The sequence below is a fragment of the Amycolatopsis sp. NPDC047767 genome (genome assembly GCF_040704195.1).
In the GTDB taxonomy this organism is placed as follows: domain Bacteria; phylum Actinomycetota; class Actinomycetes; order Mycobacteriales; family Pseudonocardiaceae; genus Amycolatopsis.
Window position 1 is genome coordinate 164,524 of sequence record NZ_JBEYSJ010000008.1, and the last position, 113,001, is coordinate 277,524.

The 113,001-nt window shown below is 71.2% G+C and carries 114 protein-coding genes and 1 pseudogene (2 of these 115 cut by a window edge); 74 read left to right on the forward strand and 41 right to left on the reverse strand.

All coding sequences use genetic code 11. The features are described from left to right. The 3 genes from aceB to htpG all read left to right on the forward strand — a co-directional run. Window positions 1-182, forward strand: partial view of a malate synthase A gene (gene aceB / locus AB0878_RS17180; protein ID WP_366580841.1) — the 3' portion only. It extends 1,393 nt beyond the left edge of the window; only the last 182 of its 1,575 coding nucleotides appear in the window; its start codon lies off the left edge, out of view; it ends in the stop codon at window positions 180-182. Continuing rightward, window positions 182-1,378, forward strand: coding sequence for an aldolase (locus tag AB0878_RS17185; RefSeq protein ID WP_366580843.1), 1,197 nt, complete (start codon window positions 182-184; stop codon window positions 1,376-1,378). The genes aceB and AB0878_RS17185 overlap by 1 nt, the downstream gene beginning before the upstream one ends. Window positions 1,379-1,834: 456 nt before the next feature. After that, window positions 1,835-3,793 carry a molecular chaperone HtpG gene (gene htpG, locus AB0878_RS17190; RefSeq protein ID WP_366580845.1) on the forward strand — a complete coding sequence of 653 codons (1,959 nt, stop codon included), beginning with the start codon at window positions 1,835-1,837 and terminating at the stop codon, window positions 3,791-3,793. Window positions 3,794-3,845: 52 nt separating this feature from the next. Here htpG and AB0878_RS17195 read toward each other — a convergent pair whose 3' ends face one another. After that, window positions 3,846-5,240 carry a PucR family transcriptional regulator ligand-binding domain-containing protein gene (locus AB0878_RS17195; RefSeq protein ID WP_366580847.1) on the reverse strand — a complete coding sequence of 465 codons (1,395 nt, stop codon included), beginning with the start codon at window positions 5,238-5,240 and terminating at the stop codon, window positions 3,846-3,848. Window positions 5,241-5,364: 124 nt separating this feature from the next. Between AB0878_RS17195 and AB0878_RS17200 the strand changes: the two genes are divergently transcribed. From AB0878_RS17200 to AB0878_RS17220, 5 genes are all read left to right on the forward strand, one after another. Then, a complete protein-coding gene (locus tag AB0878_RS17200) occupies window positions 5,365-6,249 on the forward strand; it encodes a xanthine dehydrogenase family protein subunit M (protein ID WP_366580849.1) in 885 nt (294 codons plus the stop codon). After that, window positions 6,240-6,713: a (2Fe-2S)-binding protein gene (locus tag AB0878_RS17205; RefSeq protein ID WP_366580851.1), complete on the forward strand. Its 474-nt coding sequence runs from the start codon at window positions 6,240-6,242 to the stop codon at window positions 6,711-6,713. Before AB0878_RS17200 ends, AB0878_RS17205 begins: the two co-directional genes overlap by 10 nt. Next, on the forward strand, window positions 6,710-8,050 hold the full coding sequence (locus tag AB0878_RS17210; RefSeq protein WP_366580853.1) for an 8-oxoguanine deaminase: 1,341 nt from the start codon (window positions 6,710-6,712) through the stop codon (window positions 8,048-8,050). Before AB0878_RS17205 ends, AB0878_RS17210 begins: the two co-directional genes overlap by 4 nt. Beyond that, entirely contained in the window at window positions 8,047-10,317 is a 2,271-nt protein-coding gene (gene pucD, locus AB0878_RS17215; protein ID WP_366580855.1) for a xanthine dehydrogenase subunit D, read from the forward strand. Before AB0878_RS17210 ends, pucD begins: the two co-directional genes overlap by 4 nt. 301 nt (window positions 10,318-10,618) lie before the next feature. Further along, window positions 10,619-12,241, forward strand: a complete 1,623-nt coding sequence (locus AB0878_RS17220; protein ID WP_366580857.1) for an NAD-dependent malic enzyme — start codon at window positions 10,619-10,621, stop codon at window positions 12,239-12,241. Here AB0878_RS17220 and AB0878_RS17225 read toward each other — a convergent pair. The 6 genes from AB0878_RS17225 to AB0878_RS17250 form a co-directional block, all read right to left on the reverse strand. After that, complete coding sequence (locus AB0878_RS17225; protein WP_366580859.1) at window positions 12,238-12,834, reverse strand: TetR/AcrR family transcriptional regulator; 597 nt, start codon at window positions 12,832-12,834, stop codon at window positions 12,238-12,240. The two genes, AB0878_RS17220 and AB0878_RS17225, sit on opposite strands and share 4 nt — an antisense overlap. Continuing rightward, complete coding sequence (locus AB0878_RS17230; protein ID WP_366580861.1) at window positions 12,831-14,165, reverse strand: nucleobase:cation symporter-2 family protein; 1,335 nt, start codon at window positions 14,163-14,165, stop codon at window positions 12,831-12,833. The genes AB0878_RS17225 and AB0878_RS17230 overlap by 4 nt, the downstream gene beginning before the upstream one ends. A 24-nt stretch (window positions 14,166-14,189) precedes the next feature. After that, window positions 14,190-15,083: a factor-independent urate hydroxylase gene (gene pucL, locus AB0878_RS17235; RefSeq protein WP_366580863.1), complete on the reverse strand. Its 894-nt coding sequence runs from the start codon at window positions 15,081-15,083 to the stop codon at window positions 14,190-14,192. Between the two features lie 2 nt (window positions 15,084-15,085). After that, window positions 15,086-15,403 (reverse strand): hydroxyisourate hydrolase, encoded by a 318-nt coding sequence (gene uraH, locus AB0878_RS17240; RefSeq protein ID WP_366580865.1) that lies wholly within the window; start codon window positions 15,401-15,403, stop codon window positions 15,086-15,088. Then, on the reverse strand, window positions 15,400-15,885 hold the full coding sequence (gene uraD / locus AB0878_RS17245) for a 2-oxo-4-hydroxy-4-carboxy-5-ureidoimidazoline decarboxylase (RefSeq protein WP_366580867.1): 486 nt from the start codon (window positions 15,883-15,885) through the stop codon (window positions 15,400-15,402). The genes uraH and uraD overlap by 4 nt, the downstream gene beginning before the upstream one ends. 85 nt (window positions 15,886-15,970) lie before the next feature. Continuing rightward, window positions 15,971-16,447 carry a helix-turn-helix domain-containing protein gene (locus tag AB0878_RS17250; RefSeq protein WP_366580869.1) on the reverse strand — a complete coding sequence of 159 codons (477 nt, stop codon included), beginning with the start codon at window positions 16,445-16,447 and terminating at the stop codon, window positions 15,971-15,973. Window positions 16,448-16,582: 135 nt separating this feature from the next. Here AB0878_RS17250 and allB point away from each other — a divergent pair, with 135 nt between their 5' ends. Further along, a complete protein-coding gene (allB, locus tag AB0878_RS17255; RefSeq protein WP_366580871.1) occupies window positions 16,583-17,911 on the forward strand; it encodes an allantoinase AllB in 1,329 nt (442 codons plus the stop codon). A gap of 2 nt (window positions 17,912-17,913) precedes the next feature. Beyond that, on the forward strand, window positions 17,914-18,933 hold the full coding sequence (alc, locus tag AB0878_RS17260; RefSeq protein WP_366580873.1) for an allantoicase: 1,020 nt from the start codon (window positions 17,914-17,916) through the stop codon (window positions 18,931-18,933). Window positions 18,934-18,939: 6 nt separating this feature from the next. Here the strand turns inward: alc and AB0878_RS17265 are convergent, their stop codons facing one another. After that, window positions 18,940-19,116, reverse strand: a complete 177-nt coding sequence (locus AB0878_RS17265) for a hypothetical protein (protein WP_366580875.1) — start codon at window positions 19,114-19,116, stop codon at window positions 18,940-18,942. Window positions 19,117-19,328: 212 nt separating this feature from the next. Here AB0878_RS17265 and AB0878_RS17270 point away from each other — a divergent pair, with 212 nt between their 5' ends. The 3 genes from AB0878_RS17270 (at window position 19,329) to AB0878_RS17280 (ending at window position 20,787) form a co-directional block, all read left to right on the forward strand. Then, complete coding sequence (locus AB0878_RS17270; RefSeq protein WP_366580876.1) at window positions 19,329-19,706, forward strand: GntR family transcriptional regulator; 378 nt, start codon at window positions 19,329-19,331, stop codon at window positions 19,704-19,706. Beyond that, entirely contained in the window at window positions 19,703-20,434 is a 732-nt protein-coding gene (locus tag AB0878_RS17275) for a DUF1648 domain-containing protein (RefSeq protein WP_366580878.1), read from the forward strand. The genes AB0878_RS17270 and AB0878_RS17275 overlap by 4 nt, the downstream gene beginning before the upstream one ends. A gap of 77 nt (window positions 20,435-20,511) precedes the next feature. Next, on the forward strand, window positions 20,512-20,787 hold the full coding sequence (locus tag AB0878_RS17280) for a DUF5808 domain-containing protein (protein ID WP_366581114.1): 276 nt from the start codon (window positions 20,512-20,514) through the stop codon (window positions 20,785-20,787). On the opposite strand, the gene AB0878_RS17285 is transcribed toward AB0878_RS17280, so the two are convergent. Together AB0878_RS17285 and AB0878_RS17290 are read right to left on the reverse strand one after the other, a co-directional pair. Beyond that, window positions 20,784-21,260, reverse strand: a complete 477-nt coding sequence (locus AB0878_RS17285; RefSeq protein WP_366581116.1) for a CoA-binding protein — start codon at window positions 21,258-21,260, stop codon at window positions 20,784-20,786. The genes AB0878_RS17280 and AB0878_RS17285 overlap by 4 nt on opposite strands. A gap of 8 nt (window positions 21,261-21,268) precedes the next feature. Next, window positions 21,269-22,555 (reverse strand): O-acetylhomoserine aminocarboxypropyltransferase/cysteine synthase family protein, encoded by a 1,287-nt coding sequence (locus AB0878_RS17290; RefSeq protein ID WP_366580881.1) that lies wholly within the window; start codon window positions 22,553-22,555, stop codon window positions 21,269-21,271. A gap of 106 nt (window positions 22,556-22,661) precedes the next feature. Here AB0878_RS17290 and AB0878_RS17295 point away from each other — a divergent pair, with 106 nt between their 5' ends. After that, a complete protein-coding gene (locus AB0878_RS17295) occupies window positions 22,662-23,606 on the forward strand; it encodes a carboxylesterase family protein (RefSeq protein ID WP_366580883.1) in 945 nt (314 codons plus the stop codon). Window positions 23,607-23,610: 4 nt separating this feature from the next. Here the strand turns inward: AB0878_RS17295 and AB0878_RS17300 are convergent, their stop codons facing one another. Together AB0878_RS17300 and AB0878_RS17305 are read right to left on the reverse strand one after the other, a co-directional pair. Next, entirely contained in the window at window positions 23,611-24,222 is a 612-nt protein-coding gene (locus AB0878_RS17300) for a (2Fe-2S)-binding protein (protein ID WP_366580885.1), read from the reverse strand. Continuing rightward, window positions 24,204-25,058 carry a putative RNA methyltransferase gene (locus AB0878_RS17305; RefSeq protein ID WP_366580887.1) on the reverse strand — a complete coding sequence of 285 codons (855 nt, stop codon included), beginning with the start codon at window positions 25,056-25,058 and terminating at the stop codon, window positions 24,204-24,206. Before AB0878_RS17305 ends, AB0878_RS17300 begins: the two co-directional genes overlap by 19 nt. Window positions 25,059-25,232: 174 nt before the next feature. On the opposite strand from AB0878_RS17305, the gene AB0878_RS17310 reads away from it, so the two are divergent. The 4 genes from AB0878_RS17310 (at window position 25,233) to AB0878_RS17325 (ending at window position 30,646) form a co-directional block, all read left to right on the forward strand. Next, window positions 25,233-26,621 (forward strand): ammonium transporter, encoded by a 1,389-nt coding sequence (locus AB0878_RS17310; protein ID WP_366580889.1) that lies wholly within the window; start codon window positions 25,233-25,235, stop codon window positions 26,619-26,621. Further along, on the forward strand, window positions 26,618-26,956 hold the full coding sequence (locus tag AB0878_RS17315) for a P-II family nitrogen regulator (protein ID WP_285969503.1): 339 nt from the start codon (window positions 26,618-26,620) through the stop codon (window positions 26,954-26,956). Before AB0878_RS17310 ends, AB0878_RS17315 begins: the two co-directional genes overlap by 4 nt. Next, window positions 26,957-29,254, forward strand: a complete 2,298-nt coding sequence (locus AB0878_RS17320; RefSeq protein ID WP_366580891.1) for a [protein-PII] uridylyltransferase — start codon at window positions 26,957-26,959, stop codon at window positions 29,252-29,254. A 1,011-nt stretch (window positions 29,255-30,265) separates the two neighbouring features. Next, window positions 30,266-30,646 (forward strand): hypothetical protein, encoded by a 381-nt coding sequence (locus tag AB0878_RS17325; RefSeq protein ID WP_366580893.1) that lies wholly within the window; start codon window positions 30,266-30,268, stop codon window positions 30,644-30,646. A 361-nt stretch (window positions 30,647-31,007) separates the two neighbouring features. Here the strand turns inward: AB0878_RS17325 and AB0878_RS17330 are convergent, their stop codons facing one another. Both AB0878_RS17330 and AB0878_RS17335 read right to left on the reverse strand, forming a co-directional pair. Next, window positions 31,008-31,460 (reverse strand): MarR family transcriptional regulator, encoded by a 453-nt coding sequence (locus AB0878_RS17330; RefSeq protein WP_366580895.1) that lies wholly within the window; start codon window positions 31,458-31,460, stop codon window positions 31,008-31,010. 9 nt (window positions 31,461-31,469) lie between these two features. Next, window positions 31,470-33,263, reverse strand: a complete 1,794-nt coding sequence (locus tag AB0878_RS17335; protein ID WP_366580897.1) for an ABC transporter ATP-binding protein — start codon at window positions 33,261-33,263, stop codon at window positions 31,470-31,472. 218 nt (window positions 33,264-33,481) lie between these two features. Between AB0878_RS17335 and ffh the strand changes: the two genes are divergently transcribed. The 17 genes from ffh (at window position 33,482) to AB0878_RS17420 (ending at window position 48,511) form a co-directional block, all read left to right on the forward strand. After that, on the forward strand, window positions 33,482-35,026 hold the full coding sequence (gene ffh / locus AB0878_RS17340; protein WP_366580899.1) for a signal recognition particle protein: 1,545 nt from the start codon (window positions 33,482-33,484) through the stop codon (window positions 35,024-35,026). Next, on the forward strand, window positions 35,023-36,096 hold the full coding sequence (locus AB0878_RS17345; RefSeq protein WP_366580900.1) for an amidohydrolase family protein: 1,074 nt from the start codon (window positions 35,023-35,025) through the stop codon (window positions 36,094-36,096). The genes ffh and AB0878_RS17345 overlap by 4 nt, the downstream gene beginning before the upstream one ends. Window positions 36,097-36,192: 96 nt before the next feature. Beyond that, on the forward strand, window positions 36,193-36,984 hold the full coding sequence (locus tag AB0878_RS17350) for a type II CAAX endopeptidase family protein (protein ID WP_366580902.1): 792 nt from the start codon (window positions 36,193-36,195) through the stop codon (window positions 36,982-36,984). 216 nt (window positions 36,985-37,200) lie between these two features. Next, window positions 37,201-37,644, forward strand: a complete 444-nt coding sequence (rpsP, locus tag AB0878_RS17355) for a 30S ribosomal protein S16 (RefSeq protein ID WP_220237800.1) — start codon at window positions 37,201-37,203, stop codon at window positions 37,642-37,644. After that, window positions 37,641-37,880: an RNA-binding protein gene (locus AB0878_RS17360; RefSeq protein WP_003103110.1), complete on the forward strand. Its 240-nt coding sequence runs from the start codon at window positions 37,641-37,643 to the stop codon at window positions 37,878-37,880. Before rpsP ends, AB0878_RS17360 begins: the two co-directional genes overlap by 4 nt. Before the next feature lie 21 nt (window positions 37,881-37,901). Beyond that, window positions 37,902-38,417 carry a ribosome maturation factor RimM gene (gene rimM, locus AB0878_RS17365; protein ID WP_366580905.1) on the forward strand — a complete coding sequence of 172 codons (516 nt, stop codon included), beginning with the start codon at window positions 37,902-37,904 and terminating at the stop codon, window positions 38,415-38,417. After that, window positions 38,418-39,164, forward strand: a complete 747-nt coding sequence (trmD, locus tag AB0878_RS17370) for a tRNA (guanosine(37)-N1)-methyltransferase TrmD (RefSeq protein ID WP_366580907.1) — start codon at window positions 38,418-38,420, stop codon at window positions 39,162-39,164. Between the two features lie 167 nt (window positions 39,165-39,331). Next, window positions 39,332-39,700: a 50S ribosomal protein L19 gene (rplS, locus tag AB0878_RS17375; protein WP_360599997.1), complete on the forward strand. Its 369-nt coding sequence runs from the start codon at window positions 39,332-39,334 to the stop codon at window positions 39,698-39,700. Window positions 39,701-39,731: 31 nt separating this feature from the next. After that, a complete protein-coding gene (gene lepB / locus AB0878_RS17380; protein ID WP_366580909.1) occupies window positions 39,732-40,643 on the forward strand; it encodes a signal peptidase I in 912 nt (303 codons plus the stop codon). 42 nt (window positions 40,644-40,685) lie between these two features. Continuing rightward, complete coding sequence (locus AB0878_RS17385) at window positions 40,686-41,564, forward strand: ribonuclease HII (protein ID WP_366580911.1); 879 nt, start codon at window positions 40,686-40,688, stop codon at window positions 41,562-41,564. Next, window positions 41,561-41,884, forward strand: a complete 324-nt coding sequence (locus AB0878_RS17390; protein ID WP_003096226.1) for a DUF2469 domain-containing protein — start codon at window positions 41,561-41,563, stop codon at window positions 41,882-41,884. The genes AB0878_RS17385 and AB0878_RS17390 overlap by 4 nt, the downstream gene beginning before the upstream one ends. A gap of 458 nt (window positions 41,885-42,342) precedes the next feature. Next, a complete protein-coding gene (locus tag AB0878_RS17395; protein WP_366580913.1) occupies window positions 42,343-42,723 on the forward strand; it encodes a YraN family protein in 381 nt (126 codons plus the stop codon). Window positions 42,724-43,234: 511 nt separating this feature from the next. Beyond that, a complete protein-coding gene (locus tag AB0878_RS17400) occupies window positions 43,235-44,746 on the forward strand; it encodes a YifB family Mg chelatase-like AAA ATPase (protein ID WP_366580915.1) in 1,512 nt (503 codons plus the stop codon). Beyond that, a complete protein-coding gene (locus tag AB0878_RS17405) occupies window positions 44,743-44,892 on the forward strand; it encodes a hypothetical protein (protein WP_366580917.1) in 150 nt (49 codons plus the stop codon). The genes AB0878_RS17400 and AB0878_RS17405 overlap by 4 nt, the downstream gene beginning before the upstream one ends. Further along, window positions 44,889-46,070 (forward strand): DNA-processing protein DprA, encoded by a 1,182-nt coding sequence (gene dprA, locus AB0878_RS17410; RefSeq protein WP_366580918.1) that lies wholly within the window; start codon window positions 44,889-44,891, stop codon window positions 46,068-46,070. Before AB0878_RS17405 ends, dprA begins: the two co-directional genes overlap by 4 nt. 469 nt (window positions 46,071-46,539) lie before the next feature. Further along, the gene (locus tag AB0878_RS17415; protein ID WP_366581118.1) at window positions 46,540-47,553 is read left to right on the forward strand and encodes a tyrosine recombinase XerC; all 1,014 of its coding nucleotides are present in this window, start codon (window positions 46,540-46,542) and stop codon (window positions 47,551-47,553) included. 109 nt (window positions 47,554-47,662) lie between these two features. Continuing rightward, a complete protein-coding gene (locus AB0878_RS17420; protein WP_366580920.1) occupies window positions 47,663-48,511 on the forward strand; it encodes a FliA/WhiG family RNA polymerase sigma factor in 849 nt (282 codons plus the stop codon). Window positions 48,512-48,523: 12 nt separating this feature from the next. On the opposite strand, the gene AB0878_RS17425 is transcribed toward AB0878_RS17420, so the two are convergent. Beyond that, window positions 48,524-49,081: a M23 family metallopeptidase gene (locus tag AB0878_RS17425; protein ID WP_366580923.1), complete on the reverse strand. Its 558-nt coding sequence runs from the start codon at window positions 49,079-49,081 to the stop codon at window positions 48,524-48,526. A 763-nt stretch (window positions 49,082-49,844) separates the two neighbouring features. Between AB0878_RS17425 and rpsB the strand changes: the two genes are divergently transcribed. From rpsB to AB0878_RS17455, 6 genes are all read left to right on the forward strand, one after another. Further along, window positions 49,845-50,726, forward strand: a complete 882-nt coding sequence (gene rpsB, locus AB0878_RS17430; protein WP_366580925.1) for a 30S ribosomal protein S2 — start codon at window positions 49,845-49,847, stop codon at window positions 50,724-50,726. Between the two features lie 82 nt (window positions 50,727-50,808). Beyond that, window positions 50,809-51,624, forward strand: coding sequence for a translation elongation factor Ts (gene tsf, locus AB0878_RS17435; RefSeq protein WP_366580927.1), 816 nt, complete (start codon window positions 50,809-50,811; stop codon window positions 51,622-51,624). Between the two features lie 137 nt (window positions 51,625-51,761). After that, window positions 51,762-52,505: a UMP kinase gene (gene pyrH / locus AB0878_RS17440; protein WP_326569352.1), complete on the forward strand. Its 744-nt coding sequence runs from the start codon at window positions 51,762-51,764 to the stop codon at window positions 52,503-52,505. Window positions 52,506-52,554: 49 nt separating this feature from the next. Next, the gene (gene frr, locus AB0878_RS17445) at window positions 52,555-53,112 is read left to right on the forward strand and encodes a ribosome recycling factor (protein ID WP_364060056.1); all 558 of its coding nucleotides are present in this window, start codon (window positions 52,555-52,557) and stop codon (window positions 53,110-53,112) included. Then, the gene (locus AB0878_RS17450) at window positions 53,112-54,029 is read left to right on the forward strand and encodes a phosphatidate cytidylyltransferase (protein ID WP_366580929.1); all 918 of its coding nucleotides are present in this window, start codon (window positions 53,112-53,114) and stop codon (window positions 54,027-54,029) included. Before frr ends, AB0878_RS17450 begins: the two co-directional genes overlap by 1 nt. Window positions 54,030-54,144: 115 nt before the next feature. Further along, on the forward strand, window positions 54,145-55,479 hold the full coding sequence (locus AB0878_RS17455) for an MFS transporter (protein WP_366580931.1): 1,335 nt from the start codon (window positions 54,145-54,147) through the stop codon (window positions 55,477-55,479). Between the two features lie 35 nt (window positions 55,480-55,514). Here AB0878_RS17455 and AB0878_RS17460 read toward each other — a convergent pair whose 3' ends face one another. Continuing rightward, window positions 55,515-56,357, reverse strand: coding sequence for a VOC family protein (locus AB0878_RS17460; RefSeq protein ID WP_366580933.1), 843 nt, complete (start codon window positions 56,355-56,357; stop codon window positions 55,515-55,517). 107 nt (window positions 56,358-56,464) lie between these two features. Here AB0878_RS17460 and AB0878_RS17465 point away from each other — a divergent pair, with 107 nt between their 5' ends. Beyond that, window positions 56,465-57,295, forward strand: a complete 831-nt coding sequence (locus AB0878_RS17465; RefSeq protein WP_366580935.1) for a class I SAM-dependent methyltransferase — start codon at window positions 56,465-56,467, stop codon at window positions 57,293-57,295. Here the strand turns inward: AB0878_RS17465 and AB0878_RS17470 are convergent. Continuing rightward, a complete protein-coding gene (locus AB0878_RS17470; protein WP_366580937.1) occupies window positions 57,238-57,885 on the reverse strand; it encodes a PadR family transcriptional regulator in 648 nt (215 codons plus the stop codon). The two genes, AB0878_RS17465 and AB0878_RS17470, sit on opposite strands and share 58 nt — an antisense overlap. A 223-nt stretch (window positions 57,886-58,108) precedes the next feature. Between AB0878_RS17470 and AB0878_RS17475 the strand changes: the two genes are divergently transcribed. Continuing rightward, window positions 58,109-59,761 (forward strand): glutamate--tRNA ligase family protein, encoded by a 1,653-nt coding sequence (locus tag AB0878_RS17475; RefSeq protein WP_366580939.1) that lies wholly within the window; start codon window positions 58,109-58,111, stop codon window positions 59,759-59,761. 43 nt (window positions 59,762-59,804) lie between these two features. Here the strand turns inward: AB0878_RS17475 and AB0878_RS17480 are convergent, their stop codons facing one another. Further along, entirely contained in the window at window positions 59,805-60,647 is an 843-nt protein-coding gene (locus AB0878_RS17480; RefSeq protein ID WP_366580941.1) for a helix-turn-helix domain-containing protein, read from the reverse strand. Here AB0878_RS17480 and AB0878_RS17485 point away from each other — a divergent pair. The 4 genes from AB0878_RS17485 to AB0878_RS17500 are packed head-to-tail and all read left to right on the forward strand — an operon-like array spanning window position 60,592 to window position 62,774. Further along, window positions 60,592-60,825 carry a hypothetical protein gene (locus tag AB0878_RS17485; RefSeq protein WP_366581120.1) on the forward strand — a complete coding sequence of 78 codons (234 nt, stop codon included), beginning with the start codon at window positions 60,592-60,594 and terminating at the stop codon, window positions 60,823-60,825. The two genes, AB0878_RS17480 and AB0878_RS17485, sit on opposite strands and share 56 nt — an antisense overlap. Then, entirely contained in the window at window positions 60,822-61,328 is a 507-nt protein-coding gene (locus AB0878_RS17490; RefSeq protein ID WP_366580943.1) for a (2Fe-2S)-binding protein, read from the forward strand. The genes AB0878_RS17485 and AB0878_RS17490 overlap by 4 nt, the downstream gene beginning before the upstream one ends. Before the next feature lie 36 nt (window positions 61,329-61,364). Continuing rightward, complete coding sequence (rlmN, locus tag AB0878_RS17495; RefSeq protein ID WP_366580945.1) at window positions 61,365-62,471, forward strand: 23S rRNA (adenine(2503)-C(2))-methyltransferase RlmN; 1,107 nt, start codon at window positions 61,365-61,367, stop codon at window positions 62,469-62,471. Window positions 62,472-62,501: 30 nt separating this feature from the next. Further along, on the forward strand, window positions 62,502-62,774 hold the full coding sequence (locus AB0878_RS17500; RefSeq protein ID WP_366580947.1) for a hypothetical protein: 273 nt from the start codon (window positions 62,502-62,504) through the stop codon (window positions 62,772-62,774). Between the two features lie 465 nt (window positions 62,775-63,239). Here AB0878_RS17500 and AB0878_RS17505 read toward each other — a convergent pair whose 3' ends face one another. The 3 genes from AB0878_RS17505 to AB0878_RS17515 form a co-directional block, all read right to left on the reverse strand. Continuing rightward, window positions 63,240-64,445: a glycosyltransferase family 39 protein gene (locus tag AB0878_RS17505; protein WP_366580949.1), complete on the reverse strand. Its 1,206-nt coding sequence runs from the start codon at window positions 64,443-64,445 to the stop codon at window positions 63,240-63,242. 55 nt (window positions 64,446-64,500) lie between these two features. Continuing rightward, window positions 64,501-65,049 carry a hypothetical protein gene (locus tag AB0878_RS17510; RefSeq protein WP_366580951.1) on the reverse strand — a complete coding sequence of 183 codons (549 nt, stop codon included), beginning with the start codon at window positions 65,047-65,049 and terminating at the stop codon, window positions 64,501-64,503. 79 nt (window positions 65,050-65,128) lie between these two features. Further along, window positions 65,129-65,581 (reverse strand): DUF3237 domain-containing protein, encoded by a 453-nt coding sequence (locus tag AB0878_RS17515; protein WP_366580953.1) that lies wholly within the window; start codon window positions 65,579-65,581, stop codon window positions 65,129-65,131. 89 nt (window positions 65,582-65,670) lie between these two features. On the opposite strand from AB0878_RS17515, the gene AB0878_RS17520 reads away from it, so the two are divergent. From AB0878_RS17520 to AB0878_RS17535, 4 genes are all read left to right on the forward strand, one after another. After that, window positions 65,671-66,099, forward strand: coding sequence for a MarR family transcriptional regulator (locus AB0878_RS17520; protein ID WP_366580955.1), 429 nt, complete (start codon window positions 65,671-65,673; stop codon window positions 66,097-66,099). Next, a complete protein-coding gene (trpS, locus tag AB0878_RS17525; RefSeq protein WP_366580957.1) occupies window positions 66,099-67,136 on the forward strand; it encodes a tryptophan--tRNA ligase in 1,038 nt (345 codons plus the stop codon). Before AB0878_RS17520 ends, trpS begins: the two co-directional genes overlap by 1 nt. Before the next feature lie 218 nt (window positions 67,137-67,354). After that, on the forward strand, window positions 67,355-68,095 hold the full coding sequence (locus AB0878_RS17530) for an SDR family oxidoreductase (protein ID WP_366580959.1): 741 nt from the start codon (window positions 67,355-67,357) through the stop codon (window positions 68,093-68,095). Between the two features lie 50 nt (window positions 68,096-68,145). Then, complete coding sequence (locus AB0878_RS17535) at window positions 68,146-68,331, forward strand: hypothetical protein (RefSeq protein WP_366580961.1); 186 nt, start codon at window positions 68,146-68,148, stop codon at window positions 68,329-68,331. On the opposite strand, the gene AB0878_RS17540 is transcribed toward AB0878_RS17535, so the two are convergent. Beyond that, window positions 68,328-69,173: a helix-turn-helix transcriptional regulator gene (locus tag AB0878_RS17540; protein ID WP_366580963.1), complete on the reverse strand. Its 846-nt coding sequence runs from the start codon at window positions 69,171-69,173 to the stop codon at window positions 68,328-68,330. The two genes, AB0878_RS17535 and AB0878_RS17540, sit on opposite strands and share 4 nt — an antisense overlap. 84 nt (window positions 69,174-69,257) lie before the next feature. Here AB0878_RS17540 and AB0878_RS17545 point away from each other — a divergent pair, with 84 nt between their 5' ends. From AB0878_RS17545 to AB0878_RS17560, 4 genes are all read left to right on the forward strand, one after another. Continuing rightward, the gene (locus tag AB0878_RS17545) at window positions 69,258-70,034 is read left to right on the forward strand and encodes a glucose 1-dehydrogenase (RefSeq protein ID WP_366580965.1); all 777 of its coding nucleotides are present in this window, start codon (window positions 69,258-69,260) and stop codon (window positions 70,032-70,034) included. Between the two features lie 66 nt (window positions 70,035-70,100). After that, window positions 70,101-70,805 carry a carboxypeptidase-like regulatory domain-containing protein gene (locus AB0878_RS17550; protein WP_366580967.1) on the forward strand — a complete coding sequence of 235 codons (705 nt, stop codon included), beginning with the start codon at window positions 70,101-70,103 and terminating at the stop codon, window positions 70,803-70,805. Between the two features lie 423 nt (window positions 70,806-71,228). Further along, entirely contained in the window at window positions 71,229-72,029 is an 801-nt protein-coding gene (locus AB0878_RS17555; RefSeq protein ID WP_366580969.1) for a choice-of-anchor P family protein, read from the forward strand. Between the two features lie 5 nt (window positions 72,030-72,034). Then, complete coding sequence (locus tag AB0878_RS17560) at window positions 72,035-72,625, forward strand: class F sortase (protein ID WP_366580971.1); 591 nt, start codon at window positions 72,035-72,037, stop codon at window positions 72,623-72,625. A 63-nt stretch (window positions 72,626-72,688) separates the two neighbouring features. On the opposite strand, the gene AB0878_RS17565 is transcribed toward AB0878_RS17560, so the two are convergent. Further along, on the reverse strand, window positions 72,689-72,937 hold the full coding sequence (locus AB0878_RS17565; protein ID WP_366580973.1) for a hypothetical protein: 249 nt from the start codon (window positions 72,935-72,937) through the stop codon (window positions 72,689-72,691). A 110-nt stretch (window positions 72,938-73,047) separates the two neighbouring features. On the opposite strand from AB0878_RS17565, the gene AB0878_RS17570 reads away from it, so the two are divergent. Both AB0878_RS17570 and AB0878_RS17575 read left to right on the forward strand, forming a co-directional pair. Continuing rightward, window positions 73,048-74,430 carry an FAD-linked oxidase C-terminal domain-containing protein gene (locus tag AB0878_RS17570; protein WP_366580975.1) on the forward strand — a complete coding sequence of 461 codons (1,383 nt, stop codon included), beginning with the start codon at window positions 73,048-73,050 and terminating at the stop codon, window positions 74,428-74,430. A gap of 127 nt (window positions 74,431-74,557) precedes the next feature. Then, window positions 74,558-76,324, forward strand: coding sequence for an MFS transporter (locus AB0878_RS17575; RefSeq protein ID WP_366580977.1), 1,767 nt, complete (start codon window positions 74,558-74,560; stop codon window positions 76,322-76,324). A 52-nt stretch (window positions 76,325-76,376) separates the two neighbouring features. Here AB0878_RS17575 and AB0878_RS17580 read toward each other — a convergent pair whose 3' ends face one another. From AB0878_RS17580 to AB0878_RS17590, 3 genes are all read right to left on the reverse strand, one after another. After that, window positions 76,377-77,444 carry an acyltransferase gene (locus AB0878_RS17580; protein WP_366580979.1) on the reverse strand — a complete coding sequence of 356 codons (1,068 nt, stop codon included), beginning with the start codon at window positions 77,442-77,444 and terminating at the stop codon, window positions 76,377-76,379. Window positions 77,445-77,570: 126 nt separating this feature from the next. Further along, window positions 77,571-78,284, reverse strand: a complete 714-nt coding sequence (locus AB0878_RS17585) for a peptidylprolyl isomerase (protein ID WP_366580981.1) — start codon at window positions 78,282-78,284, stop codon at window positions 77,571-77,573. Between the two features lie 26 nt (window positions 78,285-78,310). Then, a complete protein-coding gene (locus AB0878_RS17590; RefSeq protein ID WP_366580983.1) occupies window positions 78,311-78,565 on the reverse strand; it encodes a DUF2631 domain-containing protein in 255 nt (84 codons plus the stop codon). Window positions 78,566-78,669: 104 nt separating this feature from the next. Here AB0878_RS17590 and dxr point away from each other — a divergent pair, with 104 nt between their 5' ends. The 3 genes from dxr to ispG all read left to right on the forward strand — a co-directional run bounded on the left by dxr (window position 78,670) and on the right by ispG (window position 82,372). Then, window positions 78,670-79,875: a 1-deoxy-D-xylulose-5-phosphate reductoisomerase gene (gene dxr / locus AB0878_RS17595; RefSeq protein ID WP_366580985.1), complete on the forward strand. Its 1,206-nt coding sequence runs from the start codon at window positions 78,670-78,672 to the stop codon at window positions 79,873-79,875. A 3-nt stretch (window positions 79,876-79,878) separates the two neighbouring features. Next, window positions 79,879-81,102, forward strand: a complete 1,224-nt coding sequence (locus AB0878_RS17600; protein ID WP_366580987.1) for a site-2 protease family protein — start codon at window positions 79,879-79,881, stop codon at window positions 81,100-81,102. 118 nt (window positions 81,103-81,220) lie between these two features. Continuing rightward, the gene (gene ispG / locus AB0878_RS17605; protein WP_366580989.1) at window positions 81,221-82,372 is read left to right on the forward strand and encodes a flavodoxin-dependent (E)-4-hydroxy-3-methylbut-2-enyl-diphosphate synthase; all 1,152 of its coding nucleotides are present in this window, start codon (window positions 81,221-81,223) and stop codon (window positions 82,370-82,372) included. A 47-nt stretch (window positions 82,373-82,419) separates the two neighbouring features. Here the strand turns inward: ispG and AB0878_RS17610 are convergent, their stop codons facing one another. After that, window positions 82,420-82,674, reverse strand: a complete 255-nt coding sequence (locus AB0878_RS17610; RefSeq protein WP_220237842.1) for a hypothetical protein — start codon at window positions 82,672-82,674, stop codon at window positions 82,420-82,422. Window positions 82,675-82,749: 75 nt separating this feature from the next. On the opposite strand from AB0878_RS17610, the gene AB0878_RS17615 reads away from it, so the two are divergent. Continuing rightward, window positions 82,750-83,568 (forward strand): AraC family transcriptional regulator, encoded by an 819-nt coding sequence (locus tag AB0878_RS17615; RefSeq protein ID WP_366580991.1) that lies wholly within the window; start codon window positions 82,750-82,752, stop codon window positions 83,566-83,568. Window positions 83,569-83,584: 16 nt separating this feature from the next. On the opposite strand, the gene AB0878_RS17620 is transcribed toward AB0878_RS17615, so the two are convergent. Then, window positions 83,585-84,184 (reverse strand): hypothetical protein, encoded by a 600-nt coding sequence (locus tag AB0878_RS17620; protein WP_366580993.1) that lies wholly within the window; start codon window positions 84,182-84,184, stop codon window positions 83,585-83,587. A gap of 124 nt (window positions 84,185-84,308) precedes the next feature. Here AB0878_RS17620 and AB0878_RS17625 point away from each other — a divergent pair, with 124 nt between their 5' ends. Then, window positions 84,309-84,707 carry a VOC family protein gene (locus AB0878_RS17625; protein ID WP_366580995.1) on the forward strand — a complete coding sequence of 133 codons (399 nt, stop codon included), beginning with the start codon at window positions 84,309-84,311 and terminating at the stop codon, window positions 84,705-84,707. Window positions 84,708-84,968: 261 nt separating this feature from the next. Here AB0878_RS17625 and AB0878_RS17630 read toward each other — a convergent pair whose 3' ends face one another. Then, window positions 84,969-85,175, reverse strand: coding sequence for a DUF4177 domain-containing protein (locus tag AB0878_RS17630; protein WP_366580997.1), 207 nt, complete (start codon window positions 85,173-85,175; stop codon window positions 84,969-84,971). Between the two features lie 80 nt (window positions 85,176-85,255). Here AB0878_RS17630 and AB0878_RS17635 point away from each other — a divergent pair, with 80 nt between their 5' ends. The 3 genes from AB0878_RS17635 to map all read left to right on the forward strand — a co-directional run bounded on the left by AB0878_RS17635 (window position 85,256) and on the right by map (window position 88,879). Next, the gene (locus AB0878_RS17635) at window positions 85,256-86,110 is read left to right on the forward strand and encodes a GNAT family N-acetyltransferase (RefSeq protein ID WP_366580999.1); all 855 of its coding nucleotides are present in this window, start codon (window positions 85,256-85,258) and stop codon (window positions 86,108-86,110) included. Between the two features lie 69 nt (window positions 86,111-86,179). Next, window positions 86,180-88,003 carry a penicillin-binding transpeptidase domain-containing protein gene (locus tag AB0878_RS17640; RefSeq protein ID WP_366581001.1) on the forward strand — a complete coding sequence of 608 codons (1,824 nt, stop codon included), beginning with the start codon at window positions 86,180-86,182 and terminating at the stop codon, window positions 88,001-88,003. An 18-nt stretch (window positions 88,004-88,021) separates the two neighbouring features. Further along, window positions 88,022-88,879: a type I methionyl aminopeptidase gene (map, locus tag AB0878_RS17645; protein WP_285969430.1), complete on the forward strand. Its 858-nt coding sequence runs from the start codon at window positions 88,022-88,024 to the stop codon at window positions 88,877-88,879. Here map and AB0878_RS17650 read toward each other — a convergent pair. Together AB0878_RS17650 and AB0878_RS17655 are read right to left on the reverse strand one after the other, a co-directional pair. Further along, complete coding sequence (locus AB0878_RS17650; protein ID WP_366581004.1) at window positions 88,866-89,834, reverse strand: SGNH/GDSL hydrolase family protein; 969 nt, start codon at window positions 89,832-89,834, stop codon at window positions 88,866-88,868. The genes map and AB0878_RS17650 overlap by 14 nt on opposite strands. A 398-nt stretch (window positions 89,835-90,232) precedes the next feature. Next, a complete protein-coding gene (locus AB0878_RS17655) occupies window positions 90,233-90,922 on the reverse strand; it encodes a FadR/GntR family transcriptional regulator (RefSeq protein ID WP_366581006.1) in 690 nt (229 codons plus the stop codon). A 49-nt stretch (window positions 90,923-90,971) separates the two neighbouring features. Between AB0878_RS17655 and AB0878_RS17660 the strand changes: the two genes are divergently transcribed. After that, the gene (locus tag AB0878_RS17660) at window positions 90,972-92,246 is read left to right on the forward strand and encodes an MFS transporter (protein WP_366581008.1); all 1,275 of its coding nucleotides are present in this window, start codon (window positions 90,972-90,974) and stop codon (window positions 92,244-92,246) included. Between the two features lie 55 nt (window positions 92,247-92,301). Here the strand turns inward: AB0878_RS17660 and AB0878_RS17665 are convergent, their stop codons facing one another. Then, a complete protein-coding gene (locus AB0878_RS17665; protein ID WP_366581010.1) occupies window positions 92,302-93,696 on the reverse strand; it encodes a mycothione reductase in 1,395 nt (464 codons plus the stop codon). A 75-nt stretch (window positions 93,697-93,771) separates the two neighbouring features. After that, on the reverse strand, window positions 93,772-94,386 hold the full coding sequence (locus tag AB0878_RS17670; protein WP_366581012.1) for a M15 family metallopeptidase: 615 nt from the start codon (window positions 94,384-94,386) through the stop codon (window positions 93,772-93,774). 442 nt (window positions 94,387-94,828) lie between these two features. On the opposite strand from AB0878_RS17670, the gene AB0878_RS17675 reads away from it, so the two are divergent. Beyond that, window positions 94,829-95,653, forward strand: coding sequence for a serine protease (locus AB0878_RS17675; protein ID WP_366581014.1), 825 nt, complete (start codon window positions 94,829-94,831; stop codon window positions 95,651-95,653). 52 nt (window positions 95,654-95,705) lie between these two features. Next, complete coding sequence (locus AB0878_RS17680) at window positions 95,706-96,164, forward strand: GNAT family N-acetyltransferase (protein WP_366581016.1); 459 nt, start codon at window positions 95,706-95,708, stop codon at window positions 96,162-96,164. On the opposite strand, the gene AB0878_RS17685 is transcribed toward AB0878_RS17680, so the two are convergent. From AB0878_RS17685 to AB0878_RS17695, 3 genes are all read right to left on the reverse strand, one after another. Then, complete coding sequence (locus AB0878_RS17685) at window positions 96,161-97,336, reverse strand: 8-amino-7-oxononanoate synthase (protein WP_366581018.1); 1,176 nt, start codon at window positions 97,334-97,336, stop codon at window positions 96,161-96,163. The two genes, AB0878_RS17680 and AB0878_RS17685, sit on opposite strands and share 4 nt — an antisense overlap. A 100-nt stretch (window positions 97,337-97,436) precedes the next feature. Then, the gene (locus AB0878_RS17690) at window positions 97,437-98,963 is read right to left on the reverse strand and encodes a DEAD/DEAH box helicase (protein ID WP_366581020.1); all 1,527 of its coding nucleotides are present in this window, start codon (window positions 98,961-98,963) and stop codon (window positions 97,437-97,439) included. A 363-nt stretch (window positions 98,964-99,326) separates the two neighbouring features. Next, window positions 99,327-100,274: an RIO1 family regulatory kinase/ATPase gene (locus AB0878_RS17695; RefSeq protein WP_366581022.1), complete on the reverse strand. Its 948-nt coding sequence runs from the start codon at window positions 100,272-100,274 to the stop codon at window positions 99,327-99,329. Window positions 100,275-100,488: 214 nt separating this feature from the next. Between AB0878_RS17695 and AB0878_RS17700 the strand changes: the two genes are divergently transcribed. Together AB0878_RS17700 and AB0878_RS17705 are read left to right on the forward strand one after the other, a co-directional pair. Next, window positions 100,489-102,054, forward strand: a complete 1,566-nt coding sequence (locus AB0878_RS17700) for an NAD(P)/FAD-dependent oxidoreductase (RefSeq protein WP_366581024.1) — start codon at window positions 100,489-100,491, stop codon at window positions 102,052-102,054. Between the two features lie 4 nt (window positions 102,055-102,058). Further along, window positions 102,059-103,147, forward strand: a complete 1,089-nt coding sequence (locus tag AB0878_RS17705; protein ID WP_366581026.1) for an FAD-dependent oxidoreductase — start codon at window positions 102,059-102,061, stop codon at window positions 103,145-103,147. Window positions 103,148-103,151: 4 nt separating this feature from the next. Here the strand turns inward: AB0878_RS17705 and yaaA are convergent, their stop codons facing one another. Continuing rightward, window positions 103,152-103,898, reverse strand: coding sequence for a peroxide stress protein YaaA (gene yaaA / locus AB0878_RS17710; RefSeq protein WP_285969417.1), 747 nt, complete (start codon window positions 103,896-103,898; stop codon window positions 103,152-103,154). Window positions 103,899-103,952: 54 nt separating this feature from the next. On the opposite strand from yaaA, the gene AB0878_RS17715 reads away from it, so the two are divergent. Next, window positions 103,953-104,915 carry a GNAT family N-acetyltransferase gene (locus tag AB0878_RS17715; RefSeq protein WP_366581028.1) on the forward strand — a complete coding sequence of 321 codons (963 nt, stop codon included), beginning with the start codon at window positions 103,953-103,955 and terminating at the stop codon, window positions 104,913-104,915. Window positions 104,916-104,932: 17 nt separating this feature from the next. Here AB0878_RS17715 and AB0878_RS17720 read toward each other — a convergent pair whose 3' ends face one another. Beyond that, entirely contained in the window at window positions 104,933-105,826 is an 894-nt protein-coding gene (locus AB0878_RS17720; protein ID WP_366581029.1) for a 2-hydroxyacid dehydrogenase, read from the reverse strand. A gap of 24 nt (window positions 105,827-105,850) precedes the next feature. Next, window positions 105,851-106,207, reverse strand: a pseudogene (locus AB0878_RS17725) (VOC family protein). A gap of 137 nt (window positions 106,208-106,344) precedes the next feature. Here AB0878_RS17725 and AB0878_RS17730 point away from each other — a divergent pair. Beyond that, window positions 106,345-108,093 (forward strand): proline--tRNA ligase, encoded by a 1,749-nt coding sequence (locus AB0878_RS17730; protein WP_366581031.1) that lies wholly within the window; start codon window positions 106,345-106,347, stop codon window positions 108,091-108,093. 12 nt (window positions 108,094-108,105) lie between these two features. Continuing rightward, a complete protein-coding gene (locus AB0878_RS17735) occupies window positions 108,106-109,128 on the forward strand; it encodes a hypothetical protein (RefSeq protein WP_366581033.1) in 1,023 nt (340 codons plus the stop codon). Here the strand turns inward: AB0878_RS17735 and AB0878_RS17740 are convergent. Both AB0878_RS17740 and AB0878_RS17745 read right to left on the reverse strand, forming a co-directional pair. Next, complete coding sequence (locus tag AB0878_RS17740; RefSeq protein ID WP_366581034.1) at window positions 109,068-111,278, reverse strand: DUF2156 domain-containing protein; 2,211 nt, start codon at window positions 111,276-111,278, stop codon at window positions 109,068-109,070. The genes AB0878_RS17735 and AB0878_RS17740 overlap by 61 nt on opposite strands. 209 nt (window positions 111,279-111,487) lie before the next feature. Next, window positions 111,488-112,186 (reverse strand): haloacid dehalogenase-like hydrolase, encoded by a 699-nt coding sequence (locus tag AB0878_RS17745; RefSeq protein ID WP_366581036.1) that lies wholly within the window; start codon window positions 112,184-112,186, stop codon window positions 111,488-111,490. Window positions 112,187-112,291: 105 nt separating this feature from the next. On the opposite strand from AB0878_RS17745, the gene AB0878_RS17750 reads away from it, so the two are divergent. Beyond that, window positions 112,292-113,001, forward strand: partial view of an ABC transporter permease gene (locus AB0878_RS17750; protein WP_366581037.1) — the 5' portion only. It continues 298 nt past the right edge of the window; only the first 710 of its 1,008 coding nucleotides appear in the window; its start codon is at window positions 112,292-112,294; the stop codon falls past the right edge of the window.

Sequence of the window (113,001 nt, forward strand, 5' to 3'; positions counted from 1 at the left end):
ACACCGGCGACAAGGTCACCGCCGAGCTCGTGCGCGGCGTGCTGGCCGAGGTCCGCGGCGAGCTGTCGGCCGAGGTCAAGGAAGACGTGCTCACCCCGGCCGTCGAGCTGTTCGAGCAGGTCGCGCTGGCCGACGAGTTCCCGGACTTCCTCACTCTCCCGGCCTACGAGCACATCAAGTAATGGCGGACGGCCGGCTCACCGAGGACGTCTACACCGCCGCCGACGCACGCCTGGCCGAGGCCGACGCGCGCGTCGCGGCGCTGTACCCCGGTGAGCCGCCGGGCCGCCGGCCCGTGCACACCGTGTACGTGCCGGCGTCCCAGTACCGCACCCGCCTGGTCGCCGACTGGGGCAAGCAGGCCATGCGCGTGTTCGTCGAGCACGGCGACGTGCTGGGTCTTGACGCGGACGTCGCCGAGCGCGTGCGCACGAAGCTGCTCACCGAGCCCATCGAAGACCTGCGCATCGACTTCGAGGACGGCTACGGCCACCCGGGCGACGAGGCGGAGGACGCCACCGCGCTGTCGGCCGGCCGTGTCCTGGCAACCACGGGCGGCACCCCGTTCGTGGGCATCCGCTTCAAAAGCTTCGAATCCGCCACCCGCCGCCGCGGCATCCGCACCCTGGACCTGTTCCTGAACGGTTTGCTCACCAACGGCGACCTCCCCGACGGCTTCGTCGTCACCCTGCCGAAGGTGACCGCCGTCGAACAGGTCTCTGTGGCCGCCGACGTCCTCGGCCAACTGGAGGCCGCCTACGGCCTGCCCGAAGGCACCCTGCGCTTCGAGGTCCAGATCGAGACCGCCCAGTCCATCCTCGCCCACGACGGCACAGTGTCGGTCGCCCGCATCATCCAGGCGGCCGACGGCCGCTGTTCCGGCCTGCACTACGGCACCTACGACTACAGCGCCGGCCTCGGCATCGGCGCCGCCTACCAGAGCATGGCCCACCCGGCCGCCGACTTCGCGAAGCACCTCATGCAGGTCGCCGCCGCCGGCACCGGCGTCCGCCTCTCCGACGGCTCCACCAACCGCCTCCCCCTCGGCGACGACCTCCCCGGCGCCTGGGCCGAACACCTGCGACTGGTCCGCCGCTCCCTGGAAAACGGCTTCTACCAGGGCTGGGACCTCCACCCGAACCAACTGCCGACCCGCTTCGCCGCCACCTACGCCTTCTACCGCGAAGGCTTCCCCACCGCCGCGAAGCGCCTCAGCGACTACGCGTCCCAATCCTCGACCGGCGTCCTCGACGAACCGGCCACCGCCGCCGCCCTCGCCCACTACCTCCTCGGCGGCCTCCACTGCGGCGCCCTGGACCCGGCCGAACTCCCCTTCGACGCCGCCACCCTCGACCGCTACACCCGCCGCCAAGCCTGACCACCCCACCCGCCGCGCCCCAATGCGGCGTTGGGTGCGCTCAACGCACCGAACGCCGCATTGGGGCGCTTTGGTCACCACCCAACCGCCGCCCGCCTGCCCAACTCACGGACCGCCCGGGCCGCGCAAACCCCACCAACCGCCGTCCACCCACGCGACGAAACCTGCACCCAGCCCCGCCCCGGCACCCCGATCCGAAGCTTCTTTGCGGTCGGCGAGGCGTTGTCAAGGCACGCTTTCCCGCCTTGACAACGCCTCACCGGCCGTCAACACAATCCAGCTTCGGGGTGCACCCCCAACGCAACACGCCCTGCGAGGACCAAGAACCCCTCACACCCCACGCCACACCCCGCGAGGACCAACACCCCACCCAACACCCCGCGAGGACAACAACCCACCCCAGGTAGGCTCCCTGCCGTCTTTCTGGTGTGGGGTGGGAAAGGAAAACGCGACACCATGTCTCAAGAAGCAGCCGCTCAACCGACACAACCCGAAACCCTCGAATTCCAATCCGAGGCCCGCCAGCTGCTCCAGCTGATGATCCACTCGATCTACTCGAACAAGGACATCTTCCTCCGCGAGCTCATCTCCAACGCCTCCGACGCACTGGACAAGCTCCGCCTCGAGACCTACCGCGACAAGGACCTCGAAGCCGACACCGCCGACCTCCACATCGAGCTGACCCTCGACAAGGACGCCCGCACCCTCACCGTCCGCGACAACGGCATCGGCATGTCCAGCGACGACGTGGTGAACCTCATCGGCACCATCGCCAAGTCGGGCACCGCCGAGTTCCTCCGCAAGCTCAAGGAATCCCAGGACGCGGCGGGCTCGCAGGACCTCATCGGCCAGTTCGGCGTCGGCTTCTACTCCAGCTTCATGGTCGCCGACAAGGTCACGCTCACGACCCGCAAAGCCGGTACCACCGACGGCGTCCGCTGGGAATCCGAAGGCGAGGGCACCTACACGATCGAACCGGTCGCCGACGCCCCGCAGGGCACCGCGGTCACACTGCACCTCAAGCCGGCCGACGACGAGGATCACCTCTTCGACTACACGTCGGAGTGGAAGGTCCGCGAGATCGTCAAGCGCTACTCCGACTTCATCACCTGGCCCGTCCGGATGGCCAAGCAGCCCAGCCCCCTGGCCGCCGCCGAAGAAGCCACGGAAGAAGCCGCCGACGAAGACGCGAAAGAGCCTGCCGCGCCCGAGTTCGAGACCGTCAACTCCCGCAAGGCCCTCTGGGCCCGCCCCTCGTCGGAAGTCTCCGACGAGGAGTACCAGGAGTTCTACAAGCACATCAGCCACGACTGGAACAACGCCCTCGAAACCGTCCGCATGCAGGCGGAAGGCACGTTCGAGTACCAGGCACTGCTCTTCATCCCGGCGCAGGCGCCGATGGACCTGTTCATGCGGGACGCGAAGCGCGGTGTGCAGCTGTACGTGAAGCGCGTGTTCATCATGGACGACTGCGAAGCGCTGATGCCGAACTACCTGCGCTTCATCAAGGGTGTCGTCGACGCGCAGGACCTCTCGCTCAACGTCTCGCGCGAGATCCTGCAGCAGGACCGCCAGATCCGTGCGATCCGGCGGCGGCTGGAGAAGAAGATCCTCTCCACGATCAAGACGATGATGACCGAGGACGCCGAGAAGTACGCGACGTTCTGGCGCGAGTTCGGCCGCGCGGTGAAGGAGGGTCTGCTCGACGACCCGGAGAACCGCCCGGCCATCCTGGAGATCTCGTCGTTCGCGTCCACGAACCACGCGGAGAAGCCGACCTCGCTGCGTGACTACGTCTCGCGGATGAAGGAAGGCCAGGAGCACATCTACTACCTCACCGGTGAGTCGCGCACGGTGATCGAGAACTCGCCGCACCTGGAAGCGTTCCGCGCCAAGGGCTACGAGGTCCTCATCCTCACCGACCCGGTCGACGAGATGTGGGTCGACGGCGTGGGCGGGTTCGAGGAGAAGTCGTTCCAGTCCGTGGCCAAGGGCGAGGTCGACCTCGGCGGCGAGGAGACGTCCGACGAGCAGAAGGCCGAGTACGCGGACCTGCTCAAGTGGATGTCGGCGACGCTCACCGACAGCGTCAAGGAGGTTCGCCTGTCCTCGCGGCTGACCACCTCGCCGTCGTGCATCGTCGGCGACTCGGGTGACATGACGCCGACGCTGGAGAAGATGTACCGCGCGATGGGCCAGGAGATGCCGCAGATCAAGCGGGTCCTGGAGCTCAACCCGGACCACGCGCTGGTCTCCGGGCTGCGCAAGGCGTTCGCGGACAACCCGGCCGACGGTTCGCTGGCCGAGACGGCGGAGCTGCTGCACGGCATGGCGCTGCTGGCCGAGGGCGGCGAGCTGGCCGACCCGGGCCGGTTCCTGAAACTGGTCGCCGACCGGGCCGCGAAGGCTCTCTGACCACGAGTCCGTGAAGGGCGCCTGGTTCCCAGAAGGTGCCCTTCACGGCCGTTCAGGACTCCGAGGTCAGGGCCAGGTAGACGTCGACCTGCGCGACGAAGTCCGTGAGGTCCACGCCGAGCAGCTCGGCGGCGCGGCCGATGCGGTAGCGCAGGGTGTTCACGTGGATGTGCAGGGTTTTCGCCGCGCGCGTGGGGGAGCCGGAGCACTCCAGGAACACGCGCACGGTGCGCACGAGATCCGAATGCTGCTCGGCGTCGTAGTCGAGCAGTGGGCCGAGCAGGCGCCGGCGCAACGCGGCGCGCAGGTCGGTGGACGTGCCGGCGAGCAGCAGCTGGTGCACGCCGAGCGCGGCGGCGGGCACGACCACCACGTCACCTTGCCGGTCCGCGGCAAGGGAAAGCGCGTGCCGCGCCACTTCGAACGCACCGCGTGACTCCGCCGCGGGCACGGGATCGCTGACACCGGCGAGGATCCGCGTCGCCCGCAGCAGCGGTTCCACTGTGGACAGAGCGGTCACCGCGTCGCCGGCCCAGCCGGTGGGCCAGGAACCGTCGTCGGCGACGAGGGCGAGCGCCTCCGTGTGGTCGCGGCTGCCGGTCGGCGTGATCGCTTTCCCCGTGGTGGCCAGGAGTTCGGCGAGCACGTCGTCGGCTTCCGCGCTGTCTTCCGTGCGCAGCGCGACCGCGCGGACGTTGCCGCCGAGCGGCGCCGGCGACGGACGCGACCGCGCGCGAGCCAGCCCGACGAGCCCGGCCAGCTCCTCGGCGAGCTCCGTCTGCGCGGTGCTCAGCGGTCCGTCCACGGCGAGCAGCCACGGCACCGCGTGGCGGCTCTCCACCGGCAGCACGGTGAGGCCGCCCGCCGCCGTGGGCCGGGCGCGGGCGGCGGCGAACTGGCGCACGGGCTCGGCCGCCGACACCGGCAGCGGTGCCGTGCCGGCCACCACGCGGGGCACGCCCGAGAGGACCCAGCACGCCGTGCCGAGCTCCTCGGCCGCGCGGGCCAGCAGGTCTTCCAGCGGCGCGTCCTCCGCGGCGGCGGTGAGCAAGCGTTTGCGCGCCCCGTCGGCGGCGGCCGCGAGCGCCAGCACCACGCGTTCGGTGACCACGGCGAACGACAGGTCCGGCGGCACTTCCAGCAGCGGGACGCCGTGGCGCGCGCAGGTGTCGATGACGTCTTCCGGGATGCCGCCGGCGTCCGCGCCCGACGCGGCCAACGCGGCGGCGCCCCCGGCTGCCAGCGCGGCGACGAACGGCTCCGCGTCACCCGGCGTGCGCCACCACAGCAGCCCGGACAGCACGAGCTCGCCCGCCGTCAGGTAGCGGCCCGGGTCGGGCAGCTCGGTCACGTAGATCCGCGTGACGGCGCGGTCGAGCAGGTCCTCGGCGGTGCTCGGGTGCGGGCGCAGGCCGGGCAGGCCCAGCAGGGTTCTCACGGTCGTCATCAGGCTTGTAGGAAAGCACAAACGGGTGGTCTTCCGCTGGGGCGGCTTTCATGGCGGGGCACCGTTGCCGCGCGGGCAGGTTCGGCGTGTACTGGGACATCAGGCCGAGGGGAGGAGCTCGAGCGTGGATTTCCTGCGACCTGCCGATCTGGGCGAGGCGCTGGCCGTGAAGGCCGAACGCCCCGACGCGGTGCCGATCGCCGGCGGCACGGACGTGATGGTGGAGCTGAACTTCGACCACCGCCGCCCGGCCGCGCTGCTCGATCTCACCGGTGTCGCTGAGCTGGCCGAGTGGTCCACTTCGGACGGGACTCTTCCGGAAAGCACCGTCCGGCTCGGTGCGGCCGTGTCTTATTCGCGCGTGATCACCGAGCTGGGTGAACCTTTGCCCGCATTGGCGATGGCCTCGCGCACGGTCGGCTCGCCGCAGATCCGCAACCGCGGCACGGTCGGTGGCAACCTCGGCGCCGCGTCACCGGCCGGCGACACGCACCCGGTGCTGCTCGCGCTCGGCGCGCGCGTCGAGGTCGCGTCCGTCCGGGGGACGCGGGTGCTGCCGGCGGAGGAGTTCTACCTCGGCGTGAAGCGCAACGCGCTGGAGCCCGACGAGCTGATCACCGCCGTCCACCTGCCCGCGCACGCGGGTCCCCAGCAGTTCGCGAAGGTCGGCACGCGAAACGCGATGGTGATCGCCGTCTGTTCCTTCGCGGTGAACCTGCGGCCTGCGAAGCGGGAGGTCGGCGCCTCGGTCGGGTCCGCCGCACCCACCCCGCGCCGGGCCCGCGCGGCCGAGGAATTCCTGGCCGCGGAGCTGCCGTGGGACGCGCCCACGGCGTTGGCCGACTCCTTGAAACGACGCTTCGGCGAGCTCGTGGCCGAGGCCGCCGCACCGATCGACGACGTCCGCGGCAGCGCGGACTACCGCAGACACGCCCTGGCCGTGCTCGCTCGGCGCACGCTGACCTGGGCCTGGGACGAACACCGGGGGAGTGAGCGCACGTGCGCGTGAACGTGACCGTCAACGGCGAGGCCCGCGAGGCCGACGACGTGTGGGAAGGCGAGAGCCTGCTCTACGTGCTGCGCGAGCGGCTCGGCCTGCCGGGTTCGAAAAACGCCTGTGAACAGGGCGAATGCGGGTCCTGCACGGTGTACCTCGACGACGTGCCGGTGTGCTCGTGCCTCGTCGCGGCCGGTCAGGTCGAGGGCCGCTCGGTGCGCACCGTCGAAGGGCTGGCCGACGGCGACAAGCTGGACCCGGTGCAGCAGTCCTTCGTGGACAACGGCGCCGTGCAGTGCGGCTTCTGCACCCCCGGCCTCGTCGTCGCGGCCCACGACCTGCTCAACCGCGTGGCGCAGCCCAGCGACGAGGAGATCCGCGAGGCGCTGGCCGGGAACCTCTGCCGGTGCACGGGGTACGAGAAGATCCTCGACGCCGTGCGGGCCGCCGCTGTCGCGAAGAGCGGTGTCGCATGAGGACGGTCATCGAGAACGCCGCGATCGCCACCGTCAGCGGCCCCGAATACGACTCGGGCTACGTGCTCGTGGACAACGGCGTGATCGCCGAAGTCGGCGAAGGCACCTTCACCGGCGACGCCGAGGAGCACGTGGACGCGTCCGGCTGCCTCGTCACGCCGGGCCTGGTCAACACCCACCACCACCTCTACCAGTGGGCCACGCGCGGGATGGCCGCCGACCACACGCTGTTCGAGTGGCTCGTCGCGCTCTACCCCGTGTGGGGCCGGCTCGACGCGGACATCACGCACGCCGCGGGCACCGCCGGGATGGCGCGGCTCGCGCTCACCGGGTGCACGACCGTGGCCGACCACCACTACGTCTTCCCCCGCGACGGCGGCGATCAGGTCGAGGCGCTCGTCGCGGCCCGGCAGCGCGTCGGCCTGCGGCTGCACCTGGTTCGTGGCTCGATGGACCGCGGCGAGTCCGACGGTGGTCTGCCGCCGGACAACCTCGTGGAGGGCACCGACGCCGCACTGGTCGGCACGGAGGCGGTGATCGACCGGTTCCACGACTCGTCGCCCGACGCGCACCTGCGGATCGCGGTCGGCCCGTGCTCGCCGTTCTCCGTCACCGAACGGCTGATGACCGGTGCGGCCGACCTCGCGCGCCGCAAGGGCGTCCGGCTCCACACGCACCTCGCCGAGACGCTCGACGAGGAACGCCAGTGCCTGGCCGAGGTCGGCTGCACGCCCGCCGAGTACGCGGACAAGCTCGGCTGGCTGGCGAGCGACGTCTGGCTCGCGCACACCATCCACCTCTCGCCCGACGCGATCCGCCGCTTCGGCGCCACCGGCACGGGCTCGGCGCACTGCCCGACGTCCAACGGCCGCCTCGGCGCGGGCATCGCCCCCGTACGCGACCTGCTGGACGCCGGCGCGCCCGTGGGCCTCGGGGTCGACGGCGCCGCGTCCAACGAGTCCGGCGGGCTCGGCGAGGAGCTGCACCAGGCGTTGCTGCAGGCTCGCCAACGCGGCGGGCCGACCGCGCTGACCACCCGGGAAGCGTTGTGGCTCGGCACGATGGGCGGCGCTCGCTGCCTCGGCCGCGACGCCGAGCTGGGCTCGGTCGAGGCCGGCAAGCTCGGCGACCTCGCCGTGTGGGACCTGACGGGGCTCGAGTACGCGGGTATCACCGACCCGGTCGCCGCGCTCGTGCTGGGCGCGACCCCGCCGTTGGCGCGCCTGCTCGTGGGCGGCCGGACCGTCGTGGAGCACGGCACGCTGCGTGAGGAGGACGAGTCCGCGATCGCCCGCGACCTGGCCGCCGCGAGCGCCCGGCTGCGGGAGGACCGATGACGACGACCACCACCACGACTTCGTCAGCCACCGTCAACGGCGTCGGCGCCAACGCGCCGCGGCCCGACGGCACGGTGAAGGTGCGCGGCGAGTTCGCGTATTCCTCGGACCTGTGGCACGAGGACATGCTGTGGGGCGCGACCCTGCGCAGCCCCCACCCGTACGCGCGGATCACCGGGATCGACCTCACGGAAGCCCTTGCCGTGCAAGGGGTTTACGCGGTGCTGACCCACGAGGACGTGCCCGGCGTCAACCGCTACGGGCTGGAGCACGCCGACCAGCCGGTGCTCGCCGACGAGGTCGTGCGCTACGAGGGCGAGCCCGTGGCGCTCGTGGCCGCCGACCACCCGGAGACGGCGCGGCGGGCGATGAAGCGGATCAAGGTGACGTATGAGGAGCTGACGCCCGTCACCAGTTCCGAGGCGGCGGTGAACGGCGAGGGTCTTTCGCTGCACCCCGACGGCAACGTGGTGCGCCACGTGCGGATCCGGCGTGGTTCCGAGGATGTCCGGGCCGACGTCGTGGTGTCCGGCGTGTACGAGGTCGGCATGCAGGACCAGGCCTTCCTCGGCCCGGAGTCGGGGCTCGCGGTGCCCGACACGGTCGGCGGCGTGGACCTGTACGTCGCGACGCAGTGGCTGCACGTGGACCAGCAGCAGATCGTCGCGGCGCTCGGGCTGCCGGTCGAGCAGGTGCGGCTGACGCTCGGCGGTGTCGGCGGCGCGTTCGGCGGCCGCGAGGACCTGTCGATGCAGGTGCACGCGTGCCTGCTCGCGCTGCACACCGGCAAGCCGGTGAAGATGGTCTACAACCGCGAGGAATCGTTCTACGGCCACGTGCACCGTCATCCGGCGAAGATGTACTACGAGCACGGCGCCACCTCCGACGGCCGGCTCGTGTACGTCCGCGCGCGCCTTTTCCTCGACGGCGGCGCGTACGCGTCGTCCACCGGCGCGGTGGTGGCCAACGCGGCGACGCTGGGCGTCGGACCGTACACAGTGGACAATGTGGCGGTCGACTGCTGGGGCGCCTACACGAACAACCCGCCGTGCGGCGCGATGCGGGGTTTCGGCGCGGTGCAGGCGGCGTTCGGGTACGAGTCGCAGATGGACAAGCTGGCCGCCGGGTGTGGCCTCGACCCGGTCGAGCTGCGCATCCGCAACGCGATGACCGAGGGCGCCGTGATGCCGACGGGCCAGGTCGTGGACTCGGCCGCGCCCGTCGCCGAGTTGCTGGAACGGCTGCGGGCCCGGCCGCTGCCCGCGTCGCGCTCGTTCGACCTGCGCCACCTGCCCGGCGGCGTCTCCAACACCACGCACGGCGAGGGCGTGGTGCGTGGCGTCGGGTATGCCGTGGGGATCAAGAACGTGTGTTTCTCCGAGGGCTTCGACGACTACTCCACCGCGCGCGTGCGCCTGGAGCTCGTCGGTGGCGAACCCGCGGCCACCGTGCACACCGCGGCGTGCGAGGTCGGGCAGGGGCTCGTGACGATCATGCAGCAGATCGTGCGCACCGAGCTCGGCGTGGAGCAGGTGACCGTGTTGCCCATGGACACCTCCATCGGCAACGGCGGGTCGACCTCGGCGTCCCGCCAGAGCTACGTGACCGGCGGCGCCGTGCAGGCCGCGTCCGCCGCCGTGCGCGCCCGCGTCCTGGCCTCCGCCGGCCTGCCTTCCGGCACCCGCGTGGCCGGCGGCAAGCTCGTCGCCACCGACGGCGTGGTGCTGGCGGATCTCGCCGCCGTGCTGGGCACCTCGGCGTTCGACGAAACGGTCGAATGGCGCCACCGCCCCACGTATCCACTCGACCCGGTCACCGGCCAGGGGACCGCCCACGTGCAGTACGGCTTCGCCGCCCACCGCGCCGTCGTCGACGTGGACGTGGAGCTGGGCCTGGTGAAGGTCGTCGCCCTCGACTGCGCCCAGGACGTCGGCCGCGCGCTGAACCCGCAGGCCGTCCTCGGCCAGATCCAGGGCGGCTCCGCCCAGGGCCTCGGCCTCGCCGTCATGGAGGAAATCCAGGTCGACGGCGGCCGCGTCCGCAACCCCTCCTTCACCGACTACCTCATCCCCACCGTCCTCGACATGCCCCCGATGTCCATCGACGTCCTCGAACGCCCCGACCCCCACGCCCCCTACGGCCTCCGCGGCGTCGGCGAACCCCCCACCATCTCCTCCACCCCGGCCATCGTCTCCGCCATCCGCGCCGCGACGGGTCTGGCACTGACCCGGGTGCCGGTCCGCCCGGAACACCTGACGGGGACGTAGGGCCCGGCGAATTCGCTGGTGGCGCACTGACGGGCGGTCGCACACCTTGGACCCTGGGCCCGTGCGACCATCGCCGCGGGACCACCGGCGGCGCGGACCCACGTCGAAATGCAGCGCCGTTGGGGTGGGCACGCTTCGCGGGCCTTCCTCGGCGCCCGCCGCGGCCGTGGTCGCCGGTTTCGACCCTGAGAAAGCGGTCCGTGTCGTGGTGTCCGGTTGGTGAATGGCGGGCTGGCGGACGCCACGGCACCGTGGTTGAGTCGACGCGGAACGTCCCATGTGGATCAGACGGGGAGCGCACATGCCGGACCGCGGACACGACCGCCTTTTCGACCCGCTCACCACAAAAGGCACGGCCTTCACCCACGACGAGCGGCGGGAGCTCGGCCTGCTGGGGCTGTTGCCCAACGCCGAGAAGACGATCGGCGAGCAGGTGGCGCACACCTACGCCGAGTTCGCGCGTCAGCCGGCGGACCTGGCCAAGCACGTGTTCCTGCGCGGCCTCCAGGACCGCAATGAAACGTTGTTCTACCGGCTGCTGGCCGAGCACCTCGAGGAGACGCTCCCGATCGTCTACACGCCCACCGTCGGCGAGGCGTGCCAGCGGTTCAGCGAGATCTACCGGCGCCCGCGCGGGCTGTATGTGGCCTACCCCGACCGCGAGCATCTCAGGGAGGTGCTCAGGAACCGGCCGCGGCGGGAGGTTGACGTCATCGTGGTCACCGACGGCCAGCGCATCCTCGGGCTGGGCGACCAGGGCATCGGCGGCATGGGCATCCCCATCGGGAAGTTGTCGCTGTACACGCTGATCGGCGGCATCGACCCCGCGCGCACGTTGCCGATCTTGCTCGACGTGGGCACCGACAACGTCGAGCGCCTCGAGGACCCGCAGTACCTCGGCTGGCGCCACCGGCGCATCGGCGACGACGAGTACTACGCGTTCGTGGACGACTTCGTCACGGCGGTGCGCGAAGAGCTGCCCGAGGTGCTGCTGCAGTGGGAGGACTTCGCCACCGCGCACGCCGAGCCGATCCTCGACCGCTACCGCGACCGCCTGCTGACCTTCAACGACGACATCCAGGGCACGGCCGCCGTCGCGGTCGGCGCGCTGCACGGCGCGGCGAAGGTGGCCGGGCGGCCGCTTTCCCAGCAGCAGGTGGTGATGCTCGGCGCGGGCTCGGCCGGCATCGGCGTGCTGGAGATGATCCGCCAGGAGATGGTCGCCCAGGGCCTGTCCGACGCCGAGGCGGCCGGGCGCATCTGGGTCGTCGACATCGCGGGCCTGCTCACCGACGACCGCACCGACCTGTCGGAAAGCCAGCGCCGCTTCGCCCAGCCGGCCGCCAAAACCCAGGGCTGGACCGGCACCGGGCTGGCCGACGTCGTGCACAACGTCGACGTCGGCGTGCTGCTCGGCCTCTCGACGGCGGCGGGCGCGTTCACCGAGGAAATCGTGCGTGAGCTGGCCGCCAAGACCGACCGGCCGATCATCTTCCCGCTCTCCAACCCCACCAGCCGCGCCGAGGCGCATCCACGTGAGCTGGACTTCTGGACCGGCGGCCGCGCCCTCGTCGCCACCGGCTCGCCGTTCGGGCCGGTGGAGCGCGACGGCAAGCAGCACCGCGTCGCACAGTGCAACAACGTCTACATCTTCCCGGCCATCGGCCTGGCCGTCACCGCGTCCGGCGCGACCCGCGTGACCGACGCGATGATGCGCGTCGCCGCCAAGACGCTCGGCGAAGCGTCCCCCGCCCTCGCCGACCCGGACGAACCACTGCTGCCGTCCTGGGACGACGTGCCGGAAGTGGCCACGCGGATCGCCATCGCCGTCGCCGAGCAGGCGATCAAGGACGGCGTCGCCCCGGAAAACGACCACCTCGCCGAAACGGTCCGCCAAGCCCGCTGGACGCCCGACTACCGCTAGCGCTTCTTCCCGTCGTGGTCCAGTTCTGCCAGCAGACGCCGGGCCACGTCCACCACCGCCGCGCCTGCCACCGCCATGGGCTCCGGCGAACGCATCGAGCGCGCCAGTACGAACGCGCCCTCCAGGCTGGTGATGAGTGCGATCGTCAGCACCCGCGCTTGCTCGGCCGGCAGGCCGAAGGCGGCGAACTTCTCCGTGCCCGCGTCGATCCACGCCGTGAAGACGTCGGCCGTCGCCTGGCGCAGGGGTTCGCTCGTCGTCGCGACTTCCAGGGCCACCGTGGCGATCGGGCAGCCCTCGACGTAGTCGGTGTCCAGCAGCGTCGTCACGCCGGCGGCGAAGAACGCCTCGATGCCGCTCACGACATCGGGCGCCGGGGCGATGAAGAGGTCGTACAGCTGCGCGTACTCCATGCCCGACGTGCGGATGACCTCTTCGGCGAGCTGTTCCTTGCCACCGGGGAAGAAGTGGTAGAGCGAGCCGAAGGGCGCGCCGGCCTTCTCGACGATCTGCTTCACGCCCGTGCCGGTGTAGCCGCCGCGGCGGAAGAGCTCCGCGCCCGCGGCCAGGATGCGGTCCTTCGTGCCTGTCACGGCACCGAGGATAGCTCCGGGGCGGTAGAGCGTTCTATCAACCGCTCGCCGAACACCAGGTTCAGCACCACGGCCGTGAGACAGCCCGCGCTGATGCCGGAGTTCAGCACCACCTGCAGCGCCGCCGGGAAGCCCGAGTAGAAACCCGGCACCGCGATGGGAATCAGGCCCACGCCCAGCGACGCGGCGACGATCGCGACGTTGCCGGGATGCTCGAACGACGCCTTCGCCAGCGTCCGCACACCGCTCACCGCGACGCTGCCGAACAGCACCAGCCCGGCCCCGCCGAGCACCGGTTGCGGCACGAGCGCGACGATCCCGCCGGTCACCGGGAGCGCGCCGAGCACCACCAGCACCACGCCACTGGCCGCGACCACGTACCGGCTGACCATCCGCGTCAGCGACACGAGCCCGATGTTCTGCGCGAACGCCGTGCACGCGAACCCGCCGAACACCGTGCTCACGGCGGTGGCCAGCCCGTCGGCGCGCAGTCCGTCGGCCAGCGTCCGGCTCGTGGTCGGCCGCCCGACGATCTCGCCGAGCGCCAGCAGGTCGGCCGTGCTCTCGGCCATCACCACGAGCATCACGATGAGCATCGACACGATCGCCGCGATGTCGAACACCGGCGCGCCGAAGTGAAACGGCGTGGCGATGCCGAACACCGGCGCCTGCTTCAAAGTCGACGTGTCGACTTCACCCAGTGGCCACGCCACCAGCGTCCCGGCGACCAGGCCCAGCAACAGTGCGATCCGGCTCCAGAAACCCTTGAGGAACCGCGTGAACACCAGCACCGCGACCAGGGTGACGCCCGCCAGCAGCAGCCCGCTCGGCCGCGCGGCCGGCTGCTGCGCGGAAATCCACTGCACGGCCACCGGCAGCAGCGAGACGCCGATGAGCGTGATCACGGTCCCCGTCACGACCGGCGGGAAGAACCGGGTGAGCTTCGAGAAGAACGGCGCGGCCAGCACCACGAACACGCCGCCGACGAGCGTCGCGCCGTAGACGACACCCAGCGCGTTGCCGGCGTGCTGCTGAGCGATCGACAGGATCGGCGCGACGGACGCGAACGTGACGCCGTTGACCAGCGGCAGCCGCGCGCCGAAGCGCCACACGCCGAGCGTCTGCAACAGGGTGGCGAGGCCGGCGGTGAAGAGGGACGCGCTGATGAGCAGGCTCAGCTGCCTGGGCGAGAGCCCGACGGCCGCGCCGATCACCAGCGGTGGAGCCACCACGCCGGCGTACATCGCCGCGACATGCTGGATTCCGCCGAGCACGAGCTGTGGCCACTTCGGGCGCACATCGACGGGATGACGGGAAGGTCGTTCTGACATGTGCTCTCCCGGTGGGATTCGGGGCTAGAGCACGGCGTCGGTCCAGGCCGGGCCGGGCTCCTCGGCTTCGTCGCGGACCGCGGTGCCTTCGATGAGGCCATACGGGCGGTCGGCGGCGTAGAACACCTCGTTGTGGTTCTCGAGGCCGAAGGGGCTCAGATCGACGAGGAAGTGGTGCTTGTTCGGCAGGGAAAGCCGGACCTCGGCGACCTCGGGCCGTGCGAGCAGCACGGCCTCGCCCATCGTGTACAGGGTCTGCTGCAACGACAGGCTGTGTTTCGTGGCGAACGCCTGCAGCAGCGTCCGCCGGATCTCCTGGTGGTTCTTGGCCCAGTCGACATCGAATGGGTCGCCGTCGTAGCGCCAGCGCGCGGTGACGGCGGTGGCGAGGATGCGGTCGTCGGTCTCGGCGAGCGTCGTGTACGCGTCGCGCGGGAAGCTGTGGAACTCCGAGCCGCCCGACTTGAGCACGGTCAGACCGTCCACACCGGACACCACCCACGCGCGGTCGGCGTGCACGGTCACGGTGGTCGTGCGGCTTTCGCCCCCAGAACGGCTGAACGCGTGGTCGTGCGGTTGGCCGTCGACGGGGATGCGTTCCCAGGCGTGCTCGGCGACGGTGATGCGCGCGCCGGTGATCGCTTCCTGCGTGGCGACGAAATGGCGGCCCAGGCGCAGCGCGAAGTCCTCGATCTCGCCGACGTCCTGCTGCTTCGCGAACGCGTAGACGGTGTTCTTCTGCGCGTCGGTGGTCAGTACAGCGCTGTTGTCGCCGGTCAGGTGCGTGGCCGCGAGGTCGCCGCGCAGGGCCGTGGACACGGTGAGGTCGCGCAGGTGGTGCACCGGACCGTCGCGGCGGACGGTGACCAGGCGGACCTCCGCCTTGCCGTACTGGTTGGGGCCCAAGGAGATTCCCACGGTCAGCTCCCGCGATAGGTCGAGTAGGCGAACGGGCTCAGCAGCACCGGCACGTGGTGGTGCGAGGTGCCGTCGGTGATGCGGAACGCGATGGTGACGTCGGGGAAGAACGCTTCGGGCCCGAGGTAGGCGCCGGTGTCGAAGATCAGCCGGTAGACGCCGGGTTCGAGGGTGTCGGGGCCGAGGTCGCGCACGCGTCCGTCGTCGTCGGTGACGCCCTCGGCGAGCGGTGTGCCGTCGCCGCGTTCGAACCGCACGGCGATGCCGGCGGCCGGTTTGCCGGCGGCCGTGTCCAGCACGTGCGTGGTCACCAAGCTCATGCGTTTATCGCTTTCCGCAGGCGCAGCGCGGCGATCTTCGCCAGCTCCGCGCCCGCCACGTCGAGTTCGGTCTCGGGGTCGTTGCCCAGCCGCGACCGCAGGTTCGCGAGCAGTTCCGCGCCACCGCGGCCGCCGGCGCACACGAGGAACACGTGGCCGAAACGGGCTTCGTACTCGGCGTTGGCGGCGGCGAACTCGTCGGCGTTGTCCACACCGGACTGCTCCGAGCGCGACCACTCGGCGTCGGCGCCCTTGCTCGTCGGCTTCTCCCCGATCCGCGGGTGGGCGGCGATGGCGGCGCTCACCTCGTCGCGGTGCAGGGGAGTGGCTTTTTCAGCGGTGGTCAGGAGCGCGGCGAAGTCCGCGTACGGCCGGCCGGCGAGCACCGCGTCGACCCAGCGCGGCACGGCCAGGCAGGCCGTGAGGGCGGGCCGCACGTCGGCGGCGTCGGCGGTGTTGAACTCGGCGAGTGCGAGTGGCACGGGATCTCCTCGCTGCGGGGGAGCTGGTGCCTGCCGACGGTACGGTGCCCTCGCGCCGCCGTCAACATTTTGTTGAACCCGCTGGTCAGTCCACTTCCCGGTTGAGGTAGTTGTAGACCGTGAAGCGCGTGACGCCCAGCGCCTCGGCCACCGCGGAGACCGATTTCCGCAGGCTGAAGGCGCCGCGTTCGCGCAGCAGCCGGACCGCCCGCTGCTTGTCCGGGCGGTCGAGGTCGCCGAGCTTTGCGCCCAGTTCGCGCTCGACGTCGGCGATGAGCCGGGCCAGCGCGGTGTTGAGCTCGACGGGCGGGGTCGGCGCCGGTTCGTCGGTGCGCCGGAGCTGGACCGTGACGCGGGTGGCGCCGCCTTCGAGCGCGGCCCGTGCGATGGCCGGCAACGCGTTCATCAGCTGGTCGGCCGGGCCGCGCGCGAGTGTGCCGAGTGGACCGAAGTCGGTGTCGAGCCCGGCGTCGCGGGCCGCGTCGCGAGCGCGCACGGCGTGCTCCGGCGGGGCGCCCTCGCCCTGGAAGGGTTCGCTGGTGAACTCGGCTTCTAGCTCCACCCGGTGACCGTAACGTGGAGAGCGAGGCGTTGACGAGGCGAGAGCGTCGTGGTTAATCTCGGTTGGCGAAAGATACTTTCCGTACTGTGAAACAACCTGCCGGTATCGCCGACGGGAGAAGGAGTGTGCCCGCAGATGGATCTCGTGGTGCGCGCCGCACGTGCGGTGACGGCGGCCGGTGAAGGTCCCGCGACGCTGGGGGTCGACGGCGGCCGGATTGTCGCGCTGGAGCAGGGAATCGTGGACCTGTCCGCCGACCGGGTGGTCGAGCTCGCGGCCGACGAGGTGCTGCTGCCGGGGCTCGTGGACACCCACGTGCACGTGAACGACCCCGGCCGCGCCGAGTGGGAGGGCTTCGAGACCGCGACGCGCGCGGCCGCCGCCGGCGGGGTCACGACGATCGTCGACATGCCGCTCAACAGCCTGCCGCCGACGGTCGACGTCGCCGCGCTGGAGGTGAAGCGCAAGGCGGCTTCGGGACGCACGCACGTGGACGTCGGGTTCTGGGGCGGCGCGATTCCCGGCAACACCGGCGATCTGCGTCCGCTGTACGACGCGGGCGTGTTCGGGTTCAAGTGCTTCCTGCTGCACTCCGGCGTCGACGAGTTCCCGCCGCTCGACGCCGCGGGCCTGGAGGCCGCGCTGCGCGAACTCGCGAGTTTCGACGCGCTGATGATCGTGCACGCGGAGGACTCCGACGCCATCGACGCCGCACCGGATCCGCACGGTGAGAAGTACACCGATTTCCTCGGCTCTCGCCCGCGTGGCGCCGAGAACCTGGCCATCACCCACGTGATCGAGGCGGCCCGGCGCACCGGCGCCCGCGCGCACGTGCTGCACCTGTCCTCTTCGGACGCTCTGCCGCTGATCGCGAGCGCGCGCCGCGAGGGCGTGGCGCTGTCGGTGGAGACGTGCCCGCACTACCTGAGTTTCGTTGCGGAGGAGATCCGCGACGGCGCCACGCAGTTCAAGTGCTGCCCGCCGATCCGCGAGGCGGCCAACCGGGAACTGCTGTGGCAAGGCCTCGCCGACGGTGTGATCGACACGATCGTGAGCGACCACTCGCCGTGCACACCGGAATTGAAACGGTTCGACACCGGCGATTTCGGCCTCGCGTGGGGCGGGATCTCCAGCCTGCAGCTGGGGCTGCCCGCGGTGTGGACGCAGGCGCGCCAACGCGGCTTCGGCCTCGCCGACGTGGTGCGGTGGATGGCCGAACGCCCGGCGGCGCAGGTCGGGATGACGCGCAAGGGCCACCTCGCCGTGGGCTACGACGCCGACTTCTCGGTGTTCGCGCCGGACGAGGCGTTTGTCGTCGACGTGGCCGCGCTGAAGCATCGCAACCCGGTGAGCGCGTACGACCAGCGGCCGCTGGCCGGCGTGGTGCGCGGTACGTGGCTGCGGGGTTCGCCGGTGACCGGCGACGAGCCGCGGGGAGAGCTGTTGACAAGGGGGAACTGTTAGAGATGGAGGACCACGTGTCGCACGACCGTCCCGAGTGGACAGCCCAGCCGGACCTCGCTTCCCGCACGTTCGGGGGCACGGTGATGTGGGCGAGCGACGAGCTGTTCGCCGAGAAGGAGAACCTCGTCAACCCGTGGCGCCCCGCGCACCGGGCCGAGACGTTCGGGCCGAAGGGTCAGGTCTACGACGGCTGGGAGACGCGCCGGCACCGCGAACCGGGTGACGACCAGGCCGTGCTGCGCCTCGGCGCCGCCGGGGTGGTGTCGGGCGTGGTGGTGGACACGGCGTTCTTCAAGGGCAACTACCCGCCGTTCGTTTCGGTGGAAGCGGTGTCGGTACCCGGCTACCCGAGTGCGGCGGAACTGTCCGAAATGGACTGGGAGGTGCTGGTCGACCACGAGCCCGTGGCCGGAGACTCGGAGAACTTCTTCAAGGTCTCGTCGGCCCGGCGGTTCACCCACGTCCGCCTTACGCAGCACCCGGACGGCGGCGTGGCCCGCCTGCGCGTGCACGGCTCGCCGGTGCCCGACCCCGCGCTGCTGGACCCGCGCTCGCTCGACCTCGCCGCGCTGGCCAACGGCGGCGTCGTCACGGGCTGCAGCAACATGTTCTACTCGTCGCCCAACAACCTGTTCTCGCCCGGGCTCGCCGCGCACCAGGCCGAGGGCTGGGAAACCGCGCGCCGCCGCGACGACGGCAACGACTGGGTGACCGTGCGCCTCGCCGGCGCCGGCATCGTGCGCTTCGCCGAGGTCGACACGAGCAACCTCAAGGGCAACGCGCCGGGCTGGGCCGCGCTGTCGGGCCGCCTCGACGACGGTGACTGGGTTCCGCTGCTTCCCCGCACCCGTCTGCAGCCGGACACCCGCCACCGCTTCGCCCTCGAAGACGGCCCGCAGATCACCGAGGCCCGCCTCGACATCTACCCGGACGGCGGCCTCGCCCGCCTGCGTCTCTACGGCGAGCTCACCAAACGCGGGCGTGAAGCCGTCACCACGCGCTTCACCGAAACGACGGCCTGAGGTGCGCTAGGAGTTCGCGCCGGGCCGGTTGAGGTAGATCGAGGCACAGGACAGCAACGTGCCGACGGCGAAGATCGCCCCGAGCCACCACGGTGCACCGGTCACGACGGCCCAGATGAATCCCGCCGCCATCAACACGGCGGCCAGGGCGTTACGCATCTGCAGCGGGGTCGGTTTGGCCATACCGCCACTTTCTCACGGGCCTGACCAGCACCTCGCGGCAGGACCGGCCATGATCGGCCGGCTTCGCGGAATGTGGCGATCCGGCTGCACACCGCGACGGGTGCGCGGGCGGCGATCGGGTTGCCCCGAGCGCGGCTGTTCTATAAGTTGTAGAACAGACCGATGAGCCTCCCGAGCATGGCCAACGCCGTGCGCGCCCTCCTGGAGCACCGATGATCCTCGACGTCGACCTCACCAGCGAGGTGCCGATCTACCAGCAGATCCACGACCGCGTCGTCGAGGCGATCGCGGCCGGGGACCTCGCCGACGGGGACGCGTTGCCCTCGACGCGCCAGCTCGCCGTGGACCTCGGCATCAATTTCCACACCGTGAACAAGGCCTACGACCAGCTGCGGCGTGAGGGGCTGCTGCTGATCACCCGGAAAAGCGGCGCGGTGGTGCAGCGGGCCTCGACCGCGGGTTTCGCGGCCGACTGGCAGGCGCGGCTGAAGACGTTGCTGGCCGAGGCGGTCGCCCACGGGCTGGGCGAGCGAGAGGTCCTCGGCCACTGCGAGGCGACGCTGCGGGCGTTCGAGGAGGTGCGCGCGTGATCGGGGTGATCGTCCTGCGAGACCTGCTCGCGCCGATGCTGTTGCTGGCCAGTGCGTGGGTGATGCCGTCGGTGGCGAAGCCGACGGTGCCGTTCGGCGTCCGCGTGCCGCCCGAACGCGTCCGCGACCCGCTGATCGCCGAGCAGCGGCGGATCTACCGGTGGTGGGTGGGCGTGGCCGGGAGCGCGCTGGTGGTCGCCGGGCTCATCGTGGGCGTGGTCGTGCAGCAGGTCCTCGTGCCGGTGCTCGTCGTCGTGGCGCTGCTGGGGGTCGTCGCGCCGGCGTACGTGCGGGCGCGCGCAGTGATCCGCTCGGCCAAGCGGCGCGAGGACTGGTACCAGGGCCTGCGCCAGACGGTCACCGCCGACACCTCCCGCGTCACGCGCCCACCGTTCCCGTGGCTGTGGGCGGTGCCGGCGCTGCTCGTGCTCGCCGCGGCAGTCGCGCTCGGCGTGGTGCGCTACCCGGACCTGCCCGCGACGCTGGCGCTGCACTACACCGCGTCCGGCACCCCGGACCGTACGGCCGCGAAGTCGGTGGGCAGCGCGTTCGGCCTGGTGTTCGTGCAGGCCGGGCTGACGGTGCTGTTCTGCGTGCTGGCTACGTCGCCCCGCGGTTCCGGCCCGACCTCGACCCGGCGCGTCCGAAGGCCAGCGCCGGTCAGTACCGGCGCTTCGCCGCGACCCTGCCGCGCCTGCTGCTGCTCTTCGGCGCCTGCGTCAACCTGACGATCGCCCTGGCCGCGGAGCAGATCTGGTCGGCCCCGGCGTCGATCTCGGTCGCGCCGATCATCCTGCCGACCTTGGTGGGCGTCGCGGGACTGCTGGTCTTCGCCGTCCGCTACGGCCAGGGTGGCAGCCGCCTGGAGACCGCCGACGAACCGCCCCGCGACGCCGTCGAACGCGACGACGACCGCTTCTGGAAAGGCGGCCTGCTCTACGTCAACCGCGCCGACCACGCGGTCTTCGTGCCGAAACGCTTCGGGATCGGCTGGACGCTCAACTTCGGCAATCCCGTGGCGATCAGCGGGTTCGTGGTGCTGATCGCCGCCGTGATCACCGTGCCGCTCGTGGTCCGTTAAGGAGCCGACTGGCGCCGCGAGCTGATCACGCCCGTGTTGAAGCCCGCCAGGTGCAGGCCGCCGGCGAAGCGCGCGTGCTCGATCTTCACGCAGCGGTTCATCACCACGTCGAGCCCGGCTTCACGGCCGCGGTCGGCCACCTGCTCGTGCCACAGGCCCAGCTGCAGCCACAACGTGCGCGCGCCCGCGGCGATGACCTCCTCGGCCACCTGCGGCAGGTCGTCGTGCTTGCGGAACACGCTCACCAGGTCGATCTCACCCGGCACGTCGGCCAGCGTCGGGTACACGGGCTTGCCGAGCAGGGTGTCGAGGCGCGGGTTCACGAAGTTGATCTCGTACCGCGTCGACGACGTCAGGTACGTCGCCACGAAGTAGCTCGGCCGCGCCGGGTTGGCCGACGCGCCGATCACCGTCACCGACCGCGTGCGGCCGAGGATGCGCCGCCGCTCGACGGCCGAAACGTCGTAGTTCACTGCCGTGGTCACGCAGCCACCGCCTTGTCGAGAGCCTGATCGAGGTCCCACAGGATGTCCTCGACGTCTTCGAGCCCCACCGAAAGCCGGATCAGGTCCGGGCCGACGCCCGCGGCCGCCAGCTGCTCGTCCGACAGCTGCGCGTGCGTGGTCGACGCCGGGTGGATCACCAGCGTGCGGGCGTCGCCGACGTTCGCCAGGTGCGACAGCAGCTCCACCGACTCCACGAACTTCTCGCCCGAGGCCCGGCCGCCCTTGACCCCGAACGAGAACACCGCGCCCGGCCCGGCCGGCAGGTACTTGCGCGCCAGCTCGTGGTCGGCGTGGTCCGGCAGCCCGGCGTAGGAAACCCAGGCCACGCGCGGGTCGGCGTTCAGGTACTCCGCCACGGCCTTCGCGTTGGCCACGTGCGCGTCCATCCGCTGCGGCAGCGTCTCCACACCCTGCAGCAGCAGGAACGCCGAGTGCGGCGAGAGCACCGCGCCGATGTCGCGCAGCTGCTCGGCGCGCAGGCGCGTGCAGAACGCGTACTCGCCGAAGTTCTCCCAGTACTTCAGGCCGCCGTACGAGTCGACGGTCTCGGTCATGCGCGGGAACTTGCCGTTGCCCCAGTCGAAGCGGCCCGACTCCACGACCACGCCGCCGAGCGTGGTGCCGTGGCCGCCGAGGAACTTCGTGGCCGAGTGCAGCACGATGTCCGCGCCGTGCTCGATCGGGCGGCACAGGTACGGCGTGGCGAGCGTCGCGTCGACGACCAGCGGGATGTCGTGCGAGTGCGCGAGGTCCGCGAGCCCGGCCAGGTCGGCGATGCCGCCCGACGGGTTGCCGATCACCTCGGTGTAGATCAGCCGCGTCTTGTCGGTGACGGCCTTCGCGTAGTCCTCGATGCCGCCGTTGACGAACGTCGTCTCGACCCCGAAGCGCTTGAGCGTGCCGGTGAGCTGCGTGACGGTGCCGCCGTAGAGGCCGCTCGCTGACACGATGTGCTCACCCGCCTCGGCCAGCGCGGAGAAGGTCAGGAACTCCGCGGCCTGGCCGCTGGCCGTCGCCACGCCGCCGATGGCGCCCTCGAGGCTCGCGAGGCGCTCCTCGAACGCGGCCACGGTCGGGTTGCCGATGCGGCTGTAGATGTTCCCGTACTTCTGCAGCGCGAAGAGGTTGGCGGCGTCGGCCGCGTCCTCGAACACGAAGCTGGTGGTCTGGTAGATCGGCACGGCGCGTGCGCCGGTGGCGGGGTCGGGCGTGCCACCCGCGTGCAGGGCGCGGGTGCGGAAGCCCCAGGTGCGTTCACTCATCAACCGTCACGCTACTCAGCGCGGCCGCCACGGGCCATCCTTCCCGAACCATGATCGTCACACCCACTTCAGAAGGTCCGCGGTGGGCGCCTCGGCAGGCTTTCTCGTGCCTTGGTCGGACGCCCGGTCGTCCTTCCTGGTGATTCCGGACGGCGACGGACCGCCTACCGGCAAGCCGGGCAACCGCTGTCCGCGGGCGGCGGACTCGCCCGGCGGGCAGCCGAGCGTCACCGAGGACTGCCTGTACCTCAACGTCACCACGCCCGCGAAGTCCGGCCCCTCGCGTCCGGTGATGGTGTGGCTGCACGGCGGCGACGGCATCGGTGCGGGCGCCGACTACGACCCCACACGGCTGGTCGACCAGGGCAACGTCACGGTGTTCGGCGAGCCGTCGGGGGCGTTCGCGACCTGCGCGCTGCTGTCCGCGCCGCAGGCCAACGGGCTGGTCGAGCGCGCGATCATGGAAAGCAGCTCGTGCTCGGCGTACTTCGCGAAGAACGCGCTGGCCCCGGGGCTGGGCCGCCACACGCTCTTCACGCCGCTGCAGGGCGCCCAGGCCGCCGGCACCGCCGCGGCCGCGAAGATCGCCGCCGCCTACCCCGCGCGGGGTACCGGGCCCTTCGCCGCGTCGCTGTCCTGGGCCGCCGCCACCACGGACGACGGCTGGGACTGTCCGACCGCGGCCGACGCCCAGGCCCTCGCCTCGGCCGGGCGCCCGGTGTACACGTACTTCTTCGCCGACGAGAACGCGCCGCCGATCCCGGGCTACGCCGTGCCGCAGGGCTTCCCGCTCGGCGCGGCCCACGGCCTGGAGATGGGCTACCTGTCCTGGGAAGCCAACGGCAACGCGGCCCAGCAGCGGCTGTCCCGCAAGATGATCGGGTACTGGACGAACTTCGCCCGCACGGGCGACCCCACCGGCGCGGGCCTGCCTACCTGGCCGAAGTTCTCGGAAGGCGCCCGCGTCCAGCGGTTCGCCCCGGACCGGGTCGGGCCGATCGACCCGCAGGCGCAGTCGAAGTGCTCGCTGTGGCGCCAGCTCGGCGTCTGAGTTCCTAGCCGCCGAGGGCCGCGCGCAGTCGTGCGTCGCGCTCCTCAGGCGTCTGCCGTGGGCAGCTGACGCACTTCGGGTTGCCCACTTCGTAGATCAGGCAGCACGACGCTCGCTTCACGGCCTGCGTGCGGCCGACCGTGACGTACCTCGGCGCGGGCAGGCCGAGGCCGGTGGACGCCACGACGTCGGCCGCGAGGTGCGGCGCCGAAGCCCACAGCAGGCGGTTGGCGATCGAGTCCGTCGCGATGGCGCCCAGCGCTCGTGGCCGGGCGCCGGTGACTTCGGCGATGGTGGTGATGGCCGTGCTCAGCGCCGCGCCGAGTGCCGGGCCGAGCGGGCCGCTCAGCGCTCGCGTCGAGCGGGAGCCGAGGAACCGCCCGTCGGGCACGATGTCGAGCTCGACGGCGTCCAGCGACGGGTCCAGCACCTCACCGCCGGCGGCGAGCGACTCCATGGTCGGCGCGACGAGCACGGACGACAGCGAGTACCACCAGATCGTGCCGATCACCTCCGGCGCCGCGCAGCCGTAGAGCTTCGCGGCGCCGCCGATACGGGCGCGCACCCACGTCGCGTCGGCCAGCAGCGTGGCGGGCGTCACGGCTGCCGCCGCCACACGCTCACCCCCACCGCGAGCGTCACGTCCCGGCCTTCTGCGGCGAGCAGGCGCTCCCGACGCCCGTCTCGGTCGAGGTGGAAACCGGCGGGACCCATGGCGACCACGTCGTGCACCTGGCGCGCGGTGAACGGCGCCGTGTGCACCACGTCCACTCGCGACACCCGCGTGAACCGGTCGCCCAGCGCCGTTTCGAGCCGCTGCTCCTTGTGCTCGTCCACGGACAGCACGAGGTCGCCCAGCTCGGCGAGGTGCCCGGGCAGCGGCGCGGCCACCACGAGCACGCCGCCGGGCTCGAGCACCCGGTGGAACTCGGCGGGATTGCGCGGGGAGAACACGTCGAGCACCACGGAAGCCACACCGTCGACAACGGGCCACGGCTCCCACAGGTTCCACACCACGGCGCCCAGCCGCTCGTGCGCGCGGGCGGCCCGGCGCAGCGCGACGGCGGAGACGTCCAACGCGAGTCCGGTCGCCTCGGGCGCGGCGTCGAGCACGCGCGCGAGGTAGTAACCGGGGCCGGCGCCGGCGTCGATCACGAGGCCCGTGGCGGCCGGCGCGGCGACGCGCGCGAGCTCGTCGGCGAGGGGTGCGTACGCGCCGGAATTCAGGAGCGCCGAACGCGCCTCGACCATCGGCACGGTGTCGGCGGTTCCGGCGGGGATGCGTGCGTGCAACAGGTTGACGTAACCCTGGCGGGCCAAGTCGAAAGAGTGACCGTCTTCGCAACGCACCGTGCGGCCCGTTAGCCCGACCGGGGCAAGGCACACCGAACACCGGAGGGCGTCCACGACCCGTCGTGGCAGTGGGTCATTTCCGGGTCCGGCCGAGGTCATGCGGCTATTCGACCATGACGTTTCGCAATCGGACACCCCACCCCGCGTGGCGGGAAACCTTCCCGTAACAAGCGCCACGGATGAGTTCACGCCCGCGAAACCTTCGGCGCCGCCCCGCGAAACACCCGGAACCAAGACTTCCGGGTCATCTACCCAGGGCACGGGAGGACGATTGTGCTGAACGCAGGAGACACCGCGTGGGTGCTGGCCGGCGCCGCGCTGGTCATGCTCATGACACCGGGACTGGCGTTCTTCTACGGCGGCATGGTCCGCGCGAAGAGCGTTTTGAACATGCTGATGATGAACTTCATCGCGCTGGCCGTGGTGGGGGTGCTGTGGGTCCTCTTCGGCTTCTCCATGTCCTTCGGCAACGACGCTTTCGGCGGCCTGGTCGGCAACTTCGACCTCGCCGGGCTGTCGGACACCTTCGGCAAGCTGGTCGGCTTCGCCGCGGCGGCCACGGACTCCGCTCCGGCCGTCCCCTGGCCGGGCCCGGACGCCTTGCCGTTGCTGGCGTTCTGCATGTTCCAGCTGATGTTCGCGATCATCACGCCGGCGTTGATCTCCGGTGCGATCGCGGATCGCGCGAAATTCTGGGGCTGGACGCTGTTCGTGGTCATCTGGGTGTCCATCGTGTACTTCCCGGTGGCGCACTGGGTGTTCTCGTTCAACGGTTTCCTCGGTGAGAACTCGGTCGGCGGCTGGATCGCCAACAACCTGAAGGCGCTCGACTTCGCCGGTGGTACCGCGGTCCACATCAACGCCGGTGCGGCGGGCCTGGCGCTGGCGATCGTGCTGGGCAAGCGCAAGGGCTTCCCGAAGGACACCGGACGGCCGCACAACGTGCCGTTCGTGCTGCTCGGCGCCTCGCTGCTGTGGTTCGGCTGGTACGGCTTCAACGCCGGTTCCTCGCTGGCCGCCAACGACCTCGCGGCCGTCGCGTTCACCAACACGACCGTGGCCACCGCCGCCGCCGTGCTCGGCTGGCTGCTGGTGGAGCAGCTGAAGTTCGGCAAGCCGACCACGCTGGGTGCCGCTTCCGGCGCCGTCGCGGGTCTGGTCGCGATCACCCCGGCGTGTGGGTTCGTGAGCCCGCTCGGCTCGATCGCGATCGGCGTGATCGCCGGTGTGCTGTGCGCGCTGGCCGTGTCGCTGAAGTACCGCTTCGGGTTCGACGACTCGCTCGACGTCGTGGGTGTCCACCTCGTCGGCGGCCTCGTGGGCACGCTGCTCATCGGCTTCTTCGGCACCACGAGCGTCAACTCCCTCGGCGCCGACGGGCTCTTCTACGGCGGCGGCTTCACCCAGCTGGGCCGTCAGGCGGCTGCGGCCGGCGCGGTGCTCGCGTACTCGTTCATCCTGTCCTTCATCATCGGGTTCATCATCAAGAAGGCCGGCGGCTTCCGCGTCAGCACCGAGGATGAGGTCAGCGGCATCGACGAGGCGCAGCACGCGGAGAGCGCCTACGACTTCACCGGCATGGGCGGCGGGCTCGGCCAGCCGACCACGATCCCGGTCAAGTCCGCCATCGCCCCTGCGAAGTTCGAGGAGACCAAGGCATGAAGCTCATCACCGCGATCGTGAAGCCGTTCACGCTCGACGACATCCGCTCCTCGCTGGAGCAGCTGGGCGTGCTCGGCATGACCGTGAGCGAGGTCCAGGGCTACGGCAGGCAGAAGGGCCACACCGAGGTCTACCGCGGCGCCGAGTACTCCGTGGACTTCGTGGCGAAGCTGAAGATCGAGGTCGTGACGGACGACGCGAACGTCGAGAAGGTCCTCGATGCCATCACCACCGCCGCGCACACGGGCAAGATCGGCGACGGCAAGCTGTGGGTGACGCCGGTCGAGACCGTGATCAGGGTGCGCACCGGCGAGCGCGGAGCGGACGCGCTCTAGGTGAGCACTCACGGGGGTGAACTGGTCCGGGCTCGAGAACAGCTGCTCACGGGACGCCACGGTCCGGCCGCGCTGCGGGCGGCCCTGGTGGACCTGTACGAATTCTGGCTCGCGAAGGGCGCTTCGGCGGCCGGCGTCGACACCGCTGATCCCGGTGTCGCGCTGGTCGCCGTCGGCGGCCTGGGGCGGCGTGAGCTGGTGCCGTTCTCGGATCTGGACCTGGTGCTGGTGCACAACGGGAACCCACGCGTCGGCGAACTCGCCGACGCGTTGTGGTATCCGCTGTGGGACGCGAAACTCGGGCTCGACCACTCGGTGCGTACGCCGGGCGAAGCACTGAAGGTCGCTTCGGAGGACCTGCGCACGCAGCTCGGCTTGCTGGACGCACGCCATCTCGCGGGCGACGCCGAGCTGACCGAGCGCCTCGCGTCCGCCGCACGCGACCAGTGGCGGCGCACGGCCCGCAAGCGGCTCGACGAGCTGGCCGACTCCGTGCGCACGCGCTGGCGGCGCAGCGGCGAGATCGCGCAGTCGGCGGAACCGGATCTCAAGCACGGCCGCGGGGGACTGCGGGACTTCGCGGTGCTGGAGGCGCTGGCGCTGGCGCAGCTCACGGCGCGTCCGGGCGAGGAGCTGCTGGCGGCCAAGACGTTGCTGCTCGACGCGCGCACGGAGCTGCGGCGGGAGCTTCGCCGTGAGCGGGACATTCTGAGCGCCCCTGAAGCCGAGGTCGTGGCTTCCGAGCTCGGGCTCGCCGACCGGTTCGCCTTGGCACGCAAGCTTTCCGGGGCGGGACGGACGATCGCCTACGCGGTGGACGTCGCCCTTCGGTCCACAGCGGAACCTTCCCGGCCGCGGTTCGGCCGGCGGCCTTCACGCACCCCGCTGGCCGAGGGTGTGGTGCTGCACGGTGACGAGGTGTCACTGGCGCGCGACGCCGTACCCGCGAAGGACCCGGCTCTGTTGTTGCGCGTTGCCGCTGCTTCGGCGCGCACGGGCAAACCCATCGCACACGGCACTTTGCGTACCCTGGCCGACTCCGCACCCGAGCTGCGCGCTCCGTGGCCGGACGAGGCCCGCAACGCGTTGGTGGAGCTCCTCGGCGCGGGGGAGGGCCTGGTCGACGCCGTGGAGGCCCTCGATCGGACCGGCTTGTGGGCCCGGCTGTTCCCGGAGTGGGGCGCCGTGCGCGACCTGCCGCCGCGTTCGCCCGTGCACCAGTGGACGGTGGACCGGCACCTCGTGCAGGCGTGCGTCGAGGCCGCCCGCCTGACCACCACGGTGGCGCGCCCCGACCTGCTGCTGATCGGCGCGCTGCTGCACGACATCGGCAAAGGCCGCGACGCCGACCACTCCGAACTGGGCGCCGACATCGCCGCCCAGGTGGCCGCCCGCCTCGGTCTGCCTTCCGCCGACGTGCAAACGGTTAGCGCCATGGTCCGGCACCACTTGCTGCTCCCGCACACCGCCACCCGCCGCGACATCGCCGACCCGGCCACCGTGTCCCGCGTGGTCAAAACCCTGGACGGCGACGTCGTCCTGCTCGATCTGCTCCACGCCCTGACGCAGGCCGACTCCTTGGCCACCGGCCCGGGCGTCTGGACGGACTGGAAGGCGCGCCTGCTCGCCGACCTGGTCGCGGCCGGCGAGGAATCCCTGCACGGCAAGGGTTTCACCCCGCCCGACCCCCTGGACAGCTCCCAACGCGAGCTCATGGCCGAAGCCGTCCGGTCGGGGATCGGCGAGGTCCGCATCACCGCCCAGGGCAAGGTCGTCACGGTGACCCTCGCCGTCCCGTCACGCGCCGAACTCCTGGCGCCCGCCGCGGGCGTCCTGGCGCTCAACTCGCTGGAAGTCCACGCCGCCGTCCTGCGCGACCGCGTCGGCGTCTTCACCGCCTCACCCAAGTTCGGCTCGCTACCCGACTCGGCGCTGCTGCGCGAACAGTTCTCCCGCGCCGTGGCCGGCACCCTGCCCCTGACCCAACGCCTGGCCGCCAAGGAACGCGACTACGCCACCACCGCGTCGGCCGTCGTGGCGCCCAAGGTCCTCTGGTTCGACGACGAAACCAGCGGCCCCAACACCGTGGTGCTCGAACTGCGCGCCACCGACCGCATCGGCCTGCTCTTCCGCGTCGCCCGCGCCCTGAGCCGCTCGGGCGCCTCCGTGCACTGGGCCAAAGCCACCACCCTGGGCGGCGCCGTCGTCGACTCCTTCGCCGTCAGCCCCTCCACGGGCCGCGTCGACTCCCCCTGGCGCGCCAAAGTCGAGGACGCCGTACTGACCGCCGCTTCGTAACCCCCGGGCGGGCTACGGTTTCCCCCGTGGCCCGCCCCCTCCTCTTCCTCGACGTCGACGGCCCCTCATCCCCTTCGGCGCCTCGGACTACCCACTCTTCCCACCACCGCCCGGCCCGGCCGACCACCCTCTCCTGGCCCGCCTCGACCCCACCCACGGCACTCGCCTCGCCGCGCTGCCCTGCGACCTCGTCTGGGCCACAACCTGGTTCACCGACGCCAACGACGTCATCGCCCCACGCCTCGGCCTACCACCCCTGCCACTCGTCGACGACCCAACCGACTCAGAGGCCGACGGCCTGCACTGGAAAACCCGCCCACTGCTCACCTTCGCCGCCGGCCGCCCCTTCGCCTGGGCCGACGACGAAATCTCACCCGCCGACCGCGCCTGGGTGTCCGCACACCACCCCACCGCCGCCCTGCTACACCGCGTCGACCCCCACACCGGCCTTACCGACGCCGACTTCACCACCCTCGCCACCTGGTTCCAAACACTCGCCCCGACCCCCTGACCGTCCCCACTCGCAAACACCCCACCCCACCCACCGCGCCCCAATGCGGCGTTGGTTGCGCCCACCGCACCGAACGCCACATTGGGGCGCTTTGGCCACCCACCCAACCGCCACCCGCCCACCCAACCCACGCCCCACTCAGGCCGCGCAAACCCCACCAACCGCCGCCCACCCACGCGACGAAACCTGCACCCAGACCCGCCCCGGCACCCCGATCCGAAGCTTCTTTGCGGTCGGCGAGGCGTTGTCAAGGCACGCTTTCCCGCCTTGACAACGGCTCACCGGCCGTCAACACAATCCAGCTTCGGGGTGCACACCTGACGCAACACGCCCTGCGAGGACCCAGACCAACGGACCAACACCCAAGCCCCCCCAACCGTCCCCACCCACAAACACCACCCACCACCCATCACACGATCGGGGTGTCGCACCAGCAAACACGAATCCCAGTGGCAATATGGCGCGAGTCCAGAGCAGCCGTGCAGAGGGCGGGGTGTGACGTGCTGGGTTCCGAGCAAAACCTGCCAAGACTCTGTCTCCCACCCACCGTCGTCGCAGCACACCTGCGTTCCTGCGCCGAAGAACTAGCCGGCTCCTTACGCACCGACGGCGAAACCGCGACACTCCGCGAGCTCACCGAAGTAGTCACCCAACTCGTCGCAGGTCAGCACGCCCTAGCCCACGCCCTCGCCGCCCTCGCGGGCCGCGTCGACGTACGCAATGGAGCGCTGGCGGCCGCGCCATCCGTGGACGTCGAGGTGGTCACCGAGGTACTCCAGGCAGCAGCATGCGCAGTCGGCTGTTCAGCCGAAGCACTGGCCGAGGCCGAGCCCTCGTTCGAGTGCGTGAGCGAGTCCGCCGGCCCCGACACCCGCTTGTAGCACCGACGGCGCACCCCACGAGGGAACCGCCCTCGAACCGCATGCTTGCCGAAATCCCTCCACCGGAGGACCGTGGTCGCCACGACCTGCGCCACCGAAGGCCGCGAAGAACCACGGCTTGAGTAGTCCTACCTAACTCCGGTTGGGGGTCTTCACACTGCCCCGCCGGCCCGTGCCCCGGCAGACTTCTCCCCAACGCAAGGCGGAACGCGTTCGCCCGGTACTGGGGGTCTGGCGAGCGGGCGACGGGGCACCCGTCTGGCGTGCACGCGGCGGAAGGCTCCCGGGGAGGTGAGCCCTTCCGTCAAGGTTCCGGGGCCGGCCGTGGGGAGCGGCCGCGTCCCGGAACCCCTGGGGGAGCTCAGGAATCCGCCATCCGCACCATCAGCTCCGCGGCCATGCGCAGCAGCTGCTGTTCCGTGGGGCTCAACGAGCGCTCCATCGCCGCCGCCAGCCACTGCTCGCGCGAGATCGAGTAGTCCCGCAGCACCACGCGTCCGGCGTGCGTGATGTCGAGCAGGGACCGCCGCCCGTCCGACGGGTCCGCCGTCCGCGTGATCAACCCGCGCGCCGTCAACGAAGCCAGCACGCGGGTCAGCGACTGCGGATGCATCCGCTCGGCCTCCGCCAGCTCGCTCGGCGTGTGCGTGCCCGCGCGGTAGAGCCGCGACAGCACGGCCAGCACCGTCGGGCCCGGCGACGGCGAGTCCGCCTCCGAGCGCATGCGCCAGTTGAGCCGCCCGACTCCCTCCCGGACATGGCGGGCCAGCTCGGCCAGCTCGTCGGCACGGCGGGTGTCGGCTTCGGTCTGCATACCGCCACATTAGGCGGTTTCCCCGCGCACGAGCCGCGCGTACCGGCCGTCGAGCGCCAGCAGTTCCGGGTGCGTGCCGCGTTCCACGATCCGGCCGGCGTCGAGCACCACGATCTGGTCCGCGTTCTCCACAGTGGACAGCCGGTGCGCGATGGTCAGCGTCGTGCGGCCGGCGGCGAGCCGGTCGAGTTCCGCCTGCACCGAGCGTTCGGTGCGGTTGTCGAGCGCGCTCGTGGCCTCGTCCAGGATCAGCACGGGCGGGTTGCGCAGCAGGATCCGCGCGATCGCCATCCGCTGCTTCTCCCCGCCGGAGAACCGGTATCCGCGCTGGCCGACGACCGTGTCGTAGCCCTCGGGCAGCTTCGCGAGCGTGTCGTGGATGTGCGCGGCCTTCGCGGCCTCCTCGATCTCCGCGTCGGTGGCGTCCGGCTTGGCGAAACGCAGGTTCTCCCGCACCGACGCGTGGAACAGGTACGTCTCCTGCGACACGAAGCCGACCCCCGCGGCCAGCGACGCGAGCGTGACGTCCCGGACGTCCGTGCCGTCGATGGCCACCAGGCCTTCCGTCACCTCGTAAAGCCGGGCGACGAGGTAGGCGAGCGTGGTCTTACCCGAGCCCGTCGAGCCGACCAGCGCCGTGGTCGTGCCCGGCGCCACGTCGAGGTCGATGTCGCGCAGGGTCCACGGTCCTTCGTCGTCGTAGCGGAACGACACCGACCGCATCGACACCGCGCCTTCGCGCACGGCCAGCTGCCGGGCGCCGGGCCGGTCGCCGATCTCCACGCGCAGGTCGAGCACCTCGAAGATCCGCCCGAACAACGCCTTCGCCGCGGCCACGCTCTGGCTCACCGTCTGCATGGCCGTGGCCGGCCCGAGCAGCCGGTTGAGCATGCTCGTGAACGCCACCACCGTGCCCAGCGAAACCGGCGCCGAACCGCCCGCCAGCTCCAGCCCCGCGACCCAGTACACGAGCGCCGGGATGATCGTGAGGCTCATGACCCGCGATGCCCGCTGCCAGCGCCCCGCCAGCGCAGCACTGCGTTCCAGCGCGGCGACCTCGCGCGACTCCTCGGCGAAGCGTTCCCGCATCTGCCGCTCGTTGCCCATGGTCTTGGCCAGCAGCACACCCGTGACGGACAGGGACTCCTCGACGATCGTCGTCAGCCGCGCCATCCTCCGGGTCCGGCCGCGGGCGAGCTTGCGCTGCTTGCCGCCCAGCCGCAGCGTGAACAGCAGGAACAACGGCACGACCACGAGCGAGAGCAGGGCCAGCTGCCAGTCCATGATCAGGATCGCGACGGCGATCGCCAGCGCCGTGGTGCCGTTCTGCACGATCGACGCCGCGGTGGTCGTGACCACGTTGTCCACGCCGCCGATGTCGTTGAACACCCGCGACAGGATCTCGCCGGTCTTGGTGCGGGTGAAGAAGCCGAGCGACATGCGCTGCAGGTGGCCGTAGACCGACACGCGCAGCTCGTTCATCACGCGCTGCCCGATCGTGTTCGACAGGCCGGTGGTCGCCACGCCGAGCGCGCCCGAGCCCAGCGCCGCGGCGATCATCCCCAGCGCCAGCACGCTCACCAGCAGCGCGTCGCGGTGGGGGAGCGCGTCGTCGAGGATCGCCCGCAGCAGGAACGGCGACGTGACGCCGAGCCCGGCCTGCACCACCAGGAGCGCGAACAGCGCGGCCATCTGCGCCCGGTGCGGCCGGAACAGCGCGGCGATGCGGCTGAACGGCACTTTCTCGTCGGTGTCCGCCTCCGGTTCGGCCAGCGAAGGGCGCGGCGTCGTCGCTGAAGTCATACGCAGATGTTTACCGATTTGGGCTGTCGAGTCGAGCGTTTTTCTTGCTTTGACAGGGAGTGGCGATCAAGGTTATTACGCATGTGCGTACTAACCTTCTGTCGAAGGTTCGCGCACCCGCGAGGCAGCTCGGCCCGGACCGCTACCCTGGGAGGTTGCCGGGGTCGCCCAGCGAAACCCGGTACGCGAACGACGACCCAGCTGGAGCGTGCACACCCGTGTTCGACACCCTCTCCGATCGGCTCACCGCCGCCCTGCAGACGCTGTCTCGCAAGGGCCGGCTGTCCGACGCCGACATCGACGCCACCGCGCGCGAGATCCGCATCGCGCTGCTGGAGGCCGACGTCGCGCTGCCGGTGGTCAAGGAGTTCATCGCCCGGATCAAGGACCGGGCGAAGGGCGCCGAGGTCTCGCAGGCGCTCAACCCGGCGCAGCAGGTCATCAAGATCGTCAACGAGGAGCTCGTGGGCATCCTCGGCGGCGAGACGCGCCGGCTGAACCTCGCGAAGAACCCGCCGTCGGTGATCATGCTCGCCGGCCTGCAGGGTGCCGGTAAGACGACGCTCGCCGGCAAGCTCGCGATGTGGCTGAAGAAGCAGGGTCACGCGCCGATGCTGGTGGCCTGTGACCTCCAGCGCCCGAACGCCGTCACGCAGCTGCAGGTCGTCGGCGAGCGCGCCGGGGTCGTCACGTTCGCGCCGGAGCCGGGCAACGGCGTCGGCGACCCGGTGGACGTCGCCCGCCGCGCCATCGCGGAGGCCAAGCACGCGCAGCACGACATCGTGGTGGTGGACACCGCGGGCCGCCTGGGTGTCGACGAAGAGCTGATGAAGCAGGCCGCGGACATCCGCGACGCCGTGCAGCCGGACGAGATCCTGTTCGTCGTCGACGCCATGATCGGCCAGGACGCCGTGACCACGGCCCAGGCGTTCCGCGACGGTGTCGGCTTCACCGGCGTGGTGCTGACGAAGCTCGACGGCGACGCCCGCGGTGGTGCGGCGCTGAGCGTGCGCGAGGTCACCGGCCAGCCGATCCTCTTCGCGTCCAACGGCGAGAAGCTCGAGGACTTCGACACCTTCCACCCCGACCGGATGGCCTCGCGCATCCTCGGGATGGGCGACGTGCTCACCCTCATCGAGCAGGCCGAGCAGCACTTCGACCAGGACCAGGCCGAGAAGGCCGCGGCGAAGCTGACCAGTGGCCAGCTGACGCTGGAAGACTTCCTGGAGCAGATGCTCGCGGTCCGCAAGATGGGTCCGATCGGCAACCTGCTCGGCATGCTGCCGGGCGCGGGCCAGATGAAGGACCAGCTCGCGCAGGTCGACGACAAGCACCTCGACAAGCTGCAGGCGATCATCCGCGGCATGACCCCGGCCGAGCGCGACGACCCGAAGCTGATCAACGGCTCGCGTCGCCTGCGCATCGCCAACGGCTCGGGCGTCACCGTCCGCGAGGTCAACGACCTGGTCAACCGCTTCTTCGAAGCCCGCAAGATGATGGCCCAGATGGCCGGGCGCTTCGGCTTCGGCGGCGGTGGCGGCAGCAAGACGCGCAAGGGCAAGAAGGGGAAGAAGGGCAAGGGGCGCGGCCCCACGCAGCCCAAGGTCCGCGGCGGCTTCCCCGGCGGCATGCCGATGCTGCCCCCGGGTGGCATGCCCACCGGTGGCGGGATGCCCGACCTGTCGCAGCTCGGCGGCATGAACGACGTGCCGGGCTTCGACCCGTCGAAGTTCAAGCTGCCGAAGAACCCGGGCAACAATTGAGCGCGTTGCACGTCTCCGGCACCGTCCTGCCCGACGGCTCGCCGCGCGAGCTCTGGATCACCGACGGGCGCATCTCGTTCGAGCCCGTCCCCGGTGCGGAAACGCTCGCGACCGGCGGGTTCCTGGTGCCCGGCCTCGTCGACGCCCACTGCCACCCGGGCCTCGGCCCGCGCGGCGCGGTGCCGGTGGAAGAGGCCGCCGAGCAGGCGGCGACCGACCGCGACGCGGGCACACTGCTGATCCGCGACTGCGGCCTGCCGCTCGACGTGCGGCCGCTGCAGGCGCGCGCCGACCTGCCCACGATCATCCGCTGCGGCCGCCACCTCGCGCTGCCGAAGCGCTACGTGCCCGGCTTCGCCATCGAGCTGGACGACGTCGCGCTGCTGCCCGAAGCCGTCGCGGAGCAAGCGAGGGACGGCGACGGCTGGGTCAAGCTCGTCGGCGACTGGATCGACCGCGGCGAGGGCGACCTCGCGCCGCTGTGGCCCGACGACGTGCTGGCCGAGGCCGTCGGGGTCGCGCACGAGCTCGGCGCGCGCGTGACCGCCCACGTCTTCGGCGAAGCCGCCCTGCCCGGACTCATCAACGCGGGCATCGACTGCCTGGAGCACGGCACCGCGCTGAACCCGGACCAGCTGGCCGAGCTGGCGCGCCGCGACGTGGCGCTCGTGCCCACGCTGATCAACATCGAGAACTTCCCCGGCATCGCCGACCAGGCCACGAAGTACCCCACGTACGCGGCGCACATGCGGGCGCTGCACGCGGGCGTCGCCGACATGGTCTCCTCCGCCGTCGAGGCGGGCGTGCGCGTGTTCGCGGGCACCGACGCCGGCGGCATGGTCGCCCACGGCCTCATCGCCGACGAGGTCGAAGCGCTGCACCGCGCCGGCATGACGCGCGAGCAGGCGCTGGCGAGCGCGTCCTGGGCCGCCCGCGAGTGGCTCGGCCACCCTGGCATCGAGGACGGCGCGCCGGCTGACCTGATCGTGTACCCGGCCGACCCGCGGGAGGACCTCGCGGTGCTGCGCCACCCGTCGCACATCGTCCTGCGGGGCACGGTTTTCGGCTGAAACAACGTCCTGCGCCGGTGATCGCCCGAGTACTGTGCGAAGTCTCCTCGGCGGCTAGGCTCGACCGGTGAGCCGAGCGATCACCGGAGGGCGGGCGTGACCACTTCCCAGCCCCGGGAACCGATTCCGGGTGCCACGCCGATCCGTCCGGAGGACCTGGTGGCCACCCCGCGCGAGTTCCCGCCGCACCGGTGGGGCTTCGGGGCGTTCCTGCTCGTGGAGGCCGTGCTCATCGCGTCGGCCGCGTTCGTGAGCGCGTTGCTGGGCGATCCCCCGGCCGGTCAGCCACTGCCGATCCGCACGGTGCTGCTGGGCACGATGCTGCCCGCGATGATCGCCGCGGGCGTCGCGCTGCTGGCCACGGTCGTGCGCGGCAACGGGCCCAAGCTCGACCTGCGCCTGGAGTGGCGCTGGTCCGACGTGAAGATCGGCTTCAAGTTCGGCCTGCTCGGGCTGGTGCTCACGTCGCTGAGCGCCTGGGTGTGGACCGAGATCGTGGGCTCGGCCGACGCGACGTCGGCGATCAGCGCGCTGGTGGACGACCGGAAGATGTCGGTGTCGGCGGCCATCGTGACGTTCGTCTACCTCTGGCTGCTCGGGCCGATCTGCGAGGAGGTCATCTACCGCGGCCTGCTCTGGGGCGCGGTGGAGCGGCTGCAGTGGCGCAGTGAGCGATGGGGCCGCATGGCGGCTTTCCTGCTGTCCACGGCCGTGTTCGCCGCCAGCCACCTCGAACCGCTGCGGACCACGCTCCTGCTGGTCATCGCCGTGCCGATCGGCCTGGCGCGCTTCGCGACGGGCCGGCTGCCGGGCAGTGTGGTGGCGCACTCGATGAACAACTTCCTGCCCTCGGTCGCGATCCTGCTCAGCTCGCTCGGCGTCGCGTAAATGTGGCGTGGGTGTGGCGTGGGTGTCACGTCGGCCCGGGCCGCTGTTGCGAGGCCCTGCGCAGGCACTTCGAGCCATCTGGCAGAATGTTCGCTTGCCCGCTTCCGTCCGGACCCTCTCACCGTTCGGGGGCTCCTGTTTCGGGCGCCCGTGATCGTGTCCCCACGCGGTCGACGTACGCCCACCCTGCACCAGCACTGAGGAGTACCCACACCCGTGGCCGTCAAGATCAAGCTGCAGCGCCTCGGCAAGATCCGTGCGCCGTACTACCGCATCATCGTCGCCGACGCGCGCACCCGCCGGGACGGCAAGGCCATCGAGACGATCGGCAAGTACCACCCGAAGGAAGAGCCGAGCCTGATCGAGGTCGACACCGACCGCGCCCAGTACTGGCTGGGCGTCGGCGCCCTGCCGACCGAGCCGGTCCAGCGCATCCTCGAGATCACCGGCGACTGGCAGAAGTTCAAGGGCCTGCCGGGCGCCGAGGGCACCCTGAAGGTGGCCGAGCCGAAGCCGTCCAAGCAGGACCTGTTCAACGCGGCGCTGGCCGCGGCCGGCGAGGAGCCCTCCGCCGAGGCCACCACGCCGAAGAAGAAGTCCGCTCCCAAGAAGGCCGAGGCCGAGAAGGCCGAAGCCGCTGAGGGCGAGAAGTCCGAGTGAGTTTTCTCGCTGACTCCCTCGAGCACCTGGTGCGCGGGATCGTCGACAACCCGGACGAGGTCCGGGTCGAGCTGCTGACCACTCGCCGTGGCCGCACGCTCGAGGTGCACGTGCACCCCGACGACCTCGGCAAGGTGATCGGCCGGGGCGGTCGCACGGCGACCGCTCTGCGCACCGTGATGGGCGGCATCGGTGGCCGCGGCGTCCGCGTGGACGTCGTCGACACCGATCGCTGAGCCCTTTCGGAAACGGTCAGGATGGACGTCGTAGTCGGTCGCATCGCCAAGGCGCACGGCATTCGCGGGGAACTCGCGGTGGACGTGCGCACGGACTCGCCCGAGCAGCGGTTCGCCGTCGGTGCGGTCGTCACGACGCAGCTGCGTGACGGCAGCAAGAGGGATCTCACCATCGCAGCCGCCCGCGAACACAGCGGGCGGCTGCTGGTGCGTTTCGAGGAGGTCCTCACGCGCGACGTCGCGGAGACGCTGCGCGGTGCGTTGCTGCTCGCCGACACCGCCACCCTGCCGCCGACGGACGATCCCGACGAGTTCTACGACCACGAGCTGGCCGGCCTCAGCGCCGAGCTGGCCGACGGCACGGTCGTGGGCAAGGTCGTCGAGGTCGTCCACTCGCCGGCGGGCGAGCTGCTGGAGCTCGACGTCGACGGTCGTGAGGTGCTCGTGCCGTTCGTGCGCGCGATCGTCCCGACGGTCGACGTCGCGGGCGGGCGCGTGGTGCTGGACCCGCCCGAAGGCCTGCTGGACGAGGCCTAGATGCGCATCGACGTCGTCACGATCTTCCCGGAGTACCTCGACCCGCTGCGCGCCGCGCTGCTGGGCCGGGCGATCGACCGCGGCCTCATCGAGATCGGCGTGCACGACCTGCGCGAGTGGACCCACGACGTCCACCGCGCGGTCGACGACGCGCCGTACGGCGGCGGCCCCGGCATGGTCATGAAGCCCCAGATCTGGGGCCCGGCACTCGACGAGGTCTGCGGGCCCGACACGCGGCTCGTGGTCCCGACGCCGGCGGGCAAGCCGTTCACACAGGAGCTGGCCCACGCGTACGCCGAGGAGAAGCACCTGGTCTTCGCCTGCGGCCGCTACGAGGGCATCGACCAGCGGGTGGTCGACGACGCCGCGCGCCGCATGCCCGTGGACGAGGTGTCGATCGGCGACTACGTGCTGGTCGGCGGGGAGGCCGCGGTGCTGGTGATCGTGGAGGCCGTGGTCCGGCTGCTGCCGGGCGTGCTCGGCAACGCGCGGTCGGCGGCCGAGGACTCGTTCTCCGACGGGCTGCTCGAAGGCCCCAGCTACACCCGCCCGGAAGTGTGGCGCGACCTGGCGGTGCCCGACGTGCTGCGCTCCGGGAACCACGCGCTCGTGGAGCGCTGGCGGCGCGACCAGGCGCTGGAACGCACGGCCCTGCGGCGCCCGGATCTCCTGGCCCGGTTGCCGGAGGGTAGTCTGAACAGCCGAGATCACGAGGTACTCGACCGGCTCGGCGAGGACCTCGGCTAGACCCCGTGCGAAGCGAGCACCAGCGCCTCTGCCATAATCGACAGGTTGGCGTGAGTGGACCGCCTCGTTCACGAGCCCGCCATCAGCTCCCGGGTACGGCCGCAGCACTGCTGCGCGCCCGGGGAGACGTACGCAAGCACTACCGAATCGACGAGGACGGACCACCGATGAACACCCTGGACGCGCTGGACGCGCAGTCACTGCGTTCCGACATCCCGGACTTCCGTCCGGGCGACACGCTCAAGGTCCACGTCCGCGTCATCGAGGGCAACCGCGAGCGCAACCAGGTCTTCCAGGGCGTCGTGATCCGTCGCCAGGGCGGCGGCGTCCGCGAGACCTTCACCGTGCGCAAGGTTTCGTTCGGCGTGGGCGTCGAGCGCACCTTCCCGGTGCACTCGCCGAACCTGGCCGAGGTCGAGGTCTTCAAGCGCGGCGACGTGCGGCGCGCGAAGCTCTACTACCTGCGCGACCTTCGCGGCAAGAAGGCGAAGATCAAGGAGCGCCGCGAGAACCGCGAGACCACCTCTGCTTCCTGAGTGCCCACGCGGTACCCGGTAGCCTGGCGACGTGGTCGACCCCGTGCCCCAGAACGCCGATGAGGACGACCCCGACGACTCGGAACAGTCTCGTTCCGAGGAACGTCGGGGGTCCCACCGGCGGGGCAAGCCTCAGAAGAAGCGGTCGTTCTGGAAGGAACTGCCGATCCTGATCGCGATCGCCCTGGTGCTCACGATCCTGATCCAGGCCTTCCTGGCGAAGGTCTTCATGATCCCCTCGGGGTCCATGGAGGCCACGCTTCACGGCTGCCCCGGCTGCACGGGCGACCGGATTCTGGTCGACCGCGTCACCTACGACTTCACGGATCCCTCGCCGGGTGACGTGATCGTGTTCAAGGGTCCGCCCGCGTGGACCGAGAACGAGATCGCGCCGCAGGAATCCAGCAACATCATCGTCCGCGGCCTGCGGGGTCTCGGCTCGCTGGTGGGTTTCGCCCCGCCGGACGAGCGCGACTTCGTGAAGCGCGTGATCGCCGTCGGCGGCCAGACCGTGCAGTGCTGCGATCCGCAGAACCGCGTGATCGTCGACGGCAAGGCCCTCGACGAGCCGTACATCCACTGGGAGAACCCCGACCACGCGATGCAGGACTCGTTCGCGCCGGTCAAGGTGCCGCAAGGCACCCTGTGGGTGATGGGCGACAACCGCAACAACTCGTCCGACTCGCGGTTCCAGGGCGGCGGCGGTGCCAATGGTGCCGTGCCCGTGGACGACGTGATCGGCAAGGCCCGGATCATCGTGTTCCCGCCGAGCCGCTGGGGCGGGGTCACGGACCACGATCCGCAGGCCGACGCCCAGCCGGTGGCCCTCGGTGCCCCGGCGTGGCAGGAGGGCCTGCCGCTCGGCGTCGGGTTCGCCGCCGCTGTGCCCACGCTGTTCGTCGGCCGGCGGGTGAAGGCGGGCCTGCGCAAGGCGAGACGTTAGGGTGCCCCACCCGAGAAGGTCCGTCAGACGGGTATTGCAGTTGTGACCGTTCCCGCTCCCCGAACCCCGGCCGAACCCCTGCGGCCGCCGCGCGCCGTCGTGCGTGGCGAGCTGTTCTGGGGTCTGCAGGGTGCTCTCGAACGCCGTGGCCTGGGCCCCGTCGCCGGGGTGGATGAGGCCGGCGCCGGTGCGTGCGCGGGCCCGCTCGTGGTGGCTTCCTGCGTGCTGCGCCCCGGCGACGGCGCGCGACTGCCGGAGCTCACCGACTCGAAGCTGCTCACCGCCAAGGCCCGCGACCGCGTCTACGACCTGGTCCTCAAGCGCGCCCTCGACTACGCGGTGATCGTGATCCCGTCCGAACAGGTCGACCTGCTCGGCATCCGGGTGATGAACCTCGAGGGGATGCGGCGCGCGGTCGTCGCTCTGCGCGAACATCCGGGGTATGTGCTCACGGACGGTTTCCCCGTGCCGGGCATCCCGGCGCCCAACGTCGCGGTCATCAAGGGCGACCGCAGCGTGGCCAGCATCGCCGCCGCGTCGGTGCTCGCGAAGGTGACGCGCGACCGCATCATGGCCGGCCTGCACGACGAGCTGCCGCACTACGGCTTCGACGTGCACAAGGGCTACAGCACCGCCGACCACCTGCGGGCTCTCACCGAGCACGGCCCGAGCCCCGCGCACCGCTGGTCCTACACGAATGTGGCCACCGCGGCCCTCGCACACGGACTCACCCCACCGCACCCGGTCGTGCTCACCTACGCTGCTCTGGAGAACGCGGCTTCGGAAGCCGCCGAAGAGGAGAATGGTTCTCGGGAAAACCCGAGCGCGCCGGTCCGTGCCCTGGCCCGCTCGGTGGGTAAGAATGAACGCTCCGCCGCCGGAGCAGCAAGACGAACGCGAGGAGGGGCGCGGATTTCATGAGCGCAGAGGATCTCGAGAAGTACGAGACCGAGATGGAGCTCTCGCTGTACCGCGAGTACCGCGACATCGTCGGCCAGTTCTCGTACGTGGTGGAGACCGAGCGGCGGTTCTACCTGGCCAACGCAGTCGACGTACAGGTACGCGACGGCGGCGGCGAGGTGTACTTCGAGGTCCGCATGTCGGACGCGTGGGTCTGGGACATGTACCGCCCCGCCCGCTTCGTGAAGCACGTCCGCGTCATCACGTTCAAGGACGTCAACGTGGAAGAACTCGACAAACCCGACCTGCGCCTCCCCGAGGACGGCCCCTTCTCGGGCTGAGGTCTCACACGGTTTTCACCGGCCACCCGGGCTTCGCGCCCGGGTGGCCGGTGTGTGTCTTGGGCCCTCGTCAGCCCCGGCTGCCTGCTGGAACGCCGATTTCGAGCCGTCTGCGCGGCTTGTGTGTGGCATCGATGTCCCGGAGCTCGATGCCTCGGTTTGGCCGGCTCCGCATTGCCCGCCCCCGCATTGCCGCCCCCGTCGATTCGTCGCGCCGCGGCGGCCACCGCGACCTGCTCCGTTGCCTGGTGAAAATGTCGGTGCCAGTCGCTAGCACCCGACCCCGACATTTTCACGCCGCCTTTCGCTCCTCTTGCCTCGTTTATCCACAACCCCCCAGTTGTCCACAGCTCGACTCTTCGGCTCTGGCACCGTCCTCCGTCACTCTGCGACGGTTGATCGCACACGCACCGTGACAGCCCGGCAAAGGCCCGGCGACGGCGCACCGAGGGGGAGCGATGAACGACGGCCCGGACCCGGCCGCCCAGTGGCGCCGCGCGTTCGGCCGCTGGGGCGAAGACCTGGCGGCCCGGCACCTGCAGAACGCCGGCCTGGTGGTACTCAGCCGCAACTGGCTCTGCCGCGAGGGCGAACTCGACCTCGTCCTGGCCGACGGCGACCGGGTCGTCTTCTGCGAGGTCAAAACCCGCGCCACCAACACCTTCGGCACCCCCGCGGAATCCGTCACCGACGAAAAGATCACCCGCATCCACCGCGCCGCCCAACGCTGGCTGCGCGCCCACCGCATCGGCTGGTGCCGCACCCGCTACGACGTCGTGACCGTCTTCGCCCCCTCCGGGGCCCACCCGCAGGTCCACCACATCGCGGGAGCCTTCTGATGCCCATCGCCACCGCCCACCACCTCCCGCCGGTGCCGCACCCGCACCTGTCCCACCCCGCCGGCCCTCACGACTCCCGCCAAGCCGGCGCGCTCGGGAAGCAGCCCTCCGTTGCGCTGGCCCGGAACCACCACATCGCGCCGGCCCGGGCTTCAGTGCCTCACTTCTCTGCTTTTGGCGGCATCTTGTCCATCGCCAAGCCGAACCGTCGTGCACTAGTGCCGAGCTTCGGGTTCGACCTCAGCCGAGCGGCTCGCGTTGTCGTCGCTGGGCATGGCTCTACCACCACCAAGACTGCCTGCGGCTATGCGTCGCGGTGGAGCCGCCATGCCGAACCTGCCTCGGAGACCTGTGTGATTACCGCGAACGATGGGGTTCCGTTGACTTGCATGGGTTCCGGCCGCGGCGTGGTTCCCATCGAAGGGACTCACGGCCGCGCGCCGCTCGATCTCCGACGTCACCACTGCTACTTCAGCGAAGCCACCCAGTCGACCGTCGCGGAGGTGGCTTGATGCCCATCGCCAAAGCCTGGAGCGTCGCGCTTCTCGGCATCGAAGGCCGCGTGATCGAGATCGAGGCCGACCTGGGCGGCGGGCTCAGCCGGGTGACCCTGGTCGGCCTGCCCGACGCCGGTCTGAGAGAAGCCAAGGACCGCGTGCGCTCGGCCGTCCGCAACTCCGGCCAGCCCTGGCCGGACGGCAAAGTCACGCTAGGCCTGTCGCCGGCCAACCTTCCCAAGGTCGGCTCGGGTTACGACCTCGGCATCGCCGCCGCGGTGCTCGCCGCGAACGGAGCCGTCCCGGCCACCAAGCTCCTCCGCACCATCCTCCTCGGCGAGCTGGCCCTCGACGGCCGCATCCGACCCGTCCGCGGAGTGCTGCCGGGCCTCCTGGCCGCAAGGGCCGCCGGCTACGAGCGAGCCGTCGTCCCGACGGAGTCGCTTTACGAAGCCGCGCTCGTCGACGGCCTCGAAGTTGCCGGCGTCTCGCGCCTGGCTGACCTCGTCGCGTGGCTCAAGGACGAAGGCGAACTCGAGTCGAGCCCCGAACCCGTCGCGGCGGAGCCGCCGGAAGTACCGGACCTCGCCGACGTCGTCGGCCAACCGGAAGCCCGCTGGGCCCTGGAGGTCGCCGCCGCGGGTGGGCACCACCTGTTGCTCACCGGCCCACCCGGCGTCGGCAAGACCATGCTCGCCAAACGCCTGCCAGGCCTGCTCCCCGCGTTGTCCCAAGAGGAATCACTGCAGGTCACAGCGATCCACTCCATCGACGGTTCCCTGTCGAAGGCGTCGCCGCTGGTGACCGTGCCGCCATTCGTCGCGCCGCACCACTCGATCACTGTCGCGGCGCTCGTCGGCGGGGGCAGCGGCATAGCGACGCCCGGCGCGATCAGCCGGGCCCATCGCGGCGTGCTGTTCCTGGACGAGGTCTGCGAATTCAGCGGCCACCGCCTCGACTCGCTGCGCACCGTGCTCGAAGAAGGCGAGGTCCGCATCGCCCGCACGAAGGGCTCCGTCCGCTACCCGGCCCGCTTCCAGCTCATCCTCGCCACCAACCCATGCCCCTGCGCGCCGCCGCGTGAGACCGACTGCATCTGCTCGCCGATCGTCCGCCGGCGCTACCTCGGGCGGATTTCCGGACCGCTGCTGGACCGCGTCGACCTCCGCGTGCGGCTGCGTCCGCTGACCGCCATCTCCGCCCACCAGTCCACGGCGCCCGAATCTTCCGAGACGGTCCGCGCCCGCGTCCTGGCCGCCCGCGATCGCGCCGCCCACCGCTGGCGCACGCACGGTTGGCGCGCCAACTCCGACGTCCCCGGCCCCGCCCTCCGCCGCGAGTTCGTGCTGCCGTCGGCGACCACCGCCCTGCTCGACCGCGCTCTCGACCGCGGCCTCCTCACGGCTCGCGGCGCTGACCGTTGCCTCCGCATCGCCTGGACGCTCGCCGACCTCTCCGCCACACCCCACCCGACCCCCGACCACGTCGCCGCCGCGCTCGACTTCCGCGAAAGGACCGCCGCATGACCCGCCCCCGAAAGGAATCCGCCGTGAAACGCCACCTGCGTCTCGTCCCGAATCCCCACAACCCGCCCCAACGCGATCCCGCCCGCGTCCGCGCCGTCCTCGCGCCGCGCCGGCTGTCGCTCGTGAGACTGCGAGGTGCGGCATGACGGCCCTGCCCACCGAACAGCCCGTCGCCACCGCCACCGACGAAGAACGCCTCGCCCGCGCGTACTTGCTGCGCGTCGCCGAGCCCCCGGCGCCGGCGTTGGTCGCGTTCGTGGGGGAACGCGGCCCGGTCGAGGCGGCGGCCCGCGTCCGCAGCGGCGACTGCCCGGAAAAGGTCCGCCGCGAAACCGCCGCCCGGCGCGAAGTCGATCTCGCCGAGCAAGACCTGGAGACGGCCGCGAAAACCCAGGCCCGCCTGGTCGTGCCCGAGGACCACGAATGGCCGGCGTGGCCGTTGCTCTCGCTGGCGGTCGCGAGCGGCCGCGGAGTCGAGAACGTCGCGGCCCCGCTCGCCCTCTGGGTCCGCGGCGGCGCGAACCTCGCGAAAGCGGCCGACCGCGCGGTCGCCGTCGTCGGGGCGCGCCTCGCGACCAACTACGGCGAACACAACTCCGCCGAGTTCGCCCACGGTCTCGCCACCCGCGGCGTCCCGGTGTTCTCCGGCGCCGCCCTCGGCATCGACGGCGCCGCCCACCGCGGTGCCCTCGGCGCCGACGGCGTCACGGTCGCCGTGCTCGGCTGCGCCGTCGACATCGGCTACCCCGCCGGCCACGTCGACCTGCTCAAGCGCATCGCTGACAACGGCGGCGCCGTCGTCAGCGAGTACGCCCCCGGCACCCCGCCCGCGCGCCACCGCTTCCTCGTCCGCAACCGCCTCATCGCCGGCCTCACCGACGGCACCGTCGTCATCGAAGCCGGCATCCGCAGCGGCGCCCGCAACACCGCCACCACCGCGGGCGTCCTCGGCAAAGTCGTGATGGCGCTGCCGGGCCCCGTCCAGTCCGCCAATTCCGCCGGCTGCCATGCCCTCATCCGTGACTGCAAGGCCACCCTCGTCACCTCCGTCGACGAGGTGATCGACACCGTCGGCCGCTTCGGCCCCGCACCCGAACCGGAAAAGCCCAGGCCGCGCCGCCCCACCGACGTCCTCGCCCCGGAAGCCCTCCGCGTCTACGAAGCCCTCGTCCCCGGCGCCGGCCGCTCGGCCGACCAAGTCGCCACCGCCTCGGGCGTCCCGGTCGACCGCGTGCGCGCCCTCCTGCCCGAACTGGAAATCGACGGCTTCACCGTCCGCGGCGACACCGGCTGGCGCCGCATCGTCCGCTCGGCACCGAAATGACCGGCTCCGATCGCCCCACTCAGCCGCTCGCCAAACGGCGGCACGTGGCCGCGAATCGGTCCGCAGCGAGCGACACCGAACTTCGCTCACGGGTCCGACCGCTCGATGCCGGATTGCGCCCGGCGCTGCCGCCCGCTATCCGCGCCGGTCCGCAGGATCTTGATCCGCGCCGGACACGGCGTTCGGTCGCGCGATACCGCACCCGTCGGCGCTGCACCACCCGCTCGCACCTCGGCGAACGGCGACGACCGGGGTGCTCGGCCGGTCGGCGCACCGCCCGTTTGGCGTCGGCATGTGCGTGCGGCAGCCGCTGGCGCCGCATCACCCACTCGCACCTCGGTAAACGGCAGCCACCGCGGCGCTCGGTCCGCCGGCGCATTGCTCGCTCGCACCGAATGTCCGTGCCACACAGAGGAGAACGGCGTGGCGATGCTTGACCTAGGGCGGTGGTTCGCGCAGCGTGATCGCCATGTCGTCAGCGAGCGCCCGCCGGGACGGGGCCCCGCGTGCGTCGGGGGGTCGGAAAGATCCGCGGCGGCCGGATCTGCGGGTGGTGCGCGAGGGGTTGCCCGGGCCGGAGCGGGCGTTGGTGGCCGAGTACGAGCGGCACCTGGCGTTGGAGCGGGGGCTGTCGCCGCACACGGTGCGGGCGTACGTGGGCGACGTGGTGTCGCTGCTGGGGTTCCTGACCGGGGCGGAGGACGACGGCCGCGGGCTCGGCGATCTCGACATCGGGCTGCTGCGCGCGTGGCTTGCCGGACAGCGAGCCGACGGCGCGGGCCGGACCACGTTGGCGCGGCGGGCGGCGGCGGCGCGGACGTTCACCGCGTGGGCCCACCGCCAGGGCGCGCTGAAGGCGGACCCGGGTGGGCGGCTCGCGGCGCCGCGGGCGCACCGGACGTTGCCGGGCGTGCTGCGGGCCGATCAGGCCGACGAGCTGATGCAGGCGGCCGCGAAGGGAGCCGCGCAGCGGGATCCGGTTGCGCTGCGTGACCGTGCGCTCGTCGAGCTGCTCTACGCGAGTGGCATCCGGGTGTCGGAGTTGTGTGGTCTGGACGTCGGAGCGGTCGATTTCGGGCGGCGTGTCGTCTCGGTGATCGGGAAAGGGGACAAGGAGCGGACGGTGCCGTTCGGTGTTCCGGCGGCCGAGGCGCTCACCGCGTGGCTCGAAGCGGGGCGCCCGGAACTGGCCGGGCCGAAGTCGGAACAGGCCCTCTTCCTGGGGGTTCGCGGCAGCCGGCTCGATCCGCGCGCGGCACGGCGCGTGGTGCACGAGGCGGTGGCTGCGGTACCCGGAGCACTCGACATGGGGCCACACGGCCTACGTCACTCGGCCGCGACCCATCTGCTGGAAGGAGGTGCCGATCTCAGGAGCGTTCAGGAACTGCTCGGTCACGCTACGCTTGCCACGACCCAGCTCTACACTCACGTGACCGTCGATCGGCTGAAGGCGATCCATGACCGAGCACACCCACGGGCCTGACGAGGCCGGTGGCGGCTCGGCCGGAAAACCCGAGGCCGAACCACTGGCGCACGCGCATCCGCACGAGCACGGAGACCATACTGAGCCGCATGCCGAGAACAACCGTGCAATGACCTCCACGCCGCAAGTCACGGACGCCGGAGTGAGCACTGCCGGAGGCGAGGGCGCCGTCAGCGAGGACGGGCGCCCCGGTCATGACGTCGACGCGGGCATCCAGGCCTTGTGGCAGCAGTTCGCCGACAAGCCGGATCAGGTGTCGCGCGACCGGCTGGTGCTGCACTACGCGCCCCTGGTGAAGTACGTCGCCGGCCGCGTGGGCACGGGCCTGCCGACGCACGTCGACGTTGGCGACCTCGTGCAGTCCGGCATCTTCGGTCTCGTCGACGCGATCGAGAAGTTCGAGCCCGCGCGGGGGCTGCGGTTCGAGACCTACGCGATGCAGCGCATTCGCGGCGCGATCCTCGACGACCTGCGCTCCCAGGACTGGGTGCCCCGCGCCGTGCGCAGCAAGGCGAAGGAGGCCGAGCGCGCCCTCGAACGCCTCGGCGCGCGCCTGCACCGCACCCCCACCGACGCCGAGCTGGCCACCGAGCTCAACATCGGCCTCGACGACCTGCGCGACTTCTACGGCCAGCTCCAGCTCACCAGCGTCGTCGCGTTGGAGGACCTCGTCGCGGCCGGCAGGGACAGCGGCTCGCTCGTCGACACGCTCCCCGACGACGGCGCCGTCGACCCCGTCGCTGTCCTCGTCGACCAGGACAACCGCCGGCAGCTCGCGGAGGCCATCGCCCAGCTGACCGAGCGCGACAAGATCGTGGTCAGCCTCTACTACTTCGAAAGCCTCACGCTCGCCGAGATCGGCAAGGTCCTGGGCGTCACCGAGTCCCGCGTGAGCCAGCTCCACACCCGCGCCGTCATGCGGCTGCGCGCCAAGCTCACCGAGCAACCCAGCACCTGATCGCCCGCCCGGTCACTGCGGGTCGGCCCACGGTTTCAGCCGGACCCGGCCCGGCACGCCGACGAGGGCCAGCGGATCGATGTACTCCTCTCCTCTGCGGGCACCCCAGTGCAGGCACGTGGTGGTCGGACAGCCGGGATGCCCGGCAGTCACGGTGCCGAGCGGCTGGCCGCGGTACACCTGATCGCCGGTGGCCACGCTCGGGGTGAGCGGCAGGTAGGTCGTACGCAGGCCCCCGTCGTGATCCACCGCGACGACGCCATGGCCCCCGACCTCACCCGCGAAGATCACGACGCCCATGTCAGCCGCGAGAACCTCTTGTCCTGCCGCGGCTTCCAGATCGACCCCGCGGTGGCCGGGCCCGTAGACCGTGGCCGGCGGCTCGAAGAACCGCGTGACCTTCGGCCGGGGCGCGAGCGGCCACGCCAACCGCCCCGCCTGCGCGCCGACATCCGGCGCTGGCGGGACATCGGCGAGCGCCCTCCCGGCCCACGCGCCGGGCAACACGGCAAGCAACACGAGCGCGGCGACCAGCACCAGCCGGGTCCGCGCCGCGGCCCTGCCCAACACCTCGAGCCACCGCATCCACAACGGCTCGGTCGGACGCCGGTGCCGGCCCCGCCGAGGTCCCTCGGGCGGCGCTGCCCGGGAAGCCAGGGGAGCATCCGGGCGGCCGAGCGGACCCGAAGCACCCAGGCCGGCCGAGTCACACGAGCCGTCCGAAACGAGTGAGGGACTGGGAGCGCGCGGGGAGCCTGAAGCGACCAGAACACCCGCAGCACCCGGATCCGCGAGCGCACCAGAAGCGCCCACACCACCCGAAGGCCACAGAACACGCAGCGCCCACAAAGCGCCGCGCCGCAGGACAAAGCGCGGCTGAGGCGTCGAGGAACGCGTCGAGGAACACGAGGTCGTCGTCACGGGTTCGATCATGAGGCACGCGCGGACCGGCACCCTGCCAACAAGGTGAGTTATCCACAGGTGGCTCGAGTTGTGGACAACTCTGCCGGGCGGGAGCGCTGCCGGTGGGGGCGTCCCTGGTGGCAGGGGGTAGAATCTTTCCCGCAGCCCACTCGCTGGGCTGACTTCGCGTGCTCGTGCGCGCGGCCCCGGCCGGTTCCGCTCGGAAGATCAGCGGAGGCCCGGACGGAGGAGAGTCGCACGGCGCCCGGCGGTCCCTGGGGTTCTTGGCACATCGAGAACCGCGGGGTCCGGATGCCGGCACGAGCACCAGGGCGAGCGGTCACCCGGCCGCGAGCGACAAACCGAATGAGCACGTCCGCGGGCGCGAACCGCGGGGGTGCGCGACTACAGAGAAGGTGTGATTCCGGCAATGGCCGTCGTCACCATGAAGCAGCTGCTCGACAGCGGCGTGCACTTCGGGCACCAGACGCGTCGGTGGAACCCGAAGATGAAGCGCTACATCTTCACCGAGCGCAACGGCATCTACATCATCGACCTGCAGCAGACGCTGACGTACATCGACCGTGCGTTCGAGTTCATCAAGGAAACCGTCGCGCACGGCGGCACGATCATGTTCGTCGGCACGAAGAAGCAGGCTCAGGAAGCCATCGCCAACGAGGCCGCGCGCGTGGGCATGCCCTACGTGAACCAGCGCTGGCTCGGCGGCATGCTGACCAACTTCCAGACCGTGCACAAGCGCCTTCTGCGCCTGAAGGAGCTCGAGGCCCAGGAGCAGACCGGCGGCTTCGCCGGCCTCACCAAGCGCGAGATCCTCACGCTCACCCGTGAGAAGGACAAGCTCGAGAAGACCCTCGGCGGTATCCGCGACATGGCCAAGGTGCCGTCCGCGGTGTGGATCGTCGACACGAAGAAGGAGCACATCGCCGTCGGCGAGGCTCGCAAGCTGAACATCCCGGTCGTCGCGATCCTGGACACCAACTGCGACCCGGACGAGGTCGACTACCCGATCCCGGGCAACGACGACGCGATCCGCTCGGCCGCGCTGCTCACCAAGGTGGTGGCCGAGGCCGCCGCCGCCGGTCTGATGGCCCGTTCGAGCCGTGGCGGCGCGTCGGCCGACGCGAAGCCGGAGCCGGGCGTGTCGGACGAGCCGCTGGCCGAGTGGGAGAAGGAGCTGCTCGCCGGTTCGGAGACCGCCGCGGCCGACGCCACCGAGGCGGCTGCCGCGACCGAGGCCGCCACCGAGGCGGCCCCCGAAGCCGTGACCGAGCAGGCCCCGGCCAACTCCTGATCGACCGTGCCCGGGTGGCCCGCGCAGGGCCACCCGGGCGCTGATCACCTCACACGTACCTGAAACGGACGGATTCAACACGATGGCGAACTACACCGCCGCTGACGTGAAGCGCCTGCGCGAGATGACCGGCGCCGGCATGATGGACTGCAAGAAGGCCCTCGAGGAGAACGACGGCGACTTCGAGAAGGCCGTCGAGTTCCTGCGCATCAAGGGTGCCAAGGACGTCGGCAAGCGCGCCGAGCGCGCCACCGCCGAGGGCCTCGTCACCGGCGAAGGCGGCGTGCTCATCGAGCTCGACTCCGAGACCGACTTCGTCGCCAAGAACGACGACTTCCAGCAGCTCGCCGCGAAGATCGTCGAGGTCGCCAAGACCCTCAAGACCAGCGACGTCGAGGCCCTCAAGGCCGCCGACCTCGACGGCAAGCCCGTGATCGACACCGTGCAGGAGCTCTCGGCCCGCATCGGCGAGAAGCTCGAGCTGCGCCGCGTCGTCGCGTTCGAGGGCAAGACCGCCACCTACCTGCACCGCCGCGGCTCGGACCTGCCGCCGGCCGTGGGCGTGCTCGTCGAGTTCACCGGCGACGACGCCGAAGCCGCCCGCGGTGCCGCCATGCAGGTCGCCGCGCTGCGCGCGAAGTACCTGACCCGCGAGGAGGTGCCGGCCGAGATCGTCGAGAACGAGCGCCGCATCGCCGAGCAGACCGCCCGTGAAGAGGGCAAGCCGGAGCAGGCCCTGCCGAAGATCATCGAAGGCAAGGTCACCGCGTACTACAAGGACAACGTCCTGCTCGAGCAGCCGTCGGTCAAGGACAACAAGAAGACCGTGAAGGCCCTGCTCGACGAGGCCGGCGTGACCCTGACCCGGTTCGCCCGGTTCGAGGTCGGCCAGGCCTGAGCGAGGTACTGGGACTAGGTTCTGCCACTGTGCCCCCGTCTCCGCGGTGCGGGGACGGGGGCACAGTCGGGTCCAGCCGCCCGGCGCCCCTCACAAAGGGGAAACGGCGGCCATCGAACACAGGAGGCGACACACAGATGGGTGACCGGGTCGACGGTGGCTACCGAAGGGTGCTGCTGAAACTGGGCGGCGAGATGTTCGGTGGCGGCTCGATCGGGGTCGACCCCGACGTCGTCCACTCCGTCGCGCGCCAGATCGCCGCGGTCGCGCGCACCGGCGTGCAGGTGGCGGTGGTGATCGGCGGTGGCAACTATTTCCGCGGTGCGGAGCTGTCCCAGCGGGGGATGGACCGTGACCGCGCCGACTACATGGCCATGCTCGGCACCGTGATGAACTGCCTGGCCCTGCAGGACTTCCTGGAGAAGGAAGGCCTGCCCACGCGCGTGCAGACCGCCATCACGATGGGCCAGGTCGCCGAGCCGTACATCCCGCGCCGCGCCGAGCGGCACCTGGAGAAGGGCCGCGTGGTCATCTTCGGCGCCGGGGTCGGCATGCCGTACTTCTCCACCGACACCGCCGCCGCGCAGCGCGCGCTGGAGCTCGGCTGCGAGGCCGTGCTTATGGCCAAGGCCGTGGACGGTGTCTACACCGCCGACCCGAAGACCGACCCGAGCGCCACGATGTTCCACGAGATCAGCCACCGCGAAGTGCTGGAGCGCGGCCTCAAGGTCGCCGACGCCACCGCGTTCAGCCTCTGCATGGACAACAACATGCCGATCATCGTCTTCAACCTGCTCACCGAGGGGAACATCGCCCGTGCGGTGAGTGGTGAGAGGATCGGGACGCTGGTCAGCACCCCCGCCGACGGGGCGTCGGCCTAGACCTGCTGGGATCAGCACAGGTTCGACCATCACAACACCGGGAGTAGCCGTGATCGACGAGACCCTCCTCGACGCCGAGGAGAAGATGGAAAAAGCGGTGTCCGTCGCGAAGGACGACCTGACGTCGGTGCGGACCGGCCGGGCCACCCCGTCGATGTTCTCGCGCATCGTCGTCGAGTACTACGGCGCGATGACCCCGCTGAACCAGCTGGCGAGTGTCAACGTGCCCGAGGCGCGGATGGCGCTGATCAAGCCCTACGACCAGACGCAGCTCGGTGCCATCGAGAAGGCCATCCGAGAGTCCGACCTGGGCGTCAACCCCAGCAACGACGGCAACGTCATCCGCATCGTCATCCCGCAGCTCACCGAGGAGCGGCGCAAGGAGATGGTGAAGATGGCGAAGGGCAAGGGCGAGGACGCCCGCGTGTCGATCCGCAGCATCCGCCGCAAGGCCAAGGAAGAGCTCGACCGGATCGCCAAGGACGGCGAAGCGGGTGAGGACGAGGTCGCGCGCGCCGAGAAGGAGCTGCAGAACCTCACCGACACCTACGTGCACCAGGTCGACGAGCTGGTGAAGCACAAGGAAGCCGAGCTGCTCGAGGTCTGATGAGCCAGGTGAGCGAGGAACGAGACGAGCGGGTGGAGCACACCCCGCAGCCGGAGCCGGCTGACAAGCCCGAACCGGGCGGACCGCCGGAGCCGGCCAAGAAGGACTCCCGGGCCGGGCGCAACCTGCCCGCGGCCATCGGCGTGGGCCTGGTGCTCGGCGCGGCCATCATCGTTTCCCTGCTCACCGTCCGCTTCATCTTCATCGGGGTCATCGCGATCGCGATCGGGGTCGGCACCTTCGAGTTCGCCGGCGTGCTCAAGCGCGTCGCGAACATCAAGGTCGCGATGATCCCCGTGCTCGTCGGCGGCCAGGCGATGATCTGGCTGGCCTGGCCGTTCGGCCGCGCGGGCGCGCTCACGGCGTTCGTCATCACGGTGCTCGCCTGCCTGCTCTGGCGGCTGCCGGGCGGCGCCGACGGCTACCTGCGCGACATCTCGGCGTCGGTGTTCGCGAGCGCGTACCTGCCGTTGTTCGGCGCGTTCGCCGCGATGCTCGTCCCACCGGAAGACGGCGTCGGCCGGGTCCTCACGTTCCTCATCGCCGTGGTCGCCTCCGACACAGGCGGCTACATCGCCGGCGTGCTCGGCGGCAAACACCCGATGGCACCGACCATCAGCCCGAAGAAGTCCTGGGAGGGCTTCGCCGGGTCGATGGTCGCCGGCATCGTGGCCGGCATCCTCACGATCAGCCTGATGCTCCACGGCCACACCTGGCAGGGCGCGGTCTTCGGCGCGGCGATCGTGCTCACCGCGACGCTGGGCGACCTCGTCGAGTCGCTGATCAAGCGCGACCTCGGCATCAAGGACATGGGCACGCTGCTGCCGGGCCACGGCGGCATCATGGACCGCCTCGACTCGCTGCTGCCCTCGGCTGTGGTCTCCTGGCTGCTGCTGTCGGCGTTCGTCCCGGCGTGACGCGCCTGACCTCCCCGATCGGCCCGACGCGCGGACCTGCGCTGGGAGCTTCGGCCTCCCAGCGGTAGCGAACGCTTCGTGGACCATCGAAGTGTCCGCGGGCTTGACTCGGAGCATGACCACTTCGACCCGCGAACGTTCCTCGGCCCGGCTCGCGCTCGCGGCGGTGTGCCTCGGGTTCGTGATGATCACGCTCGACGCGACCATCGTGAACCTCGCGCTGCCGGCCATCGGCGCCGAGTTCGGTGAACCGTCCACGGCCGCGCTGCAGTGGGTGGTCGACTCCTACACCGTCGCGCTCGCCGCGTTCCTGCTCACCTGGGGTGAAGCGGGCGACCGGTGGGGCTCGCGGCGCGTGTTCCAGATCGGCACCGCGGTGTTCGTGCTGGCCTCGATCGCTTGCGCCACAGCGGATTCACTGCCGTGGCTGGTCGCCGCGCGTGCGGTGCAGGGGGCCGGCGCGGCCGCGCTGCTGCCCTCGTCGCTGGCGTTGATCGTGCACCAGTTCCCCGAAGCCGGCGCCCGGGCTCGCGCGCTCGGCGTGTGGGGCGGCATGAGCGGGGTCGGGCTCGCGGCCGGTCCGGTGCTCGGCGGTCTCGCCGTCGGGCTGGCCGACTGGCGGCTCGTGTTCGCCGTCAACGTGCCCGTGGGCCTGATCGCGATCTGGCTGACCCGCCGGCACGTCACGGAAACGACGCCGCACCGGCGTACCCGGCTCGACGTCGTCGGGCAGATCCTCGGCACGGCAGCTCTGGCCACGTTGGTCGCGGGGTTCATCGAAGCCGGGCACGCGGGCTGGACCGCCACGACCACACTGGTGCTGATCGGCGCGGGCGTCGCCGCGGGGATCGCGTTCGTAGCGGCGGAAAAGGTGATCACCGCGCCCGTGCTGCCGCTCGGTGTGCTGAAAGTCCGGTCCTTCGCCGTCGCGACGGCCATCGGCGGCCTGTTCAACTTCTGCCTCTACGGCACGCTGTTCTGCCTCGCTCTGTTCCTCCAACGCGAGTGGCACCTCGGCGCGCTCGAGGCCGGCCTGGCGCTGGTACCGCTCACCCTGGCCGTGGGGCTCAACGCGTTCCTCAGCGGACGGCTCACGCACCGGTTCGGCGAGCGCCGGCCGATCGTCGCCGGTGGTCTCGTCGCGCTGGCCGGCTCGGCCGGCCTCGCGTTGCTGCCGGCTGATCCGTCGCCGGTGCTGCTGGTCGTGTTCTCCGTGGTCTTCGGGTGCTGTTCGCTCGCGATGCCCGCGATGACGTCGCTGGCGATGAACGCGTTGCCGGGCAAGGCGGGCATCGCCGCGGGCGTGCTCAACGCGGCGCGCCAGACCGGCGGGGCGATCGGGGTCGCGCTCGTCGGCGGGCTGTTGCCGGGCACGGCGATGTGGGTCGTCGCCGGGGGTTACGGCGGGATCGTGCTGCTGACGGGGTTGCTGCGGCCCCGCTCGTCGTGAGGCCCGGTCATCGAAAAACTCAGTCGTCGAAAAACTCAGTCGTCGTAAGGGTCGTCGACCTCGGCGCGGCCGACGTCGTCGAGCGTGCGCGAGTGGTCGATCACCGCGAACACCGCGCCGTCCGGGTCGGCGAGGATCGCCATACGGCCGAAGGGCGTGTCGTACGGCTCGATCACCACGGACCCGCCGAGCATCAGTGCCTGGCCCGCTGTCGCGTCGCAGCCGCGGGCCGGGTCGACCTCGAAGTAGACGAGCCAGTGCGGGGGAGTGTCGCGGCTGTACTCGGAGCCCATCACGTAGCGGTAGAGCACGGGCGTGTGCTCGATGAGGTATTCCGCGTAGTCGACGCTTTCGCCGTCGCCGATCTGGTGGCTCGAGTAGTTGAAGAGCTTGGTGTAGAAGTGATCGGCCGCCTCGCCGTCGTGCGCGTTGAGGTCAGCGCCGCTGAACGTGTTGGGGATCCCGGTGACGAACCGCCAGTCCGGCGGCGCCTCCCAGAACACCACGGGCGCGCCCGCCGCGTCGATCGCGTGGAGAATGCTGCCGCGCTCGGGGATCGCGACCGGTCCCAGCGTCACCTGGCCGCCGAGGTGCTCCACCCATTCGGCCGCGCTCGCGGTGTGCGGCACGGAGACGTGCAGCGTCCAGCCGGGCTCGGTCTGCGCCCCGGCTTGGTAAAGACCGCCGGTCGGCTCGCCGGCGAGCGACGAGATCCAGTAGCGGCCGGTGGGCGCGGCGGGGTCGCGGTGCACGTCGTACTGCCAGCCGAACAGGCCCGTGTAGAACTGTTGCGACACCGCTTCGTCGCGACAGGCCACCTCGATCCAGCACGGGAGGCCGGCCGGAATCGCGCTTGTGCTGGCCGAACCGATGGTCATCGCGGCCTCCTCCCGGTGAGCAAGAAGTCTATGCGGTGCCCGTGATTTTTTCGCAGTGAGCCCGGAACCCCGGAACCGGCTCGCGGCCGACGTCGTTGGAGAAGTTCGTGCGATGGTTCCCCCGTTCCTCAGGCCGCTCTCGCGCGACGGAGGTCTTGCCGAGCCCCAACATCTGGTACTACCAGCAGGCTTACGAGGTGGAGAACCGCGCGCAGGACGTCGACGGCGAGATCTGGCGCGTCCTGCGCGAGGAGTGCGACTGGACCGGCCGCGACGTTCTCGACCTCGGTTGTGGTGACGGATTCCACTTGCCGCGCTTCGCCCGCGACGCGCGCTCGGTGCTCGGCGTGGAGCCGTACGCACCGCTGGCGCGCGACGCGGCGAAGCGCGCTCGGGAACTGCCGAACGTGTCAGTGCGCGAAGGCCGCGCGCAGCGGCTGCCCGTCGACGACGCGAGTGTCGACGTGGTCCACGCGCGCACGGCGTACTTCTTCGGCCCCGGCTGCGAACCGGGGCTACGTGAAGCGGAACGCGTGCTGCGGCCCGGCGGGTCGATCCTGATCGTCGATCTCGACGCGACGAGCGAGCCCTACGGCGGCTGGCTGCGGGCGGACCTCCCGCACTACGACCCCGTAGAGGTCGAGCAGTTCTTCGAAGGCGAGGACTTCAGCCTCCGGCGCGTGGCGACGCGCTGGTCGTTCACCGACCACGCCGCCATGGAGTCAGTGCTGAAGATCGAGTTCAGCGCGCAGGTCGCCGCGCGGGCCGTGGCCGAGGTGCACAAGCGCACGATCAGCACGGTCGGCGGCGCCGGGGTGACGCTGCCGGTGGGCTACCGCGTGCACACGCGGGTCAAGCCCACCGGCCTCGTCCTGCCGGGTCACTCGGCTTCTTCCGGCGACTCGTCGGTTTCCTCGACCTCGCCGAGGATCGAGTAGACCGAGCGCCGGGCCTCGTTGAGCACGTCGACCACGCGGGCCTGCTGGCTCGCGCTGCCGGCGCGCATCACCTGGACGACCGCCGCCGCGAGCGTGGCGCCCGCCTTGCGCAGGTCGACCTCGACGGGGTCGACGTCCTCGGCGAAGTGCTCCCACGGCGGGGTGCCGGTCTGCTGCTCCGCGGTCGCGCGGCCCTCGTCGGTGAGCTCGAACAGCTTCTTGCCGTTCTCGTCCTTGCTCACGACCAGGCCTTCGTCGGCCAGCATCTGCAGCGTCGGGTAGATCGAGCCGGGGCTGGGCTTCCAGAAGCCGCCACTGCGCTCGCCGATCTCGCGGATGATCTCGTACCCGTGCCGTGGCTGTTCCGCGAGCAGGGTCAGGATCGCCGCGCGGACGTCACCGCGCCGGCCGCGACGCGGGCCGTGGCCTCGTCGTCCGCCGGGACCGCCGTGGCCTCGCCGGCCGCGGCCCATCGGGCCGCCGGGGCCGAATCCGAAGTCGCCGAACTCGCGGCCGAAGGGGCCGAAAGCGGGACGACCGTGTTCTCCGTGTTGGTGCGCGCCTCGCGCACCGGGGTGAGGGTGCCTCATGTCGTTGTTCCTTGTCTGTTGGCCCCGCCTCCGGCGGGGCGTGCGGGATCGCCTTTGAGCCGGAGATTCCGCGAACGGTTGCGACTGGTTCACGATATATCGGAAACGGTCGCGATGCAACCTAACGACTGTCGAGGACCTGCGCGAGGGACGTTTGCGGTGGTCGGAGATACTCGAAGGAGTAAGAAGAAGCGCTGAACCGACCTGGGAGACCCGACCCCCCATGCTGGACCGAGTGGTCATCGACGCCCTGTTCCCCGCGGACCTGCCCGAGCCGGAGCACTGGGAGCGGCAATACCCGGCGCGGCAGCTGCCGGACGGCGCGAAGGTGACCCGGTTCGGCCCGTCGCCTACGGGGTTCGTGCACATCGGCGGCATCTACGTGGCCACGATCGACCAGGACGTCGCCCGTCGCTCCGGCGGCCGCTACCTGGTGCGCGTCGAGGACACCGACCAGTCGCGCGAGGTCGAGGGCGCGCTGGAGCAGTTCGAGCGCGGCTTCTCCTACTTCGGTCTGCAGGCCGACGAGGACACCCTGCGCGGCGGCGACTACGGCCCGTACCAGCAGTCCGGCCGCGAGCAGATCTACCTGACCTACGTGCGCCAATTGCTGCGCGAAGGCCGCGCGTACATCGACTTCGCCACGAAGGACGAGCTCGCGTCCATCACCGCGCGCCAGCAGGCCACGAAGCTGCCCACCGGCTACTACGGCTCGTGGGCCATCTGGCGCGACGCCGACCCGGCCGACGTGCAGGCGAAGCTCGACGCCGGCGAACCGTGGGTGGTGCGGTTCCGCGCGCCCGACGACACCGGCGCGCGCGTGCGCTTCACCGACGCCATCCGCGGCACGATCGAGGCCGAGGCCAACCGCAACGACGTGGTGATCCTCAAGAGCTCCGACCAGAGCCCCCGGCTGCCGACCTACCACTTCGCGCACGCCGTGGACGACCACCTCATGCGCGTGAACCTCGTCATCCGCGGCGACGAGTGGATCTCGTCCGTGCCGGTGCACCAGCAGCTGTTCGACGCGCTCGGCTTCGAGCCGATCACCTACGCGCACATCGCCCCGCTGATGAAGCAGGAGGGCGGCAGCAAGCGCAAGCTCTCCAAGCGCAAGGACCCCGAGGCGTCGGTCGACTTCTACATCGAGGCCGGCTACCCGGTCGAGGCCGTTCTGTACTACCTGCGCGGGCTCGCCAACGGCCGGCTCGCCGAGCTGCCGCTGGCCCAGGCGCTGGACGAGCCGATCAACCTCGACGAGATGGGCGTCGCGGGACCGCTCGTGGACCTCGTGAAGCTCGACGACATCTCCGCCGACCACATCGCGACGATGTCGGGCGCGGAGATCCTCGCCGCCGTGCGCACGTGGGCGCAGCGTTTCGACCCGGAGCTGCTGTCGGTACTGGAGTCGTCGGAGGAGCTGGCCCTGCGGGCGCTGGCCGTCGAGCGCGAAGGCGCCGAGAACCCGCGCAAGGACCTCAAGAAGTGGAGCGAGTTCCGCGCGGTCTACGGATTCTTCTTCCCGCAGCTGCACGCCCCCGTGACCGGCCCGGACGACGAGCGCATCGCCGCCCTCGGCGTGGCGCCGGAGGTCGTGCGTGCGGTGGCGTCGGACTTCGTCGCGAACTACCAGCAGCTCGACGACGGCCAGGAGTGGTTCCAGCAGATCCGCGACGTCGCGGCGAAGCACGGTTTCGCCAAGAACGCCAAGGAACTCAAGAAGGACCCCGACGCGTACCCGGGCTCGATCCGCGAGGCCTCGCAGATCATCCGCATCGCGATCACCGGCTCCACCCGCAGCCCGGACCTGCACTCGATCACGCAGGCGCTGGGCCGCGAGGAGACCCTGCGGCGGTTCGAAACCCTCACGGCGTGAGCCGCCGCCGTCCTCCGGTGTAAGCGCGCCGGAGGACGGCGCGTCACTCCTGTTCGGGCGCGGTGGCGTCCAGCCGGCGGTGCAGCTCCGGGTGGCCGGTGAACACCGCCACCTGCAGCTCCGCGACGAGGCGCTGCGTGGGGATCTCGACGTCGACTCCGAACACGTCGCGGATCCGGGTCAGCCGGTACTTCAACGTGTTGCGGTGCACGTACAACGTGCGGGCTGCCGCGGTGAGATCGCCACCCGCCTCGAAGAACGCCCGCAGGCTCGGCAGGTACTCCGTCCCGCAGTCCCGGTCGCTGACGACCATCCCGGCCACGCCGCCCTGCAGCAGCCGCGGCCGGTCCAGCACGATCTCGGTCAGCTCCGACAGCACGGCGTCCGCGATCGAGTCCTCGAACGCGACCACCCGGCGGGACTCGTCGAGCAACGGCAGGGTGAGCAGCCGGTCGACGTCGCGGCGGGCCTCGACGAGCCGGTCGGCCGACGTGATCTCCCCGCTCACCGCCGCCCGCAGCTCCACGCGCAACTGGCGTGTCGCCTGCCCGGCGATCTCGCGGGCGAGCGCCGTCGCCTCGCCCGGCGGCCGGTCTTCCACCACGGGGAACGTCGCGTAGATCCGGCCTTCGCACGACGTCACCGCGCCGCGGCGGCGCGACGCTTCGACCCGCAGCGCCACCAGGTCCTCGAGCTGCCGCAACCGCAGCGGATCCGGCTCTCCGGCCGGCGGCCCGTCCACCCGGTCCGGGACGAACGCGACCAGCCGGAACGCGCTCGCGGCGCTGCGCACCGACAGCGCGGGCCGCATCACCGAAGCGCGGATCGGCATCGGCGGCGCCGGCCCGACGCCGCTGCGCGCCCACGCGGCCGAGACCGTCCTCATCGGACAGTCGCCGTCGGACGAGCTGTTCCGCGCCGCGGGTGCGGAGGCCACCCGGGCCGTCGACCCCGGAACCGACCTGCACGCGCCGGCGGAGTACCGCCGCCGCATCACCGGCGTCCTCACCCGCCGCTGCCTCACCCGCGCACTGTCCCGCACGGAAAGGAACCAGGCCGCATGAGCAGCCGCGCCGTCAGCATGACTGTCAACGGGGAAGCGGTGACCCGCCACGTCGAGCCGCGTCGCACGTTGTCGGACTTCCTGCGCAAGGACTGCGGGAAGACCGGCGTGCACGTCGGCTGCGAGCACGGCGTCTGCGGGGCTTGCACGGTCGTGCTGGACGGGCGCACCGCGCGGTCCTGCTGCACGCTCGCCGCGCAGGCCGAGGGCGCCGAGGTCACGACCGTCGAAGGGCTCGCCGAGGGCGGGCGGCTGCACCCGCTGCAGGAGGCGTTCTGGAAGCACCACGGGCTGCAGTGCGGGTTCTGCACGCCCGGCATGCTGCTCACCGTCCGGGAGCTGCTGGCGGACAACCCGGACCCCACGGACGACGAGATCCGGGCCGGCATCTCCGGCAACCTCTGCCGCTGCACGGGCTACCAGTTCATCGTCGACGCGGTCCGCGAGGCGGCCGCGGTCCTGCGGGCGGAGGTGACCGGCGGCACACGGCCGGGGGAGTCCTGACGGCGTGTCCGGTGGACGTGGAATACTGGATCGGTTATGACTGCCCTCCCCCTTGTTTTCGACGCGCCCAAGCGTGGCCTGCCGCCGCGTCACCTCGCCGACCTCACCTCCGCCGAGCGGGCCGAGGCCGTGGTGGAGCTGGGGGAGAAGGCCTTCCGCGCGAAGCAGCTGTCGAACCACTACTTCTCGCGCCTGACCGTCGACCCGGCCGACATGACGGACATCCCCGCGGCCGCGCGTGAGCGCCTGGTCGCGGACCTGATGCCGTCGCTGCTCACCGAGGTCCGCGCCCTGTCCGCCGACGACGGCGCCACGCGCAAGACCCTCTGGCGCGCCCACGACGGCACGCTGCTCGAGAGCGTGCTCATGCGCTACCCCGACCGCGCCACGCTGTGCATCTCCAGCCAGGCCGGCTGCGGCATGGCGTGCCCCTTCTGTGCCACCGGCCAGGGCGGCCTCGACCGCAACCTGTCCACGGCCGAGATCGTCGACCAGGTCCGCTCCGCCGCCGCCGTCATGCGCGACGGCGCCATGCCCGGCGGCCCCGGCCGCCTGTCGAACATCGTGTTCATGGGCATGGGTGAGCCGCTCGCGAACTACAAGCGGGTGGTGGCGGCGGTGCGGCGGATCACGGAGCCGGCTCCGTCGGGTTTGGGGATCGGTCAGCGTTCGGTGACGGTGTCGACGGTGGGTTTGGCGCCGGCGATCCGGAAGCTGGCTGACGAGAAGATGCAGGTGCGGCTGGCGGTGTCGCTGCACACTCCGGATGACGAGCTGCGGGACACGCTGGTGCCGGTGAACAACCGCTGGTCGGTGGATGAGGTTTTGTCGGCGGCTCGGTATTACGCGGACACGTCGGGCCGTCGGGTGTCGATCGAGTACGCGTTGATCCGGGACATCAATGATCAGCCGTGGCGGGCGGAGCTGCTGGCCAAGCGGCTGCGCAAGCATCTGGGTCAGTTGGTGCACGTGAACGTGATCCCGCTGAACCCGACGCCGGGTTCGAAGTGGGACGCCTCCCCGAAGCCGGTGGAGCGGGAGTTCGTGCGGCTGGTGAACGCGGGGGGCGTAGCCTGCACCGTGCGCGACACCCGCGGCCAGGACATCGCGGCGGCGTGTGGCCAGTTGGCTGCCGAAGGCTGAGTTTTTCGTTTCAGTGATGGGAAAGTTCCTGTGATTTCAACGCCCTGCCTCCTCGACCCGGCGGCGGAAGAGCTGAAGCTGCGCGACATCACCGGCGGGGTGGCGGTGGCTCGTGCGGCCCGCTCGTTGCTGGGCGAGCGGTTCGATTCGGAGAGCTTCATGTACGTGCTGATGCGCGCGTACTCGGTGGACTTCCACGCCGCCCGCGACGCTTCGCGCTGGCAGGGCTTCGGCGAGAGCCCGCGGGCGTTGTCGGATGCGGATCTGGAAGTGCTGCTCGCGCCCTGGGTCGCGACGAAGTAGCTGCGAACACTGACCTGGCTGCTCGAAAGATAATCGGTGATCTCATCGCCGCTGGCGCTGACCAGGATTTGCTGGAGTGGTTGCGCCAGCGTTCGCATGTGCGCGTTTTGAAGCGTTCCTGATCTGATCTGAATAAGCGCGTTCTGAGCGTCTCGCTCACCTGGACCGCCCCATCCGCTCGCGCCCTGGGGCGCGTCACGAGTGGCGCAGCTGCGGCCACAACGTCTCCCACGATTGCCGCGGGGCGTCGCAGAGCCAGATGGGCACGCCCTGGTTCAGGCCGGCGAAGCCGTGGTCAGGGTCGGACGGTGTCGTCGACACCCGCGCGCACGGGCGTGCGCAACTCGGTCGGGTCGGTGCCGACGAAGAGGACCGGGCGGCCGGGGTCCGAGGGCTGGCCGAAGTAGGAGAAGCCGCGGTGGGGACTGTGGGCGGGAGGTACGCCGAGGGCGGCGCCGTACCAGTTCAGGGCGCTGGCCTGCCATGGTGGTCGGTGATGATCGTCGTCGTGGCGGGTAGGCGGTTGTAGGCGGTCGCGACTGCGTCGGTGAAGGTGCTCCAGTCTTGTTCGGACCGGGATTCGAGGGTGGCGCCGGTGGCCCAAGAAAAAGGTCCGCCCGCGAGCAGGCTGATGACCAAGACGACGGCGCCGGAGAAAGCGGATACGCCCACCGAAGCGATGCGTCGCCACCAGTGCGATCCCACCGTGGTACTGATGCGGGCCGTGGCGGCGGCCCAGCAGACGGGGAACAGGCCGGCGCAGTAGTAGTACCGCCCGCCGGCCACGAGCATCACGGCGGCGACGGCGACGCAGGTCCAGCCCAGAAAGCGGTACGGCGCGAAGCGGCTGTCGCGGAGCAAGGTCCAGCAGCCGTAAACCGCCAGGGCGGCGCCGGCGAGTGCGCCGTTGGACGCGAGCGTCAGGGGCAGCACGGCGACTTTGCCACCGGCGAACTCGCCGGTCTCCTGGGCGACGACGGGGACGAGCGTCAGCTGCGGGAAGCCGTGAAACCCTTGCCAGATCAGGTAAGGCGACGCGCCGGCGCCAGCGAGCGCGGCCAGTTTCCCCAGCCCGGCCCACGGCACGCGCCGCCGCCGGGTCGCGAGCAGCACGGCGGCGCAGCACATCCAGAACACGGCGATCAGTGGCTTGACCGTGAACGCCACCCCCGCGAGAAGTCCCATGCCCCACCAGAGGCGGTCGGAGCCGGTCCGGGCCCAGCGCACCAGCAGCAACGTCGTGGCGATCCACAGCGGGATGTCGAACGTCTGGGTCAGCAGCAGCGATCCCGTGTCGAGCACCCGCGGCGAGGCGGCGTACGCGGCCGCCGCGGCGGTCTGCGCCCAGCGGCCGCCGCCGAACTCTTGCGCGAGCAGCGCGGTGAGCAGGACACCGGCGACCGTGGCGAGCACCGCCGGAATCCGCAAGGCCAACGGTGAACCGTCGCCGAGCCACGCCAGGAACGGCACCAGTGCGCCCTGGTCCGCGTAGCCCCACGACAGGTGCTGAGCCGCGGACAGGAAGTAGAGCTCGTCGCCGTGGAGGCTCTGCCGCCTGGCCTCGACGAGCAGCGCGAGCGCGGTGCACAGCGCCACGACCGAGATCGCGGGCCACGCGAAGGGCCGAGCGACGGCAACGCGAGGTTCCAGGGGACTGCGGATGATCACCATGGCGCCACTATACATAGCGAGTATACTTCGAGTGTATAGATGAAGTAAGCGCAGGTCAGGGGGCCCTCAGTCGAGCAAACGTCGTTACCGAGACCCCAGCGTCTCCGAAGGCGACCGGTGATACGCCTTGCGGTACTCCGCGGCGAACCGGCCGTAGTGCGGGAAGCCCCACGCGTACGCGACCGACGTCGCTGTCACCGTCTCGGGGTCGGCCTCCAGGAGCGCGGCGTGCGCGCCTGATCTGGCGCAGGTACCGCATGGGCGGAACGCCGACGTGACGCCGGAAGCCCACTTCGAGAGCGCGGGCGCTCAGCCCCGCCGCGTGGGCGATCTGCCCGACAGTGCGGAACTTCATGGGGTCTTCCTCGATCGCCATCGTCACACGTCGGATGGCCCGGGGATTGCTGTCGCCGGTCTTCGCCCCGAGCTGGTCGCTGTAGTTGTGGCGGTGGCTCACGAGCATGCCGGCCATCGCGAGCCGGCTGAGGCGCTCGGCCGTCGCGGGCAGTGCCATGAGCTCGAAGTGCAGCGGCCGGTCGAGCACCCGGCCCAGCATCATGGCCGGCTCCTGCTCCAGCGCGGTCCGCTCGATCGCCACCTTCACCCGAGCCTCGCCAAGCTGCTCGGCCGAGTCTGACCGGGAAACCTGCTCGTCGTCCGCGGACCTCGAAGCGGTGCCCGAGCTAGCGCACCTCGAAGACGTCGACCTTCACCGTCGACTGCGTGCGCGCGCCCTTGGCGACGGTGACCACGCGGTTGAGCCACTCGGTCCGCGGGCCGGCGGCTTCGAAGAGCAGGCATTCGCGGAAGTAGTACGAGTCCGGGTGGACGGCTTCGCCCGCTGCCATCCGCCGCAGGACGTCCGCGGGGCCGTGGCGCAGGCCGCGGCCGGTCAGGTAGACGAGGTCGTCGTGGTCGGTGCGCAGGGTTGCGCGCACGTCGATCTCGGCGACGCCGTCGGGGCGGACGAGCTGGAAGTCGGCGCCGCCGGGGAGGACCTCGCCGCTGAGGCGCTCGCCGGTGAAGGTGCCGCCCAGGATGTCGATCACGCGGCGCTCGCCGTGGGGTCCGTTGTGGACGGTCTTCGGCGGGGCGAGCCGGACGTCGAGGGTGAACAGGGGCACGAGGTCGAGCACGGGACAGGCTCCTTCGCTTGGCGGCACGGTGATCGCCACTGTAGTACACTCGTGTACGAAATATTCGTGCACGAGAGGTTGGAGGGATCGTGGCCGGGCTGAGGAGCAACCACGTGATCATGTTGCGCCGGGCCGTGCAGGCCACCACCGCGTGCTGGCAGGAGCGCATCACGGAGATCACGCCGCCGCAGTACACGGTGCTGCTCGCGCTCGAGAGCAGTCCGCAGTCGAGCCTCACCGAGGTCACCGCGACGACGATGATCGACTCCGCCACGCTCACGCCGCTGGTCTCCCGCCTCGTCGAACGCGGCCTGCTGACCCGCACGACGGACCCGGCCAGCGCGCGCCGGAAGCTGCTGAGCCTCACCGACGAGGGTGCGGCCGTGCTGAAGAAGGTCAAGCCCCGCGCCCGCGCCGCCGAGAAGGCGAGCCTCGAAGCACTGAGCGCCGGCGAGCGGGAGCAGCTGCTGACGTTGACGACGAAGATCGTCGACCACCACCGCGGACGGAACGCGTGATGACCGACCCCGCCGTCGCGCGCAGTGCCGAGCTCGAAGCGGAGATCCTCGCCGCGCCGTCGGGCTTCCGCGTCCTGACCGGCGACCGCCCGACCGGGCCGCTGCACCTGGGCCACTACTTCGGCACGCTGCAGAACCGCGTCCGCCTGCAGAACCGCGGCGTCGACACGATCCTGGTCATCGCCGACTACCAGGTGCTGACCGACCGCGACGTCGCCGACGACCTGCCCGGCCACGTCCGCGAGCTGGTGCTCGACTACCTCGCCGCCGGCATCGACCCCGCCCGCTCGACGGTCTTCACCCACAGCGCGCTGCCGGCGCTCAACCAGCTGCTGCTGCCGTTCCTCAGCCTGGTCACGGTGCCCGAGCTGCAGCGCAATCCGACCGTCAAGGACGAGATCGCGCACTCCCGTCAGGGTGCGGTCAGCGGCCTGATGTTCACCTACCCCGTGCACCAGGCGGCGGACATCCTGTTCTGCAAGGCCAACCTCGTCCCGGTGGGCCGCGACCAGCTCCCGCACCTCGAGCTGACGCGGACCGTCGCGCGCCGGTTCAACGACCGCTACGGCCGCGTCTTCCCGGAGCCGGAGGCGTTGTTGTCCTCGGCGCCGTCGCTGCTGGGCACGGACGGCCGGAAGATGAGCAAGAGCCGCGGCAACGCGATCGCGCTGCGGGCGTCGGCGGACGAGACGGCCCGGCTTCTCAAGGGCGCCAAGACGGATTCCGAGCGCGTGATCACCTACGAGCCCGAGCGGCGGCCGGAGGTGTCGGGCCTGGTGCTGCTGGCCGCGCTGTGCCGCGGCGTCGATCCGCTCGAGATCGCGGAGGAGGCGGGCGCCGGTGGTGGCGGCGCGCTCAAGCGCATCGTGACCGACGCGGTCAACGACCACTTCGCGCCGATCCGCCGGCGCCGGGCCGAGTTCGCCGGTGACCCGGCCCTCGTGCTCTCGCTGCTGCGCGACGGCAACGCCCGTGCGGGCGCCACGGCGGAGGCGACGCTCGCCGAGGTGCGGGAGGCGATGTCCACGGTGTACTGAACCGGAGACCGTGAGTACCACAGAAAACGCGAATGTCGTATTCGCTGTCGACCTCGCTTTACCTCGGGCTTTGTGCTGCGAAAAACGGTTTCGGAAGATCCGGCCTGCCGGAGACTCGATTTCCGTCGGAATCGGCCCAAGTTTCGCGTGCGCACCTGGCGTCGGTGCAAATCGGCGGATTACATGGCGGCGACCCCACACTGATGCGGAGAGCCGAGATGACTGAGACCACCACCCCGCGCGTCGCCGTCGTGACCGGTGGTTCGGGCGGGATCGGGCGGGCCGTGGCCACGCGCCTGGCCGCCGACGGCATGCACGTGCTCGTGCACTACTCGGGTGGGCAGGCCCGGGCCGACGAGGTGGTCGAGGAAATCACCGCCGCCGGTGGCGTCGCGAGCACCGCGCAGGCCGACGTCGCCGACGAGGTCGAGGTCGCGGCCATGTTCGACGCCGCGGAGCAGCGGTACGGCGGCCTCGATGTCGTCGTGCACACCGCCGGGATCATGCCGTTGTCGCCATTCCTCGATCTGAAGCTCGACGAGCTGGACCGCATCCACCGCACGAACATCCGCGGCACCTTCGTCGTCAGCCAGGAGGGCCTGCGCCGGATGCGCGCGGGCGGCGCGCTGATCAACACCTCGACCTCGGTGACCAAGCTGCAGCAGGTCAACTACAGCGCTTATGCCGCGTCCAAGGGCGCGATCGAGGCGATCACGCTGATGCTGGCGCGGGAAATGCGCGGGCGCGACATCACGGTCAACACCGTGTCCCCGGGGCCGACGGAAACGCCGCTGTTCACCAACGGCAAGTCGCAGGAGCTGATGGACCGCATCGCGGCGCAGTCGCCCATGGAGCGGCTCGGTCAGCCCGAGGACATCGCCGAGGTCGTCGCCTTCCTCGCCGGTCCGGGCCGTTGGGTCAACGGCCAGGTCATCTTCGCCAACGGCGGGGTCATCTGATCTTCCCCGGTTCACCCATCGGCGACGCGTTCCCGGCGCCCGATCCTGCCGTGCCGTTCCCGTTGCACGCCGTGGCCCTCACTCGCCTGGGCGTCCCGCTGATCGACGCGGCCAACGTCGAAGACCTGGCGGCCACGTGCGCGGAGCTGGGACGGCACAGCTTCCTGCTGGTCGCAGCACCGCCCCGGATCAACCGCACCACGGGACTGCCGGTGAACCCCGTCGCGGTTTTCTAGCTGCTCACGTCCATGCGCTGCGTGCCGATCACCGACAACAGCCTCATGGCTTCCTCCGAAGGCGAGCCCGGCACCGCCGTGTAGATCACCACGTGCTGGTCGCGGTCGGTCAGGTCGAGCACGTCGCAGTTGACGGTGAGGGGACCGACCACCGGGTGCCGGAACGTCTTGCGCAGGCTCGGTTCTGCGGCCACGTCGTGCGAAGCCCACAGGCGCGCGAAGTGCTCGCTGCCGGCGAGAAGGTCGTGGACCAGCTCGGTCACTTCGGGGTCGTCCGGGTAGCGGGCGGCGGTGGCGCGCAGGTTGCGGGCGGCGTAGCGGGCGAACTCGTCGGCGTCGGACACGCCGTAGAGGCGCCGGTCGTCCGACCGCAGGAACACGCGGCGCACCAGGTTCCGGTCGCGCCGCGACAGCGCGGAGAAGTCCTCCATCAGGGCGGCGGCGAGGTCGTTCCAGGCGATCACCTCGTACGTCGCCGACATCACCATCGCGGCGGCCTGCGGCAGCCGGTCCAGCAGGTCGAGGATGCTCTGGCGCACGACGCGCGACGGCCCGGGCCGTCGCGCCGCGGGTTCGCCGGCGAGGTGGTGCAGGTGCTCGCGCTCGGCGTCGCTCAGCCGCAACGCGCGCGTGAGCCCGCCGAGCACCTCGCGCGACGGGTGCGGGCCGCGCGCCTGTTCGAGACGCGTGTAGTACTCGGTCGAGATGAACGCCAGCTGCGCCACCTCCTCGCGGCGCAGCCCCGGCGTGCGGCGGCGCGGCCCCGCGGGCAGCCCGACGTCGGCCGGGGTGATCCGCTCGCGCCGGCTGCGCAGGAAGCCGGCCAGTTCTCGCCTGTCCACGCTTCCAGTATCCCCGCCGCACGGGGCTCAGCCAGGTACTGGCGATGCCTGAATAAGCCCGGCGCGGCGTCGCAGCCTGGGCTTATGGAACTCCACGAAACACCCGGCCTGCTGGCCGGCAAGGTCGCTTTCGTCTCCGGCGCGGGCCGGGGCATCGGTGCCGCCGCCGCGCGCCTGTTCGCCCGGGAAGGCGCCCGCGTGCTGCTGGCGGCCCGCACGGAATCCGAGCTCAAGACCGTGACCGAAGAGATCCGCGCCGCGGGCGGCACCGCCGACTACGTGGTCTGCGACCTCGCCGACGCCGCCGGCGTGCGGGTAGCTGTCGACCGCGCGGCCGAGCTCTACGGCCGCCTCGACATCGCCTTCAACAACGGCGCCACGATCCAGCAACCCGGCCCGATGGACGGCCTGTCCGAGGCCGAGTTCGACCACGTCTACGCGGTGAACCTCAAGGGCGTGTGGCTCGCCATGGCCGCGGAGGTCGCCGTCATCCGCGCGACGGCGGGCACGGGCGCCATCGTGAACACGTCGTCGGTCGGCAGCCTGCGGGGCAACCCCGAGCTGCCCGCGTACGGCGCCATGAAACGAGCCGTCAACAGCCTCACCGAGTCCGCCGCCGTCACCTACGGACCGGAAGGCATCCGCGTCAACGCCATCACCCCGGGCAACACCCTCACCGAGATGATCCGCGCGTGGGAGGCCGAATCGCCGGGCCTGCAGGACCGCCTCGTCTCGGCGACGCCCCTGCGCCGCGGCGCCGACCCGACCGAAATCGCGGAAGCCGCGGCCTGGCTCCTGAGCGACCGCGCCTCCTACGTCACGGGCGCCATCCTCCGCGTCGACGGCGGCGCGGGAGTCTGAGCGGCGAATCCGCGCTCCGGCGACGCGATCCCCGGTATTCTCGGCCGATCGGCTCTCTGGGGTGTCATGCGGAAGTCCCTGTGGTTCGCGCTGCCCGCGGCCGTCCTCGCGATGGCCGCGGTCGCCGCGCCGCTCGACGAGGACCCGGCCGTGGCGGCGGTGAAGCTCGACCCGGCGCTGAGCCTGGACCGCACGGCCTACGAGCCGGGTGCGGTGGTCCGGGGCACGCTCACGCTCACGAACGACACCGGCCGGCAGGTCGACGGAATCCAGGTGACGTGCGCGTCGGCGGATCCCTCGGATCGCATGGCGCTCAACGGGATCCAGACCAACCAGCCGCTGCAGGGCGGTTTCTCCGGAACACTGCGGGCGCACCAGACCATCACGGCGGGGCTGACCGGGCGGGTCACCGAGGACGGCGTGCGGCGCGGCGGGCTGGAGGCGACGTGCGTGGTCACCGCCGGGCGGTTCACCACGCTCAGCGGTGCGGCCGCGGGCGTGATCGGACCGGTCGTGCCGGTGACCGGGCACGTCGTCGAGGACGGCAAGCCGGTCGCGGGCGTCACCGTCGTCGCGGCGAGCCAGAGTCTCGCCACGCTCGACCGGACGTGGACCGCGGTCAGCGGCCCGGACGGCCGCTACCGGCTGTCCGGGCTGCGCGCGGGCTACTACCTGCTGAAGGTTCCCGGCCGCGCCGTCGAGAACGACTTCCTTTTTCTGGTCGCCGGCGCGACGGCGGATCACGACGTCGTGCTCACCCGTGGCGAGTGAATGCCACGCCACGCTCCATAGTGGACAATTCCACGCGACGATTTCCCGCGTGGAGTTTTACGAAAAACCCACGAGCCGCCGTAGCGGTCACATGACGCTGAGTACCGACCGATCACCCGTCCCCAGGATCACCCCGAAGAGTGGTGGCGCGAGCAATCCGCCAAGTAGGTGCAGGAACGACCTAGCGCAGAGTGAGAGAGCCCGGCCAAAACCACAGCGTTACATCACTCTTTAGTGGTGAAATTGCGGAAAACGTGGTCACTGACTCGGCTGATCGACGCGCTGCGCAGTGGATCTTGCTTTGCAATTCCGGGCCCCCTTGATAGCGTCGCGTTCTCGCCGGTGATCGACAGTTGCGTCGGGTCACGCGTGGATTCGGGGATCCGCGGGCGGTTCCATTCTTGGTGTTCGAAAGGACAATTCATGCGTTCTGCCCTGCTGCGCGGACGGACCCTCGTGGTCGCCGCTCCAGCTCTCGCCCTGCTCGCCACCGCCGCCCCCTCGGCGGTCGCCGCCGACGCGCCCGCCGGGTCGGCCTACGGCGCGTCCGCGTCGGTCTCGCTGCTGGCGGGAGTGCTGGGGGACAAGGGAATCTCCGTGGAGACGGGCAAGATCGCGCCGTCGAACACGGACGGCCCCACGTCCGCGGAGGTCGTCAACGTGCCGCTGAAGGGTCTGGTCACGGCGAAGGCGATCAGCAGCTCCGCGAAGGAGACCGACGGCAAGGTCGCCTCCAAGGCCTCCATCGTCGACGCCGCGCTGCCCGTGCTCGCCCCGCTCGCGGGCGCCACGCCGAAGGCGCGCGTGATCAGCTCCGAGTGCACGTCGACGCCCGACGGCATCACCGCGTCGTCCGAGCTCGCGGGCCTGGACCTCGGCCGCATCGGCAAGCTGCCCGTGGGCACCGCGCCGAACCAGAAGATCGGCGTGCCCGGGGTGGTGCAGGTGATCGTGAACGAGCAGATCAAGCACGACGACGGCTCCCTCACCGTCAACGCGCTGCACGTGAAGCTCCTCGGCGGCAAGGCCACCGGCGCGCTGGGCAGCGGTGACATCGTCCTCGCCTCCTCCACCTGCGCGAAGGTCGCCGCGACGCCGAGCACGCCCACACAGCCCACCGCCCCGGCCAAGCCGCCGGCCCAGGGCCCCGGCCAGGTCACCGTGATCCCGGCCGGCGCACCGGAGACCGGTGACGGCTCGCTCGCCACGGTGTTCGCTCAGTGAGTGGAGTGACCCGACGCCGGTACGGGCTCTTCGCCCTGCTGCTGGCCCTCGTCGCCACCTTCGCGCTGTCCGGCTGCGGCGCGGAATCGACGCCGGCCCAGCAGCCGGCGGCGCCCGCGAGCGCCGCGCCCGTGGTCGGGCTCGCCCGGTCGGTGCCGGTGTCGCTCGACGTGCCGAGCATCGACGCGCACTCCTCGCTCGTTCCGCTCGGCCTCAACGCCGACAAGACCGTCCAGGTCCCGCCCGTGACCGAACCACTGCAGGCGGGCTGGTACTCCAACAGCCCGACGCCGGGCCAGGTCGGCCCCGCCGTGGTCCTCGGGCACATCGACGGCAACCACCAGAAGGGCATCTTCTGGCGGCTGCACGAGGTGAAGAAGGGCGACCAGGTCGTGATCGGCCGCCAGGACGGGTCGAAGGCCACCTTCACCGTCACGAAGGTCGACCAGATCGCGAAGAAGGAATTCCCCACCGAAGCGGTCTACGGCAACACCACCGACCCGCAGATCCGCCTCATCACGTGCGGCGGGGCGTTCGACGCCGCCGCGCACAGCTACCTCGACAACATCATCGTCTACGGCACGCTCAACACGTAGGCGTCCCCGGACCAGGGCCCTGTCGTCTCGCGCTCGGGCGAGACGACAGGGCCCTGCTGCATCTCATGCTGCCGCGGCCACCGTCGTCAGCAGGGCGGCGCCTGCCGGCGTCAGCTCCGCCGGCACCTGCTGCCCGACGAGCCCGAGCCGCGCCGGGCGCACGAGTCCCTGGTGGGCCAGGGCGTGGGCGGTGAACTGGTCGCAGCAGGGCAGGCCGTCGACGAACAGGTCCGGTTCGGCGCTGCAGGTCACCCGCGCGCGCCCGGCGGCGACGGCCCGCAACATCGCGATCCCGCGTGAAGTGGTTCCCATGGCTGCCTCCTGAAGTCGGTCTCTACTCCTACGTCGAAGCAGAGACGGCCGTTTCGACATCCCAGCCCCCTAACCTGGCGGGAGAAGCCGCAACGCGACCGGGAGCGCCCATGTTGATCGAAGACCTGCAAGCCGTCCTGCCGCCCGAGGTCCTCGTGCGCGACCCCGACGTGCTGCGCGGCTTCGCCCACGACGAGGCCGAGTGGGCTCCGTGGACGCTGCCCGAGGTCGTGGTCCGGCCGCGCTCGGCCGAGGACGTGCAGGCCGCGGTGAAGGTCTGCCTCAAGCACGGCACGCCCGTGGTCACGCGCGGCGCCGGCACCGGGCTGTCCGGCGGCGCCAACGCCGTGGCCGGCTGCGTCGTGCTCGTCACCGACCGCATGACGGCGATCCACGAGATCGACGCCGTCGAGCGCCTCGCCGTGGTCGGCCCCGGCGTGGTGAACGACGACCTGCGCGCCGCCTGCGCCGAACAGGGCCTCTGGTACCCGCCCGACCCGGCGAGCTCCCCGTGGTCGACGATCGGCGGAAACGTCGCCACCAACGCGGGCGGCGTGTGCTGCGTGAAGTACGGCGTGACCCGCGACTACGTGCTCGGCCTGCAAGTGGTCACGGGCACGGGTGAGCTCGTGCGGCTCGGGCGGCGCACCGCGAAGGGCGTGGCGGGCTACGACCTCGCCGGCCTGATGGTCGGCTCCGAGGGCACGCTCGGCGTGATCACCGAGATCACCGTGCGCCTGCGGGCCCAGCGCGCAGCCGAGAGCACCGTGGCCGGCTACTTCGACTCCACCGTCGCCGCGGGCGAGGCGGCCGCCGCGATCCGCGCGGCCGGCGTGGTGCCCTCGGCGCTGGAGCTGGTCGACCGCCACTGCCTCGTCGCCGTGGACGAGTGGAAGAACATGGGGCTCTCGGCCGACGCGGAGGTGGTGCTGCTGGGCCGCAGCGACGCGCCGGGCGCGGCGGGGGAGCACGAGGCCGCCGTGATGCTCGAGTGCTTCGAGAAGGCGGGTGCCACCTGGGCGGCGCAGTCGTCGGACCAGGCGGAGGCCGACGCGTTGTTCGCCGCCCGGCGGCTGGCGTACCCGGCGCTGGAGCGGCTCGGCCCGCTGCTGACCGAGGACGTCTGCGTGCCCACCCACCTCGTGCCCGAGATGCTCGCGCGCATCGACCTCGCGGCGAAGCGGCACAACACGCTCATCGCCAACGTCGCGCACATCGGCGACGGCAACCTCCACCCGTTGCTCAGCACGCCGGCCGGCGACGAGGACGCGCGGCGGCGCGCGCAGGCCGCGTTCGACGACATCGTGGCCGACGCGCTGGCCCTCGGCGGCACCGTCACCGGCGAGCACGGCGTGGGCCTGCTCAAGCGGCCGGGGCTGGAAAACGAGCTCGGACCGGCGGTTCTGCAGATGCACCAGGCCGTGAAAAACGCGCTGGACCCGCACGGAATCCTCAATCCCGGGAAGGTTTTTGCTATTCACTCAGTCGAGTGAAAGTAAAGAGTCCGCAAAGGACAGTGATCGACCTGTGACGGTTCTCTCGTAACCGATTCACGAAGTTGGTTGCCACAGGCAAGCAACTTGCTTAGCCTAGCTAAGGGAACGAGAGAAAGGTTTCACTGTGGCCGAGCGCAGAACGTATTCACTCGCGGAACTGGGCCCGCGATACAAGTGGATCGCGCTGTCCAACACGACGCTGGGCATGCTGATCGCGACGATCAACTCGTCGATCGTGCTCATCGCGCTGCCCGACATCTTCAAGGGCATCGGGATCAACCCGCTGGAGCCGGCCAACACCAGCTACCTGCTGTGGATGATCATGGGCTTCCTGGTGGTCACCGCCGTACTGGTGGTGAGCTTCGGGCGGCTGGGGGACATGTACGGCCGGGCCAGGATGTACAACCTCGGCTTCGCGGTGTTCACCGTGTCGTCGATCTTCCTGGCCATCACCTGGTTCGACGGTGACGCGGCGGCGCTCTGGCTGATCGGCTGGCGCATCGTGCAGGGCATCGGCGGCGCGTTCCTGATGGCCAACTCGTCGGCCATCCTCACCGACGCGTTCCCGGCCAACCAGCGCGGTCTCGCGCTGGGCATGAACGGTGTCGCGGCTATCGCTGGTTCGTTCCTCGGCCTGGTCGTCGGCGGTGTGCTCGCGCCCGTCGACTGGAACCTGATCTTCCTGGTGTCGGTGCCCTTCGGCGTGGTCGGCACGATCTGGGCGTACGTGAAGCTGCACGACACCGGGGTGCGCAAGCACGCGAAGATGGACTGGTGGGGCAACATCACCTTCGCGGTCGGCCTCATCGCGGTGCTGGTGGGCATCACCTACGGCATCCAGCCCTACGGCTCGTCGCCGACCGGCTGGGGCAGCCCGATGGTGCTCTCGTGCCTCATCGGCGGCGTCGCGGTGCTGATCGCGTTCGTGGTCATCGAGACCAAGGTGGCCAACCCGCTGTTCCGGCTGTCGCTGTTCCGGATCCGCTCGTTCAGCTGGGGCAACCTGGCCAACCTCACCGCTTCGCTCGGCCGTGGTGGGCTGCAGTTCATCCTGATCATCTGGCTGCAGGGCATCTGGCTGCCGCAGCACGGCTACACCTTCGAGCAGACACCGCTGTGGGCCGGCATCTACATGCTGCCCATGACCGTCGGCTTCCTGGTGTCCGCGCCGACGGCCGGCATCCTGTCCGACCGCATCGGCAGCCGGCTGCTCGCGTCGAGCGGCCTGCTGATCACCGCGATCACCTTCCTGCTGCTGATCCTGCTGCCGGTGAACTTCAACTACTGGGCGTTCGCGGCGATCCTGCTCGTCAACGGCATCGGCATGGGCATGTTCTCCTCGCCCAACCGCGCCGAGGTGATGAACAGCCTGCCGGCCGACGCCCGCGGCTCCGGCGCGGGCATGATGACCACGTTCCAGAACGCGGCCATGGTGCTCTCGATCGGCTTCTTCTTCAGCCTGATCATCGCCGGCCTGTCGGACAACCTCCCGAACGCGATGTTCCAGGGCCTCACCGCCCACGGCGTGGCGGCCGGGCCGGCCAACCAGGTGGCGCACCTGCCCGCGGTGGCCGTGCTCTTCGCGGCGTTCCTCGGCTACAACCCGATCCAGCAGCTGCTGGGCGGCCAGCTGGGCAGCCTGCCGCCGGACCAGGCCTCGTTCCTGACCGGGCGCAGCTTCTTCCCGAACCTGATCTCGGGTCCGTTCCAGGACGGTCTGGCCGTGGCGTTCGGCTTCGCCATCGTGGTCTGCCTGATCGGCGCGGTCGCATCGCTGCTCACGAAGGACAAGGGCAAGGCTTCGGAATCGGTGGGTGAGGAGCTGGCCGCGGTCGCCGGGGAGTCCGGCGGCGGGCCGAGTGAGCTGGTGGCTCCGACCAGCGAACGCTGACCATTTTGGGTGCACGGGCCGTCCCGGGATTCGTTCCCGGGGCGGCCCTTTTTCACGCGGGGACGGGTTCTTTCACCGGGGTCGGCTCGGCGCGCTTCGCCGTGACCCGCCGGCCGAGCTCGATCATCGGCACCTCCACCCAGCGGTAGAGGAGATCGGCCATCAGCAGCGCGATGGCCGTGACACCGACCGCCGTGAGCGTGCGCGGGTGCGCCAGCTGCGGCACGAGCCCCGCGAGCGTCCAGCCGGCGATGGACTGGATGAGGTAGAGCGAGTACGACCGCTCCCCGACGAACCGCAGCGGTTTCACCGACAGCACCCGGCTCAGCGGCCCACCGGCCACGAGCGAGGGCAGCAGCAGCGCCACGAGCACCGCGTACGTCGTGCCGACGGCGACACCGCCGTCGTCGTGGAGGGCGACGGTGAGGTCGGTGAAGAACACCTGCACCACCACGATCACCGCGGCGACGGCGAAGCCCGCCGCCGGGTGCGTGAAGGGCCTGAGGACCGCGAACCCCTTGCGGTGGTGGAGAACGACGGCCATCGTGCAGCCGATCACGATCGACGCGTACGCACCGGAGTACGGCAGCACGGGCACCAGCGCGACGAGTGCCACGGCCAACCCTGCCGCGAACCCGAATCTCCGTGCGAAGCCCAGCCCGGCGACGCCGAACGCCAGCACCGGCCACACCAGGTAGAACTTCTGCTCGACGCCGAGCGTCCACGCCACCCCGAACACCCCGACGACGTGGAACTCGTTGAGGAACGTCGCGAACCAGGGGAGCGCCCCCAACAGGCCACTGGAGCGCAGCTCACCCCGGGCCGCCGTGACCACGACGAAGATCCCGAGCACCACGTAGTACACCGGCAGGATCCGGAACGCCCGCCGCAGGTAGAAGTTCTTGAGCGACACGCGGCCGGTGCGGTCCTCCTCGCGCAACGCCAGCGTCGTGATCAGGAACCCGGAGAGCACGAAGAACACGTGCACCCCGATCCACCCGTTCGCGCGCACCCACGCGCTGCCCCCGAAGTGGAACACCACCACCAGCACCGCGGCGATCGCCCGCACCCCGTCGAGCGCCGGGAACCGCCTGGTGGCGAGGTAGGTTTCGTGGGTCATCAGCATGAGTTCCCCCGGTCCGCCGCCCGACTGCTCGCGTACTGTAAACGGACTTGAGTGATATTCACTCTTTGGGGTGACTCGTGCAGGTCAGAGGTGGGTTCTAGGCCGCCCCCGACCGGGGGTTCACCGGCCGAACGACGCCGTCGCGATCTTCACCGGGTGCTTGGGCGCGCCGTCCAGCGGGCCGTTCGGGTCGGTCGGCACGATGCCGTCCTTCACCATGCGGTCGATGGCGTCCATGCCGCGCACGACCTTGCCCAGCACGGAGTACTGGGCGGGGATGTGGGCGAAGGAATGGACGATGAAGAACTCGCTCCCGTTCGTCCCCGGGCCCTGGTTGCCCATCGCGATCGTCCCGCGCTCGTAGGTCTCGGTGCCCGACACCTCGTCCGGGAACTTGTAGCCCGGGCCGCCCTTTTCGACTTCGTAGAGGTCGCCGCACTGGAGCACGCCGAGGCGCTCGGAGTCGGACAGGCGCCAGCACTGGGAGCGGTCGTAGAAGTGCTGCAGAACCAGCGACACCATGTTCGCCACCGCGCACGGAGCGACGCCCGCGCGGTCCAAGCGCACGGTGACCGGTCCGTAGTTGAAGTGGAACGTCACGTCGACCGTCCCGCGGGTCAGCGCGAACGGCAGGGGCCGGAGCACCGGACGGGCCGCCGGGTTGTCGGGCGTCGGCGTGAAGGTGCAGCGGACAACCGGAGCGACGGCGGACTCAGCGGCCGCAGACTCAACAGCAGCGGACGCAGCAGTGGCCGGCACGGCGAACAACGCCACAGAGGCCCCGAACGACAAGGCCGCGACCGAAAGAACAAGAGCGACCCAGCGTGACGTCATAGCCCCGCAAGGTAGCGAACGTGAACCTACTTGCGCCAGGCCGTGCGGCGCTTGCGGAAGTCGAGCACGAGCAACAGGGCGAGGAACGCGGCGAGGCCGATGAGCCACACGTTCTCGGTGTTGTTCTCGTGGTTGCCCTTGAGCATGAGCAGCAGGATGACGACGCTGACCCAGCCGGCGATGCGCGTGGCCTTCGGGAACGAGCCGTGCCAGCCCCACTCGGCCGACGGCTCGTCGCGCGGGTCCACCGCGGGGCGCTTCTCGATCGCCTTGCCTGCCACGATCACTCCTCCTGACCCGCTCAACCTCGTACGCCGCAATGATCCCACACCCCCGAGTGCTCCGCGGAGACGGGCCGCGGCTCGGCGGGCGATAATGGCGTGCGATGACTACCTCGCGAAGCGTCCTCGTGCTCGGCTCGACCGGGTCCGTCGGAGCCCAGGCCCTCGACGTCACCGCCCGCAACCCCCACCTGTTCACCGTTGCGGGCATCGCCGCCGGTGGCTCCGACCCGCAGGCGCTCGCCGCGCAGGCCCTGGCCCACGGTGTGGAGGCCGTGGCCGTGAGCCGCCCGACGGTGGTCGAAGACCTGCAGCTGGCGCTGTACGCGGAGGCACAGCGGCGCGGCTACTCGAAGGGCGAGTTCCGCATCCCGCGCATCTTCGCCGGCGCCGACGCCGTGACGGAGCTCATCGACGCCGTCAACGTCGACGTCGTGCTCAACGCCCTGCCCGGGTCGCAGGGCCTCCAGCCCACGCTCAAGGCCCTGGCCACCGGCTCGACGCTCGCGCTGGCCAACAAGGAGTCCCTCATCGCGGGCGGGCCGCTCGTGCTCGCGGCCGCGAAGCCGGGGCAGATCGTGCCGGTGGACTCCGAGCACTCGGCCATCTCGCAGGCCCTGCGCTCCGGCCGGGACGACGAGGTCGCGCGCCTGGTGCTCACGGCGTCGGGCGGGCCGTTCCGGGGCAAGAAGCGCGAGGACCTCGCCGACGTGACGATCGAGCAGGCGATGGCGCACCCGACGTGGTCCATGGGCCCGGTCATCACGATCAACTCGGCCACGCTCATCAACAAGGGCCTGGAGCTGATCGAGGCCGCGCTGCTGTTCGGCATCGAGCCCGCGCGCATCGACGTGACCGTGCACCCGCAGTCGATCATCCACTCGATGGTGACGTTCGTCGACGGCTCGACGATCGCCCAGGCCAGCCCGCCCGACATGCGGCTGCCGATCGCGCTCGCGCTGCACTGGCCCGAGCGCGTGCCCGGCGCCGCCGCGGCGTGCACGTGGGACACGGCCGCGAGCTGGACGTTCGAACCCCTCGACAACGAGGCCTTCCCGGCGGTCGAGCTGGCGCGCCACGCGGGCACCGTGGGCGGCTGCCTGCCGGCGGTCTACAACGCCGCGAACGAGGAGGCCGTGGCCGCCTTCCTCGCGCAGAACACCGGTTTCACGTCGATTGTGGACACTGTTTCCCAGGTGGTCGAAGCCGCCGACGAATGGCGTCGCGAACCGCGCGACGTCGAGGACGTACTCGCCGCCGAGCGCTGGGCTCGAGGGCGCGCAGGATCGATGCTGGGTAAGGGGAAGTAGCGCGTGCTCGCCTACATCATCGGGGTGGTGCTGTTCGCCCTGGGCATCTGCATCTCCGTCGCGCTGCACGAGGCCGGCCACATGGTCACGGCCAAGATGTTCGGCATGAAGGTCCGCCGGTACTTCATCGGCTTCGGGCCCACGATCTTCTCGTTCAAGCGCGGTGAGACCGAGTACGGCGCGAAGTGGATCCCGCTCGGCGGATTCTGCGACATCGCCGGCATGACGGCGCTCGACGAGGTGACCCCGGACGAGGCGCCGCGCGCGATGTGGCGGTTCAAGACGTGGAAGCGCACCGTCGTGATGTCGGCGGGCTCGATCACGCACTTCATCCTCGGCTTCATCGTGCTGTACCTGATGTCGGTCACGATGGGCCTGCCGAACATCGCGGCCGCGTCGGAGCCGGTGCAGCCGGTCATCCAGAGCACCTCCTGCGCCCGCGCGGCCACCACCACGCAGCAGCTGAGCGACACCTCGTGCCCGCCCGGCGCGCCGACTCCGGCCGCGACGGCCGGGATCAAGGCGGGCGACAAGATCGTCTCCGTGGCGGGCAAACCCACCGCGAGCTGGACCGACGTTTTGCAGGTCGTGCAGGCCGCGAAGGGCCCCACGCCGATCTCCGTGCAGCGCGGCGGCCAGACCCTGAACCTGGTGGTGGACATCCCGAGCGTGCAGCGGCTGGGCGCCGACGGGAAGGTCCACGAGGTCGGTATGATGGGCGCCTCCACCGTGATCCCGCCGCTGTACCTGCACTACAACGGCATCACCGGCATCGGCGCCACGTTCTCCTTCACCGGCGACATGTTCGCCCAGACCGCGCAGCGCCTGGTGGAGTTCCCCGAGCGCATCCCCGCCGTGGTCAGCGCGATCTTCGGCGGCGAGCGCGACCCGAACACCCCGGTCAGCGTCGTCGGCGCGAGCCGGATCGGCGGCGAGGCCGTGGAGCAGGGCCTGTGGCAGATCTTCTTCTTCCTGCTGGCCAGCCTGAACTTCTTCATCGGCGTGTTCAACCTGCTGCCGCTGCTGCCGCTGGACGGCGGGCACATCGCCGTCGTCTGGTACGAGAAGGTGCGCGACTGGCTGCGCGGCCTGCGTGGCAAGGCGGCGGGCGGACCGGTCGACTACACCAAGCTTTCGGCCGTCACCATGGTGCTGGTCGTGATCGGCGGCGGAATCACTCTACTGACGGTCACAGCGGACATCGTGAACCCGATTCGCTTGCAGTAACCGGTCCCACCGGTCGGGTCACTACCCGGCCGGTGGGCCCCCGACCGGGGGTAACGCTGCTCACCGTGACGGTTGACTTCGTTGAAGCAGGGCCGGATGGAGTAGGTAGGCTGGGGACGTGACCGTCGCGCTAGGTATGCCTGCACTGCCGCCCCCCGTCCTCGCCGAGCGCCGCAAAACCCGCCAGCTCCACGTGGGTTCCGTCGGTGTCGGCAGCGACTTCCCCATCTCCGTCCAGTCGATGACGACGACGCTGACCTCCGACGTCAACGCCACCCTCCAGCAGATCGCCGAGCTCACCGCCGCCGGCTGCGACATCGTCCGTGTCGCGTGCCCGTCCGCCGACGACGCCGAGGCGCTGCCCGCGATCGCGAAGAAGTCGCAGATCCCGGTGATCGCCGACATCCACTTCCAGCCCAAGTACGTGTTCGCCGCCATCGAGGCCGGCTGCGCCGCCGTGCGCGTGAACCCGGGCAACATCCGCAAGTTCGACGACCAGGTCAAGGAGATCGCGCAGGCCGCGAAGGACCACGGCACGCCGATCCGGATCGGCGTCAACGCCGGTTCGCTCGACAAGCGCCTGCTCGAGAAGTACGGCAAGGCCACGCCCGAGGCGCTGGCCGAGTCGGCGATGTGGGAGGCCTCGCTCTTCGCCGAGCACGACTTCCACGACATCAAGATCTCGGTCAAGCACAACGACCCGGTGGTCATGGTCCGCGCGTACGAGCTGCTCGCCGAGCAGTGCGACTACCCGCTGCACCTCGGTGTCACCGAGGCCGGGCCCGCGTTCCAGGGCACGATCAAGTCGGCCGTCGCGTTCGGCGCGCTGCTGCGCCAGGGCATCGGCGACACCATCCGCGTGTCGCTCTCGGCCCCGCCGGTCGAGGAGGTCAAGGTCGGCGCGCAGATCCTGCAGTCGTTGAACCTGCGGCCGCGCAAGCTGGAGATCGTGTCGTGCCCGTCGTGCGGGCGCGCGCAGGTGGACGTCTACACGCTCGCAGACCAGGTCACGGCCGGTCTGGAGGGCATGGAGATCCCGCTGCGCGTCGCGGTCATGGGCTGCGTCGTCAACGGCCCCGGCGAGGCCCGCGAGGCCGACCTGGGTGTCGCGTCCGGCAACGGCAAGGGCCAGATCTTCGTGAAGGGCGAGGTCATCAAGACCGTGCCCGAGCACGCGATCGTGGAGACCCTGATCGAAGAGGCCATGCGCATCGCCGAGGAAGCCGGCGAGAGCATCGGCGAGGGTTCGCCGAGCGTCACGGTCGGCTGAGTTTTTCTCGCACCGGCCCCGCGCCTTCGGGTGCGGGGCCGGTTTTTTCAGCCCTGCAGGTGGTGCTGGGCGGCGTCCTTGATCTGCATGCGCACGTTCTCCAGCGCCGCGGCGACCTCGTCGATCTGCTGGCTGGCCAGCTGGATCGCGCCCTGGATGGACGTGGCGGTGGACGTCTCGCCGAGCAGCCCGAGCACCTGCGACTGCAGGTCCTCCAGCTCGCCCTTCGTCGCGAGGGCGATGCCGGTGGGCACCGAGTCGGCCAGCAGTTCGAGTTGCTGGGCCTGCTCCTGGATGGTCACTGCCGCGTCCCTTCTCCGGTGGCCCCCGCTGTCCGTGGTAGCAGAAACCGGCGCCTTCCGGCCTACGCTGGTCAGGTGAGTCACAGCTGGGCCACCCGCTTGCCGCACCCGGTGCTGCGGCCGCTGGTCACGCGCTACATCGGCTACGCCCAGGACGACGTCACGTTGTCGGTCCACCGCGGCCTGCCGTCGCGGCACGTGACGCTGATCATCAGCCTGGAGCAGCCGATCCGCTTCGCCGGCTTGCCCGGCTCGGGCACGCTGCAGGCGCTGGTCGGCGGCCTGCACACCTCGCCGGCGCTCATCACGCAGGACCGGGTGCAGTGCGGCCTGCACATCGAACTGGATCCGCTGGGCGTGCGTTCCCTGCTCGGCGTGACGGCCGCGGAGCTGAGCGGGCGGGTCGTGGACCTGGCCGAGTTCGGCCGGCCGTGGGCTTCGTTGCCTTCGCGCCTCTTCGAAGCTGCGGACTGGCCCACGCGATTCGCCGTGCTGGACGAGGTGCTGGTTGCCTCGGCCGCGTCGACGCCCCCTCCGGCTCCCGAGCTGGGCGAGGCTTGGCGGCTCCTGCGGGCGCGTTCGGGCGGCGTGCGGGTGACGGACCTGGCCTCGTCGGTCGGCTGGAGCCGCCGGCACCTCGGCGAACGCTTCCGCGCGGAGGTCGGCCTGGCCCCGAAACAGGTGGCGCGCGTGCTGCGCTTCGAACGCGCCGGCAGCCTCCTGCGCGCCGGCGCCTCGGACCTGGCCACGGTGGCCGTCGACGCCGGCTACTACGACCAGGCGCACCTGTCGAACGAATGGCGCGCTCTCGCGGGGTGCTCACCGCGGACGTGGATCGCCGAAGAGCTCCCGTTCCTCCAAGACGACTCGGTGCCCGCGGAACCAGAAGCCTGAGGCTGTTCTCACCAGGTCAAAGACGGCTCAACCTGCCTGCACCGGTCGCGCGCCAGCGGTACTCGCCTTGTCTGAACGTGACGGTCAACTCGATCTTCCGAATGGCGTCGAGTGTTTCGACATAGGCAGTGTTGCTGGCCGCCCGTTGACCGTCTGCACTGGGCTCGTAGTAGGCGGCCTGACCGATTTTCGTGAACACGTCTGCTCGAATCGAATGCGTGAGTCGCCGCCCGATCGCGGGGAGTTCGGCTCCCACTCGCTCGGTCGTTGACAGGGTGCCGAGGTTGAAGGTGTGGTTGAAGGTGAGCACTCGCGTTTTGACGACAACGTCGTAAACGGGCAGGTCGGTGGTGTTCGCGAACAGGGCGACAGGCGTGAGACCGCCGTTGGAAGTCACCCACACCGCGAACTTGCGTGCATTGCGCTCGCTGGTTTTCCGCTCGTCGAGTTCCCATCCTCGGCGGGCGATCCAGAGCGCGGCCACGGCTGCGGCGATTGAGCCGATCCCACCAGCCCAGCTGCCCCATGCTGCCCACCAGTCGGCGTCTTGGCGGGTGGCGATGCCGACGGCGAGCAGCACCAGGAGTCCGATTGCAGTGATGAAGGCGGTGAACATGCCGCCTTGGCCAATTCGCATGCCGATCAGTCGGAGGATCGGGTTCGATCGTTTCGCCTCGGATCGCCGAAGAGCTCCCGTTCCTCCAAGACGACTCGGTGCCCGCGGAACCAGACTCGACGGCATGACACCTCAACCGACAGTCTGGCCCGCCCTCCGCTACGACGACGCCCCCGCGGCCGTGCGCTTCCTCGTCGACGTCCTGGGCTTCGAGGAGACGCTGGTGGCCCCCGGTGGCGCCGAGCGCGCCATCGCCCACGCCGAGCTCCGCTGGCCCGAAGGCGGCGGCGTGATGCTCGGCAGCTGCGATGGCCCCGCCGACAACGTCCACGACGCCATGAAGCCGGGCACCGGCGCGATCTACGTCGTCTCCGACCACGTGGACGCCATCCACACCCGCGTGGCCGCCTCCGGCGCCGACATCACCCTCGCCCCCCACGACACCGACTACGGCTCACACACCTTCAGCCTGCGCGACCCGGAGGGCAACAGCTGGACGATCGGCACCTACCGGGGCGCGTGAGCGCCGCTTGGTGCTTGTGCTGTTCCTCGTCTTGCGCAGAGAACCGGGCGTTCGCGTCGGACCGAGCCTGCAGGCCTCGATCACGGCCGGAGTTGTCCATACCGTCGCCGAGTTGTGGACAACTCGGCCGGTTCGGAACTTGGCCACGGGTTTTGTCGGGGGCGGGCGATAGAATGGACGAGGGACGCCCCCTTGCGAGGGCGGGGGTTTGTCCCGTCGGCCCCGAGCCTCGAAACCCGGCCGCCGGCGCGCCGCGACCGGCTACTGGACCGGTCGTTCGAACGTCACCAACAGTCCGTCCACCCCTCCAGGTCCCACCCGGCCCTTCACGTCAGCCGAGGTGATGGTCTTCAGTTGCCATCCGTCGCTGGCCTCGTCGTTGAGGAGGCGTTCCAGCTTGTCGCCGGACATTTTGCCGCCCAGCATCTTCTCGCGGAGTTCGACGACCTTGTACGTGTAGCGCTGCATACGTCCGATTGTGCCGTTCATCTGAGCGTGTCGGTGGGCTTGCGTTCCGTTCATCCGCGTCATCTGGCACTCTGGACACTGTGTTGCGGCTTGCAGGTGCACGGCTGCTCGACGATCGGGACTATCCGGCAGTGCGCGCCGCACTGGCCGCCGACCCGGTGAGCAGCTGCATGGTCAGCGCCAGGGTCGAGGCCGCGGGCCTCGACCCGTGGCGGCTTGGTGGCGAGCTCTGGGCTTCCGACGGCCGCCCGGGGCGGTCCACGCGGTTCCAGGGGTTGTGTTTTGCCGGCCCGAACCTGATTCCGTTGCGCGGCAACGCGTCGGCGTTGCGGTCGTTCGCGGACCGGGCGTTGCGCCGCCAGCGCACATGCTCGTCGCTCGTCGGGCCGGCCGAGCAGGTGCTGGGGTTGTGGGACGAGCTGTCGAGCGAGTGGGGGCCCGCCCGCGAAGTGCGGGGTGACCAGCCGCTGATGGCGCTCGACGGCAGCCCGCACGTGAAAGCCGACCCGCACGTGCGCGCGGTGCGGCCCGACGAGCTGGACCGCTACCTGCCCGCGGCCGTCGCGATGTTCATCGAGGAGGTGGGCGTCGACCCGCGCAGCGGCGACGGCGGCGCCAGCTACCGCGCCCGCGTGAGCGAGTTGATCGCCACCGGACGGGCGTTCGCCCGGTTCGAAGACGGCGAGGTCGTGTTCAAGGCCGAGATCGGCGCGATGTCGGCCGGCGTCGGCCAGATCCAGGGCGTGTGGGTGCACCCGGAGCGCCGCAGCGCGGGCTTGGGCACCGCGGGCACGGCCGCGGTCGTCAACCGGCTCGTCCACGGCCTCGGCCGCACCGCGAGCCTCTACGTCAACGCGTTCAACAGCCCCGCCCTCGCCGCGTACCGCCGGATCGGGTTCCAGCAGGTCGGCCAGTACGCGACCGTCCTGTTCTGAACCCGATTCGCCCTTCCGGGTCGGCGTTTCGGCCCGGAACGCGCCCGCCGGGCTGGTTCGATCCGACGCATGGCACCTGGTCGGCACCCGCACCGTCGACACCGCGCAGCGGCCCTGACCGCCGCCGTCGCGACCGTCCTGCCGCTCGCCGGCTGCGGCCTGTTCTCCTCCGACGGACCCGAAGACACCCTCGCCGCCTTCCTCACCGCCGTCAGCACCGGTGACGTCGCCGCGGCCGCCGCGCGCACCGACTCACCCGACGCCGCGAAGATCCTGCTCACCCAGGTCCGCACCGCGCTCAAACCCGAGTCGATCGAGGCGAGCGAGGAGACCGTGAAGCAGTCGGGCGACAACGCCACCGGCGGCTACCGCCTCACCTGGCACCTGCCCAAGGGCCGCACCTGGAGCTACACCTCCGACGCCCAGCTGCGCTCGGCCGAAGACGGCTGGCAGGTGCACTGGCAGCCCACCGTCGTGCACCCGCAGCTGGCGCCGTCGCAGAGCATCGCGATCGTGGCCGACCCGGCCGAACCCGCGCCGGTGCTCGACCGCGACGGCTTCCCGCTGCTGCGCCCGCAGACCGTGATCGGCGTCGTCGTGGACCCGGCGAAGACGGGCAACACCACGGCCGTCGCCAGCAAGCTCGGCTCGGCACTGCACCGCTTCGAGCCGACGGTGACCGGCCGCTCCGTGCTCGACGGCATCAAGGCCACCAAACCCGGTGCCGCCTACCCCGTGCTTTCCTTGCGCGACACCGACTACGAGCAGGTCAAGCCCACCATCTACGACCTGCCCGGCGTCCGCTTCACGAGCCAGGAACGCCTCCTGCCCGACAACCGCGACACCGGCCGCCAGATCCTGCCCGCGCTGCGCTCGATGGTCGAGCAGCAGGCCGCGGGCGGCGCGGGCTGGCGGATCGTCTCGCTCGACGTCACCGGCAGCGAGGCCAGCGAGCTCGACGCCGTGCCGCCCAAGGAGCCGCCGGCCGTCACGAGCACGCTCAGCACGCACATCCAGACCGCCGCCGAGAAGGCCCTGGCACCGGTGAAGACCGCCGCGGCCATCGTGGCGCTGCAGCCGTCGACGGGGCAGCTGCTGGCCGTCGCCCAGAACGAGCCCGCCGACGAACAGGGACCGCTCGCGCTCACCGGCCGCTTCCCGCCGGGGTCGACGTTCAAGATCGTCACCGCGACGGCCGCGCTCACGGCCGGCCGCGTTAAGGTCGACTCACCGGTCGCCTGCCCGGGCACGGTGACGTTCGCCGGCCGCGTGGTGCCCAACGAAGGCCGCTTCGACCTCGGTACGGTGCCGCTGGCCAAGGCGTTCGCGCAGTCGTGCAACACGACGTTCGCCCAGCTGTCGGCCGACCTCTCGCCGACGGCACTCGCCGACGCGGCGCGCTCGCTCGGCATCGGCGCCGACTTCGTGATCCCCGGCCTGACGACCGTCACCGGGTCGGCGCCGAAGACCGATTCCGTGGTGCAGCGGGCGGAAAACGGCTTCGGGCAGGGGACCGTGGTCACGAGCCCGTTCGGGATGGCGCTCGCCGCCGCGGCCGTGCAGTCCGGAAAAGTCCCCGTTCCGACGCTGGTGCGCGGCCAGCCCGCCAAGGTGAGCGGCCTCGGCCCGGCGCCGCGGCCGGAGGTGCTCGACGCCGTGCGCTCGATGATGCGCGACGTCGTGACCACCGGCACAGCCACCGCCCTGCGTGATCTGCCCGACGTGCGCGGGAAGACCGGCACGGCCCAGTTCGGCGACGGCACGCACTCCCACGGCTGGTTCGTCGGCTACCAGGGCGACCTGGCGTTCGCGGTACTGCTCACCGACGCCGGCTCGTCGAAACCGGCCGTCGACGCCGCCCACCGGTTCCTCGCGGGCGTGGCCGCGAAGTGACGTCGTAGTCTGGAGGGCATGTCCGTTCGTGCCCCGTTGAAGCCCGGCGTCCAGACTCCGCGCCGCGCCGTTCCCGCCGACATCGCCCGCCCCGAGTACGTCGACCGGCCGGCGCCGAAGCGGGACACCGGCAACGGTGTGCGCACGCCCGAGGTGATCGAGGCCATGCGCGTGGCGTCGAGGATCGCCGCACAGGCGCTGGAGGAGGGCGGCAAGGCCGTCAAGCCCGGCGCGAGCACCGACGACATCGACAAGGTCGTGCACGAGTTCCTGCTCGACCACCACGCCTACCCGTCGACGCTGGGCTACCGCGCGTTCCCGAAGTCGTGCTGCACCTCGCTCAACGAGGTGATCTGCCACGGCATCCCCGACTCGACCGTGATCGAGGACGGCGACATCTGCAACATCGACGTCACCGCCTTCATCGGCGGCGTCCACGGCGACTGCAACGCCACCTTCCTCGCCGGCGACGTCTCCGAGGAGGCGAAGCTGCTCGTCGAGCGCACTCGCGAGGCCACGGCGCGCGCCATCAAGGCGGTGCGCCCCGGCCGGCAGCTGAACGTGATCGGCCGCGTGATCGAGGCGTACGCCAAGCGCTTCGGCTACGGCGTGGTGCGCGACTTCACCGGCCACGGCGTCGGCCCGGCGTTCCACACCGCGCCGACGGTGCTGCACTACGAGGAGCCCTCGGTCCACACGCTGATCGAGGAGGGCATGACCTTCACGATCGAGCCGATGATCACCCTCGGCACCATCGACTACGACGTGTGGGATGACAACTGGACCGTGACCACGAAGGACAAGAAGTGGACGGCCCAGTTCGAGCACACCCTCGTGGTCACGGCCGACGGCGCGGAGATCCTCACGCTCCCGTGAGGTGCGCGGCCCGGGCCAGCTGAGCGGGGTCGGCCTTGCTCTTCGGCGCCGGTGCCTTGGCACTGCCCTGCACGCCGAGCTCCTGCGCGATCAGGCCGGCCTCGGCTTCCATCCCGGCTTTGAACGGGTGGTAGGCCACGGCCTCGAAGACGTTGGTGCTCTGGCCGTTGACCCACGCGGCGCGGCCGGCGCACGCGTCGTGGCCGAGGCTGGGGCCGTAGGTGTCGACGAAGTGCACGCCTTCGCTCTGTGCAGCTTCTTCGATGGCGGCGTTGAGCTTCTGCTCGATGCCGTCCGCCCACGCGTAGTCGCCGTCGGCGAACGGGATCACGCTCGGGCACGTGCCCGTGGGCGGCAGCAGGCGCGGGTAACCGACGAGCACGATCGTCGCGGCGGGGGAGCGGTCCTTCACGCCTTGCACGACCTTCGCGACGTTGCGGCCGGTCGCCTGCACCGCGGCGGCCATGGTGTCCACGCCGTCCACGGTGTAGTGCGCCTGGCAGGGCGCGCCGGTCGGGTCGTCGGCGCGCAGCGTGGGGCAGGTGCCGGTGAGGTCGCCGAAGACGCTGTCGTCGTTGCCGCCGATGCCGATGGTGACCAGGTCGGTGTCGGCGTGCAGCGCGTCGAACTGCGGCTGTTGCGTCGAGAGCGGAATGCTCGGCGACGGCGTGACCTGCGGCTGCGTCATGTTCGACGTGTCGGCCGACGAGCAGCTGACGTCGGTGAACGCGCCGGCCGTGTCGTAGATCCCCAGCCGCGTCGCGAGCCAGGACGGGTAGTTGTTGTTCGACCGGAAACACCAGCTCAGCTGCTGCCACGGAATCAGCGGCCCGGCGGTGTACGAGTCACCGAGCGCGACGTACTTGCGGAACGACGGCGTACTGGCGGCCGCGGCGGTGGCACCGGCGACCAGCCCGGCAACCACGAGCAACACGACAAGGGGCGAACGGCGCACGAGGTGACCTCTTCGTCCGGGGGATGGTGATCGAACTCTCGCGCGGCGGCGGGAACTGCCGCAACTTATCTGAGAGACTTTCACGTTCAAGTCTCACGCGGGCGGGTGAGGCTGTTCGTCGGTCGTGGCGGGGGCGTGGCCTCGGGGCCGGGTCGCTGCCGCGAGAAGCGGCCGGGAGTGTCGCGCGGCCTTGGTGGTGCAGACCTGCCGGGAGCCGCTCGGGTCGCCGTGTGGCGAGCGATTTCGGTCAGCAAGCGGCGGTCGCTGACTTCCTCAGCGCGGCACAAGGAGCGTTGGCACTCCGCGAGCATCGGCGGCGTCGGCTCGGGCGGCGGGGCGAGGAATCGTCCCGGGTTCGCGGGCAGCGAGCCGGGTCGGAGCCCGTGCGAAAGCGTTCGTCAGTCGGCGGTTTTGCCCGATTCCTCGGCCCGCGCCAGGATTTCGTCGAGGAAGTCGCCGGCGGCCTGGGCGGCGCCGGCCGGGTCGCGGGCTTCGATGGCGTCGACGATGGCGCGGTGCTGGGCGAGCTCGGCGTGGTCGGGGTGGTCGTAGGTGGAGGCGACGCTGGCGGTGATGGCCTCCATCAGGCCGCGGTAGAGCTCGAACAGCAGGCCGTTGTGTCCACATCGGACGATCTCGAGGTGGAACTCCGCGTCGGTGCGGGCGAAGTCGTCGACGCGGCCGTCGAGCTGGTCGGAGTCGCGCCGCTGGAGCAGCACGCGCAGGCTCTCGACTTCCGCGTCGGTGCGGGCGGTGGCGGCCAGGCGCGCGCCTTCGACCTCCAGGGTGCGACGGACCTGCAGGATCTCGCGCAGCTCGGTGCCGCACAGGCGCCGAAGGGCGCCGGAGACCTCGCTGGTGGCGCGGACGTACGTGCCGTCGCCCTGGCGGACTTCGAGGATGCCGGTGTGCGCGAGCGCGCGGACGGCCTCGCGCACGGTGTTGCGCCCGACGCCGAGCTGGGCGACCAGCGCGGGCTCGGTGGGGATGCGCTGCCCGACCGGCCATTCCCCCTGTGCGATCGCGTCGCGCAGCTGGTCGATGACCTGGTCGACCAGGCCCGCGCGCCGGGTGGTGGCGAGAGGCACAGGATTAATCCCTTCATCCAATCATCCTATGTATGCGATAGTAGCTGACGTGTCCGTCGATTCCTGGGATCCCACCCCGCACCCCGCCTCCTACTCCGACCGCCTCGAGCTCGAACTCGAAGGCGGCATCGAAGACGAGGAGTCCGGCGGCGTGCGCCGGCCCGGGGTGATCGCGGGCGGCGTGCTGCTCGCCGTCGCGGTGGTGCTGACGGCGCTGAACCTGCGCCCGGCCATCACGAGCGTCGGCCCGCTGCTCGCGGAGATGCGTGGCAGCCTCGGCGCGTCGGCGATCTGGGCGAGTGTGCTGACGACGTTGCCCGGCCTGTGTTTCGCCGGCGCGGGAATGGCCGCGCCGCTGCTTTCCCGCCGGTTCGGCATCGGCTCCGCGATCGGGTTCGCCCTGGCGGTGCTCACGGCCGGGCTGGTGCTGCGCGTCGTCGACGGTCAGCTCGTGGTCCTCGGCGGCACCCTCGTCGCGACGGCGGGCATCGCGCTCATCAACGTCCTCATCCCCGTGGTGATCAAGGATTCCTTCCCGACGCGCGTCGGCATGATGACCGGCGTCTACACGGCCGCGCTGCAAGGCGGCGGCGCCGCGGGGTCCGCCGCGAGCCCGCCCCTGGAGACGGCGTTCGGCGGCTGGCGCCTGTCGCTCGGTTCGTGGGCGGTGCTGGGCGCGCTCGCGCTGGCCGTGTGGCTCTTCGCCGCGCGCGGCACCGGCCGCGCCGCAAAACCGGCCGCCAGCGCCGCCGGCGGGCGCTCCCTCCTGCGCAGCCCGCTCGCCTGGATCGTCACGATCTTCTTCGGCCTGCAGTCCTTCATCGCCTACGTGGTCATGGGCTGGCTTCCGCAGGTCTTCATCGACTCGGGCGTCAGCAAGGGCGACGCCGGCCTGCTGCTGGGCCTGATCTCCGTGATCGCCGTGCCGATCAGCCTCGTCATCCCGCCCATCGCGGCCCGCCAGGGCAGCCAGAGCTGGTGGATCTTCGGCATGGGTGTGTGCGGCGTGGCCGGCATGCTCGGCCTGCTCGTGGCCCCGGCCTTCTCGCCGCTGCTGTGGAGCGTGCTGATCGGCATCGGCATGAGCGTTTTCTCGCTCGCCCTCACCGTCATCGCCCTGCGCGCCCGCACCGGCGCCGACACCGCGCGCCTGTCCGGCATGGCCCAGGGCTACGGCTACCTGCTCGCCGCGGTGGGCCCCTTCGTCTTCGGCCTCCTCCACGACGCCACGGGCGGCTGGACCGTCTCGCTCATCGTCCTCATCGCCGTGACCTGCGCGCAGATGTCCGTCGGCTTCCTCGCCGGACGGCCGCGCTTCGTCTGAGCCGACGACGAAAAAGGGCCTCCCCACGCGGGGAGGCCCTTTTCTCGCCGGAACCTCAGTCCAGCGGCAGGTTCAGCAGCGCGTTCTCGATCAGCTCCGGCATCGCCGGGTGGATCCAGTACTGGCCGCGCGCCATGCTGCGGGCGTCGAGGCCGAAGCTCATGGCCTGGATGAGCGGCTGGATGACCGACGAGGCCTGCGGGCCGATGATGTGGGCGCCGAGCAGCTGGCCCGTGGCGGGGTCGGCGAGCAGCTTCGCGAAGCCCGTCGTGTCCTCCATGGCCCAGCCGTAGGCGATGCCGGCGTAGTCCTGTTTGGACACGACGTAGGACACGCCGCGGGCGCGCGCGTCCTGTTCGGTCAGGCCCACCGAGGCGATCTGCGGCGAGCTGAAGATCGCGTGCGGCACGAAGCGGTGGTCGGCCTTGATGCGGTCGTCCGGGTGCAGCAGGTTGTGTTGCACCACACGGCTTTCGTGGTTCGCGACGTGCTTCAGCTCATACGGCGACGACATGTCCCCGAGCGCGTAGATGCCCGGCACCACCGTCTCCTGGTGGTCGTCCACGATCACGTGGCCGCTGGCCTTCGTGGTGACGCCGGTGGCGGCGACGTCGAGCACGTCGGAGTTCGGCGTGCGGCCGATGGCGACCAGGATGAGGTCGGTCTCCACCGTCTCGGCGCCGTGCGGGCCTTCGAGTTCCAGCACCGCACCCGTGGCTTCGCGGTGCGCGCGCAGGATCTTGCGGTCCCGGCGCAGGTCGAAGCGCTCCGCGGCCAGCTCGGTGAAGCGGGCGCTCACATCCTCGTCCTCGCCGCGCACCATCGCGCCCGAGCGCAGGACCACGGTCACGTCCACGCCGAACGACGCGAACACGTGCGCGAACTCCGCCGCGATGTAACCGCCGCCGAGGATGGTGATCCGGCGGGGCAGGGCGTCGAGCCGCATGATCGTGTCGGAGGTGTAGTAGCCGGTCTCCGCGAGGCCAGGGACGTCCGGCACGACCGGGCGCCCGCCCGCGGCGAGCACGAAACGGTCGGCCGTCAGGACCTCGTCGGGCCGCCCGTCGGTGAAGCTGACGCGCAGCTCCTTCATGCCGGTGAAGCGGCCTTCGCCCTGGTAGACGTCGACGTTCTTGTTGTCCTCGTGGTTCTTCCGGTACTCCGCGCCGCCCGCGGCGATCGGGTCGATGCGCCCGAAGACGCGGTCGCGGATCTCGGGCCAGCGCACGCCCTTGAGCTCCTCGTCCACGCCGAAGCGGGAGCTGTGGGAAGGCGTCGCGGCCACGTCGGCGGCGTAGACGAACATCTTGGTCGGGATACAGCCCACGTTGAGGCAGGTGCCGCCGAACGTCCCCTTTTCGACGATCGCCGTCTTCAGGTCGGCGAAGCGCGGGTCGAGGATCGAGTTCCCCGATCCGGTCCCGACGATCACCAGGTCGTAGTGCGGCACAGTCTTCCTCCGAAAGCCGTAGAACGGGCGTTCCCAGCCTAGTCAACTGCGCGGCTGCACCGGGTGTTCCCGTGATCAGTGGCCGGTGGCTGTGAAGTGCATCCGGTCGACCGGCGAGGTCCACGCGCCGCCCCAGCTCCAGCCGACGGCGGCGAAGGCGCGCACGACCGGTCCACCCGCGACGACCATCCCGGGCCGAACGCGCGAGCGGTCCAGGTACGCCGACGCCAGTTCCGGCAGCACCAGCGGTCCCTTCGTGTACGGGTTGCAGAACGGGTTCACGTCCACGGCCAGCCCGTACGCGTGGGCGGACCAGTTCGTCTCGCCGCGGACCGGACGGCAGACGAAGGCGCTCGTGTCGTTGCCGTCGCCGGTGGGCGGGGCGTCGAGCTCCTCGGGGCTGGTGACGCGCATCTCCTCGAGGGGGAACCGTTGCGCGAAGAGCCTGCCGAACGCCGTGACGACGGCCTGCGCACCGGTGCGGTTCACGAGCAGCTCGCCGGTGTGGGTGCGGCCGTCGAAGCCCCAGAAGGAGAGCGTGACGTACCGCAGGTCCGTCGACTTCACCGGGCACGCGGCCTGCCAGGTGCTGCGCGCGAGCACAGCGGCGGGGACGGGGACGATCTTCGACGTGTAGGTCGTGCCCGCCGGCGGCGGCAGGAAGTCGCGCGTCGGCAGGGCGCGGTTCACCAGTTCGGGTGGAGTCGGGAGGATTTCGCCGAAGCCGTCGGGACGGAGGGGGAGCGGGTGTGCACCCACCTGCCAGGTGACGGGCGGCGGGGTCGTCGCTGTCCGGGTTGTCGGGAGTGGGGCGCTCGTCCGGCTCGTCGCGCTCGGTGACCGCGGTCCGGGTGGGACCGAGGGCGCCGGCGTGCTGCAGCCGACCAGCAGGAACGTGATCAGGGTGCCGACCGCGGCCGTCGCTCTCCGTCGCATGGAACCAGCCAATCAAACGCGCTCCGTAAGCGCTGAGTCCACCCGTTCCAGTGACACCATTTCGGGCCTGCTCCGTTTAGGGTAATCGCGGCTGCTCGTTCACGCGCCGCGATCCCGCTGCTCGCTCTCGCCGAATGCCCTGCCGAACGCCTTGGTCGAATGCCTTGGCCGAAATGCTCTGCCGAAGGGGAATCCCATGCCCGCCAAGTTCCGCCGTCCGCTCCTTCTCGCGGCCGGGGCCCTGCTCGTGACCGCGGTGACGGTGCCGATCGCGGTCAGCACGGCGTCGGCACAGGACGCTCCGACGCCGCCTTCCGGCGCGCAGCCGCGGATCGTCGGCGGTGACGAGGCCACGCTGTCCGACCACCCGTACGCGGTGTACCTCGCCGACCAGAACGGGAACCAGTTCTGCGGCGCCGTGATCGTGAGCTCCACGGCCGTCGCGACGGCGGCGCACTGCGCCGCGGCGTTGCCCAGCAACAACGTTCGCGTGGTCGCGGGCCGCCAGGACAAGCGCACGAACGACGGCGTGGTGTTCACCGTGTCGCGCGAGTGGGTCGACCCGGACTTCTCCGACCCGACGAAGGGCGCCGACGTCGCGGTGCTCAGCGTGCGCGGCCAGCTGCCCTACCGGCCGGCGAAGATCGCGTCGGCGAGCGACCGCGCGGAGTACGCCGAAGGCACCCAGGCGACCGTCCTCGGCTGGGGCCGTGTCGCCGACGGCGGCGACCGTTCCGACTACCTGCGCAGCGCCGTCGTGCCGCTGGTCAGCGATTCCACGTGCAAGACGGCCTACGACACGTACGACCCGTCGAGCATGGTCTGCGCCGGCTACCCGGACGGCGGCATCGACGCCTGCCAGGGCGACTCCGGCGGCCCCCTCGTGGTCGGCGACACCCTCATCGGCATCGTCTCCTTCGGCGACGGCTGCGCGAAGGCCGGCAAGCCCGGTGTGTACACGCGCGTGGCGACGTACGCCGACGACATCGCCGCGCAGTCGCAGGCGCGGATCCTCGGCTGAGCTCTGCCGTCCCCGCGGCGGGTCCGCGGCTGAGCTATGTTAAGCAGGGGTCGTGACGACCCCGCACCACGCGACCGGCCCCGACCTCACCGCCGCCCAGCTCTACGCGATCCTCCGCCTGCGCGCCGACGTGTTCGTCGTCGAGCAGGAGTGCGCCTACGGCGACGTCGACGGGCGTGACCTCCTGCCCACGACGCGCCACCTGTGGTTCGAGACCGCGGACGGCATCACGTCGTACCTGCGCGTCCTCGCCGACCCGGGCGGCGTCTCCCGCATCGGCCGCGTCGTCACGGCCGCTTCAGCCCGCGGCCAGGGCCTCGCCGCGTCCTTGATGGACGCCGCTCTGGCCGGCGCGACCAACGAGTTCGTCCTCGACGCGCAGACGTACGCCCAAGCCCTCTACGCCCGCTTCGGTTTCGTGCCCGAAGGCGACGAGTTCCTCGACGACGGCATCCCGCACATCACCATGCGCCGCGTCGCCAAGGACCCCGCCGAAGGCGCGGCGAACTAGGAAGCCGCGCCTCGGGGGGCCGTTGCGGTGATGACCTTCACGGCGCGGTCCACGTCCGCCTCGGTGAGGTCGGCGCGGGCGGTGAGGCGCAGGCGCGAGATGCCGTCCGGCACGGACGGCGGGCGGAAGCAGCCGACCCGGATGCCCTGGTCGGCGCAGGACTCGGCCCACGTGACGGCGGCCTCGGCGGAGGGGGCCTGCACCGAGATCACGGCGGCGTCGGGAAGGCTGGCGCGCAGGCCGGCGGCCTTGAGCTGCATGGCGATGTTGCCCGCGTTGTCCGTCACCTTCGTGGGCAGCGCAGGGTCGGCCTTCAGCACGTTCAAAGCCGTCAGGGCGGCGGCGACGCTGGCGGGCGCGAGCGCGGTGTCGAAGATGAAACTCCGCGCCGTGTCCACCAGGTGCTTGATCACGCGCCGCGGGCCGACGACGGCGCCGCCCTGAGCGCCGAGCGACTTGGACAGCGTCAGCGTGGTCACGACGTCCGGCGAGGCGGACAGCCCGGCCGCGTGGACGGCGCCGCGGCCGCCTTCGCCGAGAACGCCGAAGCCGTGGGCGTCGTCGACGAGCAGGGCGGCACCGGCGCCGCGGCAGATTTCCGCGAGCTCGCCCAGCGGGGCGAGGTCGCCGTCGACGGAGAACACCGAGTCCGTGACCACCAGGGCACGCGGCTTGCGGCGCGTGGACAGCGCGTGCTGGATCGCCGACGGCGTCGCGTGGGCCACGGCCGCCACGTCGGCGCGCGACAGGCGGCAGCCTTCGATGAGCGACGCGTGGATGTACTTGTCCGTGACGATCGCCGACTCCGCGCCGGACAACGCCGTCACCGCGCCGAGGTTCGCCGCAAAGCCCGAGGAGAACACCAGCGCCGCCTGGGCGCCGCAGAAGCGCGCGAGTTCGAGCTCCAGCTCGGCGTGCAGCTCGGTCGACCCCGTGACGAGCCGGGAGCCCGTGGCGCCCGCGCCCCAGCGCATGGCGGCGGCCGCGGCGGCGCCGACAACGCGCTTGTCGCGCGCCAGGCCGAGGTAGTCGTTGCCGGCCAGGTCGAGCTCGTCCGCCTGCGCGGGCCGCGCCCGCAGCCGCCGCACCAGACCCGCATCCGCGCGCTTCTCGGCCTCGGTGTCGAGCCAGTCGAAGACGTTCTCGGGCGGCAGCTGCGGGATGGCGTTCACGTCCCGCAGTGTCCCACCCGCGTCACGCGCGGAACCGTGGGCCCTGCCACACAAAAGAAAAAGCCCCGCACGAAGGCGGGGCTTTTCCTCGATTCGGAACTCAGCTGTCGTAACCACGGCGCTGCGGACGACCCGGGCGCTGCGGGCGACCCGAACCGTTGCCGGACCGGCCACGACCGCCGTAGCTCGGGCGGCCTTCGCGCGAACCGTAACCACCGCGGTCGCGGTTCTCGCCGTAGCTGCGCTCACCGCGCTCGCGGCCACCGCCGAAGCCCCGGCCACCGCTGCGGCGCGGCGACTCGCGGCGACGCTCGATCACCGGCTCGCCGCTCGGCTCCTGCGCACCCGTGATGCGCGAGAGCTCCGCGTCGCCCGGGCGGACGACCGTGGTCTCGGCGCGCACGCCGGCCCGGTCGGTCATCCGGCGGACGGTGCGGCGCTGGTCGTGCGTCACCAGCGTGACGACGACACCCGACGCACCGGCGCGCGCCGTGCGGCCCGCGCGGTGCAGGTAGTCCTTGTGGTCCGCGGCCGGGTCCACGTGCAGCACCAGGGAGATGTCGTCCACGTGGATGCCGCGCGCGGCGACGTCCGTGGCGACCAGCACCGGGGTGTGGCCTTCCTTGAAGTCGGCCAGCACGCGGTTGCGCTGCCCCTGGGTCTTGCCACCGTGCAGCGCCGCCGCGTGCACACCCTGCTCACGCAGCCGCTCGGTGAGGCGGTCGACGTGGTGCTTGGTGCGCACGAACATGATCGTGCGGCCCTCGCGGGCACCGATCTGCGTGATGATGTCCTGCTTGTCCTGGTGCGAAACCTGGAGCACGTGGTGGTCCATGGTGTCGACGCTCGCGGTCGACGGCGCGACCGAGTGCGTGACCGGGTCGGTCAGGTACTGCTGCACCAGCTTGTTCACGTCGCCGTCGAGGGTCGCCGAGAACAGCAGCCGCTGGCCGCGCGCCGGGGTGAGGTCGAGGATCTCCCGTACCTGCGGCATGAAGCCCATGTCGGCCATCTGGTCGGCCTCGTCGAGCGCGATGAAGTTGCAGTCGCTCAGCGAAGCGGTGCCCTGCCGGACGTGGTCCGACAGCCGGCCCGGGGTGGCGATGAGCAGGTCGACGCCACGCGAGAGCGCGTCGGCCTGACGGGTGAAGGCCATGCCGCCCACGGCCGTGCGGCACCACAGGCCGAGCGACTTGGCGAGCGGGGTCAGCGAGTCGGCCACCTGCATGGCCAGCTCACGGGTCGGCACCAGCACGAGCGCGCGGGGGCGCTTCGGGCGGGCCTTGCCGCCGTTGAGCCGGGCCAGGATGGCCAGGCCGAACGCCAGCGTCTTGCCCGAACCGGTCTGGGCGCGGCCCAGCACGTCGCGGCCCGCGAGGGCGTCGGGGATCGTGGCGGACTGGATCGGGAACGGCGAGTTGATGCCGGCCTCGGCCAGCGCGCGCAGCAGCTCGTCGGGCAGGCCGAGCTCCGCGAAGGTCTTCGTGGCCACCGTCTCGACGGCGTCGTCGCGGAGGAAGTCCCCACGCGCGGGGCGCTGCCGCGGCTTGCGGTCGGTACGGTCACCGCGGCCCGGCCCCGAGTGGGACGACGCTGCGGAATGGCCGGAGTTGAACGTGACTGTCACTTATGCCTCTCGGACGTGGCACGTCGCAAGGAGGCCCGGGCTGCCCGCTCGCAGGCAGGGCAAGATGGTGTGCAATGGGCGTTCACAGGGACGGACCCGGCGCGCTCAGGAGTTCCCACCATCGAGCGCCGATGGAAATGCTTCGGATTTCACCGCGAGCCCGTCAGTGGGCTTTGGAGGCGACGGACACCAACTCATCCACGCCGCCGGTTGCGGTCTGTGTTCACTGTACCGGAGTCAGGGCTTCTGCTTCACACCCAGGTGTCCGGTTGTGGGCGGCGTCGCAGTTGTGGTCTGGGCCACGTTCGAGAACGCGGCCGAACGGCCGAGCGACGCGACGCCACCCACCGTACCGGCGGCCGTTCAGCCGAGGCCGGCGGCGTAGGCCAGGTCCGCCACGAGGTCCTCGGCGTTCGTCACGCGTTCCGGCAGGCCACGGGCCTGGAACCAGCCCGCGAGGTTGCGCACGTCGCGCTCCAGGAACTCCCGGCCACGCGGGTTCGCGACGAGGTCGACGACCTGCGGGAGGTCGATCACCATCAGGTGCCCTTCGTGCACCAGGAGGTTGTACGCGGACAGGTCGCCGTGCCCGAGCCCTTGCGTGGCGAGCAGTTCCAGTGCCGACACCGCCTGGTCCCACAGTTCGGTCAGCTCGTCGGGCTCCGGGCGCAGCTGCGCGAGCCGGGGCGCGGCCGTGCCGTCGGGCTCGCCGAGGAACTCGAGCAGCAGCTCGGTCCCGTGGCGCTGCACGGGATAGGGCACGGGTGCCCCGATCGTCCACAAGCGACTCAGCGCGGCGAACTCCGCGACCGCCCACTGCTCGGCGATCAGGTTGCGCCCGAAGGAGGTGCGGCCCGCCATGGCCCGCATCTCGCGGGAGCGCCGCATGCGCCGGCCTTCGAGGTATCCGGCGTCACGGTGGAACAGGCGGTGCTCGTCGCTGCGGTAGCGCTTGGCGGCCAGGAGCACGCCGTCCGTGCCGGGCAGGGTGCGGCGCAGGAGGTGGACGTCGGCCTCCTTGCCGGTTTTGAGCACTCCCAGGTCGGTGTCGACGGCCGCGAGCTCCGTGATCACCCAGTCGGGCCTCGGGTGCGGGCCTTGGTCGGCGTCGTCCCAGGTGGTCCAGCGGTCGGCGCCGTCCGGGAGGTCGGTTTCGGTGTAGGCGTCGTCGCGCGCCTGGGCGAGGCGGACGCGCTCGCCCTCGGTGAGCCGGCCCCGGCGGGTCGGCTCGGGTTCGTCGCGGAAGCGCCGCCCACGACGGGGACGCTCGAAATCGGACGCGTGAAGGTCTTCGTAGTCGTGCTCGCGCACTGGTGGGTTCTCCTCGATCGGGGTGCCCCACCGGGCGAGCGCGCAGGCTCTAGCCGAGAGGGGCGGACGGAAGTGGGCAGGTCAGCGCCCGGACAATCGCCATGACGCACCTCCTTCGCTTCCGTCGGCCACCGGCACCCCGCCGGTTCGCCCGCAGCATGCCGGGCCGTCCGGGGGTCGCGCAACCGAATTACCGCCCCCTAGCCTCGGGCGCATGAACGGTGGCGGGAAGTACGACGCGGTGATCGTGGGCGGCGGTCACAACGGCCTGGTCGCGGCGGCCTACCTGGCCCGGGCCGGGTGCTCGGTGCTGGTGCTGGAACGACGCGGCGAGATCGGGGGAGCGGCGGTGTCGTTCCGCGCGTTCGACGGCGTCGACGTGCGCCTGTCGCGCTACTCCTACCTGGTGAGCCTGCTGCCGCGGAAGATCGCGGCCGACCTCGGGCTCGACGTCGAGCTGCGCCGGCGCCGGATGTCGTCCTACACGCCGTCCGGCGACACCGGTCTCCTTGTCGACACGGGGGACGACGCGCGCACCGCGGCGGCCTTCCGCGCCGTCACCGGGTCCACAAAGGACTTCGACGCGTGGCGCGAGTTCTACGCGCTGGCGGGGCGCGTGGCGGCGGCGACGTTCGACACGCTCACCGAACCGTTGCCGACCCGGGACGACCTCAAAGCCCGCATCGGCGACGTCGAAGCTTGGGCCACGTTGTTCGAACGGCCGATCGCCGAGACGCTCACCGGGCTGTTCGACGACGACACCGTGCGCGGCGTGGTGCTCACCGACGCGCTCATCGGCACCTTCGCCGGTGCCGGCGACGAGGACCTGCGGCAGAACCGCTGCCTGCTCTACCACCTGATCGGCAACGGCACCGGCGACTGGGACGTGCCCGTGGGCGGGATGGGCGCGGTCACCGGCGCGCTCGCCGACGCCGCCCGCGGCGCCGGGGCCACGCTCGTCACCGGCGCCGAGGTGCGGTCGGTCTCGCCCGACGGCGAGGTCCGCTACACGCTCGACGGCACCGAGCGCGTGGCCGTCGGCTCTCACGTGCTCGCCAACGTCGCCCCCGACACGCTCGCGCGGCTGCTCGGCGAGGCGGCGCCCGGTCCGCGCCCGGAAGGCGCGCAGCTCAAGGTGAACATGGTCCTGTCGCGGCTGCCCCGCCTGCGCGACGCCGCCGTGGACCCGCGCGACGCGTTCGGCGGCACCTTCCACGTCAACGAGACCTACTCGCAGCTCGAAACCGCGTACGCCGAGGCCGCGGCGGGCAAGATCCCGGCGCTGCCGCCGTGCGAGATCTACTGCCACTCGCTCACCGATCCGTCGATCCTCGGCCCGGCCGAGCGCGCGGCGGGCGTGCAGACGCTGACGTTGTTCGGCCTGCACATGCCGGCGCGGCTGTTCGAGGCCGACAACGAGCGGGCGCGGGCCGAGGCGTTGCGCGCCACGATCGCGTCGCTGGACAGCGTGCTCGCCGAGCCGATCGAGAGCTGCCTGCTACGCGACGCGGCCGGCAACCCGTGCGTGGAGGCGAAGACGCCGCTGGACCTGGAGGCCGAGCTCGGCCTGCCGCGCGGGCACATCTTCCACCGCGACCTGTCCTGGCCCTACGCCGAAGATCCGGCCGACGCCGGGAAGTGGGGCGTCGAGACCGCGCACGCGCGCGTGCTGCTGTGTGGCGCCGGCGCCGTTCGCGGAGGTGGCGTGAGCGGGATCCCCGGGCACAACGCGGCGATGGCGGTGCTCGCTCGACGGCGCGGCGAAGTGCGGGCAGGGTGAAGGCATGCGCGTGATCGTGATCGGCGGCGGGATCGCCGGAGCAGCCACGGCCTACCACCTCGCGGGCAGCGGGGCCGACGTCGTCGTGGTGGACGCGGGGCTGCCCGGCGTCGCGACGGAGGCCGGCGCCGGGATCGTGAGCCCCTGGACCTCGCGGTGGGACAACGCGATCTACCCGCTCGCGGCCGCCGCCGGGGCGTACTACCCGGAGCTGGCCGCGGCGTTGCGCGAGCAGGGGCACGACTCGTCGTTCGAGGTCGTCGGCGGGATGGTCGTCTCGGCGGACCCGGCCGAGCTCGACGAGGCCCACGCGCGGCTGGTCGAGCGGGTCGCGGGCGCCCCCGAGGCGGGCGAGGTGCGCCGGCTGGACCCGGCGCAGGCGCGCGAGGTCTTCCCGCCGCTGGCGCCCGAGCTGTCCGCCGTGCACCTGTCCGGCGCGGGCCGCGTCGACGGCCGGGTGATGCGGGCGGCGCTCGTGGCCGCGGCGGAGCAGCGGGGCGCGCGGTTCGTGTCGGCGGAGGCAACGCTGCTGTCCGGTTCCCGCGTGCGCGCCGGCGACGAGGAACTGACCGGCGACGCCGTGGTGCTCGCTGCGGGCGCGTGGTCGGCGGCGCTGGCCGAGCCGCTCGGCATCGTGGTGCCGGTGGCGCCGCAACGCGGGCAGATCAGCCACTTCGACGTGCCGGACACGGACACGTCCGCGTGGCCCGTGGTGCTGCCGCGGTCGAGCCACTACCTGCTGTCGTTCGCGGGCGGCCGTGTCGTGGCGGGCGCGACGCGCGAGACGGACTCCGGCTTCGACTACCGGGTCACGGCCGCCGGCCAGCGCGAGGTGCTGGACCAGGCGCTGGCCGTCGCGCCGGGCCTGGCCGACGCGACGCTCGCCGAGACCCGCGTCGGCTTCCGTCCTGCGACGCCGGACACGCTGCCGTTGCTGGGCCAGGCCGCGCCCGGGTTGTTCCTGGCCACCGGCTTCGGGCCGGCCGGGCTCACGCTGGCGCCGTACGCGGGCAAGCTCATCGCCGCGCTCGTGCTCGGCGAAGACTTGCCGGCGGATCTGCTGACGGCGTGCTCGCCCTCACGGTTCGGCTGACGGCTCAGTCGTCGGTGAGCAGTTCCAAGGCGTGCTCGCCGGTGCGCTCCACCGTGAGGCCCGCCTTGGTGATCACCTTGACCAGCTCGTCCACAGTGGACGGTTCGGTGCGCGAGGTCGCGAGCACCGCGGCGAGCCGGCCCTTGTAGGCCTTGTTGAAGTGGCTCACGGTCGTGCGGTTGCCGGCGGCGTCCTCCGTGACCACGCGCACCGTCACCGCGCCGGGCCGCAGCTTCGCGAACGCCGAGTACGTGCCCGAGCGCAGGTCGACGATGAGCCCCTCGATGTCCTGCAGCACCGGCTCCAGCGCGGGCTTCCACAGGCTGCGCACGGTGCCGAGCGCGGGCACGCTGTTGCCGCCCGAGAGGCGGTACGCGGGGATCGGGTCGGTGGCCGAGACCACCCCGAACAGCGAAGACGTGACGGCCAGGCGGCGGTGGGCCTTCTCCAGGCCGGCGCGGGTGAAGCTGCCGATGTCGAGGGCGTCGTAGAGCACGCCGGTGTAGCGGCGCAGCGCCGGCAGCGTCGGCGAGGTCCACAGGCTCCCGTTGCGCGCGACCTCGTGGCTCTGGCGCTCGGAGATGCCGAGCGCGGCGAGGCTCGCGGGCACGTCTTGGGCGAGCTCGACGAGCGCGTCGGCGAGCTTGGCCCGCACGGGGTTGAGCTCGGGGAACGACAGCGTCTCGAGGTCGAGCGGCGCGCCCTTGCCGCCGTCGGCCTTCGTCTCGGAAGGAGGGAGGAGCACCAGCACACGACGAGGGTAATCGGGGTGCGCCGCCGTTCAGCGCCCGCCTACGCTGACGTCATGGAGCTCACCTGGCGCCCGCTCGCCCTCGGCGATGCGGAGCAGCTCGCGACCGTGTTCGCGGCCGCCGAGGAGGTGGACCGCACCGGCGAGCACTACACCGCCGCCGACCTGCGCGAGGAGATGCAGGGACCCGACCTCGACCTCGCGCTCGCCAGCACCGGTGGCTGGGCCGGCGACCGCCTGGTGAGCTACGCGGCCATCCGCCGCCGCGACGCCGCCGACCCGGTGCACATGCCGCGCGTCGAAGCGATGACGCATCCCGAGTTCCGCACGCCCGACGTCGCCGCGCACCTCACCACGTGGTTCCTCGACGCCGGCAAACGCGTGCACGAGCGCGCCTTCCCCGACGCGCCGCTGGAGCTGCACGCCGGGGCGCACGAGAACGAGCACTGGTACCTCGACGCGCTGGCCCGGGCCGGGTTCCGGCGCGCGCGGTCGTTCGTCGAGATGCGCGCCGACCTGAGCGCGTTGCCGCCCGCGCGGCCGCTGTCGGCCGACTACGAGGTGGTCGCGTTCGACGAGCGCTACGACGACCTCACCCGCGTGGCCCGCAACGCGACCTTCTCCGGCCACTGGGGCAGCGCCGAGCTGTCACCCGAAGCCTGGCGCCACCGCATCACGGGCGCGAAGGACTTCCGCGGGGACCTGTCGTTCCTGCTCCTGACCCCGGCGCACGACGCGGTGGTCGGGTTCGTGCTCAGCGCGTTCCACCCGTCGGACTACGCGGGCACCGGCGTGAAGGAGCTGTACGTGGACTACGTCGGCACCCTGTCGGAGCTGCGCGGCCGCGGTGTGGCGACGGCGCTGCTCGGTCACACGCTGGCCCACGCCCGCGACGCCGGGTTCGAGCGCTCGGCCCTGTCCGTGGACACCGACAACGCCCACAGCGCCGTCGGCATCTACGAGCGCTGCGGCTACGAGGTCGCCGACACCTACTACGGCTACGTGCTGCCGATCTGAAGTGTTGATCGACAGCCTCACTCAACCCGGTTCAGCAGCGGTTCCCCGGCCACGAAACGGCGCAGCTGCTCGGCCACGAGTTTCTTGGCCCGCGGGTAGAACGACGCCGAACCGCCGGCGACGTGCGGCGTGATCACCACGCCCGGCACCCTCCACAGTGGATGGTCGGCCGGCAGCGGCTCGGGGTCCACGACGTCGAGGGCGGCCCGCAGCCGGCCGGTGGTCGTCTCGGCCAGCAGCGCGGCGGTGTCGATCGCGGAGCCGCGCCCCACGTTCACGACGAGCGCGCCCTCGGGCAGCAACGCCAGCTCACGGGCACTCATCAGCCCCTTCGTGGCCGCGGTTTCGGGCAGGATCAAGACCACGATGTCGGCCGACGGCAGCAGCCCGGGCAGCTCGGCGATCCCGTGTACGCCTTCGCGCGCATGGCTCGCCACCCGCGTGACCACCGCTTCGGCGGCCAGCAGCTGCCGCTCGATCGCGTGGCCGATGGAGCCGTAGCCCACGAGCAGCACGCGGCTGTCGGCGAGCGAGCGCGTGTGCTCGCGTTCCCACGACCCGGTGGCCTGCTGCGCGAACCACCGCGGCAGGTCCCGCTGGGACGCGTGGATCAGCGCGAGCGCGTGCTCGGCCACGCTGAGGTCGTGCAGGCCCCGGCCGTTGGCGAGCGCGACGCCCTCGGGTACCAGCGGCACCAGCGCTTCGACGCCGGCCGACAGCGCCTGCACCGCACGCAGCGAAGGCAGCTTCCCGATCAGCTTCGGCGGCTCGCTCCCCGCGTCGTAGGGGAGCACGTAGAACTCCACGCCGGACAGGTCGTCGCCGGGCAGGGTCACGCCGTCGTAGTACACGGCGGCCAGCCCGGTGGGCAGCTCGATGTCGGTCCAGGGCAGGAGAACTCGCGCGCTCATGCCCGCCAACCTAGTGCCGCCGGCTCAGTGCGCGCCCGCCTGCGCCACGCAGAACACGTTGCCCTCCGGATCGGCCAGCACCGTCCACTCGATGCCCGGCTGCGCGTGCCGATCCTGCTCGCTCGCACCCAGCCCGACCAGGCGTTTCACCTCCGCCTCGCGGTCGGGTGCGGAGAAGTCGATGTGCACGCGGTTCTTCACGGTGCGTGGCTCGGGGACCTGCTGGAAGGCCAGCGCGGGCCTGCCGCCGCCGGGGCGCGCGAGCATCACGAAGGGTCAGTAGTCCGCTTCGACCGCGACGCCGAGCGCCTGCGTCCAGAAGTCCGCGAGGACCCGCGGGTCCGCGCAGTCGATCGTGATCATGCCCAGTTCGAGTGCCATGCCGCCGACGCTAGCCCGGGGCACCGACAAAACGCCGACCACGCGATAACCGGGTGGAATGCCCGGACGGCGGTTGACTACGCTGTGTCGGTCAACCCCCGCTCATCTTCTCAGCCTCTCAGCGCAGGGAGTCCACCGTGATCACCAGGATGTCGTCGTTGTTCCTCCGCACCTTGCGCGAGGATCCGGCGGACGCCGAGGTACCCAGCCACCGGCTGCTGGTGCGTGCCGGCTACGTCCGCCGGGTCGCCCCGGGTGGTTACTCGTGGCTGCCGCTGGGCCTGCGGGTGCTTCGCCGCATCGAGCAGGTCGTGCGCGAAGAGATGAACGCGATCGGCGCGCAGGAGATCCAGTTCCCCGCGCTGCTGCCGCGCGAGCCCTACGAGGCCACCGGCCGCTGGACCGAATACGGCGACAACCTCTTCCGCCTCAAGGACCGCCGGGGCGCCGACTACCTGCTCGGCCCGACGCACGAGGAGCTCTTCGCACTCACTGTGAAGGGCGAGTACAGCTCGTACAAGGACTACCCGGTCACGCTGTACCAGATCCAGACGAAGTACCGCGACGAAGCGCGCCCCCGCGCCGGCATCCTGCGCGGCCGCGAGTTCGTGATGAAGGACTCCTACTCCTTCGACCTCGACGACGAGGGCCTGGAGCGCTCCTACCAGGCGCACCGCGACGCCTACATCAAGCTGTTCGACCGCCTCGGCCTCGAGTACGTGGTGGTCGCCGCGACGTCGGGCGCCATGGGCGGCTCGGCGTCGGAGGAGTTCCTCGCCGTCGCCGAGACCGGTGAGGACACCTACGTGCGCAGCACGGAGTCCGGCTACGCGGCCAACGTCGAGGCCGTGGTCACGCCCGCGCCGGCCGAGCGCCCGATCGAGGGCCTGCCCGCCGCGCAGGTGCACGCCACGCCGAACACGCCGACCATCGAGTCGCTCGTGGCGTTCTTCAACGCCGCGGGCCTCGGCCGCGAGTTCACCGCGGCCGACACGCTCAAGAACGTGATGCTGAAGATCCGCCAGCCGGGCGCGAAGGAGTGGGAGCTCCTGGGCGTCGGCCTGCCGGGCGACCGCGAAGTCGACCTGAAGCGCCTCGAAGCGTCGCTCGAGCCCGCCGAGGTCGAGCTGCTGGAGGAGGCGGACTTCGCGAAGAACCCGTTCCTCGTCAAGGGCTACATCGGCCCGAAGGCGCTGAAGGAGAACGGCGTCCGCTACCTCGTCGACCCGCGCGTGGTCACCGGCACCGCGTGGCTGACCGGCGCCGACCAGGACGGGCACCACGTGCTCGACCTCGTGGCGGGCCGCGACTTCACGCCCGACGGCACGATCGAGGCCGCGGAGGTCCGCGAGGGTGACGCGTCGCCCGACGGCCACGGCACCCTCGTCGCCGCGCGCGGCATCGAGATCGGCCACATCTTCCAGCTGGGCCGCAAGTACGCCAACGCGTTCGAGCTCGACGCCCTCGGCCCGGACTCGAAGCCGATCCGCATCACGATGGGCTCCTACGGCGTCGGCGTCTCGCGCCTGGTCGCGGTGCTCGCCGAGCAGAACCACGACACCGCCGGCCTGGTGTGGCCGCGCGAGGTGTCGCCGTACGACGTGCACGTGGTCGTCGCGGGCAAGGACGAGACCATCGCGGCGGGCGCGGAGAAGCTCGTCGCGGAGCTGGATGCGGCCGGCGTCGACGTGCTGTTCGACGACCGCAAGGCCACCCCGGGCGTGAAGTTCGCCGACGCGGAGCTGGTGGGCGTGCCCACGATCCTCGTCGTCGGGCGCGGCCTGGCCAACGGGCTGGTCGAGGTCAAGGACCGCCGCACCGGCGAACGCGAGGAGATCCCGGTCGACTCCGTGGTCGGCCACCTGGTCAAGCTCGTTCGCTCCTGACGACGCCCGCCGGTGGGGCTCTTCGGCCGGTCCGGCCGCAAGGACGACGGCGGCTACGAGGACAACGCCGCACTCACCGGCGTCGGCGGGTACGAACCCGCTGACGCACCCGGCTTCCCGGCAGCGGGCTCCCCGGATTCCGGGCAGCCCGCTGCCGAGCCGGCTGCCGGTCCGTGGTCGGCGCAAGGCGAGCAGGCCGGTGGAATTCCTTGGTACGCCGAGGATCCCGCCGTAGCCGGGCACACGCCACGCGCGGAGCCCCGGCGCATCCGGCCACCAGGCCGGCCACCCACGCGGTTGAAGGGGCGGCCGTCGCGGGCGCTGTGGATCCTCGTGGCCGTGATCGCCCTCGGCGTGGGCGCGATGAACTTCTTCGGCGCCGCCCGCCACCACTCGGCGAGCCCGCCGACGCCCAGCCGCGGTCCGGTCACCTTCCAGCCCGAGCCGCACGTCGTCGTGCCCGCGGTGGTCGACGGCTGGTCGTCCGTGGCCGCGCGCGACGGCAGCTTCGCCTACGACGTCCCGCCGGGCTGGACGCCCGAACCCGGCGTCGTCCACGGCTGGGACGGCACGGCGACCTCGCCGGGGATCACGCTCAGCACCACGGCGTCCGTCGGCCGCGGCTACTGCGGCAGCGACAGCCGGCGCGGCGGGTCCGGCGTCACGACGGAAGAAGGCGGCGACGCCGAAGCCGCCGCCCGCAAAGCCGTCGGCGACCTCGTCGGCAGTGCCTACGCCCCGGGCGCGAAGGTGACGTACACGCCGGCGCAGGACGCGACCGTGCAGCTCGAGACGACCACCGGTCCCGCGCGGCTGGTGCTCGCCGATGTCACCCAGGACGGCACCGAGGCGTGCACTCCGAAGCACGTCACCGTCGGCGCCCTCGCCCTGGCCACCGCGACCCAGTCCGTGGTTCTCCTCGCCTACACCGACGACACCACCAGCCGCGCCGACGTCGTCCGCTTGCTGCAGAGCTACCGCGGCGTCCCGGCCGCCGACCGGTCCACGACCACCCCGCCGCCGACCACGCGCTGACGCCGCAACGCCAGCTTCGCGAAGTCCTTCAGCCCGGTGCCCTGCAGATACGCGCGCCCGAGCGCGAGGCCGATGCGCGGCAGGTCGGCCTCGTCGCGGTAGGCCAGGTACAGCGGCTCGCGCCGCGGCTGGAACTTCGCCTTGAACGCGTGCAGCGAGCGGAACCCGTAGTACGGCTCCATCAGCGCGCCCACCGCGTCGAGCACCCGGTCCACCGCGCGCGCCGGCGCGGTGTCGCGGCTGCGCACGAGCGGCGCGCCCGAAAGCGACACGAATCGCGCGCCCTCCTCGCGGAGCGCGAGGCACGCCGATGCAATCAGGAACTCCATCGCCGGCCGGAACCCGCCCGGCCGGCGGCGCATCACGTCGAGCGTCCACCCACCGACGGTGCCCGAGCCCGTGTGCACCGGCAGCCACGACGTGATGCCGTGGACGGTGCCCGACGTGTCGATCGCGAGCCCCACGCGCGTCGCCGGGTCCATCGCCTCGGCGACCCCGCCGAGCGTGAACCCCATCTCCGGCAGGCCTTTGTCCCCGATCCACTCCTCCGAGAGCACGCGCACCTGCTCGCGGATCGCGGGCGGCTGCTCGGCCAGGCGCACCAGGCGGAACTCGATGCCGTCCTTGCCGGCCTTGTTCAGCGCCGAACGCACGTCCTGCCAGGCTTTCCCGCGGAACTCCAGGTGTTCGAGGTCGACGAGCGTGTCCTCCGCGACCTGCACGTGCTGCCAGCCGAGCTCGCGCGTCACACCGACGGTGGTGGCCGTCGCGGAGAACACGCACGGCACGAGCCCGGAGTTCTCGCACATCTCCCGGAACTCCGTGAGCGCGCGAGCCGCCGAGCCGCACGGCGCCACGGGATCGCCGAGCGCGATCGCGACGCCCGCATGGCGCTGGTAGGCGAGGTAGGACGCGCCGTCGGAGGCGACGAAGTACGCGTTCTGCGGCCACGTCGTCATCCACGAGATCGTGCTGCCTCCGTTGCGCCCCAGGAGAAGCCGGGCGACGCTGGCGTCCGGACCGCCGCGCAGCAGCTTGCGGCGACGCCGGCGTGACGGCACCCGGAACGCTCTGCTCGCCGCGAGCAGCAGCACCAGCTCGATCGTCCACAAGAGATTGTCCACGAAGAACAGCGAAAGCCCGTGGCCGTCGTACTCGGCACGCACCAGCTTCGCCACGGCCAGGACCCCGCTCACCACGAGCACCTGCGACACCGCGAACACGCACAGCCCGACGGCCCAGCGCCACGCGACGCGCGACCCGCGGCGCAGGCCGTTGAGTATCGGCACCACGAGCACAGCCATGACGAGGATCTCCGGCGTCGAAAGGGAAACCGCGTCGGACGGGCCGAACGGGCCGTCACCCGGCACGAGCCACATCACGACTTCGGCCACGGTGAGCAGCAATAGTCCCGCGCACGCCAGCAGCCGCCACTCGCGCACGCTCGGCCGCACCGGTTCGGCGAGGTGCGCCTTGCCCGCGAGCCGGTGGCCGAGCGGCAAGGCCAGCACCAGCGCGAAGAAGTGCACGAGATCCGCGAGCGTGCCGACGTACACGATGGCGACACCCGCGTACACGCACAGCCCGGCGCGCAACCGCAGCCGCCACGGCGCGCGCAGCGTCGCGCTGGCCACGGCGATGGCCGCGAGCGTGCCGCCGGAGAAGCCGACGTCGAGCGTGGTCGCGATGTGCGCGGCCCACGTCCAGCCGGAATGGCGGCACAGCACGAGGAACTGGATCGCCGCCGCGGCCGCGGCCAGCTGCCCGCCGACGGTCACCAGGATCGTGCGGCGCGTGCCGAGCTGCCATTCCGCGAACCCCGTCAGCAGCGCGAAAGTACCGGCCATCGGCAGGTAGAACAGCGGCCGCAGCGCGAAGAACGGGCCGGTCGCCAGCGTCCACCAGCGGCCGTGTTCCAGCGACGGCAAACCGTAGGCGTAGTAGGCGAACGACGGCTGGTGCTCGGCGGCTTGCCAGAGCGTGCGGCTCGCGGCTCCGGCCACGAGGATCGCGAGCACGACGGTGGTGGTGAACGGAAGGCGGCGCCAGAGCACGGCGAACCGCTCGCGTTTCGGCCTTCCGGCCGCCCGCCCGCGTCCCCCCGTGCCGGCACCGCTGGCGGTCCCCGCCGCCGGCGATGCGGTCGTCATGATCCGAGTCTTGCGCCTGGACCTAAAGCCGACATCCGTCGTGGGAGCGACTTGTCCCCCTAGGGGAGTGCGACCCCGGAGGGAGAAAACCCTGACCCGAAGGCGGATGCGGGCTCAGGGAACACCGCTCGACCAGGGGCGAACCGCGCACGGCGGCCTCGGCGCGCGGCCGAAACCGCCGTGCGGGGCGAAAAACAGGGGTTGGCCGCTCAGCCGAGCACGGCCTTGCGCACCGAGTCGAGGTCGGCGAGATCGGGCAGGACGGTGTGGGCGCCCGAGGCGGCGAGCTCTTCGGCGCTGTAGTGCCCGGTGGCGACGGCGACCGCGACGGCACCGTTGTCGAGGGCGGCCTTCACGTCGTTGGGGGTATCGCCGATCACCACGACGTCACCGGGCGCGAACGCCGTGCCGTGCTTCGCGGTTGCCGCGGCCACGGCGTGGGGGACGAGGTCGGGCCGGTGCGCCGAGAGTGAGCCGTAGCCGCCGATCTCCAGCTCCAGGTGCTCGTCGAGGCCGAACGTGGCGAGCTTGTGCACCGAGATCTCCGGCAGGTTGCCGGTCACGAGCGTCTGCACGGCGCCGTGGCCGGCCATCGCGGCCAGTGCCGCCGCGGCGCCGTCGAGGGCCCGGCCGGCTTCGTGGAGCGTGCCGCGGGCCTCGTCGGCCACGGCGATCAGCTCGCTCCACAGGCGCTGGATGTTCTCCTCGGTCGCCTCGATGCCGTGCGTGGTGAGGATGTCGGCGGTGATCGCGCGCTCGGTGCGCCCGCCGTAGTCGGGGTGGGTGCGCAGCTCGGTGCCCATGGCCGTCAGGGCCGTGGCGTACCAGCTGCTGCCGACGCCCGTGAGGTCCACGAGCGTGTGGTCGATGTCCCAGAGCACCAGCCGGTGCGCGTGCGTCGTCGTCACGGCCGTGAGGGTACCGGCGGAAGTATTCAACGTCTGTTGACTTTCCGGAGGGTGCGACCTACTTTGGTCGTAATTCAACACTTGAGGAATAACTGGGAGGCCGTCATGCCGGCTGCAACTCGGCGCCCCGCGGGCGCGTTCGCCCTGGTCGCGGTGCTGGTGGGTGCGCTTGCCGCCGTGGTGCTGGGGTTCCTGACCTTCGGGGCGCAGGCCACGGTCGCACCCGACCACGTGCCCGTCGCGGTTTCGGCGCCCCCGCCGTTGGCCGGGCTGGCGCGCCAGGTCGCCGCCCACGGCGGCACGCAGCTCGACTGGCGCGTCGCCGACCCCGCCGAGGCGCGGAACCTGTTGGCGGACAAGGAGGTCTACGGGATCCTGGAGCTTCGTCCCGGCCCCGCCGCGACCGTCGTGCTCTCCGGCGCGGTGAACCCGGCGGGTACGCAGGTGGCGCAGCAGGTCCTCGCGGGCGCCGCCCAGGCGCTGCCCGGCGAGCCGCGCCTCGAGATGCTGCACCCGGCGAGCGCGGCCGGCCGGATCGTGCCACTGGCCGCCAGCGCGCTGGCGTGGCTGGGCTCGCTCGTCGCCGGTGCCGTGCTGGTGCGGCTCAGCGCCGGCCGCCGCGTGAGCGTTCCGGTGCGCCTGGCGCAGGTGCTCGGCAGCGGCGTGCTGGTGACGGGCGTGCTCGTGGGCTTCGCCGCGCTGTGGGACTCGACGCTTCCGCTGACCTGGGACGTGCTCGGCTTCCTGTTCCTCACGGTCACCGCGTTCGCCGCGCTGCAAGCCGGCCTGCTGCGACTCCTCGGCCTGCGGGCGCT

Bases quoted from the DNA above. Each gene is read 5' to 3' on its own strand.
- AB0878_RS17185 (WP_366580843.1), top strand. From the start codon at position 182: ATGGCGGACGGCCGGCTCACCGAGGACGTCTACACCGCCGCCGACGCA.
- htpG (WP_366580845.1), top strand. From the start codon at position 1,835: ATGTCTCAAGAAGCAGCCGCTCAACCGACACAACCCGAAACCCTCGAA.
- AB0878_RS17195 (WP_366580847.1), bottom strand. From the start codon at position 5,240: ATGACGACCGTGAGAACCCTGCTGGGCCTGCCCGGCCTGCGCCCGCAC.
- AB0878_RS17210 (WP_366580853.1), top strand. From the start codon at position 6,710: ATGAGGACGGTCATCGAGAACGCCGCGATCGCCACCGTCAGCGGCCCC.
- pucD (WP_366580855.1), top strand. From the start codon at position 8,047: ATGACGACGACCACCACCACGACTTCGTCAGCCACCGTCAACGGCGTC.
- AB0878_RS17220 (WP_366580857.1), top strand. From the start codon at position 10,619: ATGCCGGACCGCGGACACGACCGCCTTTTCGACCCGCTCACCACAAAA.
- AB0878_RS17230 (WP_366580861.1), bottom strand. From the start codon at position 14,165: ATGTCAGAACGACCTTCCCGTCATCCCGTCGATGTGCGCCCGAAGTGG.
- uraH (WP_366580865.1), bottom strand. From the start codon at position 15,403: ATGAGCTTGGTGACCACGCACGTGCTGGACACGGCCGCCGGCAAACCG.
- allB (WP_366580871.1), top strand. From the start codon at position 16,583: ATGGATCTCGTGGTGCGCGCCGCACGTGCGGTGACGGCGGCCGGTGAA.
- alc (WP_366580873.1), top strand. From the start codon at position 17,914: ATGGAGGACCACGTGTCGCACGACCGTCCCGAGTGGACAGCCCAGCCG.
- AB0878_RS17265 (WP_366580875.1), bottom strand. From the start codon at position 19,116: ATGGCCAAACCGACCCCGCTGCAGATGCGTAACGCCCTGGCCGCCGTG.
- AB0878_RS17270 (WP_366580876.1), top strand. From the start codon at position 19,329: ATGATCCTCGACGTCGACCTCACCAGCGAGGTGCCGATCTACCAGCAG.
- AB0878_RS17290 (WP_366580881.1), bottom strand. From the start codon at position 22,555: ATGAGTGAACGCACCTGGGGCTTCCGCACCCGCGCCCTGCACGCGGGT.
- AB0878_RS17305 (WP_366580887.1), bottom strand. From the start codon at position 25,058: ATGACCTCGGCCGGACCCGGAAATGACCCACTGCCACGACGGGTCGTG.
- AB0878_RS17315 (WP_285969503.1), top strand. From the start codon at position 26,618: ATGAAGCTCATCACCGCGATCGTGAAGCCGTTCACGCTCGACGACATC.
- AB0878_RS17330 (WP_366580895.1), bottom strand. From the start codon at position 31,460: ATGCAGACCGAAGCCGACACCCGCCGTGCCGACGAGCTGGCCGAGCTG.
- AB0878_RS17335 (WP_366580897.1), bottom strand. From the start codon at position 33,263: ATGACTTCAGCGACGACGCCGCGCCCTTCGCTGGCCGAACCGGAGGCG.
- rimM (WP_366580905.1), top strand. From the start codon at position 37,902: ATGGACGTCGTAGTCGGTCGCATCGCCAAGGCGCACGGCATTCGCGGG.
- trmD (WP_366580907.1), top strand. From the start codon at position 38,418: ATGCGCATCGACGTCGTCACGATCTTCCCGGAGTACCTCGACCCGCTG.
- rplS (WP_360599997.1), top strand. From the start codon at position 39,332: ATGAACACCCTGGACGCGCTGGACGCGCAGTCACTGCGTTCCGACATC.
- AB0878_RS17390 (WP_003096226.1), top strand. From the start codon at position 41,561: ATGAGCGCAGAGGATCTCGAGAAGTACGAGACCGAGATGGAGCTCTCG.
- AB0878_RS17395 (WP_366580913.1), top strand. From the start codon at position 42,343: ATGAACGACGGCCCGGACCCGGCCGCCCAGTGGCGCCGCGCGTTCGGC.
- AB0878_RS17400 (WP_366580915.1), top strand. From the start codon at position 43,235: ATGCCCATCGCCAAAGCCTGGAGCGTCGCGCTTCTCGGCATCGAAGGC.
- AB0878_RS17405 (WP_366580917.1), top strand. From the start codon at position 44,743: ATGACCCGCCCCCGAAAGGAATCCGCCGTGAAACGCCACCTGCGTCTC.
- dprA (WP_366580918.1), top strand. From the start codon at position 44,889: ATGACGGCCCTGCCCACCGAACAGCCCGTCGCCACCGCCACCGACGAA.
- AB0878_RS17415 (WP_366581118.1), top strand. From the start codon at position 46,540: ATGTCGTCAGCGAGCGCCCGCCGGGACGGGGCCCCGCGTGCGTCGGGG.
- AB0878_RS17420 (WP_366580920.1), top strand. From the start codon at position 47,663: ATGACCTCCACGCCGCAAGTCACGGACGCCGGAGTGAGCACTGCCGGA.
- rpsB (WP_366580925.1), top strand. From the start codon at position 49,845: ATGGCCGTCGTCACCATGAAGCAGCTGCTCGACAGCGGCGTGCACTTC.
- tsf (WP_366580927.1), top strand. From the start codon at position 50,809: ATGGCGAACTACACCGCCGCTGACGTGAAGCGCCTGCGCGAGATGACC.
- pyrH (WP_326569352.1), top strand. From the start codon at position 51,762: ATGGGTGACCGGGTCGACGGTGGCTACCGAAGGGTGCTGCTGAAACTG.
- AB0878_RS17450 (WP_366580929.1), top strand. From the start codon at position 53,112: ATGAGCCAGGTGAGCGAGGAACGAGACGAGCGGGTGGAGCACACCCCG.
- AB0878_RS17455 (WP_366580931.1), top strand. From the start codon at position 54,145: ATGACCACTTCGACCCGCGAACGTTCCTCGGCCCGGCTCGCGCTCGCG.
- AB0878_RS17460 (WP_366580933.1), bottom strand. From the start codon at position 56,357: ATGACCATCGGTTCGGCCAGCACAAGCGCGATTCCGGCCGGCCTCCCG.
- AB0878_RS17470 (WP_366580937.1), bottom strand. From the start codon at position 57,885: ATGAGGCACCCTCACCCCGGTGCGCGAGGCGCGCACCAACACGGAGAA.
- AB0878_RS17475 (WP_366580939.1), top strand. From the start codon at position 58,109: ATGCTGGACCGAGTGGTCATCGACGCCCTGTTCCCCGCGGACCTGCCC.
- AB0878_RS17480 (WP_366580941.1), bottom strand. From the start codon at position 60,647: ATGAGGACGGTCTCGGCCGCGTGGGCGCGCAGCGGCGTCGGGCCGGCG.
- AB0878_RS17490 (WP_366580943.1), top strand. From the start codon at position 60,822: ATGAGCAGCCGCGCCGTCAGCATGACTGTCAACGGGGAAGCGGTGACC.
- rlmN (WP_366580945.1), top strand. From the start codon at position 61,365: ATGACTGCCCTCCCCCTTGTTTTCGACGCGCCCAAGCGTGGCCTGCCG.
- AB0878_RS17505 (WP_366580949.1), bottom strand. From the start codon at position 64,445: ATGGTGATCATCCGCAGTCCCCTGGAACCTCGCGTTGCCGTCGCTCGG.
- trpS (WP_366580957.1), top strand. From the start codon at position 66,099: ATGACCGACCCCGCCGTCGCGCGCAGTGCCGAGCTCGAAGCGGAGATC.
- AB0878_RS17530 (WP_366580959.1), top strand. From the start codon at position 67,355: ATGACTGAGACCACCACCCCGCGCGTCGCCGTCGTGACCGGTGGTTCG.
- AB0878_RS17545 (WP_366580965.1), top strand. From the start codon at position 69,258: ATGGAACTCCACGAAACACCCGGCCTGCTGGCCGGCAAGGTCGCTTTC.
- AB0878_RS17550 (WP_366580967.1), top strand. From the start codon at position 70,101: ATGCGGAAGTCCCTGTGGTTCGCGCTGCCCGCGGCCGTCCTCGCGATG.
- AB0878_RS17555 (WP_366580969.1), top strand. From the start codon at position 71,229: ATGCGTTCTGCCCTGCTGCGCGGACGGACCCTCGTGGTCGCCGCTCCA.
- AB0878_RS17565 (WP_366580973.1), bottom strand. From the start codon at position 72,937: ATGGGAACCACTTCACGCGGGATCGCGATGTTGCGGGCCGTCGCCGCC.
- AB0878_RS17570 (WP_366580975.1), top strand. From the start codon at position 73,048: ATGTTGATCGAAGACCTGCAAGCCGTCCTGCCGCCCGAGGTCCTCGTG.
- AB0878_RS17580 (WP_366580979.1), bottom strand. From the start codon at position 77,444: ATGACCCACGAAACCTACCTCGCCACCAGGCGGTTCCCGGCGCTCGAC.
- AB0878_RS17585 (WP_366580981.1), bottom strand. From the start codon at position 78,284: ATGACGTCACGCTGGGTCGCTCTTGTTCTTTCGGTCGCGGCCTTGTCG.
- dxr (WP_366580985.1), top strand. From the start codon at position 78,670: ATGACTACCTCGCGAAGCGTCCTCGTGCTCGGCTCGACCGGGTCCGTC.
- AB0878_RS17620 (WP_366580993.1), bottom strand. From the start codon at position 84,184: ATGTTCACCGCCTTCATCACTGCAATCGGACTCCTGGTGCTGCTCGCC.
- AB0878_RS17625 (WP_366580995.1), top strand. From the start codon at position 84,309: ATGACACCTCAACCGACAGTCTGGCCCGCCCTCCGCTACGACGACGCC.
- AB0878_RS17630 (WP_366580997.1), bottom strand. From the start codon at position 85,175: ATGCAGCGCTACACGTACAAGGTCGTCGAACTCCGCGAGAAGATGCTG.
- AB0878_RS17640 (WP_366581001.1), top strand. From the start codon at position 86,180: ATGGCACCTGGTCGGCACCCGCACCGTCGACACCGCGCAGCGGCCCTG.
- map (WP_285969430.1), top strand. From the start codon at position 88,022: ATGTCCGTTCGTGCCCCGTTGAAGCCCGGCGTCCAGACTCCGCGCCGC.
- AB0878_RS17675 (WP_366581014.1), top strand. From the start codon at position 94,829: ATGCCCGCCAAGTTCCGCCGTCCGCTCCTTCTCGCGGCCGGGGCCCTG.
- AB0878_RS17700 (WP_366581024.1), top strand. From the start codon at position 100,489: ATGAACGGTGGCGGGAAGTACGACGCGGTGATCGTGGGCGGCGGTCAC.
- AB0878_RS17705 (WP_366581026.1), top strand. From the start codon at position 102,059: ATGCGCGTGATCGTGATCGGCGGCGGGATCGCCGGAGCAGCCACGGCC.
- AB0878_RS17715 (WP_366581028.1), top strand. From the start codon at position 103,953: ATGGAGCTCACCTGGCGCCCGCTCGCCCTCGGCGATGCGGAGCAGCTC.
- AB0878_RS17720 (WP_366581029.1), bottom strand. From the start codon at position 105,826: ATGAGCGCGCGAGTTCTCCTGCCCTGGACCGACATCGAGCTGCCCACC.
- AB0878_RS17740 (WP_366581034.1), bottom strand. From the start codon at position 111,278: ATGACGACCGCATCGCCGGCGGCGGGGACCGCCAGCGGTGCCGGCACG.